This is a genomic window from Streptomyces sp. NPDC015242, assembly GCF_043079125.1.
Lineage (GTDB): Bacteria > Actinomycetota > Actinomycetes > Streptomycetales > Streptomycetaceae > Streptomyces.
In genome coordinates this window covers 172611-286341 of record NZ_JBIBUF010000004.1, presented here as the reverse complement: position 1 = coordinate 286341, position 113731 = coordinate 172611, and the positions used below count along the sequence as shown (strand labels likewise).

The 113731-nt window shown below is 70.1% G+C and carries 102 protein-coding genes, 3 tRNA genes, 2 pseudogenes and 1 riboswitch (2 of these 108 only partly in view); of the genes and pseudogenes, 53 read left to right on the top strand and 54 right to left on the bottom strand.

The genetic code is table 11. The features are described 5' to 3' along the window. Together ACF07N_RS15945 and ACF07N_RS15940 are read left to right on the top strand one after the other, a co-directional pair. Positions 1-50, top strand: partial view of an SPFH domain-containing protein gene (locus tag ACF07N_RS15945; RefSeq protein WP_392112882.1) — the end only. 1477 nt of this gene lie to the left of the window's left edge; only the last 50 of its 1527 coding nucleotides appear in the window; the start codon falls outside the window, past its left edge; it ends in the stop codon at positions 48-50. A gap of 251 nt (positions 51-301) precedes the next feature. Further along, the gene (locus tag ACF07N_RS15940; RefSeq protein WP_392112879.1) at positions 302-1363 is read left to right on the top strand and encodes a PucR family transcriptional regulator; all 1062 of its coding nucleotides are present in this window, start codon (positions 302-304) and stop codon (positions 1361-1363) included. 182 nt (positions 1364-1545) lie between these two features. Here ACF07N_RS15940 and ACF07N_RS15935 read toward each other — a convergent pair. Then, positions 1546-1629: transfer RNA gene (locus tag ACF07N_RS15935), tRNA-Leu, on the bottom strand. Between the two features lie 472 nt (positions 1630-2101). On the opposite strand from ACF07N_RS15935, the gene ACF07N_RS15930 reads away from it, so the two are divergent. From ACF07N_RS15930 to pknB, 6 genes are all read left to right on the top strand, one after another. Next, positions 2102-2974: an FhaA domain-containing protein gene (locus ACF07N_RS15930; RefSeq protein WP_383327290.1), complete on the top strand. Its 873-nt coding sequence runs from the start codon at positions 2102-2104 to the stop codon at positions 2972-2974. A 10-nt stretch (positions 2975-2984) separates the two neighbouring features. After that, positions 2985-3494 carry an FHA domain-containing protein gene (locus ACF07N_RS15925; RefSeq protein ID WP_309096468.1) on the top strand — a complete coding sequence of 170 codons (510 nt, stop codon included), beginning with the start codon at positions 2985-2987 and terminating at the stop codon, positions 3492-3494. Positions 3495-3634: 140 nt separating this feature from the next. Beyond that, on the top strand, positions 3635-5191 hold the full coding sequence (locus tag ACF07N_RS15920) for a Stp1/IreP family PP2C-type Ser/Thr phosphatase (protein WP_392112875.1): 1557 nt from the start codon (positions 3635-3637) through the stop codon (positions 5189-5191). Between the two features lie 27 nt (positions 5192-5218). Then, the gene (locus ACF07N_RS15915) at positions 5219-6661 is read left to right on the top strand and encodes an FtsW/RodA/SpoVE family cell cycle protein (RefSeq protein WP_383327298.1); all 1443 of its coding nucleotides are present in this window, start codon (positions 5219-5221) and stop codon (positions 6659-6661) included. Continuing rightward, the gene (locus tag ACF07N_RS15910) at positions 6658-8133 is read left to right on the top strand and encodes a peptidoglycan D,D-transpeptidase FtsI family protein (protein ID WP_383327301.1); all 1476 of its coding nucleotides are present in this window, start codon (positions 6658-6660) and stop codon (positions 8131-8133) included. Before ACF07N_RS15915 ends, ACF07N_RS15910 begins: the two co-directional genes overlap by 4 nt. 169 nt (positions 8134-8302) lie before the next feature. Beyond that, positions 8303-10333, top strand: a complete 2031-nt coding sequence (pknB, locus tag ACF07N_RS15905; RefSeq protein WP_392112870.1) for a Stk1 family PASTA domain-containing Ser/Thr kinase — start codon at positions 8303-8305, stop codon at positions 10331-10333. 99 nt (positions 10334-10432) lie between these two features. Here the strand turns inward: pknB and ACF07N_RS15900 are convergent, their stop codons facing one another. From ACF07N_RS15900 to ACF07N_RS15875, 6 genes are read right to left on the bottom strand one after another with little or no spacing between them, the layout of a single operon-like run. Next, positions 10433-11182: a class E sortase gene (locus ACF07N_RS15900; protein WP_392112867.1), complete on the bottom strand. Its 750-nt coding sequence runs from the start codon at positions 11180-11182 to the stop codon at positions 10433-10435. A 13-nt stretch (positions 11183-11195) separates the two neighbouring features. Further along, positions 11196-12413 carry a class E sortase gene (locus ACF07N_RS15895; protein ID WP_392112864.1) on the bottom strand — a complete coding sequence of 406 codons (1218 nt, stop codon included), beginning with the start codon at positions 12411-12413 and terminating at the stop codon, positions 11196-11198. Beyond that, positions 12410-13048 carry an aminodeoxychorismate/anthranilate synthase component II gene (locus tag ACF07N_RS15890; RefSeq protein ID WP_392112861.1) on the bottom strand — a complete coding sequence of 213 codons (639 nt, stop codon included), beginning with the start codon at positions 13046-13048 and terminating at the stop codon, positions 12410-12412. Before ACF07N_RS15890 ends, ACF07N_RS15895 begins: the two co-directional genes overlap by 4 nt. Then, on the bottom strand, positions 13045-13206 hold the full coding sequence (locus ACF07N_RS15885) for a hypothetical protein (protein ID WP_383327319.1): 162 nt from the start codon (positions 13204-13206) through the stop codon (positions 13045-13047). Before ACF07N_RS15885 ends, ACF07N_RS15890 begins: the two co-directional genes overlap by 4 nt. Before the next feature lie 53 nt (positions 13207-13259). Beyond that, complete coding sequence (locus tag ACF07N_RS15880) at positions 13260-13937, bottom strand: class E sortase (protein WP_392112857.1); 678 nt, start codon at positions 13935-13937, stop codon at positions 13260-13262. A 24-nt stretch (positions 13938-13961) separates the two neighbouring features. Beyond that, positions 13962-14741: a DUF881 domain-containing protein gene (locus ACF07N_RS15875; RefSeq protein ID WP_383341811.1), complete on the bottom strand. Its 780-nt coding sequence runs from the start codon at positions 14739-14741 to the stop codon at positions 13962-13964. Positions 14742-14880: 139 nt separating this feature from the next. Between ACF07N_RS15875 and crgA the strand changes: the two genes are divergently transcribed. Beyond that, positions 14881-15135: a cell division protein CrgA gene (crgA, locus tag ACF07N_RS15870; protein ID WP_383327331.1), complete on the top strand. Its 255-nt coding sequence runs from the start codon at positions 14881-14883 to the stop codon at positions 15133-15135. Positions 15136-15391: 256 nt separating this feature from the next. Here crgA and ACF07N_RS15865 read toward each other — a convergent pair whose 3' ends face one another. Further along, on the bottom strand, positions 15392-16282 hold the full coding sequence (locus tag ACF07N_RS15865; protein ID WP_383327334.1) for a rhomboid family intramembrane serine protease: 891 nt from the start codon (positions 16280-16282) through the stop codon (positions 15392-15394). 93 nt (positions 16283-16375) lie between these two features. Continuing rightward, positions 16376-16903, bottom strand: a complete 528-nt coding sequence (locus ACF07N_RS15860) for a peptidylprolyl isomerase (protein ID WP_094054779.1) — start codon at positions 16901-16903, stop codon at positions 16376-16378. 338 nt (positions 16904-17241) lie between these two features. On the opposite strand from ACF07N_RS15860, the gene ACF07N_RS15855 reads away from it, so the two are divergent. Continuing rightward, complete coding sequence (locus ACF07N_RS15855) at positions 17242-17943, top strand: DUF5324 family protein (protein ID WP_383327337.1); 702 nt, start codon at positions 17242-17244, stop codon at positions 17941-17943. Between the two features lie 165 nt (positions 17944-18108). Here the strand turns inward: ACF07N_RS15855 and ACF07N_RS15850 are convergent. Beyond that, a tRNA-Ala gene (locus tag ACF07N_RS15850) sits at positions 18109-18181 on the bottom strand. A gap of 181 nt (positions 18182-18362) precedes the next feature. Between ACF07N_RS15850 and ACF07N_RS15845 the strand changes: the two genes are divergently transcribed. Both ACF07N_RS15845 and ACF07N_RS15840 read left to right on the top strand, forming a co-directional pair. Continuing rightward, a complete protein-coding gene (locus tag ACF07N_RS15845; RefSeq protein ID WP_067018270.1) occupies positions 18363-18911 on the top strand; it encodes a DNA-binding protein in 549 nt (182 codons plus the stop codon). A gap of 245 nt (positions 18912-19156) precedes the next feature. After that, entirely contained in the window at positions 19157-20926 is a 1770-nt protein-coding gene (locus tag ACF07N_RS15840; RefSeq protein ID WP_392112850.1) for a protein kinase, read from the top strand. Positions 20927-20960: 34 nt separating this feature from the next. Here ACF07N_RS15840 and ACF07N_RS15835 read toward each other — a convergent pair whose 3' ends face one another. Next, positions 20961-22319 carry a hypothetical protein gene (locus ACF07N_RS15835; protein WP_392112847.1) on the bottom strand — a complete coding sequence of 453 codons (1359 nt, stop codon included), beginning with the start codon at positions 22317-22319 and terminating at the stop codon, positions 20961-20963. Positions 22320-22461: 142 nt separating this feature from the next. Next, complete coding sequence (locus tag ACF07N_RS15830) at positions 22462-22590, bottom strand: DLW-39 family protein (RefSeq protein WP_003999697.1); 129 nt, start codon at positions 22588-22590, stop codon at positions 22462-22464. A gap of 337 nt (positions 22591-22927) precedes the next feature. Here ACF07N_RS15830 and ACF07N_RS15825 point away from each other — a divergent pair, with 337 nt between their 5' ends. Beyond that, entirely contained in the window at positions 22928-23293 is a 366-nt protein-coding gene (locus ACF07N_RS15825) for a DUF6344 domain-containing protein (RefSeq protein WP_383341820.1), read from the top strand. A 267-nt stretch (positions 23294-23560) separates the two neighbouring features. Here ACF07N_RS15825 and ACF07N_RS15820 read toward each other — a convergent pair. From ACF07N_RS15820 to dnaA, 9 genes are all read right to left on the bottom strand, one after another. Next, positions 23561-23637 (bottom strand) — tRNA-Ile (locus ACF07N_RS15820). A gap of 122 nt (positions 23638-23759) precedes the next feature. Then, positions 23760-24575 (bottom strand): DUF3566 domain-containing protein, encoded by an 816-nt coding sequence (locus ACF07N_RS15815; protein WP_392112843.1) that lies wholly within the window; start codon positions 24573-24575, stop codon positions 23760-23762. An 18-nt stretch (positions 24576-24593) separates the two neighbouring features. Continuing rightward, entirely contained in the window at positions 24594-27188 is a 2595-nt protein-coding gene (gene gyrA, locus ACF07N_RS15810) for a DNA gyrase subunit A (RefSeq protein WP_383327354.1), read from the bottom strand. 42 nt (positions 27189-27230) lie between these two features. After that, positions 27231-29303 carry a DNA topoisomerase (ATP-hydrolyzing) subunit B gene (gene gyrB / locus ACF07N_RS15805; RefSeq protein WP_383327357.1) on the bottom strand — a complete coding sequence of 691 codons (2073 nt, stop codon included), beginning with the start codon at positions 29301-29303 and terminating at the stop codon, positions 27231-27233. Between the two features lie 363 nt (positions 29304-29666). Further along, positions 29667-30197, bottom strand: a complete 531-nt coding sequence (locus ACF07N_RS15800) for a DUF721 domain-containing protein (protein WP_392112839.1) — start codon at positions 30195-30197, stop codon at positions 29667-29669. Continuing rightward, positions 30194-31315 carry a DNA replication/repair protein RecF gene (gene recF / locus ACF07N_RS15795; RefSeq protein ID WP_344535456.1) on the bottom strand — a complete coding sequence of 374 codons (1122 nt, stop codon included), beginning with the start codon at positions 31313-31315 and terminating at the stop codon, positions 30194-30196. The genes ACF07N_RS15800 and recF overlap by 4 nt, the downstream gene beginning before the upstream one ends. A gap of 32 nt (positions 31316-31347) precedes the next feature. After that, positions 31348-32223 (bottom strand): phosphogluconate dehydrogenase (NAD(+)-dependent, decarboxylating), encoded by an 876-nt coding sequence (gene gnd, locus ACF07N_RS15790; RefSeq protein ID WP_392112835.1) that lies wholly within the window; start codon positions 32221-32223, stop codon positions 31348-31350. A 164-nt stretch (positions 32224-32387) separates the two neighbouring features. Continuing rightward, positions 32388-33518, bottom strand: coding sequence for a DNA polymerase III subunit beta (dnaN, locus tag ACF07N_RS15785; protein WP_311682596.1), 1131 nt, complete (start codon positions 33516-33518; stop codon positions 32388-32390). 880 nt (positions 33519-34398) lie between these two features. Further along, positions 34399-36501, bottom strand: coding sequence for a chromosomal replication initiator protein DnaA (dnaA, locus tag ACF07N_RS15780; protein WP_392112831.1), 2103 nt, complete (start codon positions 36499-36501; stop codon positions 34399-34401). 374 nt (positions 36502-36875) lie between these two features. Between dnaA and rpmH the strand changes: the two genes are divergently transcribed. The 9 genes from rpmH (at position 36876) to ACF07N_RS15735 (ending at position 43814) form a co-directional block, all read left to right on the top strand. Next, positions 36876-37013: a 50S ribosomal protein L34 gene (gene rpmH / locus ACF07N_RS15775; RefSeq protein WP_003956500.1), complete on the top strand. Its 138-nt coding sequence runs from the start codon at positions 36876-36878 to the stop codon at positions 37011-37013. Between the two features lie 21 nt (positions 37014-37034). Continuing rightward, a complete protein-coding gene (gene rnpA / locus ACF07N_RS15770; protein WP_392112828.1) occupies positions 37035-37406 on the top strand; it encodes a ribonuclease P protein component in 372 nt (123 codons plus the stop codon). Beyond that, positions 37403-37777, top strand: a complete 375-nt coding sequence (gene yidD / locus ACF07N_RS15765; protein ID WP_383327377.1) for a membrane protein insertion efficiency factor YidD — start codon at positions 37403-37405, stop codon at positions 37775-37777. Before rnpA ends, yidD begins: the two co-directional genes overlap by 4 nt. 3 nt (positions 37778-37780) lie before the next feature. After that, complete coding sequence (yidC, locus tag ACF07N_RS15760) at positions 37781-39067, top strand: membrane protein insertase YidC (protein WP_392112825.1); 1287 nt, start codon at positions 37781-37783, stop codon at positions 39065-39067. A 15-nt stretch (positions 39068-39082) separates the two neighbouring features. Next, complete coding sequence (locus ACF07N_RS15755; RefSeq protein WP_383327383.1) at positions 39083-39595, top strand: protein jag; 513 nt, start codon at positions 39083-39085, stop codon at positions 39593-39595. 126 nt (positions 39596-39721) lie between these two features. Next, a complete protein-coding gene (gene rsmG / locus ACF07N_RS15750) occupies positions 39722-40438 on the top strand; it encodes a 16S rRNA (guanine(527)-N(7))-methyltransferase RsmG (RefSeq protein WP_392112822.1) in 717 nt (238 codons plus the stop codon). Positions 40439-40703: 265 nt separating this feature from the next. Beyond that, the gene (locus ACF07N_RS15745; protein ID WP_094054924.1) at positions 40704-41780 is read left to right on the top strand and encodes a ParA family protein; all 1077 of its coding nucleotides are present in this window, start codon (positions 40704-40706) and stop codon (positions 41778-41780) included. Next, positions 41777-42877 carry a ParB/RepB/Spo0J family partition protein gene (locus ACF07N_RS15740; RefSeq protein WP_383580268.1) on the top strand — a complete coding sequence of 367 codons (1101 nt, stop codon included), beginning with the start codon at positions 41777-41779 and terminating at the stop codon, positions 42875-42877. The genes ACF07N_RS15745 and ACF07N_RS15740 overlap by 4 nt, the downstream gene beginning before the upstream one ends. Positions 42878-43196: 319 nt before the next feature. Beyond that, positions 43197-43814, top strand: coding sequence for a GNAT family N-acetyltransferase (locus tag ACF07N_RS15735; RefSeq protein WP_392112820.1), 618 nt, complete (start codon positions 43197-43199; stop codon positions 43812-43814). Between the two features lie 112 nt (positions 43815-43926). Here ACF07N_RS15735 and trxA read toward each other — a convergent pair whose 3' ends face one another. The 7 genes from trxA to ACF07N_RS15700 form a co-directional block, all read right to left on the bottom strand. Next, a complete protein-coding gene (trxA, locus tag ACF07N_RS15730; protein ID WP_010032728.1) occupies positions 43927-44259 on the bottom strand; it encodes a thioredoxin in 333 nt (110 codons plus the stop codon). Between the two features lie 44 nt (positions 44260-44303). Then, positions 44304-45272: a thioredoxin-disulfide reductase gene (gene trxB, locus ACF07N_RS15725; RefSeq protein WP_392112817.1), complete on the bottom strand. Its 969-nt coding sequence runs from the start codon at positions 45270-45272 to the stop codon at positions 44304-44306. A 169-nt stretch (positions 45273-45441) separates the two neighbouring features. After that, positions 45442-46404, bottom strand: a complete 963-nt coding sequence (locus ACF07N_RS15720) for an anti-sigma factor family protein (RefSeq protein ID WP_392112814.1) — start codon at positions 46402-46404, stop codon at positions 45442-45444. Further along, complete coding sequence (sigM, locus tag ACF07N_RS15715; protein WP_392112811.1) at positions 46401-47120, bottom strand: RNA polymerase sigma factor SigM; 720 nt, start codon at positions 47118-47120, stop codon at positions 46401-46403. Before sigM ends, ACF07N_RS15720 begins: the two co-directional genes overlap by 4 nt. Positions 47121-47145: 25 nt before the next feature. Then, complete coding sequence (locus tag ACF07N_RS15710) at positions 47146-48864, bottom strand: protein kinase family protein (RefSeq protein WP_383327405.1); 1719 nt, start codon at positions 48862-48864, stop codon at positions 47146-47148. A 139-nt stretch (positions 48865-49003) separates the two neighbouring features. Continuing rightward, positions 49004-51274, bottom strand: coding sequence for a murein biosynthesis integral membrane protein MurJ (gene murJ / locus ACF07N_RS15705; RefSeq protein WP_392112801.1), 2271 nt, complete (start codon positions 51272-51274; stop codon positions 49004-49006). Positions 51275-51317: 43 nt separating this feature from the next. Beyond that, entirely contained in the window at positions 51318-53708 is a 2391-nt protein-coding gene (locus ACF07N_RS15700; protein WP_392112798.1) for a DUF6049 family protein, read from the bottom strand. A 256-nt stretch (positions 53709-53964) separates the two neighbouring features. On the opposite strand from ACF07N_RS15700, the gene ACF07N_RS15695 reads away from it, so the two are divergent. Continuing rightward, positions 53965-55410 carry a CCA tRNA nucleotidyltransferase gene (locus ACF07N_RS15695; protein ID WP_392112796.1) on the top strand — a complete coding sequence of 482 codons (1446 nt, stop codon included), beginning with the start codon at positions 53965-53967 and terminating at the stop codon, positions 55408-55410. 97 nt (positions 55411-55507) lie between these two features. Here ACF07N_RS15695 and ACF07N_RS15690 read toward each other — a convergent pair whose 3' ends face one another. The 4 genes from ACF07N_RS15690 to ACF07N_RS15675 all read right to left on the bottom strand — a co-directional run bounded on the left by ACF07N_RS15690 (position 55508) and on the right by ACF07N_RS15675 (position 59296). Beyond that, a complete protein-coding gene (locus ACF07N_RS15690; protein WP_383341848.1) occupies positions 55508-56020 on the bottom strand; it encodes a hypothetical protein in 513 nt (170 codons plus the stop codon). Between the two features lie 110 nt (positions 56021-56130). Next, positions 56131-57405, bottom strand: a complete 1275-nt coding sequence (locus ACF07N_RS15685) for an MFS transporter (protein WP_392112793.1) — start codon at positions 57403-57405, stop codon at positions 56131-56133. Positions 57406-57494: 89 nt separating this feature from the next. Further along, positions 57495-58577: an inositol-3-phosphate synthase gene (locus ACF07N_RS15680; protein WP_383327423.1), complete on the bottom strand. Its 1083-nt coding sequence runs from the start codon at positions 58575-58577 to the stop codon at positions 57495-57497. 44 nt (positions 58578-58621) lie between these two features. Further along, a complete protein-coding gene (locus ACF07N_RS15675; protein WP_383327426.1) occupies positions 58622-59296 on the bottom strand; it encodes a helix-turn-helix transcriptional regulator in 675 nt (224 codons plus the stop codon). A 414-nt stretch (positions 59297-59710) separates the two neighbouring features. Here ACF07N_RS15675 and ACF07N_RS15670 point away from each other — a divergent pair, with 414 nt between their 5' ends. Together ACF07N_RS15670 and ACF07N_RS15665 are read left to right on the top strand one after the other, a co-directional pair. Next, positions 59711-62368, top strand: coding sequence for a transglycosylase domain-containing protein (locus ACF07N_RS15670; RefSeq protein ID WP_392112789.1), 2658 nt, complete (start codon positions 59711-59713; stop codon positions 62366-62368). Between the two features lie 120 nt (positions 62369-62488). Further along, positions 62489-64000, top strand: coding sequence for a glycosyltransferase family 87 protein (locus tag ACF07N_RS15665; protein ID WP_392112786.1), 1512 nt, complete (start codon positions 62489-62491; stop codon positions 63998-64000). 87 nt (positions 64001-64087) lie between these two features. On the opposite strand, the gene ACF07N_RS15660 is transcribed toward ACF07N_RS15665, so the two are convergent. From ACF07N_RS15660 to ACF07N_RS15650, 3 genes are all read right to left on the bottom strand, one after another. Next, a complete protein-coding gene (locus ACF07N_RS15660; RefSeq protein ID WP_383327434.1) occupies positions 64088-65119 on the bottom strand; it encodes an alanine racemase in 1032 nt (343 codons plus the stop codon). A gap of 98 nt (positions 65120-65217) precedes the next feature. Then, a complete protein-coding gene (gene femX, locus ACF07N_RS15655; RefSeq protein ID WP_383327437.1) occupies positions 65218-66339 on the bottom strand; it encodes a peptidoglycan bridge formation glycyltransferase FemX in 1122 nt (373 codons plus the stop codon). Between the two features lie 165 nt (positions 66340-66504). Then, entirely contained in the window at positions 66505-66810 is a 306-nt protein-coding gene (locus ACF07N_RS15650; protein WP_383327440.1) for a hypothetical protein, read from the bottom strand. A gap of 263 nt (positions 66811-67073) precedes the next feature. On the opposite strand from ACF07N_RS15650, the gene rpsF reads away from it, so the two are divergent. The 4 genes from rpsF (at position 67074) to rplI (ending at position 68768) form a co-directional block, all read left to right on the top strand. After that, positions 67074-67364, top strand: coding sequence for a 30S ribosomal protein S6 (gene rpsF, locus ACF07N_RS15645; RefSeq protein ID WP_003991486.1), 291 nt, complete (start codon positions 67074-67076; stop codon positions 67362-67364). Positions 67365-67433: 69 nt separating this feature from the next. Continuing rightward, positions 67434-68021, top strand: coding sequence for a single-stranded DNA-binding protein (locus tag ACF07N_RS15640; protein WP_392112781.1), 588 nt, complete (start codon positions 67434-67436; stop codon positions 68019-68021). Between the two features lie 45 nt (positions 68022-68066). Next, positions 68067-68303: a 30S ribosomal protein S18 gene (gene rpsR, locus ACF07N_RS15635; protein WP_003949403.1), complete on the top strand. Its 237-nt coding sequence runs from the start codon at positions 68067-68069 to the stop codon at positions 68301-68303. An 18-nt stretch (positions 68304-68321) separates the two neighbouring features. Then, on the top strand, positions 68322-68768 hold the full coding sequence (gene rplI, locus ACF07N_RS15630; RefSeq protein ID WP_094054815.1) for a 50S ribosomal protein L9: 447 nt from the start codon (positions 68322-68324) through the stop codon (positions 68766-68768). 132 nt (positions 68769-68900) lie between these two features. Here rplI and ACF07N_RS15625 read toward each other — a convergent pair whose 3' ends face one another. Next, positions 68901-70238 (bottom strand): MATE family efflux transporter, encoded by a 1338-nt coding sequence (locus ACF07N_RS15625; RefSeq protein ID WP_392112777.1) that lies wholly within the window; start codon positions 70236-70238, stop codon positions 68901-68903. 460 nt (positions 70239-70698) lie between these two features. On the opposite strand from ACF07N_RS15625, the gene dnaB reads away from it, so the two are divergent. After that, complete coding sequence (dnaB, locus tag ACF07N_RS15620; protein WP_392112774.1) at positions 70699-72180, top strand: replicative DNA helicase; 1482 nt, start codon at positions 70699-70701, stop codon at positions 72178-72180. 274 nt (positions 72181-72454) lie between these two features. Here the strand turns inward: dnaB and ACF07N_RS15615 are convergent, their stop codons facing one another. Next, positions 72455-72928 (bottom strand): hypothetical protein, encoded by a 474-nt coding sequence (locus tag ACF07N_RS15615; RefSeq protein ID WP_392112771.1) that lies wholly within the window; start codon positions 72926-72928, stop codon positions 72455-72457. A 144-nt stretch (positions 72929-73072) separates the two neighbouring features. On the opposite strand from ACF07N_RS15615, the gene ACF07N_RS15610 reads away from it, so the two are divergent. The 4 genes and pseudogenes from ACF07N_RS15610 (at position 73073) to ACF07N_RS15595 (ending at position 75506) form a co-directional block, all read left to right on the top strand. After that, positions 73073-73408 carry a hypothetical protein gene (locus tag ACF07N_RS15610; protein WP_392112768.1) on the top strand — a complete coding sequence of 112 codons (336 nt, stop codon included), beginning with the start codon at positions 73073-73075 and terminating at the stop codon, positions 73406-73408. Between the two features lie 57 nt (positions 73409-73465). Next, positions 73466-73675 (top strand): annotated as a pseudogene (locus ACF07N_RS15605) (hypothetical protein); the annotation flags it as partial. After that, positions 73642-73932 carry a hypothetical protein gene (locus ACF07N_RS15600; protein WP_392113636.1) on the top strand — a complete coding sequence of 97 codons (291 nt, stop codon included), beginning with the start codon at positions 73642-73644 and terminating at the stop codon, positions 73930-73932. The pseudogene ACF07N_RS15605 and the gene ACF07N_RS15600, both read left to right, overlap by 34 nt. Positions 73933-74120: 188 nt before the next feature. Next, a complete protein-coding gene (locus tag ACF07N_RS15595; protein WP_392112765.1) occupies positions 74121-75506 on the top strand; it encodes a serine hydrolase domain-containing protein in 1386 nt (461 codons plus the stop codon). A gap of 71 nt (positions 75507-75577) precedes the next feature. Here ACF07N_RS15595 and ACF07N_RS15590 read toward each other — a convergent pair whose 3' ends face one another. Together ACF07N_RS15590 and ACF07N_RS15585 are read right to left on the bottom strand one after the other, a co-directional pair. Continuing rightward, entirely contained in the window at positions 75578-76030 is a 453-nt protein-coding gene (locus ACF07N_RS15590; protein WP_383327455.1) for a GNAT family N-acetyltransferase, read from the bottom strand. Between the two features lie 39 nt (positions 76031-76069). After that, complete coding sequence (locus tag ACF07N_RS15585; protein WP_383327458.1) at positions 76070-76534, bottom strand: MarR family winged helix-turn-helix transcriptional regulator; 465 nt, start codon at positions 76532-76534, stop codon at positions 76070-76072. Between the two features lie 143 nt (positions 76535-76677). Here ACF07N_RS15585 and ACF07N_RS15580 point away from each other — a divergent pair, with 143 nt between their 5' ends. Both ACF07N_RS15580 and ACF07N_RS15575 read left to right on the top strand, forming a co-directional pair. Then, positions 76678-77886 carry an MFS transporter gene (locus ACF07N_RS15580; RefSeq protein WP_383327461.1) on the top strand — a complete coding sequence of 403 codons (1209 nt, stop codon included), beginning with the start codon at positions 76678-76680 and terminating at the stop codon, positions 77884-77886. 55 nt (positions 77887-77941) lie between these two features. Beyond that, on the top strand, positions 77942-78364 hold the full coding sequence (locus ACF07N_RS15575; protein WP_392112761.1) for a heme-binding protein: 423 nt from the start codon (positions 77942-77944) through the stop codon (positions 78362-78364). A 77-nt stretch (positions 78365-78441) separates the two neighbouring features. Here the strand turns inward: ACF07N_RS15575 and ACF07N_RS15570 are convergent, their stop codons facing one another. Then, positions 78442-79308 carry a GNAT family N-acetyltransferase gene (locus ACF07N_RS15570; protein ID WP_383327466.1) on the bottom strand — a complete coding sequence of 289 codons (867 nt, stop codon included), beginning with the start codon at positions 79306-79308 and terminating at the stop codon, positions 78442-78444. 589 nt (positions 79309-79897) lie between these two features. Between ACF07N_RS15570 and ACF07N_RS15565 the strand changes: the two genes are divergently transcribed. Then, a complete protein-coding gene (locus tag ACF07N_RS15565; protein ID WP_392112757.1) occupies positions 79898-81574 on the top strand; it encodes a globin domain-containing protein in 1677 nt (558 codons plus the stop codon). Between the two features lie 19 nt (positions 81575-81593). On the opposite strand, the gene ACF07N_RS15560 is transcribed toward ACF07N_RS15565, so the two are convergent. From ACF07N_RS15560 to ACF07N_RS15540, 5 genes are all read right to left on the bottom strand, one after another. Continuing rightward, on the bottom strand, positions 81594-82076 hold the full coding sequence (locus ACF07N_RS15560) for an NUDIX domain-containing protein (RefSeq protein WP_383327471.1): 483 nt from the start codon (positions 82074-82076) through the stop codon (positions 81594-81596). Between the two features lie 156 nt (positions 82077-82232). Beyond that, positions 82233-83138, bottom strand: coding sequence for a LysR family transcriptional regulator (locus ACF07N_RS15555; RefSeq protein WP_383327474.1), 906 nt, complete (start codon positions 83136-83138; stop codon positions 82233-82235). Positions 83139-83334: 196 nt separating this feature from the next. Continuing rightward, a complete protein-coding gene (locus ACF07N_RS15550) occupies positions 83335-84516 on the bottom strand; it encodes a cystathionine gamma-lyase (RefSeq protein ID WP_392112754.1) in 1182 nt (393 codons plus the stop codon). Beyond that, complete coding sequence (locus ACF07N_RS15545; RefSeq protein ID WP_392112751.1) at positions 84513-85004, bottom strand: low molecular weight protein-tyrosine-phosphatase; 492 nt, start codon at positions 85002-85004, stop codon at positions 84513-84515. Before ACF07N_RS15545 ends, ACF07N_RS15550 begins: the two co-directional genes overlap by 4 nt. A 6-nt stretch (positions 85005-85010) precedes the next feature. Then, positions 85011-85388 carry a phage holin family protein gene (locus tag ACF07N_RS15540; protein WP_383327482.1) on the bottom strand — a complete coding sequence of 126 codons (378 nt, stop codon included), beginning with the start codon at positions 85386-85388 and terminating at the stop codon, positions 85011-85013. Positions 85389-85448: 60 nt separating this feature from the next. Here ACF07N_RS15540 and ACF07N_RS15535 point away from each other — a divergent pair, with 60 nt between their 5' ends. From ACF07N_RS15535 to ACF07N_RS15520, 4 genes are all read left to right on the top strand, one after another. After that, positions 85449-85766 (top strand): cupin domain-containing protein, encoded by a 318-nt coding sequence (locus ACF07N_RS15535; RefSeq protein ID WP_392112748.1) that lies wholly within the window; start codon positions 85449-85451, stop codon positions 85764-85766. A 167-nt stretch (positions 85767-85933) separates the two neighbouring features. Beyond that, entirely contained in the window at positions 85934-86146 is a 213-nt protein-coding gene (locus tag ACF07N_RS15530; RefSeq protein WP_392112745.1) for a DUF5326 family protein, read from the top strand. Between the two features lie 323 nt (positions 86147-86469). Then, the gene (locus ACF07N_RS15525; protein ID WP_383327490.1) at positions 86470-87195 is read left to right on the top strand and encodes an IclR family transcriptional regulator; all 726 of its coding nucleotides are present in this window, start codon (positions 86470-86472) and stop codon (positions 87193-87195) included. Between the two features lie 99 nt (positions 87196-87294). Next, a complete protein-coding gene (locus ACF07N_RS15520; protein WP_383327493.1) occupies positions 87295-87729 on the top strand; it encodes an SsgA family sporulation/cell division regulator in 435 nt (144 codons plus the stop codon). Positions 87730-87822: 93 nt separating this feature from the next. On the opposite strand, the gene ACF07N_RS15515 is transcribed toward ACF07N_RS15520, so the two are convergent. Continuing rightward, entirely contained in the window at positions 87823-89022 is a 1200-nt protein-coding gene (locus ACF07N_RS15515; RefSeq protein WP_392112741.1) for a YibE/F family protein, read from the bottom strand. A 781-nt stretch (positions 89023-89803) separates the two neighbouring features. Then, a riboswitch (TPP riboswitch) is annotated at positions 89804-89993 on the top strand. On the opposite strand from ACF07N_RS15515, the gene thiC reads away from it, so the two are divergent. Continuing rightward, positions 89986-91770 carry a phosphomethylpyrimidine synthase ThiC gene (gene thiC, locus ACF07N_RS15510; RefSeq protein ID WP_392112738.1) on the top strand — a complete coding sequence of 595 codons (1785 nt, stop codon included), beginning with the start codon at positions 89986-89988 and terminating at the stop codon, positions 91768-91770. It overlaps the preceding riboswitch by 8 nt. Positions 91771-91949: 179 nt before the next feature. Here the strand turns inward: thiC and ACF07N_RS15505 are convergent, their stop codons facing one another. Beyond that, complete coding sequence (locus tag ACF07N_RS15505) at positions 91950-92519, bottom strand: DUF4240 domain-containing protein (RefSeq protein ID WP_392112735.1); 570 nt, start codon at positions 92517-92519, stop codon at positions 91950-91952. A gap of 70 nt (positions 92520-92589) precedes the next feature. On the opposite strand from ACF07N_RS15505, the pseudogene ACF07N_RS15500 reads away from it, so the two are divergent. Further along, positions 92590-92706, top strand: a pseudogene (locus tag ACF07N_RS15500) (thiamine biosynthesis protein ThiC); the annotation flags it as partial. A gap of 169 nt (positions 92707-92875) precedes the next feature. On the opposite strand, the gene ACF07N_RS15495 reads toward ACF07N_RS15500, so the two are convergent. From ACF07N_RS15495 to ACF07N_RS15485, 3 genes are all read right to left on the bottom strand, one after another. Further along, on the bottom strand, positions 92876-93745 hold the full coding sequence (locus ACF07N_RS15495; protein WP_392112732.1) for a hypothetical protein: 870 nt from the start codon (positions 93743-93745) through the stop codon (positions 92876-92878). A 183-nt stretch (positions 93746-93928) separates the two neighbouring features. Beyond that, positions 93929-95020 carry a metallophosphoesterase family protein gene (locus ACF07N_RS15490; protein WP_392112727.1) on the bottom strand — a complete coding sequence of 364 codons (1092 nt, stop codon included), beginning with the start codon at positions 95018-95020 and terminating at the stop codon, positions 93929-93931. A gap of 277 nt (positions 95021-95297) precedes the next feature. Next, entirely contained in the window at positions 95298-96410 is a 1113-nt protein-coding gene (locus ACF07N_RS15485) for a LacI family DNA-binding transcriptional regulator (protein WP_383327507.1), read from the bottom strand. 431 nt (positions 96411-96841) lie between these two features. Here ACF07N_RS15485 and hisC point away from each other — a divergent pair, with 431 nt between their 5' ends. From hisC to ACF07N_RS15460, 5 genes are all read left to right on the top strand, one after another. Beyond that, positions 96842-97921: a histidinol-phosphate transaminase gene (gene hisC, locus ACF07N_RS15480; protein WP_392112724.1), complete on the top strand. Its 1080-nt coding sequence runs from the start codon at positions 96842-96844 to the stop codon at positions 97919-97921. A gap of 217 nt (positions 97922-98138) precedes the next feature. Next, the gene (locus ACF07N_RS15475; RefSeq protein WP_392112721.1) at positions 98139-99644 is read left to right on the top strand and encodes a cytochrome ubiquinol oxidase subunit I; all 1506 of its coding nucleotides are present in this window, start codon (positions 98139-98141) and stop codon (positions 99642-99644) included. A 20-nt stretch (positions 99645-99664) separates the two neighbouring features. Next, complete coding sequence (gene cydB / locus ACF07N_RS15470; RefSeq protein ID WP_392112718.1) at positions 99665-100669, top strand: cytochrome d ubiquinol oxidase subunit II; 1005 nt, start codon at positions 99665-99667, stop codon at positions 100667-100669. 12 nt (positions 100670-100681) lie between these two features. After that, on the top strand, positions 100682-104206 hold the full coding sequence (cydD, locus tag ACF07N_RS15465) for a thiol reductant ABC exporter subunit CydD (RefSeq protein WP_392112715.1): 3525 nt from the start codon (positions 100682-100684) through the stop codon (positions 104204-104206). Positions 104207-104283: 77 nt separating this feature from the next. Beyond that, entirely contained in the window at positions 104284-105366 is a 1083-nt protein-coding gene (locus tag ACF07N_RS15460) for a M23 family metallopeptidase (protein WP_392112712.1), read from the top strand. A 4-nt stretch (positions 105367-105370) separates the two neighbouring features. Here ACF07N_RS15460 and ACF07N_RS15455 read toward each other — a convergent pair whose 3' ends face one another. The 4 genes from ACF07N_RS15455 to ACF07N_RS15440 all read right to left on the bottom strand — a co-directional run bounded on the left by ACF07N_RS15455 (position 105371) and on the right by ACF07N_RS15440 (position 109791). Beyond that, on the bottom strand, positions 105371-106270 hold the full coding sequence (locus ACF07N_RS15455; protein ID WP_392112709.1) for an HAD-IIB family hydrolase: 900 nt from the start codon (positions 106268-106270) through the stop codon (positions 105371-105373). A gap of 86 nt (positions 106271-106356) precedes the next feature. Continuing rightward, entirely contained in the window at positions 106357-107259 is a 903-nt protein-coding gene (locus ACF07N_RS15450) for an LLM class flavin-dependent oxidoreductase (protein ID WP_392112706.1), read from the bottom strand. Between the two features lie 52 nt (positions 107260-107311). Then, complete coding sequence (locus ACF07N_RS15445) at positions 107312-107890, bottom strand: RNA 2'-phosphotransferase (RefSeq protein WP_392112703.1); 579 nt, start codon at positions 107888-107890, stop codon at positions 107312-107314. 143 nt (positions 107891-108033) lie between these two features. Further along, on the bottom strand, positions 108034-109791 hold the full coding sequence (locus ACF07N_RS15440) for an SDR family oxidoreductase (protein ID WP_392112700.1): 1758 nt from the start codon (positions 109789-109791) through the stop codon (positions 108034-108036). A gap of 168 nt (positions 109792-109959) precedes the next feature. On the opposite strand from ACF07N_RS15440, the gene ACF07N_RS15435 reads away from it, so the two are divergent. The 5 genes from ACF07N_RS15435 to ACF07N_RS15415 form a co-directional block, all read left to right on the top strand. After that, positions 109960-110928 (top strand): ABC transporter ATP-binding protein, encoded by a 969-nt coding sequence (locus ACF07N_RS15435; RefSeq protein WP_392113633.1) that lies wholly within the window; start codon positions 109960-109962, stop codon positions 110926-110928. Beyond that, positions 110918-111835 carry an ABC transporter permease gene (locus ACF07N_RS15430; protein WP_392112697.1) on the top strand — a complete coding sequence of 306 codons (918 nt, stop codon included), beginning with the start codon at positions 110918-110920 and terminating at the stop codon, positions 111833-111835. Before ACF07N_RS15435 ends, ACF07N_RS15430 begins: the two co-directional genes overlap by 11 nt. Beyond that, entirely contained in the window at positions 111832-112743 is a 912-nt protein-coding gene (locus tag ACF07N_RS15425; RefSeq protein ID WP_392112694.1) for an ABC transporter ATP-binding protein, read from the top strand. The genes ACF07N_RS15430 and ACF07N_RS15425 overlap by 4 nt, the downstream gene beginning before the upstream one ends. A 9-nt stretch (positions 112744-112752) precedes the next feature. After that, on the top strand, positions 112753-113472 hold the full coding sequence (locus ACF07N_RS15420; RefSeq protein ID WP_309093650.1) for an ABC transporter permease: 720 nt from the start codon (positions 112753-112755) through the stop codon (positions 113470-113472). Positions 113473-113612: 140 nt separating this feature from the next. Next, positions 113613-113731: the start of a hypothetical protein gene (locus ACF07N_RS15415; RefSeq protein ID WP_383327543.1), read on the top strand. 136 nt of this gene lie beyond the right edge of the window; only the first 119 of its 255 coding nucleotides appear in the window; the start codon lies at positions 113613-113615; its stop codon lies off the right edge, out of view.

Here is a 113731-nt window from a genome sequence, read left to right as displayed (position 1 = left end):
AGCCCCCGGCCTCCACCGCCGAGGCCGACGGAAAGATCCAGATCGGCTGAGAGCAGGCGGGCAGACAGCCGGAACAGGGCCCGCGCGGCATCCAGCCGCCGGGCCCCGTCCCGGGCGGTCGCGGCAGACGGTGCCGCCGGTCGATCCGGTTGTGCCGCGGTATCCGCGGGCGAGCGCACCTCGCCGACGAGCGTCGGCGCGGGTGGCATCCGGTGAGGTGCGCGGTTCCGGCCGGAACTCTGTCACCCTGGTCCGCTGTGCGGGGGGAACGCCGGCGGAGCAACAGCATCGAGGAGGTCGCGTGACGCGGTCAGCCGTACCCGAAGAGTACCTGGAGGGCTACGCGGGGATCCTGGCCGACGTCTGCGCCACGGGCCGCCGTCTCACCCGGAACGAGCTGGAGTCGCTGCGTGCCCGGGGAGAACGCGCCGCGGAGGCCGGCCTGGGACTGCGCCTTCTGGTCCGCCGGCATCTGTCCGCGGCCCGCGAGCTCTCGCCCGCCCTGCCGGCCGCCGGAGCCGACCGTGTGCTCGCCGCCGTGGAGCAGGCCGTGGACGCCTTCGCCGAAGGATACGAACGGTCCCAGAAACTCGCGGTGAGGCAGGAAGAGGCCGCGCGGCGGGAGTTCATCGACGACCTGCTCTACGGCCGAAGTGACCTGGGCCGCCTGGCCGAACGGGCGGAACGCTTCGGCCTGCTCCTCTCCCGCGCCCACGCGGTCGCCGTCGCCCAGGGCACCACGCCGGTCGACGACACGCACCCGGCGACCCGGCGCGTCGAGAGCGCCCTGATCGCCCGGTTCGGCGAGCGCCGCATCCTGCTCACCACCAAGGACGGCCGCCTGGTCTGCATCGCGCCCGGCGACCAGGACGACGTGCTCGTGTACTTCGCCAAGCAGGCCCACGCGGCCACCGACGGTGGCCGGGTCGCCCTCGGCCGTGCCCACCCCGGCGCAGGCGGGGTCGTCCACTCCTATGAGGAGGCCCTCAACGCCCTCGACCTGGCGGACCGCCTGGAACTGGAGGAGCCCGTGCTGCGCTCCGCCGACCTGCTCGTCTATCCCGTCCTCACCCGCGACCGGCAGGCCATGGCCGACCTCGTGCGCAGCGCTCTCGGCCCGCTCCAGGCCGCGCGCGGCGGCGCCCAGCCGCTCCTCGACACCCTCACCGCGTACTTCGACTCCGGATGCGTCGCGGCCGAGGCGGCACGCCGCCTGCGTCTGAGCGTGCGGGCCCTGACCTACCGCCTGGAGCGCATCCACAAGCTCACCGGCACCAACCCGGCCGACCCCGTCCACCGCTACACCCTGCAGACCGCCGTCATCGGCGCCCGGCTGCTGGGCTGGCCCGGCCACGAGGTGTGACCCACCCAGCCGTGAGACCTTCCTCACAGCGGGCACTCCTCAAGATCCGCCTCGGCCGGATCCACCCACGAACGCGGGCCGCAGACGGACAGCACGCCGCGGAAACAGAAACGGGCGGCATCGCCGTCGCGATGCCGCCCGTTCCCTCGGTGCAGCCGAAGCACTCAACGGTGCTTCCGTTGTGCGCGAGGGGGGAGTTGAACCCCCACGCCCTTGCGGGCACTGGAACCTGAATCCAGCGCGTCTGCCTATTCCGCCACCCGCGCATTGGGTGTGTCCTGGGCTCCGGCCCCTTGGGGCTGGCGCCTTCCGACACCCAGAACATTAGCACGCTGGAAGGGGTGGGTTCACATCCCTTCTTCCCGCAGGCCGGGACCCCGCCGAACCATCCGTGGCCCCGCCACGTATCAACGCGTGCCGCTTCACGTATCAACCTCGTACCGGTACCCGATTACTCCCCACGGGGCGGTCCGGGTCCACAGCCGGGTGCGGGACACTGGTCTCCGGCCGCCTCTACGATCCATGGCGGGAGTACCTGAAGCGGTTGCGCGCGGCAGTACCCCGGCAGGAGTTCGAAGGGGAGCTCCACAGGGAACTTCGTCATGCGTCGACACCCGTCGGCCCGCCTGACAGGGGGAACCAGCCGATCGACCGGCGCGTGGATACGATCAGTAAGCAGTACCAGGCAAGTGGCCCGCAGGGCAGTACACAGGACGGCAGCGACGGAGGAGGTGCCCCATGGGAGTCCTGAAGAAGTTCGAGCAGCGTCTCGAAGGTCTGGTCAACGGCACCTTCGCCAAGGTGTTCAAGTCCGAGGTCCAGCCCGTGGAGATCGCGGGAGCGCTCCAGCGCGAGTGTGACAACAACGCCACCATCTGGAACCGCGACCGGACGGTCGTCCCCAACGACTTCATCGTCGAGCTGAGCACACCGGACTTCGAGCGGCTCAGCCCCTACTCGGGCCAGCTCGGCGACGAGCTCGCCGGCATGGTGCGCGACTACGCCAAGCAGCAGCGCTACACCTTCATGGGCCCGATCAAGGTGCACCTGGAGAAGGCGGACGACCTCGACACCGGTCTGTACCGGGTGCGCAGCCGTACGCTCGCCTCCTCCAGCAGCCAGCAGGGCGGTCCCGGCGGACCGGGAGCAGGCGCCGCGCCCGCCGCCCCGGCCGGCCGGCCCGGCGGCTACGGCTACCCGCCGGCCTCCGCCCCCGCCGGCGCCCCGCCCATGCCGGCCGCGCCGCCGCCCGGCGGCCGCCCCGGCGGGTACGGCTACCCGCCGGCCGCGGGCGCCCAGCGGCCCCCGGCCGCCCCGGCCGCCGCCGGACGCACCCGCCACTGGATCGAGATCAACGGCACCCGCCACCAGATCTCCCGCCCGACCCTCGTGCTGGGCCGCAGCACCGACGCCGACGTGCGGATCGACGATCCCGGCGTCTCCCGCCGGCACTGCGAGATCCGGACCGGAACGCCCTCGACGATCCAGGATCTCGGATCCACCAACGGCATCGTGGTGGACGGGCAGCACACCACCCGCGCTACGCTCCGCGACGGCTCGCGGATCGTCGTGGGCAGCACCACCGTTATCTATAGGCAAGCCGAAGGGTGAAGCGGGGGCAATGTCAGAGCTGACCCTCACGGTCATGCGGCTGGGGTTCCTGGCCGTACTGTGGCTGTTCGTGATCGTGGCCGTGCAGGTCATCCGGAGCGACCTGTTCGGGACGCGGGTCACCCAGCGCGGATCGCGCCGCGAGGCCGGCCGCCAGCAGCAGGCCGCCCGCCAGGCGCCGCCGCCGCAGCGCCAGCAGTCCGGCGGCGGCCGCCGCGGCCGCAACGCCCCCACCAAGCTGGTCGTGACCGAGGGCACCCTCACCGGCACGACGGTCGCGCTCCAGGGCCAGACCATCACCCTGGGCCGGGCGCACGACTCGACGATCGTGCTGGACGACGACTACGCCTCCAGCCGCCATGCCAGGATCTACCCGGACCGCGACGGCCAGTGGATCGTCGAGGACCTCGGCTCCACCAACGGCACGTACCTGGACCGGACCCGGCTGACGACTCCCACACCGATTGCGCTGGGCGCGCCGATCCGCATCGGCAAGACCGTCATCGAGCTGCGGAAGTAGTGCTACATCATGGATAGGCGCGAGCGGAGCGAGCACGCAGCGGCGGGCCCCACCCCGGCCCCCGGCGCGCTCCCGACCGGAGGGTGGGCAGTGTGGCTCGACACGACCGGCTGTACCCGGAGCCGACAGGCGAGGTGCGCATGAGTCTGTCACTGCGCTTCGCGGCCGGATCGCACAAGGGCATGATCCGGGAGGGCAACGAGGACTCCGGGTACGCCGGCCCGCGCCTGCTCGCCATCGCCGACGGCATGGGCGGCGCCGCCGCCGGTGAGGTCGCCTCCTCCGAGGCCATCTCCACCATCGTCGCCCTCGACGACGACGTCCCCGGCTCCGACGTCCTCACCTCGCTCGGCACGGCGGTGCAGCGCGCCAACGACCAGCTGCGCTCGATGGTCGAGGACGACCCGCAGCTGGAGGGCATGGGCACCACCCTGACCGCCCTGCTGTGGACGGGCCAGCGCCTCGGCCTGGTGCACGTCGGCGACTCGCGCGCGTACCTGCTGCGCGACGGCGTGCTGACGCAGATCACCCAGGACCACACCTGGGTGCAGCGCCTGGTCGACGAGGGCCGGATCACCGAGGAGGAGGCGACCACGCACCCGCAGCGCTCGCTGCTGATGCGCGCCCTCGGCTCCGGCGACCACGTCGAGCCCGACCTGTCGATCCGCGAGGTCCGCGCCGGCGACCGCTACCTGATCTGCTCCGACGGCCTGTCCGGCGTGGTGTCCCACCAGACGCTCGAGGACACCCTCGCCAGCTACCAGGGCCCCCAGGAGACCGTCCAGAACCTCATCGAGCTGGCGCTGCGCGGCGGCGGCCCGGACAACATCACGGTCATCGTCGCCGACGTCCTCGACCTCGACACCGGCGACACCCTCGCGGGGCAGCTCTCCGACACCCCGGTCGTCGTCGGCGCCGTCGCCGAGAACCAGCACCAGCTGCACGACAACGGCATCATGCAGACCCCCGCCGGCCGTGCCTCCGGGCTCGGCCGCCAGGGCCAGGGGTCCGGCGGCGGGGGCGGGGAGTTCGGCCCGCCCGGCTCAGGCGACACCACCGGCTACATCCCCGCGTCCGGCTTCGACTACGGCGACGGCGACTTCTCCAAGCCCCGCAAGAAGGGCCGCTGGCTGAAGAGATCGTTCTACGGCGTCCTCGCCCTGGCCGTCGTCGGCGGCGGCCTGTACGGCGGCTGGCGCTGGACGCAGACGCAGTACTACGTCGGCGCCCAGGACGAGCACGTCGCGCTGTACCGGGGCATCAACCAGGACCTGGCGTGGGTGTCGTTGTCGAAGGTCGAGAAGGACCACCCCGAGATCGAACTCAAGTACCTGCCGCCCTACCAGCAGAAGCTGGTCAAGGGCACCATCGCCGAGGGCGACCTGAAGGACGCCCGGGCGAAGATCGAGGAACTGTCGGTGCAGGCCTCCGCGTGCAAGAAGGAGGCGCAGCGGCGCGAAGCCGAGAGCAACAACGCCAGGACCGGCGAGGGCGAGGCCGGGGGCACCACGGGAACCACTCCCGCCTCCTTCACGTCCAAGGCCTCACCGACGCCGAACCCGTCGAACCCGTCGGGCTCACCGTCGGCGCCGGAGAAGTCCACGCCCCCGACCACGACCGCACCCACTCCCAGCCCCGGCCCGAGCCTCTCGGAGGAAGAGCAGAAGGTCGTCTCGCTGTGCGGTAAGCAGCAGTAGGCAAGCCGTGAGAGGCCCCGTCACACGATGAGCAGCACTACCAACTCGCCGACGCACCACACGTCCACCATCGGCGCGATCGGCGCCCCGAGCCGTCGCAACACCGAGCTGGCGCTGCTGGTGTTCGCCGTGGTCATCCCGGTGTTCGCCTACGCCAACGTCGGCCTGGCCATCAACGACTCGGTGCCGCCGGGCCTGCTGAGCTACGGTCTCGGCCTCGGCCTGCTCGCGGGCGTCGGCCACCTCGTCGTACGCAAGTTCGCACCGTACGCGGACCCGCTGATGCTGCCGCTGGCGACGTTGCTGAACGGCGTGGGCCTGGTGGTCATCTGGCGCCTGGACCAGTCGAAGCGGCTGCAGGCCAGCAGTACGTTCGTCGAGGCGGCCCCCCGCCAGCTGCTGTACTCCGCGCTCGGTGTCGCCTTCTTCGTGTCGGTGATCATCTTCCTCAAGGACCACCGCGTCCTGCAGCGCTACACCTACATCTCCATGGCCGGCGCGCTGATCCTCCTGATCCTGCCGCTGGTTCCGGGCCTCGGACAGAACGTCTTCGGTGCGCGGATCTGGATCAAGATCCCGGGCCTCGGCACCATCCAGCCGGGCGAGTTCGCCAAGATCGTCCTCGCGGTGTTCTTCGCCGGCTACCTGATGGTGAAGCGGGACGCTCTCGCCCTCGCCAGCCGCCGCTTCATGGGCCTTTACCTGCCACGCGGCCGTGACCTGGGCCCGATCCTGGTCGTCTGGGCCATGTCGATCCTGATCCTGGTCTTCGAGACCGACCTGGGTACCTCGCTGCTGTTCTTCGGCATGTTCGTGATCATGCTGTACGTGGCCACCGAACGGACCAGCTGGATCGTCTTCGGTCTGCTGATGTCCGCGGTCGGCGCCGTGAGCGTCGCCTCGTTCGAGCCGCACGTGCAGCAGCGCGTCCAAGCCTGGCTGGACCCGATGCGCGAGTACGAACTCAGCCAGCAGGGCGTCATCGGACACACCGAGCAGTCGATGCAGGCGCTGTGGGCCTTCGGCTCCGGCGGCACCCTCGGCACCGGTCTCGGGCAGGGCAACTCCGACCTCATCGGCTTCGCCGCCAACTCCGACTTCATCCTCGCCACCTTCGGCGAGGAGCTGGGCCTCGCCGGTGTCATGGCGATCCTGCTGCTGTACGCACTGATCGTGGAGCGCGGCGTGCGCACCGCCCTCGCCGCCCGCGATCCGTTCGGCAAGCTGCTCGCCGTCGGCCTGTCCGGCGCTTTCGCTCTCCAGGTCTTCGTCGTCGCCGGCGGTGTGATGGGGCTCATCCCGCTCACCGGTATGACGATGCCGTTCCTGGCGTACGGCGGTTCTTCCGTCATCGCCAACTGGGCGCTGATCGGCATTCTGCTGCGCATCAGCGACACCGCCCGCCGTCCGGCGCCCGCTCCCGCCGCCAACCCCGACGCCGAGATGACCCAGGTGGTCCGCCCGTCATGAACAAGCCCCTGCGCCGGATCGCGATCTTCTGCGGCCTTCTGGTCCTGACCCTGCTCATCCGGGACAACTGGCTTCAGTACGTCAAGGCCGACGAGCTGAGGACCGACACCAAGAACCGCCGCGTCTCGATCGAGCGCTACGCCTCGCCGCGTGGCGACATCATCGTCGGCGGCAACCCCATCACCGGGCACACGACGACCACCTCGGGCGACTTCAAGTTCAAGCGCACGTACAAGGACGGGCCCATGTGGGCGCCCGTCACCGGCTTCGTCTCGCAGGCCTTCGGCGCCAACCAGCTGGAGTCCCTCGAGGACGGCATCCTCACCGGCAACGACGACCGGCTCTTCTTCCGCAACACGCTCGACATGCTGACGGGCAAGAAGAAGGAGGGCGGCAACGTCGTCACCACGCTCAACGCCGCCGCGCAGAAGGCCGCGTTCAACGGCCTGAAGAAGCAGGGCGGCAAGGGCGCGGTCGTGGCGCTGGAGCCGTCCACCGGCAAGATCCTGGCGCTGGCCTCCTTCCCGTCGTACGACCCGTCGTCGATCGCGGGCAACAGCGACAAGGACGCCGAGGCCTGGAAGAAGCTCGACAAGAAGAACAACCCCGACGACCCGATGCTCAACCGGGCGCTGCGCGAGACGTACCCGCCGGGTTCGACGTTCAAGGTCCTCACCGCGGCCGCCGCGCTGGAGGACGGCCTCTACACGGACCCGGACGGGAAGACGGACTCGCCCGACCCGTGGGTCATGGAGGGCACCACCACCAAGCTGCCCAACGAGGGCAACATCCCCTGCAAGAACGCGTCGCTGCGGGTGGCGCTGCAGTACTCCTGCAACACCGTCTTCGGCAAGATCGGCTCCGACCTCGGCAACGACAAGATGCTGGACATGGCGAAGAAGTTCGGCTTCACCGAGGAGCAGTTCACCCCGGTCCGCTCCAGCGCCTCGGTCTTCTCCGACAACATGAACCCGTCGCAGACCGCGCTGTCCTCCATCGGCCAGTTCAACACCGCCGCGACCCCGCTGCAGATGGCCATGGTCGCCTCGGCCGTCGCCAACGACGGCACGCTGATGAAGCCGTACATGGTCGACGAGCTCCAGGCCCCGAACCTCGACGTCATCGAGAAGACGGATCCCGAGGAGCTCAGCCAGCCGATGTCCTCGAAGAACGCCCAGATCCTCCAGTCGATGATGGAGACGGTCGTCGACAAGGGCACGGGCGCCAACGCCAAGATCCCCGGCGTCACGGTGGGCGGCAAGACCGGTACCGCCCAGCACGGTGTCGACAACAGCGAGAACCCCTACGCGTGGTTCATCTCCTACGCCAAGGACGAGGACGGCAGCGCCCCCGTGGCGGTGGCGGTCGTGATCGAGGACGACAACGCCGTCCGTGACGACATCTCCGGCGGCGGACTCGCGGCGCCGATCGCGAGGAACGTGATGGAGGCGGTCCTCGACAGCAAGAAGTGACCCCGCTCACGTCTGTTTCACATCGGCGCACGTTGCGATACCGGTCCTGTATCGGCTGACGGGCTTGGCCAGGTCACACAAAGCGAGCCGGGTACGGTAGGCCCGGACGGCAGCCTCCGACCGTACAAGCGTGCCGGTCGGGACCGACGGAGAGGGCTGGTAGGTAGCTATGGAAGAGCCGCGTCGCCTCGGCGGCCGGTACGAACTGGGCCAGGTGCTCGGGCGTGGTGGCATGGCGGAGGTCTACCTCGCGCATGACACCCGCCTCGGCCGCACCGTGGCGGTGAAGACGCTGCGCGCGGATCTCGCGCGTGACCCTTCCTTCCAGGCCCGGTTCCGCCGGGAGGCCCAGTCGGCCGCCTCGCTCAACCATCCCGCGATCGTCGCGGTCTACGACACGGGCGAGGACTACATCGACAACGTGTCGATCCCGTACATCGTCATGGAGTACGTCGACGGCTCGACGCTCCGTGAGCTGCTGCACTCCGGCCGCAAGCTGCTGCCGGAGCGGGCCATGGAGATGACGATCGGCATCCTCCAGGGCCTGGAGTACGCCCACCGCAACGGCATCGTCCACCGCGACATCAAGCCCGCGAACGTCATGCTGACGCGCAACGGCCAGGTCAAGGTGATGGACTTCGGCATCGCCCGGGCCATGGGCGACTCCGGCATGACGATGACGCAGACCGCGGCCGTCATCGGCACCGCGCAGTACCTCTCCCCGGAGCAGGCCAAGGGCGAGCAGGTGGACGCCCGCTCGGACCTGTACTCCACGGGCTGCCTGCTCTACGAGCTGCTGACCGTCCGCCCGCCCTTCGTCGGCGACTCCCCGGTCGCCGTGGCGTACCAGCACGTGCGGGAGGAGGCCCAGGCCCCCTCGGTCTTCGACCCCGAGATCACGCCCGAGATGGACGCGATCGTCCTCAAGGCGCTCGTGAAGGACCCCGACTACCGCTACCAGTCGGCCGACGAGATGCGCGCCGACATCGAGGCCTGCCTGGACGGCCAGCCGGTCGCGGCGACGGCCGCGATGGGCGCGGTCGGCTACGGCGGCTACCCCGACGACCAGCCGACGACGGCCCTGCGCTCGGACTCCGGCGCGGGCGCCACGTCGATGCTGCCGCCCATGAACCCGGACGACGGCGGCTACGGCTACGACGAGCGCCCCGACCGGCGCCGCGGCCAGCAGCGCAAGTCCAGCACCTCCACGATCCTGCTGGTGGTGGCGGGCATCCTCGTCCTGGTCGGCGCGATCCTGATCGGCCGGTGGGCGGTCAGCGGCAACGACGGCGCGGGCGAAGACACTCTGCCGGCGCCGAACTTCGTCGGCGAGACCGAACAGACCGCCCGCAAACTGGCGACCAACTCCGACCTGGAACTGACGTTCTCGAAGAAGCCCTGCGAGAACCAGGCCAAGGGCAACGTCTGCTCCCAGAACCCGACGGCCGGCACGGACGTCAAGAAGGGCGACACCATCGAGCTGGTGGTGTCGACCGGGGCGCCGAAGGTGGCGGTGCCCAGCGTCGTCGGCCAGAGCCTGGACGACGCGCGGGCCAAGCTCGAGGGCGACAAGTACGAGTTCGAGGTCAAGACGAAGAGCAGGGTGTCCACGGAAGACCCCGGCACCGTCCTGGAACAGGACCCGGAACTGGGCGCCGAGGTGGAGAAGGGCTCCACCATCACCCTCGTCATCGCCAAGGCGGAGGCGAAGTCCACCGTCCCGGACGTCCTCGGCCAGAGCTGTGAAGCGGCCAAGCAGCAGATGCAGGCCAGCGACCTGGTCGGCAACTGCACCGAGGTCGAGACCGATGACGACAACCAGGTCGGCAAGGTCATCGCGACCACGCCGCAGGCCGGCACGTCCGTCGACAAGAACTCGTCGGTCACCCTGCAGATCGGCAAGAAGAAGCAGGAACAGCAGAAGACGCGCGTTCCGCAGGTCGTCGGCCGGACGGTGGCTCAGGCCAAGCAGATCCTCGCGCAGGCGGGCTTCACGAACATCCAGTTCGCAGGCGGCAGCGACCAGAGCGACAACGCCCTCGTCACCGGCCAGGACCCCCAGGGCAACCAGGAGGTCGACAACCCGGCGGGCACCACGGTGACGCTCCAGACCGTCGGCTTCGGCGGCAACAACGGCGGCAACAACCAGGGTGGCGGCGACAACGGCGGCATCTTCGGCGGCCTCGACGGCGGCGACTGACACCCGCTCCGCGGACAGGAAGAACCCCGGCACCCTGAGGGTGCCGGGGTTCTTCCTGTCTTGCCGTGCAGTGCCGCGTCCTGCCCGAAGGGGACCGCCTCAGCGCAGCTCCTCCGGCGGCGTCCGATCCTCGTCCACCTTCTCGACCCGCTCCAGCTCGCCCCACACGACGTACCGGTAGGTGCTCGTGTACAACGGCGTGCACGTCGTCAGCGTGATGTAGTGGCCCGGCTTCTTCTTCCCGGACTCCTTCGGCACCTTCGCGAGCACCTTGACGTTGAACTTCGACGTCTCGGGAAGGATGGCGTACGTCTTGTAGACGTACCACTTGTCCTTCGTCTCGAAGACGATCGGGTCGCCCTTCTCGATCTTGTCGATGTTGTGGAACTTGGCGCCGTGACCGTCACGGTGGGCGGCCAGGGAGAAGTTCCCGGGCTTGCCCGACATCGGCAGGGCCGACTTGACCGGCTCCGTGTAGTACCCGGCGACACCGTCGTTGAGGATCTTGTTCGAGGTGCCCTTCTCGACCAGGACCTCGTCGTCGCTCATCGCCGGCACGTGCAGGAAGCCGATGCCGTTCTTGGTGTCCAGCGCGCCCGGCCCGCCCCGGCCGTGCGCCCAGTCGTCCCGGACCCTGTCCGCCTGCTTGCCGGCCGCGCGGTCGGCGACGACGTTCGTCCACCACAGCGAGTAGACGACGAACAGGCCCAGCACCAGGCCCGCGGTGATGAGGAGTTCCCCGAAGAAGCTGACCGCCCTCGCGATCGGGCCGGGGCGGCGGCGTGCCGCGGACGGCCGGGGGGCCGTGCCGGTGTGCTCTTCGTGCTCGGTGTCGGTGGTCGCTGCCACTGGTCATCTGCCCTTAACTGACGAGCGCATCCGGCTTGCCCTTGCTGCGCGGCCGTTCCTCGACCATCTTGCCCCAGACGATCATCCGGTACTTGCTGGTGAACTCCGGCGTGCACGTGGTCAGCGTGATGTAGCGGCCGGGCTTGGTGAACCCCGACCCCGCGGGGACGGGGTTCAGGACGCTCGTGTTGCTCGGCGACGTCACCGGCAGGATCGAGGCCATCTTGTAGACGTAGTACTCGTCCTGCGTCTCCACGACGATCGGATCGCCCGGAGCGAGCCTGTTGATGTAGCGGAACGGTTCTCCGTGGGTGTTGCGGTGTCCCGCGAGCCCGAAGTTCCCCGTCTTGTCACCGGGCATCGCGGTCTTCAGCGCGCCCTCGGCGTAGTGCCCGACCATGCCCCGGTCGAGCACGCCCTTGCTGCTGGTGCCCTCCGCGATCGGCACGACCACGTCCAGCTTCGGGATGTGCAGGATGGCGAAGCCCTGCCCCGGCTCGAAGACGCCCGGATTGCGCTTGCCGCTCGCCCAGTCGTTCTGGAGGCTGCTGGCCTCCTTGCCGGCCTGCGCGTGCGCCCGGACGTTGGTCCACCACAGCTGGTAGGTGACGAACAGCAGCATCAGCACGCCGGTGGTGATGAACACCTCGCCGATCGCCCGGCTCGCCACGACCGCCACGCCCGGCTTGCGCGCCCGCGCCTGACGCCGCGCCTCGACCCGCGACAGCGGCTCCTTGGCACGCTCCTCGCCGGCCGTGGACGTCGCCGGGACCTCCGCGGCGCCGCCGTGACGCCCGTGGCGGCCCTTGGCGGCCTTTCTGCGGGCCGCGCGGCCACCGGGGGCGGGGCGGCCTCTCCGGGCGCCCGGAGAGGCCGTGGAGCCTGGTATCGGATCCCCGTCCGAGGGCGGGGGATCCGGTATCCGCAGCGCGACCGTCTCCTCGTCGGCGGGCGGCAGGAAGGACTCACCGCCACCGGCTCCGTACGTCTGCCCGTACGCCTCGGGACCCGCCCCCGGCCCGAACGGCTGCGGCTCCGGCGCATAGGGCTGGGGCTGCTGCATCCCATAGGGCTGCGCCTCCGGCGCGAACGGCTGGGTCTGCGGCTGCCGCCCCGGCGGCGGGGCCGCGCCGTACGCCCCGCCCGACCAGTCCTCCGACGCGCCCGGCACCCCGTACGACTGCTGCCCGTACGAGGTGTCGGACTCGCGCTCGGGGCGCAGCGCGGTCACGCCGTGGCCCTGCCCACCACCGGGGCGAGCCCGGCCGACCTCGCCACCGCACCCTGGTCGCCGCACTCCGCCAGCCAGTTGGCGAGCATCCGGTGCCCGTGCTCGGTCAGCACCGACTCGGGATGGAACTGCACGCCCTCGACCGGGAGTTCCCGGTGCCTGAGGCCCATGACGATGCCGTCGTGCGTGCGGGCCGTGACCTCCAGCTCGGCCGGGACGGTCGCCGGCTCGGCGGCCAGGGAGTGGTAGCGGGTCGCCGTGAAGGGCGACGGCAGGCCGGCGAACACGCCCCCGCCGTTGTGCTCGACCAGCGAGGTCTTGCCGTGCAGCAGCTCGGGCGCCCGGTCCACCACCCCGCCGTACGCCACCTGCATGGACTGCATGCCCAGGCACACGCCGAAGACGGGCACACCGGTCGCGGCGCAGTGCCGGACCATGTCCACGCACACCCCGGCCTGCTCCGGCGCCCCGGGGCCCGGGGAGAGCAGGACACCGTCGAAGCCGGCCTGGGCGTGTGCCGTGGAGACCTCGTCGTTGCGCAGGACCTCGCACTCGGCGCCCAGCTGGTACAGGTACTGGACCAGGTTGAAGACGAAGCTGTCGTAGTTGTCGACGACGAGAATGCGCGCGCTCACTGGTTGTCCACCGTCACATCGTTGAAGGGCAGCAGCGGTTCCGCCCACGGGAAGACGTACTGGAAGAGGACGTAGACCACGGCCACGACCAGGACGAGCGAGATCACTGCCTTCACCCACGCGTTCCCCGGCAGATGCCGCCAGATCCAGCCGTACATGCCGTCCCTTCCGTCGTACCACGGCACCGGACCCACGCCGTACCGTCACCAGACTAACGGCGCAGCGCCTCAGGTTTCCCGGCCTCCACAGGCTGGGTGGAGTCCAGGTGCGCCCAGACGATCAGCCGGTGACTGTGCCCCCACTCGGGTTCGCACGTGGTCAGCGTCAGATAGCGGCCCGGACGCGTGTACCCGGAAGTACGGGGGACAGGGCCGATCACCTCGATGTCCGAGGGCACTGTTTTGTACGGGCCCTCGTCGATCCGGTACGTGAACCAGGTCGCGCCGTCGGTCAGCACCACCGCGTCCCCGCGCCGCAGCCGGGGGAAGTCCTTGAAGGGGTCGCCGTGGGTGCGGCGGTGGCCGGCGACGGCGAAGTTCCCCCGCTGCCCCAGCCGGGCCGTCTCCGCGTAGTGGCCGAGCCCCTTCTCCAGGGTGGAGGCGGCGGTGCCCTCCAGCACGGGCTTGTTCCACGTGAAACCGAGCCGCGGGATGTACATGATCGCGAAAGGCCTGCCCTTCGCGTAGGGCTTCGGCTGCTCAGCAGCCGCCGGTGGGGCGCCGCTCGACGGGCGGGACCGCGCCCACTCCTCGCGCAGCAGGCCGATCTGCTCGTCCATGACGCCGTCGGCCTGCACGCCGGTCCAGAACAGCGCGTAGACGACGAACAGCACGATCAGGCCGCCGGCGGTGACACAGAGTTCGCTGAGGGTCCTGACGATCACGCGCACCGGCGGCTCCCCCGGCCTGGGCTGCTACTCCACGGGCTTCGCGTAGTGCAGGTCCACTGTGCCCGAGTAGCCGGGCAGAGTCACCGGGCCGTTCTCCTCGACTTTCCATCCGAGCCCGTAGACGTTGACGTAGACCATGTAGTTCTGGATCGCCGGGGACGCCGCGAGGGCCTGCTTCAGCTTCCCGGGGTCGCCGACCGCGGTGATCTTGTACGGAGGCGAGTAGACGCGGCCCTGGAGGATCAGGGTGTTGCCCACGCAGCGCACCGCGCTCGTGGAGATCAGCCGCTGGTCCATGACCTTGATGCCCTTGGCACCGCCCTGCCACAGCGCGTTGACCACCGCCTGGAGGTCCTGCTGGTGGATGACCAGGTAGTCGGGCTGCGGCTCGGGGTAGCCGGGCAGCTTGGCGGTGGCGTCCGGCGGGGCGTCGTTGAGGGTGACCGTGAGGGAGTCGCCCGTGAGCTTCTGCGTGCCGGCGCGCTTCTCCAAGGCGGCGAGCTTCTCGTCCTCGGCCCGGGTGGAACCGTCGTCCCGCTCGGCGAGGGCCTCTATGTCCTGGCGCAGGGCCCCGTTCGTCTCGTCCAGCCGGCCGTTCTCCCGGCTGCGCTCCTGGATGAGGTCGGACAGCTTCAGCAGCGAGGTGTCCGAGCGGATGTTGGTGCCCTTGGCGGTGTTGAAGCTGGTGAAGAAGATCAGCCCGGCGAGGGCGAAGACGGCCGCCGTGAGGATCCGCACGGGCCGGAAACGGCGCGCGCGCTCAGGGCTGGATCCCGTCCCGGGGAAGTCGGCAGAATTGCTCAACGTACCCTTATCTCCTTCGGCGCGGCGGAAGCACTACGCTAACGGACGCCCGGGGGAGCATTCGGAGTCCCCTCACGCTGCCCCGAGACCGACCCAGTTACCTGCGCGGCCACGCAGCGCATCGACAGGAGAGACCCTCGTGCCGAAGTCACGTATCCGCAAGAAGGCCGATTACACGCCGCCGCCGTCGAAGCAGACGACCGCGATCAAGCTGAACAGCCGCGCCTGGGTCGCACCGGTCATGCTGGCCATGTTCCTCATCGGCCTGGCCTGGATCGTCATCTTCTACGTCACCGACGGCTCGCTGCCCATCGACTCCCTGGGCAACTGGAACATCGTGGTGGGCTTCGGCTTCATCGCCGCCGGATTCGGCGTCTCGACCCAGTGGAAGTAGCGGTCACCGGACGGTGAACGCAGCTCTGCCCAGGGCTGTTCCCTGAGTTATCCACAGCGGTTATCCACATGGGGAAAAGAAAGACGATCTGTGGATAACTCGTCGGGTGTTGACGCCGGTATGACGGAAGTACCGCGACTCGAAAACATGTTCGCCCCCTGCCTGACCTGCGGAAACATAGGTTAGTGACAGGGGGCACATGTGTTCTCGCACACTGTGCACAAGATCCGCCACCCGCTGTGGACAACGGAGGCGCTCAGCTGAGCTGGGCCGTCCTCACCAGGGTCAACACGACGACCACGGCCAGGACCAGTGCGCAGGTCCCGTACTGGACGAGGGCGCGGCGCTCGCGCGGGGCGTGGACCATGGCGTACCCGACGGCGACACCGGCGACGAGTCCGCCGATGTGGGCCTGCCAGGAGATGTTGAAGCCCGGGCTGAAGGTGAAGATCAGGTTGATCGCCAGCAGCGCGATGATGGGCCGCATGTCGTAGTTGAGCCGGCGCATCAGCACGGCCGTGGCACCGAAGAGGCCGAAGATCGCTCCGGAGGCACCCAGCGTGGCCGTCGCCGGGGAGGTCAGCAGATAGGCGAGCGCGCTGCCCGCGAGGCCCGAGACGAGGTAGAGCGCGAGGTAGCGCACACGTCCCAGGGCCGCTTCGAGGGGGCCGCCGAGCCACCACAAACTGAGCATGTTGAACGCGATGTGCCAGATCTCCTGGTGCGTGAAGACCGACGTCACCATGCGGTACCACTCGCCTCCCGCCACGCCCTGGGTGGGGGTGAAGGGAGCAGGCGGCCAGGCGCCGAGCAGGACCAGGTCGCTGAGGAGGGACTCGTGCACCCGGACGGCGACGAAGACCGCCAGGTTGATCCCGATCAGGATCTTGGTGAGCAGGCGGGGGTCAGCGGCGACACTGCCGCCGGCGAGCGTGCGGGGCATCGAGGCCGAGGGGGCGTGCCCGGTGCCGGAGCCGGTGCGGACGCACTCGGGGCACTGGAATCCGACGGAGGCGTCGACCATGCACTCGGGGCAGATCGGGCGCTCGCAGCGGGTGCAGCGGACGCCGGTCTCACGGTCCGGGTGGCGGTAGCACATGGGGACGCTGTGGGCGTCCTGCGGGCTGCCCGCAGCCTGCTCGTCCATGGGTTCCCCTCGGTCGTGGTGAAAAAGCCCGCCCTGCTCATCCCTACGGACGAGCAGGGCGATTGGTTCCCTGCGAAGGCCTCGGTGAGGGCCTCAGCGGGTCTCGATCACGACGGACTCGATGACCACGTCCTGGAGCGGGCGGTCGGTGCGCGGGTTCGTCTGCGTGGTGGCGATGGTGTCCACCACCTTCTGGCTGGCCGCGTCGGTGACCTCGCCGAAGATGGTGTGCTTGCGGTTCAGCCACGCCGTCGGGGAGACGGTGATGAAGAACTGCGAGCCGTTGGTGCCCGGGCCGGCGTTGGCCATCGCCAGCAGGTAGGGCTTGTCGAAGCGGAGGTCCGGGTGGAACTCGTCCTCGAACTGGTAGCCGGGACCGCCGGTGCCGTTGCCCAGCGGGTCACCGCCCTGGATCATGAAGCCGCTGATCACCCGGTGGAAGACCGTGCCGTCGTAGAGCCTGTCCGTGGACTTCTGACCCGTCTCCGGGTGCGTCCACTCCCGCTCGCCCTGGGCGAGCTCGACGAAGTTCTTGACCGTCTTGGGGGCGTGGTTCGGCAGGAGCCGGACCTCGATGTCGCCGTGGTTGGTCTTCAGGGTGGCGTAGAGCTGCTCAGCCACGATCTGCCTTCCGTTGTCTTTCTGTGACTCCCTGATCCTCGCACGGACGCGCCCGCGCGTCGCCCGACCTCGGCGCAGCGGGGGGAAACCCTCGGCGGACGATCACAGAAAACCGGCCGGGTCGTCCCGGGGCGGGGGCGCGGGGCGGCGATCCGTGGCATTGTCGACGACAAGCTCCTGTTGCCTCTTATTCGTCCGCTATTGCACGTGATCGGCGTCGGATGCCGATTCGCGTGACCCGGATGCCCGCCCACGCATGCTCGGTGGTGCACCGGGAGGCATGATCCGTAAAAGGGTGGAAAGTCGAAATACCGTACGCCACCGAGGAGGAGGAACCCGTGACCCGCATCGACAGCGTGCGCGCCGCGACTGGTTCGGCGAAGGACAGCGTGCTGCACGCCGCGGAAGTGGTGGCGCCCTACGCCGACACGGCCAAGGACAGGGCCGCGCACTACGCACACGAGGCGCGCGTACGGCTGGCGCCCAAGGTGACGCAGGCCGCCGGGCAGGCACGTGTCCAGTACGGCGCCCATGTGCAGCCTTATCTGGAACAGGCCCGTTCCCATGTGCCGCCGAACGTCGACCAGGCCGCCCGCGAGGCAGCCGTCCGCACCCGCAAGGCCGCCCGCCAGGCGGCGGAGTACTCCCGGCCGATGCTGGAGCAGGCAGTGGCGGCGGCCGTGCCCGTGACGACCGAGGCCGCGGCCCGCAGTGCGGCCGCGATGGCCGCACTGCGCGGTCAGGTCTCGGCGAAGGAGATCCAGAAGCTGGTCCGCCGGCAGCAGCGGCGGGCACGGGCCGGCAAGGCCGTCAAGACTCTGGTGATCCTGGGTGCCGTGGCGGGCGGTGCGTTCGCCGCGTGGAAGTGGTGGGACAAGCAGGCCAACCCTGACTGGCTGGTCGAGCCGCCCGCCGCGACCGAGGTGCCCGAGTCGGGCCGGCTGTCCGCCGTGGACGGCAGTGGCCAGTCGGCTCTGGACCCCGAGGTCCAGGTCAAGGAGGCCGAGGAGGAGGCCGCCCAGCGCGACGACCGTCCCTGAACGGCGCCGATCGACAGTACGGCGGGGCGGGAGACTTGAGGGCATGCCCTCGGGGTCTCCCGCCCCGCCGCGTTGTTTCACGTGAAACGGTGCCCCCGGTAGATGAAAGGGCACGAAAAAACGCCCTCCGTGTCCGCGTTTCCGCAGACCGGAGGGCGTTTCAGGTGGAGCCTAGGGGAGTCGAACCCCTGACATCTGCCATGCAAAGACAGCGCTCTACCAACTGAGCTAAGGCCCCGCAAGAAGACGTCCGACCGGAGAAACCGCGTACCGGCGGGCGTCGGAGACCAGAGTACCGGGTCACCCCCGTGGTTCCGCAAAAAGATTGGGGGTCCCCGTCGCCGACCACTCTCCGTAAGATGCTCGGCGTGGTTCGCTACCGCGAACCGCCGTACTTGGGGAAGCGATGGGGAGACGCAATGGACGCCGCACAGCAGGAAGCCACCGCAAGAGCGCGGGAACTGCAGCGGAACTGGTACGGGGAGCCGCTGGGGGCGCTCTTCCGTAAGCTCATCGACGATCTTGGTCTCAACCAGGCTCGTCTCGCGGGGGTGCTGGGACTGTCGGCGCCGATGCTGTCGCAGCTGATGAGCGGTCAGCGCGCGAAGATCGGCAACCCTGCCGTGGTGCAGCGGGTGCAGCTCCTGCAGGACCTGGCGGGGCAGGTCGCCGACGGCAGCGTGAGCGCGGCCGAGGCCACCGAGCGCATGGAGGAGATCAAGAAGTCGCAGGGTGGCTCGGTGCTCAGCAACACCACGCAGACGACGAGCAGTTCGGGGGCGCCCACGGTCAAGCGGGTCGTCCGCGAGATCCAGTCGCTGCTGCGCTCGGTCGCCGCGGCGGGCGACATCATCGACGCAGCGGACACCCTCGCCCCCACCCACCCCGAGCTGGCGGAGTTCCTCCGGGTCTACGGCGCCGGCCGCACCTCGGACGCGGTCGCGCACTACCAGTCCCACCAGAGCTGATCCCCGAGCCCGGCCGCCGAAGGGGGTTCGGCAGCGGGCCTCGGAAGTGAAGCGACGGGGGTGCGTCACGGTACGGGCGGACACGAGGGGGCGTGTGCCGCGCGGGGGACCGTCCGACGCGAGGGGCGGGGAGAGCCCCGGGGAGTCGGGGAAGCAGGGGGAGTCTTTCGCCCGTCGGGGAGTCGCGGCGCTCGCCGAGGGGGAAGCAAGGGGGGAGACCACAGGGGGAGGAGCGACGGACAGCCATGGGTGAGGTCTTCGCCGGCCGGTACGAACTGGTCGACCCGATCGGACGCGGAGGGGTCGGAGCGGTCTGGCGCGCCTGGGATCACCGCCGCCGCCGCTACGTGGCCGCCAAGGTCCTGCTGCAGAGCGACGCGCACTCGCTGCTGCGCTTCGTCCGCGAGCAGGCCCTGCGCATCGACCATCCACATGTCCTCGCCCCCACCAGCTGGGCCGCCGACGACGACAAGGTCCTGTTCACCATGGACCTGGTCGCCGGGGGCTCCCTGGTGCACCTCGTCGGGGACTACGGCCCGCTGCCGCCGGCGTTCGTGTGCACCCTGCTCGACCAGTTGCTGTCGGGGCTGGCAGCGGTGCACGCGGAGGGCGTGGTGCACCGGGACGTGAAGCCCGCCAACGTGCTCCTGGAGGCCACGGGCACGGGCCGGCCGCGGCTGCGGCTGTCCGACTTCGGCATCGCGATGCGGCTCGGCGAGCCCCGGCTGACCGAGACGAACCTTGTGGTGGGGACACCCGGCTACCTCGCGCCGGAGCAGCTGATGGGCGCCGAGCCGGACTTCCCCGCCGACCTGTTCGCCGTCGGACTGGTCGCGCTGTACCTGCTGGAGGGCGCCAAGCCGGACAGCAAGGCACTCATCCAGTACTTCGCCGAGCACGGGACGCCGGGGGCGCCCCAGGGCATTCCCGAGCCGCTGTGGCAGGTGGTGGCCATGCTGCTGCAGCCCGACCCGGAAGCGCGGTTCCGTACGGCCACGGGGGCGCGCAAGGCGCTCGCGGCCGCGGCGGAACTCCTCCCGGAGCCGGGCCCGGACGACGAACTGATCGAGATCTTCGACCAACTCGGGCCCCTTCCCAAGGGGTTCGCCCCCGAGGGACCGCTGGAGCGGGCACGGGGCCTGGCCCCGCACGAGGGCCGGGCGGGTGCGGAGCAGGGACCGACCGGGGCGACCTCGGCACCGGCCGCACGACCGCCGGGCTCGGGGCCGGACGCGAGACGGTCCGAGGCGGGCGAGGGACCCTCCGCAGCGGGCACGGCAGCACCTGCGGGGCAGGCCGTCCGGCATTCGGAGGTCGGCGCGCCCGCCGGGCAGACCACCGGGCCTTCGGGGACTGGCGCGCCCGCGGGGCAGACCACCGAACCTTCGGGGGCGGGCGCACCCGCGGGCCAGCACCTCGGGCCTTCAGGCGCGGGCCGGTCCGGTTCCGGGCAGGGGGTCCAGGACGCGACCGGGACGGGATCCACCGGGTCCCGGCAGCGTGCCGACGCCCTCGGCACGGGGACGGGCCGGCCGGGCGCGGACAGGCAGCCGGTACGACCGGACCCCCGGCAGGCACCCGGCTCCCCGTCTACCCCCACTCAGCATCCCTCGATGTCGGACACGGGCAGTTTTCACCTGCCGCCGCCGCAGTCGCCGCTCATCTCCTCCCCCAGCCCCACCGAGCCCCATCAGCCACACAGCCAACTCCCGCACCACGAGCCCCAGTTCTCCCCCTACGACCTCACACACCCGAGGCCCGCGGCCCAGCCGCTTCCCCCCGCGTACGTGAGTCCCCACCTGCCCCCGGCGGAGCCGTACCGCGCGGACACGGTCACCGCCTCGTACACCGCCCGCACCCCACAGGCCCTCACGGCAACGGGCGGCCAGCCGGCGTCCCGGCACCGGGCGCCCCGGCCGCGCCGCCCCGGCCCCCCGGCCAAGGTGGCGGTCCCCCTCCTGCTGCTGGCCCTGGCCTGCTACGCCGTCGGCTTCTGGGCGCTGACCCGCATCTGAGGCACGGCCGTACCCGGCCGCGGCGCGCCCACCGTCACGCGGCGCCGCGCCGCCGGGCCGTCAGGGTCCACGCTCCGAGCCCCACCAGCAGCGCGGTCCCGGTGCCGATGCCGCCCACCGCGACCATCCGCATCAGGGTGTCGTCACCCGACGCGGGCACGCCTTCCACCGCCGCTTCCCGGTCCTGCTCGGAGACGTCGAAGACACCCTCCGGCCGGGACTTCCCGGTGTACCCGGGGCCGCTGCGCGCCTCGCCGCCCAGCCGGACGCGCAGGGTCAGCGGGAACGGCCCGTCACCGAAGCTGTCGGCGACGTCCCGGGCGAGGTGCGCGACGAGGTAGTAGGAGCCGGCGAAGCGCATCGCCCCCACCTGGGCGGTGGCGGCGTAGCGGTTCGCGTGGTCGACCGGCGGCAGCGGGGGCAGGCTGCCGGAATTCTGATCGCCGTCGTAGCCGACGCTCACGTCGGCGGCGCGGCCGCGCGCGGGGTTGTAGAGCGCCAGGTCGAGGGCGCCGGAGGCGTACCCCGTGCCACCGGAGTCGGAGCTGCCCAGCTCGGCCGTCACCGAGAGCTGCCGGCCCCAGTCGACCGGCACCGCGTAGAAGAGCGTCTGGCCGGGCCGGATGTCGTCACGCCAGACCCCTTCGTCCAGAGGGGTCGCCCGGGTGAAACCGGCGCCGCCCCGGCGGCGTTCGGGCGTGCCCTGGCGTGGCTGCGGCGTGGCGGAGTCCCACACCCGGGGAGCGCTGGTCGCGCCGGTCTCCGCGGGCGGTTCGGTCACGGTGAGGAGCTCCAGGTCCCAGGGGCCCGGTGAGGAGCCCTCCCCTTCAGGGTCGGAGCGCTCCACGGACACGTAGTAGGTCCCGGCCTTCTGGCACAGCGACTTGACGGGCGAGATCTCGCGCACACCCCAGGCGGCGATGGGGTGGGGGCTGCGGGCGGCGCCGAAGTTGGCGGTGTCGGAGGAGCAGGAGTTGCCCTCGGCGTCCTGCACGGACACCTTCAGTCCGTCGATGACGGAGACGCCGCTGCCGGCGGGAGGAACGGCGGTGACGGAGACGTACGCGCTGGACGTGGCGTCGAGATCAAGGGCGTAGCTGACCTTGCCGCTGCTCGGCAGGGAGCTCCTGTAGGACGTGCCGAGCGTGAGACGCGGGGCGTCCGCGGTGCTGCGCGCCCCGTCGACGGTCCGGGCGCCCTCGGCGAAGCCGTACGGGGCCGGCGTGGCCGCCCTCGCGGAGTCACCGGCGGCCCCGGCGGCCGGGGCCGGTCCCACGGTGGCCGTCGTCGTCCCCAGCACCACGGCCACGGCGCCCAGGCGCACGGCCGCCGACGGCCCGCCGCGCCACGCCCCCGCACGCCGCTCGCGCGCCGTACACCACCGTCCCCTCACGCGCCACCCCTCACCGTCGCCCGAGCTCAAAACCGTGAACCGTGGCCCATCCTGCCGCGCCACACGGGCTCACGACCGGCCCTCGGCACACAAAACCCCGACCGCGAGGCGGCCGGGGTGTGTCGAAAGGGGTTGTCGTGACTCACGAACCCGTGGGCACGGAGTCAGTCGCCTCCGTCCACAGATCCTGCTCGGCGCGATCCGCCTGGATCTGGCGGTACACGAGGAGCCCGCCGATGGCGGCCAGTGCGACCAGGAGAAGCTTCTTCACCGCGCGACCTCGTCTTTCCTTGACGTAGGGGACCTCTGGCGCCCGACTATACACACCGACCGATACCGATCGGTGACCTGCGTCGGCCGTCAACTCCCGTCCCGGACACCGGGATAGAAGCGGAGTACGCCGCTCCGATCGGAGGGTGATCACACGCCGACGGACGGTTACTTCGCCCCTTCTCCTCCCCTCTCCTCACGTTTTCCGGCCTCTTGCACCCATCCGGGTGGTGTTCATCTGAACATCGCCGCGCCACGGGCGGAGGTCCACCATTTCGCGGCCCTCATACACATCATGAGGAAAGTACGCAAATCGCCCAACCCGAAAGTGAGGGGCCATGGCCCGGAACAAGGTCATGAAGCTGTGGACCACCATCGTCACCGCCTTCCTCGCCCTGTGCACGGCGCTCGGATTCATCACCACGACCGCCGCGGCGGCGGTACCGCAGGCCGAGCAGCAGCGCAACAGCGAGCGCATCCCGCAGCAGCGGACGGCACCGGTGGCCGCGCCCTGGGCCCAGGCGAGGGCCCTGCCCCCCACGATGAAACAGCGCATCCGCGCCGAGGCCCACGGCAAGTCCCCGCGCTGCCGCCACCGCTCCCTCACGGACTCGACGGCCACGACCACGCCGGACTGCCCGGACGACGACACGGACGACGAGGGCGACCCCGCCGCCTCCCGCCTCACGCCCCTCACGCGCTGAACGCACGGTCCCTGGTACGTCCTGGCGATCTTGCGTACCCCACGACCCACCAGAGACCCGCAAGACCCCGGCCGCTCCCCGGCCGGGGTCTTCGCATGTACAGCCCACGCCACCCGGCACACACCACCCGCACACGCCCCCTGGCCCCTGGCCTCTGGCCCCGGCACGGGATACGAACCGGACACGGGAACGGGCACGGGCTGCGGCAACGGACACAGACACGGACACGGAAAGACCCCCGGCCCATCGGACCGGGGGTCTGTTCGCTGGTGGGGCTAACAGGATTTGAACCTGTGGCCTCATCCTTATCAGGGATGCGCTCTAACCAACTGAGCTATAGCCCCGCCGCGCTCTGCGGTGTGTGTCCCGCGCGCTGACTCCTGAAGATTAGCGCACGACATGGGCAGTCCCAAAATCGGTTACCGGAGCACCGTCGGCGGGACACCCGCAGCACGTCGGGGTGACGTCACTCGTCCTCGGCGAGCGTCAGCTCCACACCGCCCACGAAGCCCGCGGAGAGGTTGTAGATGAACGCGCCGAGGGTCGCGAGGGCCGTCGCCAGGACGACGTCGATGACCGCGATGACCGACGTGAACAGCAGGACGTTGGGCAGCGACAGGAAGGCCTGCAGGTCGAAGCCGTTGGACTCGTTGGAGCCGGTGGCCTCGGAGATCGTGCCGCCGACCGTCGAGAACACACCCATCGCGTCCATGACCATCCACAGCACGGCGGCCGCGACGATCGTGCAGATGCCGAGCGCGATGGAGAGCAGGAAGCTGACCTTCATCACCGACCACGGGTCGGCCTTCGCCACCCGCAGGCGGGCCTTGCGGACCCGCGGCGTGGTGCGTGCCCCGGTGCGCGGGCGCCGCACCGCGGCACCGGCCCCCGCGCCGTCGCCGGGCGCGGCCCCCTGCTGCGCCGGGTACGCCTGCGGCGGGTGGTACGGCCCGGCGGGCTGCCGCGTCTGCCGTTCCCCGGGCAGCGGCGAGGCCGTCGGTCCGGCGGTGCCCTGGTCCTGGGCGGCCGGCTGCGGCGCCGCGCCGGTGGCGGCCGGGCCCGCCCCAGGCTTCTGCTGGGTCTGCGGACCTCGGGTGTCCGTCACAGTTCCCCCCTGTGATCCATGCGTGTCAGGCGAGGACGAGCCCTTGGTCGGGGACTTGACCGCCTTCAGGTTGGTCGTGTGCGGATCCGCCGCACGCGCGGCGGAGCCACGGCCGCCGCCGTCCGTCTCCGTACCCTTGGAGGTACCGGTCGGTCCGGCGCCCGTGGCTCCGCTCACGCTGACTCACTCCTCGTGCTACTCGGCCGAGGGCGCCTCACCCTCGTCCGTGCCGGTGGTCGCGGCACCCTCGGCGGTCTCGTCGACGACCACGTCGCCGTCGACCTCCTCCGCCTCGCGTCCCGCCTCGGCGTTGCGAGCGATGCCCACGACGGCATCGCGCTTGCCCAGATTGATCAGTTGGACGCCCATGGTGTCACGGCCGGTTTCCCTGATCTCGTTGACTCGCGTACGAATCACACCGCCCGACAGCGTGATGGCGAGGATCTCGTCGGTCTCCTCGACCACCAGCGCGCCGACGAGGGAACCGCGGTCCTCGACGATCTTGGCGGCCTTGATGCCGAGGCCGCCGCGACCCTGGACGCGGTACTCGTCGACGTTGGTCCGCTTCGCGTACCCGCCGTCTGTGGCAGTGAACACGAACGTACCGGGTCGAACAACATTCATCGAGAGGAGCTCGTCCCCTTCGCGGAAGCTCATGCCCTTGACACCCGAGGTGGCACGGCCCATGGGACGCAGGGTGTCGTCCGATGCGGTGAACCTGATCGACTGCGCCTTCTTGCTGATCAGAAGCAGATCGTCGTCGGCCGAGACGAGTTCGGCACCGATCAGTTCGTCGTCCGAACCGTCCTCCATCGACCGGAGGTTGATCGCGATCACACCGCCGGAACGGGGCGAATCGTAATCCTTCAGAGGCGTCTTCTTCACAAGTCCGGCCTTGGTGGCGAGCACCAGGTACGGGACGGCCTCGTAGTCGCGGATCGCCAGGATCTCCGCGATCGCCTCGTCCGGCTGGAAGGCGAGCAGGTTCGCGACGTGCTGGCCGCGCGCGTCCCGGCCGGCGTCGGGCAGCTCATAGCCCTTGACGCGGTAGACCCGGCCCTTGTTCGTGAAGAACAGCAGCCAGTGGTGCGTGGTGGACACGAAGAAGTGGTCGACGATGTCGTCTTCCTTGAGCTTCGCGCCGCGCACGCCCTTGCCGCCGCGCTTCTGGGCGCGGTAGTCGTCGGTCTTGGTGCGCTTGATGTAGCCGCCCCGGGTGACCGTGACGACGATGTCCTCCTCGGCGATCAGGTCCTCGATGGACATGTCGCCCTCGTAGGGGATCAGCGTCGTCTTGCGGTCGTCGCCGTACTTCTCGACGATCGCGGCCAGCTCCGCGCTGACGATGCCGCGCTGGCGGACCGGGGAGGCCAGGATCTCGTTGTACTCGTTGATCTTCGCCTGGAGCTCGTCGTGCTCCTGGACGATCTTCTGGCGCTCCAGGGCGGCCAGCCGGCGCAGCTGCATCTCGAGGATGGCGTTGGCCTGGATCTCGTCGATCTCCAGCAGGCTCATCAGGCCGCCGCGGGCGATCTCGACCGTGTCACTGCGCCGGATCAGCGCGATGACCTCGTCGATGGCGTCCAGGGCCTTGAGCAGACCGCGCAGGATGTGCGCCCGCTCCTCGGCCTTGCGCAGCCGGAAGCGCGTCCGGCGGACGATGACCTCGATCTGGTGCGTCACCCAGTGGCGGATGAACGCGTCCAGCGAGAGCGTGCGCGGCACGCCGTCGACCAGCGCCAGCATGTTGGCGCCGAAGTTCGTCTGCAGGTCGGTGTGCTTGTAGAGGTTGTTCAGCACGACCTTGGCGACCGCGTCCCGCTTGAGCACGATGACCAGGCGCTGGCCGGTGCGCGAGGACGTCTCGTCGCGGACGTCGGCGATGCCGCCGATCTTGCCGTCCTTCACCAGGTCGGCGATCTTCTGCGCGAGGTTGTCCGGGTTGGTCTGGTACGGCAGCTCCGTGACCACCAGGCACTGGCGGTTCTGGATCTCCTCGACCTCGACGACCGCGCGCATGGTGATCGAGCCGCGGCCGGTGCGGTACGCCTCCTCGATGCCCCGGCGGCCCACGACGAGCGCGCCGGTCGGGAAGTCCGGGCCCTTGATGCGCTCGATCAGCGCGTCCAGCAGCTCCTCGTGCGAGGCCTCGGGGTTCTCCAGGTACCACTGGGCACCGGCGGCGACCTCGCGCAGGTTGTGCGGCGGGATGTTGGTCGCCATGCCGACCGCGATGCCGGCCGAGCCGTTGATCAGCAGATTCGGGAAGCGGGCCGGCAGGACGGTCGGCTCCTGGGAGCGGCCGTCGTAGTTGTCCGTGAAGTCGACGGTCTCCTCGTCGATGTCGCGGACCATCTCCATCGACAGCGGCGCCATCTTGCACTCGGTGTACCGCATGGCCGCGGCCGGGTCATTGCCCGGGGAGCCGAAGTTGCCGTTGGAGTCGACCAGCGGCATGCGCATCGACCAGGGCTGGGCGAGGCGCACGAGGGCGTCGTAGATGGAGGAGTCGCCGTGCGGGTGGTAGTTGCCCATGACGTCGCCGACGACGCGGGCGCACTTGTAGAAGCCGCGCTCGGGGCGATAGCCGCCGTCGTACATGGCGTACAGCACGCGGCGGTGGACGGGCTTGAGGCCGTCGCGGACGTCCGGCAGCGCACGCGAGACGATGACGGACATCGCGTAGTCGAGGTACGAGCGCTGCATCTCCGTCTCGAGCCCGACGGGCTCGACGCGCATGGCCAGGGCGTCACCCTCGGGCGTCGTCACGGGAGTGTTCTCGTCGGTCATTGCTGGTGAAGATCCTTCCTGGTGCGGTCAGCTGAGACCGACTCAGATGTCGAGGAAGCGGACGTCCTTGGCGTTGCGCTGGATGAACGCGCGGCGGGCCTCGACGTCCTCGCCCATGAGGACCGAGAACAGGTCGTCGGCCTGGGCGGCGTCGTCGAGCGTGACCTGGCCGAGGACGCGGTGCTCCTGGTCCATGGTCGTGATGCGCAGCTCCTCGGCGTTCATCTCGCCGAGGCCCTTGAAGCGCTGGACGGAGTCCTCGCGGATCCGCTTGCCGGCGTTGCGGCCCATCTCGATCAGGGCGTCGCGCTCACGGTCGGAGTACGCGTACTCGAAGTCGTCCTTGCCCCACTTGATCTTGTACAGCGGGGGACGCGAGAGGTACACGTGCCCGGCCTCGACCAGGGGCCGCATGAAGCGGAACAGGAAGGTCAGCAGCAGCGTGTTGATGTGCTGGCCGTCGACGTCGGCGTCCGCCATCAGGATGATCTTGTGATAGCGGAGCTTCTCGATGTCGAAGTCCTCGTGCACGCCCGTGCCGAACGCGGAGATCATCGCCTGGATCTCCTGGTTCTGCAGGATGCGGTCGATGCGCGCCTTCTCGACGTTGAGGATCTTGCCGCGGATCGGGAGGATCGCCTGGTACTGCGGGTTGCGGCCGGACTTGGCCGAGCCGCCGGCGGAGTCACCCTCGACGATGAAGATCTCGCACTTCTCGGGGTCGTTCGACTGGCAGTCGGAGAGCTTGCCCGGCAGGGAAGCCGACTCCAGCAGGCCCTTGCGGCGCGTCAGGTCGCGGGCCTTGCGGGCCGCCACGCGCGCGGTGGCCGCAGCGATGCCCTTGCGGATGATGTCCGCCGCCTCGTTGGGGTTGCGGTCCAGCCAGTCCGCGAGGTGCTCGTAGACGACCTTCTGCACGAAGGTCTTGGCCTCGGTGTTGCCCAGCTTGGTCTTCGTCTGGCCCTCGAACTGGGGCTCGCTCAGCTTGACCGAGATGATCGCGGTCAGGCCCTCGCGGATGTCGTCACCGGTGAGGTTGTCGTCCTTCTCCCGGAGCAGCTTCTTGTCGCGCGCGTACTTGTTGATCAGCGAGGTCAGCGCGGCCCGGAAGCCCTCTTCGTGCGTACCGCCCTCGTGGGTGTGGATGATGTTGGCGAACGAGTACACGCCCTCCGTGTAGCCGCCGTTCCACTGCATGGCGACCTCGAGGGACAGCTGCCGTTCCCTGTCCTCGGCCTCCAGGTCGATGACGGTGGGGTGGACCGCCTCGCCCTTGCGGGAGTTGAGGTACTTCACGAAGTCGACGATGCCGCCCTCGTAGTGGTACGTGACCGTCTTGACCTCGGCGGTCTCGTCCGCGCCCGCCTCGTCGGCACCGGAGGTGGCCTTCGCGGACTCGCGCTCGTCGGTGAGCCTGATCGTGAGGCCCTTGTTGAGGAACGCCATCTCCTGGAAGCGCCGCGAGAGCGTCTCGAAGGAGTACTCGGTGGTCTCGAAGATGTCCGGGTCGGCCCAGAAGGTGACCGAGGTGCCCGTCTCCTCGGTGGCTTCGTGCTGGGCGAGCGGCGCCGTGGGGACGCCCATCTTGTAGTCCTGCGTCCAGCGGTGGCCGTCGGTCTTGACCTCGACGGCGACCTTGGAGGACAGCGCGTTCACGACGGAGACACCCACGCCGTGCAGACCACCGGAGACCGCGTAGCCCCCGCCGCCGAACTTTCCGCCCGCGTGCAGCACGGTCAGCACGACCTCGACGGCCGGCTTCCCCTCGGAGGGGACGATGCCCACCGGGATGCCACGGCCGTTGTCGACGACCCGCACACCGCCGTCGGCGAGGATCGTCACGTCGATCGTGTCCGCGTGGCCGGCCAGCGCCTCGTCGACCGAGTTGTCGACGACCTCGTACACGAGGTGGTGCAGTCCTCGTTCACCGGTCGAGCCGATGTACATGCCGGGTCGCTTGCGGACCGCGTCCAGACCCTCGAGGACGGTGATGGCACTGGCGTCGTACGACGCCGTTACGGAGGCCTCGGCGACTCCGGCCGGGGCCTCGGTGGACGGGATGTTCTCGTTGGGGTTGCCGGAATCGGCCACGAAGCGCCCTTTCTGGCACAGCACGAGCCGGGCTCGTCGGCGGGTTGCCGGAGCGGCTGCGGCATGTTGCGTTGGTAAGCCTTGATCAGCGTTGCTCAGCTTTTCCCGGACGGTCCCCACGATGGGGGCGGGATTGCTTCCAGTCTACCGGTAGCACTGACACTGATGGGGGTTTGCCGGTACCTGAGTCCGCATGTGGCGCCCTAGCCGGGTCTCGTCCGACTCCCGATATGCGGATGGGGGCTCCAAGAGGCTCACGGAGCCACTCAGCGCTTTCGGCCGTCAACCCTTGGCTACTTCGGAGTCAGGTCCCGATTCGCAACCGTGTGCGGTGCCGCGACGGGAGGGCGGGCCCCACCGATCGAGGCCGGTCAGACGTGACGTAAGTCACCTGTAGGTAGCGCCGGAACCCGTGCTGCCGGGGGCGCGCAGAGGGCCGTAACGGCGTGCGGGAGCGCTGGGGCCGACGACCTTGATGTGCCGCACGGTGCCGTGGCCCAGGTCCTCGTTGAGCCGCGCGACGAGTACGGGCGCGAGGCGGCGCACCTCGGTGGCCCAGACCGGGGACTCGCACTGCACGATCAGGACACGCTCGTCCTCGTCGTACCGCTGCGGGGTGCAGTGGCCGGCGAGCTGCTCTCCGACGATCTGCGGCCAGCGGCCCATCACCCCGCCCACGGCGGCCGGTGCCTCCCAGCCGCGCTCGGTGATCAGCCGGTTGATCGCGGAACCGAGCGCCATGGGATCGCGACCGTCGGCACGCGCGCCGGAGCGCAGCCCGCCACCCCGGCGCGCCTGCTTCTTCTGCTGCGCCGCGTCCCCCCGCGCGCGGGCGGCCTCCTTCGCCGCGCGCAACGCCACGCGTGCGAGGTCGACGCCGGAGGGCTCGGGCTCCTTCTTCGGCTCCCGCGTGCTCATACGCGCTCCACCGTCCCCTCGGACACGGCGAACCGCACCCCGGACAGCACGTGCGGGACGTCGTCGTCCACCGCCGCGGTGACCAGCACCTGCTCACCGGGCGCGACCAGTTCGGCGAGCCGCTCGCGCCGGCGGGTGTCCAGCTCGGCGAAGACGTCGTCGAGCACCAGCACCGGCTCGTTGCCCTCGGCCCGCAGCAGGTCGTACGAGGCCAGGCGCAGGGCCAGCGCGTACGACCAGGACTCGCCGTGCGAGGCGTAGCCCTTGGCGGGCAGCTGGCCGAGCTTGAGCAGCAGGTCGTCCCGGTGCGGTCCGACCAGCGTGACGCCCCGTTCGATCTCCTGCTTGCGGGCTTCGGCGAGCGCGGCCGTCAGCTGCTCGAACAGGTCCTCGCGGGTGTGCGCCTCGCCCGGCGCGGACGGCTTGTACTCCAGGGCGACCGGGCCGCCGCCCGGGGCCAGCTGCTCGTACGCCTTGTCGGCCAGCGGCTGGAGCGTGGCGATCAGGTCGAGCCGCTGGGCGAGCAGCTCGGCGCCCGCGCGCGCGAGGTGCTGGTCCCAGACGTCCAGGGTGGACATGTCCATGGACCGGCCGCCGTGCCGCCGGGCCAGCGCGGCCGACTTCAGCAGGGTGTTGCGCTGCTTGAGCACCCGGTCGTAGTCGGAGCGGACCCCGGCCATGCGCGGGGAACGGGCGGTGATCAGCTCGTCGAGGAAGCGCCGCCGCTCCCCGGGGTCGCCCTTGACCAGGGCGAGGTCCTCCGGCGCGAACAGCACGGTCCGTACGATGCCCAGCACGTCACGTGGTCTGACCTGCGTGGACCTGTTGATCCGGGCACGGTTGGCGCGGCCCGGGTTGAGCTCCAGCTCGATCAGCTGCTGCCGCTCGCCCTGCCGGACCTGCGCCCGGACGATCGCGCGCTCGGCGCCCATGCGGACCAGGGGGGCGTCGGAGGAGACGCGGTGGCTGCCGAGGGTGGCGAGATAGCCGACGGCCTCGACGAGGTTGGTCTTGCCCTGCCCGTTCGGCCCGACGAAGGCCGTCACCCCCGGGTCGAGCGGGACCTCGACCCGGGGATAGGAGCGGAAGTCGGCCAGCGACAGATGCGTGACGTGCATGGTCGTTCCGCCGACCTCCCCTCGGTGCTCGGTTACTTCTTCTCGACCGCGTGGCCGCCGAACTGGTTGCGCAGCGCCGCGATCATCTTCATCTGGGGCGAGTCCTCCTGGCGGGAGGCGAACCGCGCGAACAGCGACGCGGTGATCGCCGGCAGCGGCACCGCGTTGTCGATCGCGGCCTCCACAGTCCAGCGTCCCTCACCGGAGTCCTGTGCATAACCCCGGAGCCTGTCCAGGTGCTCGTCCTCGTCGAGCGCGTTCACCGCGAGGTCGAGCAGCCAGGAGCGGATGACCGTGCCCTCCTGCCAGGAGCGGAAGACCTCCCGGACGTCGGTCACGGAGTCGACCTTCTCCAGCAGCTCCCAGCCCTCGGCATAAGCCTGCATCATCGCGTACTCGATGCCGTTGTGGACCATCTTGGCGAAGTGGCCCGCGCCGACCTTGCCGGCGTGCACCGAACCGAAGTCGCCCTCCGGCTTCAGGGCGTCGAAGACCGGCTGCACCTTCGCGACGTTCTCCGGGTCGCCGCCGTACATCAGCGCGTAGCCGTTCTCCAGGCCCCAGACGCCGCCGGAGACACCGCAGTCGACGAAGCCGATGCCCTTGGCCGCCAGCTCCTCGGCGTGCTTCTCGTCGTCCGTCCAGCGGGAGTTGCCGCCGTCGACGACGACGTCGCCCGGCTCGAGCAGCTCGCCGAGCCGGTCGATGGTGGACTGGGTGGCCTCGCCCGCCGGGACCATCACCCAGACCACGCGCGGTCCGCTGAGCTTGCCCACAAGCTCTTCCAGGCTGTGGACATCGGCGAGGTCCGGGTTGCGGTCGTATCCGTAGACGGTGTGGCCGGCGCGGCGGATCCGCTCGCGCATGTTGCCGCCCATCTTGCCGAGGCCGACGAGACCGAGCTCCATCAGTTGTTTTCCTTAGGTTTGCAGGTGTCCGACGTGGCGCTGCGGCACTGGTGTGCCGCGTCCGAGCCTAATCCCGGACGCTCGCGCACATCTGTGGGCATACGCGCTCACTCGTATGCCCTCACCTGCGGGTTTTCCCCCAGCCTGTGGACAGCCGGCGGCGCTCAGCCGCTGAGGCGCACCGGCATGATCAGGTACTTGTAGGCCTCGTCCGCCTCGGCGTCCACCGCCGGCTTGCCGCTGAGCAGCGCGGGCTTGGTGGAGGTCGTGAAGGACAGCTGAGCGACCGGGGAGTCGATGGCGCTCAGGCCGTCCAGCAGGAAGGTCGGGTTGAAGGCGATCGAGATGTCGTCGCCCTCCAGCTGGGCGTCGACCCTTTCCACAGCCTGTGCGTCGTCGCTGGAGCCGGCCTCCAGGATGAGCACGCCCTGCTCGAAGCTGAGCCGCACCGGGGTGTTGCGCTCGGCGACCAGGGCCACACGCTTGACGGCCTCCACGAAGGGGGCGGTCTCGATCACGGCGATGCTGTTGAACTCCGTCGGGAACAGCGTGCGGTACTTCGGGAGGTCGCCCTCCAGCAGGCGGGTCGTGGTGCGGCGGCCGGCACCCTCGAAGCCGATCAGGCCCTCGCCCGAACCCGAGCCGGACAGCGCCAGGGTCACCTGGTCGCCGCTGGTCAGGGCCTTGGCGGTGTCCAGGAGCGTCTTGGCGGGCACCAGGGCGACCGCGGAGGCGTCCGGGTTCTCCGGCTTCCACAGGAACTCGCGGACCGCGAAGCGGTAGCGGTCGGTGGAGGCCAGCGTGACCGTGTCGCCCTCGATCTCGATGCGGACGCCGGTGAGGACCGGCAGCGTGTCGTCACGGCCGGCCGCGATGGCGACCTGGGCGGCCGCGGAGGCGAAGACCTCGCCCGGGACCGTGCCCGTCGCGTTCGGCATCTGGGGCAGGGCCGGGTACTCCTCCACAGGCAGGGTGTGGAGGGTGAACCGCGAGGAGCCGCAGACCACCGTCGCCCGTACACCGTCTGTGGAGATCTCCACCGGCCGGTTGGGGAGCGCGCGGCAGATGTCCGCGAGCAGGCGGCCGGAGACCAGGACCGTGCCCTCCTCCTCGACCTCGGCCTCGACGCCCACCCGGGCGGAGACCTCGTAGTCGAAGCCGGACAGGCTCAGCTGGCCGTCCTCGGCCTTCAGGAGCAGGCCGGCGAGGACAGGCGCCGGCGGACGGGCCGGGAGGCTGCGTGCCGCCCAGGCCACTGCCTCCGCGAGTACGTCGCGTTCCACCCGGATCTTCACTGTTGCCGCCTCCTGCTGTTGCCGGCGCTTCTCGCTCTGCCTGGCCCTCGTCGTCTGTCTCGGTGTCGACGGTCCCTGAGACGGGGAGGACACCGGGGACCAGTCTGACGCACGGCACTGACAGTAGGTGCCTCTCGGGGTCAAGTCGTGACGAGGGGCGGTCGGGCACCGAAGAGCGAGTTGTGCACAGGGCCCGCTTCGAAACGGATTCCGCTCTCTCTCTAGTCGGGAGTAGTAGTAGGGCCTGTGGATACCGTGGATAACCACGTTTGCCCAGCTCAGAGCGGAAATTTTGTCCACGGGGCCTGTGGGTGACGGCGGTGGACAACCCGGCGCTTCTGTGGAGAACGGAAAGTTCTGCACACCCCGTGCACAGGGGGAGGCGAGTTCTCCCCAGTGCCGTCCCCAGGTTTACCCACCTTTCCCACAGCCCAACCCGGCACCTTCATGTGACGCCTTTCACTCGACCCGGTGAGGAGGCGCGTCGGGTTGCCGAACAGTGGACAGGCATGTGGAGAAGACGCCGATCGCTGGGGACAACCGCCCCCAGCCTGTGGGCAGCCCGTGGACAACTTCGTGCACAGCCTGTGGATCACCGCTTCGTCCACAGTCTGTGGAGATCGTTCGTCCACCAATCCACAAGCAGCTGAGCTGGTCTGATGGTCCTTCGACAGCGTCCCCTGTGGACACGGTCTGGACAACTTCCCGGTCCCCAGCATGTGGACGGCAGAAAGTCCCCGAATCTGTGGAGGGAGGCCGTAACCCGGCGACTATTCGAACAGCGGGGTGGGGACGAGGGCCGGCACGGACGCCCGCGAACACGCGCGAGGGCGCCCCCGGCAGACTCCGGGGGCGCCCTCAGCGGTCTGGGGAGCGGCGCTCAGCCGTTCTTGATGCGGTTGGTGAGCTCCGTGACCTGGTTGTAGATGGAGCGGCGCTCGGCCATCAGATTGCGGATCTTGCGGTCCGCGTGCATCACCGTCGTGTGGTCGCGGCCGCCGAACAGCGCGCCGATCTTCGGCAGCGACAGATCCGTCAGCTCACGGCACAGGTACATGGCGATCTGCCGGGCGGTGACGAGGGCGCGGCCGCGGGACGTCCCGCAGAGGTCCTCGACGGTCAGCCCGAAGTAGTCCGCCGTCGCGCCCATGATCGCCGTGGAGGTGATCTCGGGCGCCGAGTCGTCGCCGCCGGGGATGAGGTCCTTCAGGACGATCTCCGTCAGCCCCAGGTCCACGGGCTGCCGGTTGAGCGAGGCGAACGCCGTGACCCGGATCAGCGCGCCCTCCAGCTCACGGATGTTCCGAGAGATCCGGGACGCGATGAACTCCAGGACCTCCGGCGGCGCGTTCAGCTGCTCCTGCACCGCCTTCTTGCGCAGGATCGCGATCCGCGTCTCCAGCTCGGGTGGCTGGACGTCCGTGATCAGTCCCCACTCGAAGCGGTTCCGCAGCCGGTCCTCCAGCGTCACCAGCTGCTTGGGCGGCCGGTCGCTGGAGAGCACGATCTGCTTGTTGGCGTTGTGGAGCGTGTTGAAGGTGTGGAAGAACTCCTCCTGCGTCGACTCCTTGTCCGCGAGGAACTGGATGTCGTCGACGAGCAGGATGTCCATCTCGCGGTACCGCTTGCGGAAGCTGTCGCCCTTGCCGTCCCGGATGGAGTTGATGAACTCGTTCGTGAACTCCTCCGAGCTCACGTACCGCACCCGCGTGCCCGGGTACAGGCTGCGCGCGTAGTGCCCGATGGCGTGCAGCAGGTGCGTCTTGCCGAGTCCGGACTCCCCGTAGATGAACAGGGGGTTGTAGGCCTTGGCCGGGGCCTCCGCGACGGCGACCGCGGCCGCGTGCGCGAAGCGGTTGGAGGCGCCGATGACGAACGTGTCGAAGAGGTACTTCGGGTTCAGGCGGGCGGTGGGCTCGCCCGGGCCGGTCGCCGGAGCGGGCTGCGCGGCCAGCGGTCCGGGCGCCCCGGTCGTCGGCAGGTTCGGGCCGACCGGGCCGCCCCGGTGCACGTGGCCCGAGCCGGCCGGCGGCTCGGGCAGCTCGCGCCGGACCGGGTCACGCTGGTCGTAGTCCGGGCGTGCGGTCTCGTAGTCCGGACGCGGCGGCTCGTAGGAGGGGCGCTCCACGGGCTGGGGACGGTAGTCCTGCGAGCCGTAGGGCTCCTTGGGGGAGCCGTAGGAATCCTGGCCGTACGTGTCCTGGCCGTACGCGTCCTGCGACGGGGAGGCGTACGGGTCGCGGTCCGGGAAGCCGAGGCGTTGCTGCTGCCACCCGTAGTCGTCCTGCGCCGGCCGCGGCCAGGAGCCGGGCTCGGGGCGCTGGTACTCGGAGGGGTAGGCGGGGCGGGCGGTCGGAAGCTGGTCTGCGCGCGTAGGCGGCAGCTGGTCGCCGGCCGTTCCCGGCAAGGGGTCGGCGCGGTGACGGCCGTACCCCTCGTATCCGTCGCGGTCGGGGCGCTCGGGACGGTCGGAGCGGTCGGAGCGGTCGGGACGCTTGTCGTATCCGTCGCGGTCCTGGCGGCTGTCGTAGGCGTCCCGGTCCTGGCGCGCGTCGTACGCGTCGCGTTCTTGACGGCCGTCGTATCCGCCGTCGCGGTCCTGGCGGCCGTCGTATCCGTCGCGGTCCTGGCGGGCGGACGGGAGCTCGGGCTCCTCGTAGCGCGGCTGGGGGCGGGCGGGAGGTGCCGGCGCGGCCGAGGGCTCGCCCGCGGAGTCGTCGACGGTGATCGCGATGCGGATTGGGCGGCCGCACTCGCGGCTCAGCGTCTCGCTGACGACCGGCGCCAGACGGCCCTCCAGTACGCCCTTCGCAAACTCGTTCGGCACGGCGAGCAGCGCCGTGTCGGCGACCAGCGCCAGGGGCTGGCAGCGCCGGATCCAGTGCTCGTCCTTCGCCTCGACCCCTTGGCCGCGGCCCTCCCCGAGGAGCTGCTCCAATACGCGTGGCCACACTGCGGCAAGATCGGCAGGTACGTCAGCCACAGGGCACGCTCTCTCACGGGTCCCTCGAAGGTGTGATTCGGGGACGGGTCGGGATGTAAATCGGGTGGGGCAGGGATAAGGGAACGAATCGGAGTCCAGTCACGGTAGTCAGGGCGGCGGGTGCGGTTCAAGTTGTTGTCCCCAGCCTGTGGACAAGTGTCTCCCGGGGGCTCCTGGTTTGACCGGATGGCGTAGCCGCGCGTACCGTAACCAGGTCGAGTTGTCGATGGCTGCTGCCGCCTGCCTCCGATGGGCACAGATCACCGGGGTGATCGGTAAGCGGTGCACTCGGGCGTAACTGCGAGCTACTCGTGGGCGCACGGTGACAGCCAGGACGGCACCCCGCAACCACCGATTCTTTCTGGAGCCCCCGAGTGAGCAAGCGCACCTTCCAGCCGAACAACCGTCGTCGCGCGAAGACCCACGGCTTCCGGCTGCGTATGCGCACCCGTGCCGGCCGCGCGATTCTCGCGTCCCGCCGTAGCAAGGGTCGCGCCCGCCTGTCCGCCTGATCCCGATCAGGTCATGACGTCGTGCTGCCCACCGAGAACCGGCTGAGGCGGCGCGAGGACTTCGCGACCGCGGTGCGACGAGGTCGTCGGGCAGGCCGCCCGACCCTCGTCGTCCACCTTCGAAGCGGTGCCACGGACCCGCATGCGCCTGGGGAGAGCGCTCCCCCGACGCGTGCGGGTTTCGTCGTGAGCAAGGCTGTCGGTGGCGCGGTCGTGCGCAACAAGGTGAAGCGCAGGCTTCGCCATCTGATGCGCGAGCGAGTCGCCCAGCTGCCCCCCGGTAGCCTGGTAGTCGTACGAGCGCTGCCCGGAGCGGGCGACGTCGACCATGCACAGCTGGCCCGAGACCTGGACGCCGCCCTTCAGCGGCTGCTGGGAGGGGGCGCGCGATGAAGTACCCGCTGCTGGCTCTGATCAAGCTCTACCAGTGGACGATCAGTCCCCTGCTCGGGCCGGTCTGCAAGTACTACCCGTCGTGCTCCCACTACGGCTACACGGCCATCGACCGGCACGGTGCCATCAAGGGAACGGCACTCACGGCCTGGCGCATCCTGCGCTGCAATCCGTGGTCGCTGGGCGGTGTGGACCACGTCCCGCCGCGCAAGCGTCCGCGGTGGCACGAAATGCTGCGCAACGCGTGGCGCGCACGCAAGGGCGGGCCCTCCGCCGCCGACCCGGCCACCGAGGGACAGACTTCTCCCACAGGTCCGTCCAGTCCTTCGAGCCCGGCCGCAGAGACACCGTCCCATGCCCAAGGAGCATGATTAGTGGACACGATTGCCAGCCTCTTCAGCTTCATCACCACACCCGTCTCCTGGGTCATCGTCCAGTTCCACTCGGTGTACGGCGCCATCTTCGGCCCCGACACCGGGTGGGCCTGGGGCCTGTCGATCGTGTCCCTGGTGATCCTGATCCGTATCTGCCTGATCCCGCTCTTCGTGAAGCAGATCAAGGCGACCCGGGCCATGCAGACGCTCCAGCCCGAGATGAAGAAGATCCAGGAGCGCTACAAGAACGACAAGCAGCGTCAGTCCGAAGAGATGATGAAGCTGTACAAGGAGACGGGCACCAACCCGCTCTCCTCGTGCCTTCCCATCCTGGCGCAGTCCCCGTTCTTCTTCGCCCTGTACCACGTGCTCAACAGCATCGCCTCGAACGACACCATCGGCGTGATCAACGAGAACCTGCTGCAGAGCGCGCAGAAGGCGCACATCGTCGGTGCACCCCTCGCGGTGAAGTTCACCGACAGCGCGTCGAAGGTGGAGTCGCTCGGCGCGACCCTCACCGACGTCCGCGTGGTCACCGCCGTCATGATCATCCTGATGTCGGCGTCGCAGTTCTTCACCCAGCGCCAGCTGATGACGAAGAACGTCGACACCACGGTGAAGACGCCGTTCATGCAGCAGCAGAAGATGCTGATGTACATCTTCCCGGTCATGTTCGCCGTCTTCGGCATCAACTTCCCCGTCGGTGTCCTCGTCTACTGGCTGACCACCAACGTGTGGACCATGGGCCAGCAGATGTACGTCATCCGCAACAACCCGACCCCGGGTTCCAAGGCCCAGGCCGAGTACCTGGAGCGCCTGCACAAGCACGTCACGCACCGCGAGAAGGTCAGCCGGCGCCGGGACCGCGTCATCGTGAAGGCCATCGTCGCCAAGGGCCGGGACCGCAACGAGTACGAGCGCAAGTTCATCAACGGACTGAGCAAGGCCGGACTCGCCGCGCAGACCGACGGCACCGTGATCAAGAGCGAGGCCGCTGCCGCCGCGCAGGCCGAGGACGGTGCGACGGCCACCGCCGGAACGCCGCGGCGCCAGCAGCCCAAGCGGCAGACCAAGGCACAGCGTCAGGCCGGCACCGTGGGAGGCGCCAAGGCGGCCGGTGAGCAGGAGCCGAAGACCTCGCTGACCAAGTCCGACGAGCCCGAGGACGCCAAGCCCGCCGCCGCTGCCAAGAAGGGCGGCGCGAAGCCCGCGGGTGGTACCCGCAGCAAGGCCCAGTCCGGACAGCGCAAGGGTCCCCAGCGGCCCAAGTCCCCGTCCAAGAAGTAAGAAGGAGTCCATCCCGTGACGGAAGGCACCACCTCCGCCGCTGCCGAGGGTGCAGACACCCTGACTCGCCTGGAGCAGGAAGGCGAGATCGCGGCGGACTACCTGGAGGGTCTGCTCGACATCGCCGACCTCGACGGCGACATCGACATGGACGTCGAGGCGGACCGTGCCTCCGTCTCGATCATCAGCGACACGGGCAGCCGTGACCTGCAGAAGCTGGTCGGCCGCGACGGCGAGGTGCTGGAGGCGCTCCAGGAGCTCACTCGACTGGCAGTGCACCGGGAGACCGGCGACCGCAGCCGTCTGATGCTCGACATCGCGGGATACCGCGCCCGGAAGCGCACCGAGCTGTCCGAGCTGGGCGCCAAGGCCGCCGCCGAGGCCAAGAGCAGCGGCGAGGCCGTGAAGCTCCAGCCGATGACGCCCTTCGAGCGCAAGGTCGTGCACGACGCGGTCAAGTCCGCCGGCCTGCGCAGCGAGTCCGAGGGCGAGGAGCCGCAGCGCTTCGTCGTCGTGCTGCCCGCCTGATCGGCTCCAGTTTTCCCCCGGCCCCGTCTGTTGCGCAGACGGGGCCGAACTTTGTCAGCCTGATAGTTCTGTGGTTCTGATGTCGGCGCCAGGTGGTGCCGACGCGGTACGGAAGGACGGTCCCCCGTGACGGAGGCAGCGGAGCTTCCCCCCGCGCCCGACCAGGCGCGCGAGGTGTTCGGTGACCGCTTCGCGGATGCGGTGCGGTACGCCGAGCTGCTCGCTGAGGCGGGCGTGCAGCGTGGTCTCATCGGTCCACGCGAAGTGCCCCGCCTGTGGGAGCGGCACCTGCTGAACTGCGCGGTGCTCTCGGAGGTCGTACCCGAGGGTGTGACGGTGTGCGACGTCGGCTCCGGTGCCGGCCTGCCGGGCATTCCGCTGGCCCTGGTCCGCGAGGACCTCAAGATCACCCTGCTGGAGCCGCTGCTGCGGCGCACCAACTTCCTCACCGAGGTCGTGGAGCTGCTCGGCCTCGACCATGTGACGGTCATGCGCGGCCGGGCCGAGGAAGTCATGGGGAAGATCCAGCCCGTCCATGTCGTGACCGCCCGGGCCGTCGCGCCGCTCGACCGTCTTGCGACCTGGGGCATCCCGCTGCTGCGCCCGTACGGAGAGATGCTCGCGCTCAAGGGGGACACAGCGGAGGAGGAGCTGAAGAGTGCCTCGTCGGCGCTGAGCAAGCTGGGAGCGGTGGGGACCTCCATCCTGCATGTGGGTGAGGGCGTGGTGGATCCCCTGTCCACGGTGGTGCGTGTCGAGGTCGGGGAGAGCCCGGGAGGCGTGCGTTTCGCCGCCAAGCGGGCCAAGGCGGCGCGTACGGGCCGTGCTCGCCGACGCCGCTGATCCGCCCTGCGGACGAGACGTACTCCACACAAGCTGCCAAACCTACGCATCCCGGAGTGTCGCAACGGTCCGGCCATGACTGCCCTGCATCGTGTTTCACGTGAAACGTCGCTCACTGCTGCACGGCATCATCAGTCGTGGCCGCGCTGCGGCCGAACCCCGCGACCGTAAGCCCCTCGGGTCACTCGACGAGGGCACCGAGTTGTCCACAGAGGTGGATTTCTCCACAGAACGCCAGGCCTCACTGGTTCGCGACCCCGAAGACATGGGAGGCTCTGTTCATTGCGAGCCTGAAGTCGAGGAGAGTGAATCCTTGCGGTCCGACGCCAACATCGCGGGACCGATGACCGATCCGGTCCCCGGTCCCCGTACCGAGTCGATGGGGGCGGATGTTTCACGTGAAACACCGCCTCCGATGGACGACACTCCCATCGGTCGTGCTGCCCAACTGGCGGTGGAGGCTCTCGGCCGTGCCGGCGAGGGCCTGCCACGGCCTGAGCAGACCCGGATCATCGTGGTCGCCAACCAGAAGGGCGGTGTGGGCAAGACGACGACGACCGTCAATCTCGCCGCGTCGCTGGCCCTGCACGGCGGCCGGGTCCTCGTGGTCGACCTCGACCCTCAGGGGAACGCGTCCACCGCGCTCGGCATCGACCACCACGCCGAAGTTCCGTCCATCTACGACGTGTTGGTGGAGAGCAAGCCGCTCTCCGAGGTCGTCCAGCCGGTCCCCGATGTCGAAGGCCTTTTCTGCGCCCCCGCCACCATCGATCTCGCCGGTGCGGAGATCGAGCTGGTGTCCCTGGTGGCCCGGGAGAGCAGACTGCAGCGCGCCATCCAGGCGTACGAGCAGCCGCTGGACTACATCCTCATCGACTGCCCGCCCTCGCTCGGCCTCCTCACGGTCAACGCGTTGGTGGCGGGGCAGGAGGTCCTGATCCCGATCCAGTGCGAGTACTACGCGCTGGAGGGCTTGGGGCAGTTGCTGCGCAACGTCGACCTGGTGCGGGGTCATCTCAACCCCTCCCTGCACGTGTCGACCATTCTGCTCACCATGTACGACGGCCGGACGCGCCTCGCGTCTCAGGTCGCCGAAGAGGTGCGCACCCACTTCGGCGACGAGGTGCTGCGCACGAGCATTCCCCGTTCCGTCCGTATCTCCGAGGCGCCGAGTTACGGGCAGACGGTCCTGACTTACGATCCAGGATCGAGTGGTGCCCTCTCATACCTTGAGGCGGCACGAGAGATCGCGCTGAAGGGCGTGGGCATCAGCTATGACGCCACACACGCTCACATCGGCGCACAGCAGAACGACCCGAGCATGGTGGAGGGCATCCAGTGAGCGAGCGACGGAGGGGGCTGGGCCGTGGTCTCGGCGCACTGATCCCTGCCGCCCCGACGGAGAAGTCGGTGGCCCAGGCAGCGTCGGGGAGTGCCGTGTCCCCGTCTCCTGCGGCAGTGCCCGTGCTGCCCCACGACCGCGGGGTGGCGGCGGCGAAGGTGGCGACACTCCCGGCTGTTTCACGTGAAACAGAGGAGCCGGCGCAACCCGGTGCTCCGGTGACGCCCGCTGCGCCGATCGGTGCGCACTTCGCCGAGATCCCCCTCGACGCGATCACGCCGAACCCGCGGCAGCCCCGTGAGGTCTTCGACGAGGACGCGCTGTCGGAGCTCATCACCTCCATCAAGGAAGTGGGCCTCCTCCAGCCGGTGGTCGTGCGTCAGGTGGGTCCCGCCCGCTACGAGCTCATCATGGGCGAGCGCCGCTGGCGGGCCTGCCGTGAGGCGGGCCTGGAGGCGATCCCGGCGATCGTGCGCGCCACGGACGACGAGAAGCTCCTCCTGGACGCCCTGCTGGAGAACCTGCACCGCGCTCAGCTGAACCCGCTGGAAGAGGCAGCCGCCTACGACCAGTTGCTCCGGGACTTCAACTGCACGCACGACCAGCTGGCGGACCGCATCGGCCGGTCGCGCCCGCAGGTCTCCAACACCCTGCGTCTGCTGAAGCTCTCGCCGGCCGTGCAGCGCCGGGTCGCCGCGGGCGTGCTCTCCGCCGGTCACGCGCGGGCTCTGCTGTCCGTGGAGGACTCGGAGGAGCAGGACCGGCTCGCCCACCGCATCGTCGCCGAAGGCCTCTCGGTGCGGGCCGTCGAGGAGATCGTGACCCTCATGGGGTCGCGTCCGCAGAAGGCGCAGCGACCCAAGGGACCGCGAGCCGGGGCACGGGTCTCTCCCGCGCTCTCGGACCTCGCCACGCGGCTCTCGGATCGCTTCGAGACGCGGGTGAAGGTCGACCTGGGACAGAAGAAGGGCAAGATCACCGTCGAGTTCGCCTCGATGGAGGACCTGGAGCGGATCCTCGGTTCTCTTGCTCCCGGCGAAGGGCCTGTCCTGCAGAAGAGTCTCCAGGAAGGCGACTCCGAGGAAAGCGAGTCCTGAGCCTCCGGCAGGTGTCTCGGCTGTGCTCCGGAAGGGCGGGCCGTGTCCGGTGTGTACCGGAACATGGCCCGCTCTTTCCTTTCTGGCGGTTTCGAGGGAATCGCATCGTGGATACGATGCGTTCGGGTACGGCGCCACCACCCGACAGCACCCCCGAGAGGGAGGCAGGGGCCATGCGATCGATGAGCCGCACCGGACTGGTGAGCGCCGGTTTGGGGCTGGGAGCCGTCGGTGGGTTCATCGGCAGCCTCCTCAGGGAACGGAGTGCTCTGACAGCAGCCCGCGATGCGGCGGGCGAAGGAAGCGAGGAACAGCCTTCATGGGGCGACGGCTTGTACCGCTCACGCTGGACAACCTCCCGGACCTTCCCCAGCGCTGTCGCTCGTGTGTCTTCTGGGAACTCGACCCGGTCAGCGGTGAGGCAGCGGTAAAGGCAGGCACGGCCGATCTGGAGAAGGAAGCCTGGATCTCGGCGGTACTGCTGGACTGGGGCTCCTGCGGCCGGGTGGTCTACGTCGACGACGTGCCGGTGGGCTTCGTGCTCTACGCCCCTCCCGCCTATGTGCCCCGCTCCACGGCATTCCCCACGAGCCCCGTCTCCCCCGACGCCGTCCAGCTCATCACCGCGTTCATCGTGCCGGGCTATCAGGGGCAAGGACTCGGCCGGGTGATGGTCCAGACCGTGGCGAAGGATCTGCTGCGACGCGGCTTCAAGGCGATCGAGGCGTTCGGAGACGCCCGCTGGAAGGAGCCGGGCTGTGTGTTGCCCGCCGATCATCTTCTGGCGGTGGGCTTCAAAACGGTCCGGCAGCATCCCACTTATCCCCGGCTGAGACTGGAGCTGCGGTCCACGCTCTCCTGGAAGGAAGACGTGGAGATGGCGCTCGACCGGCTCCTAGGCGCCGTCCAGAAGGAGCCGGCGCTGCGACCGCTGTAGCGGCGGATTCCAGGTCGGTGAGGTACGGACGACAAACGAATGGGCCAACCCTTCCGGGTTGGCCCATTCGTGTTTCACGTGAAACATGCGCCGACGGGTCGGCTCAGCCGTCTTACTCGGCGATGAACTCCTCGAGGTCGCGAACGATCGCGGCCTTCGGCTTGGCGCCCACGATGGTCTTGGCGACCTCGCCACCCTGGTAGACGTTCAGGGTCGGGATGGACATGACGCCGTACTTGGCGGCCGTACCCGGGTTCTCGTCGATGTTCAGCTTGACGACCTCGATCTTGTCGCCGTACTCGGAGGCGATCGCCTCGAGGGACGGCGCGATCTGGCGGCACGGACCGCACCAGGCGGCCCAGAAGTCCACCAGGACGGGCTTGTCGCTCTTGAGGACATCCTGCTCGAAGGAGTCGTCGGTCACATTCTTCAGGGTGCCGGCCACGGCGGGCTCCTTAACTGTTGGTGCGTGGGGCGGGTAGGGAGGGGTCAGACAGCGGTCTTCTCGGGCTCCGCCTGCTCTTCGTCCGCGAGAGCGGCGAGGAAGCGCTCGGCGTCGAGAGCGGCGGAGCAGCCGGTCCCGGCTGCGGTGATCGCCTGGCGGTAGGTGTGGTCCACCACGTCACCGGCAGCGAAGACACCGGGCAGGTTCGTGCGGGTCGACGGCGCGCTCACCTTGAGGTAGCCCTCTTCGTCCAGGTCGAGCTGACCCTTGAAGAGCTCGGTGCGGGGGTCGTGGCCGATCGCGATGAACAGACCGGTCACCGGCAGGTCCGAGAGCTCGCCGGTCTTGAGGTTGCGCAGCTTCAGGCCGGAGAGCTTCGGGTCACCCTGGATCTCGGCGACCTCGCTGTCCCACACGAACGAGATCTTCGGGTCGGCGAAGGCGCGCTCCTGCATGGCCTTGGAGGCGCGCAGGGTGTCACGCCGGTGGACGACGGTGACGGACTTGGCGAACCGAGAGAGGAAGGTCGCCTCCTCCATCGCGGTGTCGCCGCCACCGATCACGGCGATGTCCTGGTCCTTGAAGAAGAACCCGTCACAGGTGGCACACCACGACACGCCACGGCCGGAGAGGGCGTCCTCGTTCGGCAGACCGAGCTTGCGGTGCTGGGAGCCCGTCGTCACGATGACGGCCTTCGCCCGGTGGACGGTGCCGGCGGTGTCCGTGACGGTCTTGATCTCACTGGTCAGGTCGACGGCCACCACGTCGTCGGGGACGAGTTCGGCACCGAAGCGCTCCGCCTGGGCACGCATGTTGTCCATGAGCTCGGGGCCCATGATGCCGTCCTGGAAGCCCGGGAAGTTCTCGACGTCGGTGGTGTTCATCAGCGCGCCACCCGCGGTGACGGCGCCCTCGAACACCAGTGGCTTCAGCGACGCGCGTGCGGTGTACAGCGCCGCCGTGTAGCCGGCGGGCCCGGAGCCGATGATGATCACGTTACGGACGTCGCTCACGGCTTGATTCCTCGTCTCTGGACTGCGTCGTTCGACCGGTGGGAGCTGCTTTCGGAACTCTCACCCCACCCAACGGATCCTAAGGGGCGCGCATTCCCGCTGTGTCCGGGCACACGGAGAAGCACCCGCGGGCCGGACACCACCCAGGGTGTGGACGAAGCGCTGGTGTTCAGGGAGACGGGTAGCTGCGCTCCAGGAGGACCTTGCCCTGGGAGGAGGCGTCCTTCTGATCCACACAGGTCGCGTCGACGATGTACGCGGTGACCCGGGTGGCGTCGGCGGCGTCGGGAAGCAGCACGAGCATCGCCTTCTTCCCGTGGTACCTGCCGTTCTCGACGGCCAGGGCAGCGTCCTCGCGCCCGATGCCTTCACGCACACAGCCGGGCACGACGACCCCCTGAAAGACCTTGGGCTGGTTGACGCCGGGGCCGGTGGCCGCGCCGAAGGGCGTGCGGGAACCACCGTCTCCCTCGGTCTCGCCCGTGTCGTCGGAGAGAAGATCGGTGACCTGGCTCTGCAGTTTCCCCTCGGAGAAGGTGTCCCCGGCGGTGGTGTGCGAACCGCCTGCCGTGTCGCGTCCGGGCCGGCCGTCGCCGAGGGACGACAGCAGAACGGATCCCAGCCCGAGGGCGGCCACGGTGAAGGCGGTCCCCAGGACCGCGATCCTGCGACGTCCGATCCGGGTGCGTCCCTTGCGGCCGGGCCCGGTGGTCGAGGAGCGGGGACGCCCGGCGGGCCGGTCGGAAGGCGTCGATGTTTCACGTGAAACGTGAGCGCCGCCGTCACCGGAACCGGAGCTGGGGCCGGACTCGGAGCCACTGTCGGTGTCGAGGGCCTCCGCAGGCGCGTCAGGGTCCGTCGGCGTCTCCGGTCGCGTGGCGGTCAGCAGGGCCTCGGCGGCCAGTGCGGCATCGATGCGCCCGGCGACGTCGGCGGGCATGCGCGGCGGACCGGGCAGGGTGCCGAGCAGTCCGCGGATCTCCTCCAGGGACGCGTAGACATCCGCGCAGAGCTCGCACGCGTCCAGGTGCCGGCGCAGTTCGCGGCTCCGGGGCGGGGGGAGAAGCCCTTCGGCGAGGTCGGAGATCTCCGCGACGTCCGGGTGCCCGGCCATGTCGGTCGTCGACGTCACGCTCGTCCACCTCCGCCCTTCACTGCAGCTGGGTCACTCGGTCCTGGGTCCGGCGGTTCCGCTGGGCGCGGTCCCGCTGCGGGTGGGACGGCCGGACCCGGCGTCCGGTTCCGTTCCGGGCCCGCCTTCTTGCCGCTGCCGTCCGGCCGGAGGTGGGTGAGCAGCGGCAGGAGTCTGGCTCTGCCGCGTGCGCACCGGCTCTTCACCGTGCCGGTCGGCACTTCGAGGATGCGGGCCGCCTCCGCGACGGGGTAGCCCTGCATGTCGACCAGGACGAGGGCCGCGCGCTGGTCGGCCGGCAGCGTGCCCAGCGCCTCGATGAGCTGCCGGTGCAGATCGTTGCGCTCCGCGGGTGCCGAGGCCGACTCGTGCGGCTCGAGCAGCTGCTCCAGGCGCTCGGTGTCGTCGACAGGCGAGGTCTTGCGGGAGGCCGCCTTGCGGGCCCGGTCCAGGCAGGCGTTCACCGTGATCCTGTGCAGCCACGTCGTGACGGCCGACTGGCCCCGGAAGGTGTGCGCGGCCCGATAGGCGGAGACGAGGGCGTCCTGGACCGCGTCAGCGGCCTCCTCGCGGTCCCCCAGTGTCCTCAGGGCGACCGCCCAGAGCCGATCGCGGTGGCGCCGGACGAGCTCACCGAAGGCGTCGGGGTCGCCCTCGACATGCCGGGCGAGGAGGTCCTGATCCGTCGCACCGCCGAACTCGGCGCCGTCCCCCATCGGACCCCCTCCCCTCGGTCGGCTCTCAGCCCGTGAACTTCACTTCGGTGATCGCCTGCTTGTAGCCCGCGTCACTGAAGTTGGACGGGTCGGAGCCCGAGTAGGGCAGGGCCGTCAGCCAGACCAGGACGTACCGGCTCTTCACCGGCTTGTCGACGGTGATCTTCGCGGAGGTGCTGCTCGACGTCACCGAGCCGAGCTTCTTCATGGAACTCAGCGGGGTGGCGGAGCCGAGGGAGCCGGTCGCGTACAGCTCGGCCGTCGTGTGGTCGCCGCCGTACCGGAGCGACAGGGTCGCGGACGAGACCTGCTGCTCGGAGCCGAGGTCGTAGACGATGCCGACGCCCGGCTTTATCACCATCTTCGGACCGTCGAGGTAGCTGTTGGTGCGCCAGGCCGTGGACGGGTCGCCGTCGTAGGTCTTGCCGACGTCGGCGGCGTGCTGGGCCTCGCCCTTGGCGACGTACTCCTCGGAGCCCTTGACCGCGATCGGCTTCGGGGCCGGACGGTTCTTGTTCTTGTCGCCGCCCTCGTTGTTCTGCGTCTTGGTGGGATCCTCCGCCTTGCCGCCCTGGTCCATGAGGGCGTCGGCCAGCTGCCAGCTGCCGAGGCCCAGTGCGGCGATCAGCAGGGCGGACACGGCCCACTTGAGGGCCTTGCCGGTGCGGCTCTGCAACGGGGGCGGCGGCGCCGCGATCGGCTGGGGGGCGCCGGGACGGGGGGCCTGGCGGCCGTACGTGCCCTGCTGGTACGTCGTGCGCTGGTACTCGGGCGGGGCGGTGAACGCGGGCTCCGGCGGGCGGATGCGGGGCATCTCGCCGATCGCCTTCACGAGCTCCTCCGGCGTCGTGCACGGCGACTCGTGCCGCGAGGCGGTGGCGCCGTCGTTGGCGAGGGCGCGCATGGAGAGCTCGGACAGGCCGCGGTGGACTCCGGCCCGCACCTGGTCCGGCGCGATCAGCCCGATGTCCTTCGGCAGGCCCGACAGCCCATAGGCGTCGCTCTCGTACGGCCAGCGCTGGGTCAGCGCCGCGTACAGCAGGGCGCCGATGGCCTCCGTGTCGGTGCGCTGCGGGGTGTCGGACGAGACGCCGCGCAGGGCGGCGTTCACGGCGAGGCCGCGGATGCGCCACTGACCGGTCGAGGCGCGCAGGACGGCGTTGGGGTTCAGGCGCAGATGGGCGAGGCCCTCACGGTGGGCGGCGGCCATGGCGGCGGAGACCTGGCTGACCATCTGGTAGGCGTCGTACGGCTCCAGCGGCCCGGAGGCGAGGAGCGTGGTCAGTTCCGTCGCGTCGGGGAGCCACTCGTGGACCACGTAGACGAGGTCGTTCTCCTCCACCGCGTCCAGCACCTGGACGAAGCGCGGGTCGCCGAGGAGCGCGGAGGAGCGGGCGGCGGCCAGGACGGACCGGGCCCGCGCGTGGTCCGCGGGCAGGATGTGCACGCCGACGGCACGGCGGAGCTTCTCGTCCACGGCGCGCCAACTGCTGAAACCGTCCAGACGGGTGACGCACTCCTCGAGGCGGTAGCGTCTGGCGAGTTTGTGGCCACTGTGCAGTTCAGGCGTCGAGGTCTTTCCGGAACCGTCGGTCCGGGTGCTCTCCTGTACCTCGTCGCTGTCCGTGTCCCGCTCCCGGTTCTTGGCCACCCCGTCGGCCGTGGACTGGTCCGCCTGTGCGGTCAGCGACGACTCGCCGCTGTTGTCTGCCACGTCGACGGCAGCCGTACTCCGTTCCGCCACCGTCGTTCCTGCCTCCCCATCCATTGCGCGCCGGCCGGCATCCGTTGCGCGCCGTCCGACGCCGAAACCAATTGTGCCCACAGTCCGCCGCTATGCACGACACGCGGTGGCTGACGATGGTTGTGCGCCTCCCCCTTCCTCAGCGTCCCAGGCGCCCGCGGACCATGCCGACCAGCGAGTTCAGCTCCTCGATGCGCATGCGGCGGGCGGCGACGAAGAAAACAGCGAGCAGGACGGCGCCACCGGCGAACACCGCGGCGAGCGAGCCCGCGACGCCCTGGCCGAGCGTGTGCCCGATGCCGTAGACGGCCGCGCCGCTGAGCAGGGCGGCCGGAACCGAGGCGATGCACAGCCGGGCGTAAGTCCGCAGCACACGGGCGCCGTCGAGGTCCCCGCCCAGCCGCTTGCGCAGCCGGCGCCAGGCGACGCCGACGCCGATCGCGTAGGCCAGTCCGTAGGAGGCGGCCATGCCGACCACGGCCCAGCGGGACGGGAGGAGGAAGTAGCAGGCCGCCGAGGCACCGGCGTTGACCGCGGCCACGATGACCGTGTTGTAGAAGGGGGTTCGGGTGTCCTCGTAGGCGTAGAAGGCCCGCAGGACCACGTACTGCACCGAGTACGGGATCAGGCCCAGGCCGAACGCCATCAGCATGAAGCCCATGTTGGTGGCCTCGCTGGTGCCCGAGGAGCCGAACATGAGCGTGCACATCGGGATGCCGAGGGAGAGGAAGCCGAAGGCGATCGGCACGATCGCGACGGCCGTGTTGCGCAGGCCCTGCGAGATGTCGTCGCGGACCGCGCCGCCGTCGCCCTCGGCCGCCGAGCGCGACAGGCGCGGCAGCAGGGCGGCCATGAGGGAGACCGTGATGATGGCCTGCGGCAGGCCCCAGATCAGCTGGGCGTTGGCGTAGGCGGCGAAGCCGGTGCCGTCGACGGGCGAGGCCTTGCCCGCCGCGGTGGACAGCTGGATGACGATCATGGCGCCCGCCTGGTTGGCGAGGACGAACAGGACCGTCCACTTGGCGAGCGTGACGGCCTTGCCGAGTCCCTGGCCCTTCCAGTCGAAGCGCAGCCGCAGCCGGAACCCGGTCTCGCGCAGGTAGGGGATCATCGCCAGCGCCTGGACCACGAGGCCGAGCAGGACGCCGACGCCGAGCAGGCGCTGGCCCTCCGGCGGGATGGTGGTGACCTTCATCCCCGAGTCGGCCGCCGTGCCGTAGACGTAGATGAACATGCCCAGCGTCACGATGATGACGATGTTGTTCAGGACCGGGGTCCACATCATCGCGCCGAACTTGCCGCGGGCGTTGAGGATCTGGCCCATCACCACGTGGATGCCCATGAAGAAGATCGTGGGCAGGAAGAACTGGGCGAAGGTGGTGGCCACCTGGTTCGCCGCGGGGTCGCTGGCGACCGGGTCGGACAGCACGCGGATCAGCAGGGGCGCGCCAAGGACGGAGAGCGCGGTGAGGCCGCCCAGCGTCACGATGACCAGGGTCAGCAGCCGGTTGGCGTACGCCTCGCCGCCGTCCTCGTCGTTCTTCATGGAGCGCACCAGCTGCGGTACGAACACGGAGTTGAGACCGCCGCCGACGGTGAGGATGTAGATCATGGTCGGCAGCTGGTAGGCGACCTGGAAGGTGTCACCGAGAAGGCCGACGCCCAGGGCCGAGACGATCAGCGCCGAACGGACGAAGCCGGTGAGGCGGGAGACCATCGTGCCCGCCGCCATCACGGCGCTGGACTTCAGCAGGCCGGCGGCTCGGCCGGTCTTCTTCGGGGCCGGCGACGCGGCGGGTTCCTGGTCCGGGTGCGTGTCCGTCACGGGCGCCGTCGCCGCGGTCTGCTCGGGTCCCGGGTACGGTCCCTGTGCCGTGGGCGCCGGGGACGGGCCGGGGACCGAGGGCGACGCGTAGGACGGGTGGCCGCTGCTCTGCTGCTGGTCGCGGAAGAGATGCGCGAAGGCGTCCGGTTCCTGGCGCGGCTCGCCCGCCTGGGAGACGAGGTCGTCGACGCCCACGTACTGCGTGGTGCGCGGGTCGTCGCCATAGGGCAGGTGCCGCGTCGCGCCGTCCGGCTCGGGCGCGGGTGTCTGGGCCCACACCCGCGGGTCGGGGGCGTACGCCGACTGCGGCGGCTGGCCGTACAGCTGCTGCTGGGGCTGGTAGGTGCCCGGGGCGGGCGGAGGGTGCGCGGCGCGGTCGTAGAGCGCCTCGCCCACCGGGTCCTGGGCGGAGAGGTCGTGCGCCTGGTAGGGGTCCGGGGCGTAGGCGTCCTGGAGGTACATGTCCGCGGGCGGCTGCGGCGGTACCTGACCGTGCTCGGCGGGCGAGCCCTCGGGCCCGCCCGGTTCGGGGTGGCCGGGGCTGCCCGCGGCACGGCCGCGGTCACCGTCGTACGGCGCGTTCATGGTTACCCCACCTCATCGTCCCGGGCCCACCGGCCACGACATCTCAACGGTCCACTCTCTCACCCGTGCCGGACGGGTCGGCGCTTTCCGCTGCGGTGTCCGGCTCCGGGTCACTCGGCTGCTCCGGGGCGTCTGCCCGGGAGCCGTCCTCGGATCCGTCCGTGAGACGGTCGCCTGCGGTGTGCGGGTTCTGCTGAGCACCGGCCTCTTCCCGGGGCTCTCCGGCGGGCTCCTCCGGCTCGGCGGCCTCGCGGGCGGCGGCGCGCTTGCGCTGGGTGTACATCCGGAAGCCGGCCAGCACCAGGAGCAGGAAGCCGCCGCCGATGACCAGCATCACGGTGGGGGTGACCTCGGTGACCTTCACCTCGAAGTCGACGGGGTCGCCGTAGGGCCGGCCGTCCTCCGTGTACAGCTGGGCGACCACTTCCGCCCGGCCGTTGGCGTTGGCGGACGTGGTGAACTTCACCGACTGGCTGTGGCCGCCGTTGACCGCGACGGGCTGCTCCTCGTAGGCGAAGTCGCCGATCTTGAGCCGGGTCGGGTTCTTCGACGTGAGCCGCAGCTCCAGGTGCTCGACGCCCTGCACCAGGTTGTTCTGGACGGTCACGGGGATCGTGGCGCTGCGGCCGGAGAGCTTGGTCTCCGTCTTCTCGATCAGCTTGACCCCGTTGATGAGCCCGTCGAGGTAGGACTCGATGTCGTGGCGGTAGCCCGCCGCGGCGATGTCCCGTCCGCGCCACGACGTGGACATCTCGCGGTTCATGGCCCGCCCGAACGGGGTCACCACACGGGACTGGATGGTCAGGATGACCTTGAACTTGTCGAGGCTGCCCTGCGTCCGGGCGATCTGCTCGAACGCGTCGCGCGGCAGTTCCTGCTTGCGCAGGTCACGAGGGTACGCGGACGCCGGCGGCACCTTCGTGTTCGCCGCGGGGTCGGGCTTGGCCCTGGCGGCGTCCGCGAGGTCCTGCGACTCGGACCAGTTCCCGTCCTGCAGGGCGGTCAGCGCTTCGGCCATGGCCTGGGCCTGGCCGACGGAGGGCATCCGCTGCGGGGCGACGACGACGCTGCGCTGCTTGCCGGTCTGCAGGCCCAGCGTCAGGCTCTGGGCGAGGAAGCGCTGCACGGCGAGCGTGGACGCGGAGGCCTTCGTCAGGTCGCCCTGGAACGGCGTGGACATCCTGGCGTCCGCCACGACCGCCGTGGTGCCGCCGCCGATGGGCCGGGCCGCCGAGGGCGTGTAGGAGAGGCTGTCCTGGAGGCTGTCGCTGCGGGCGATCACCTTGTCGGCGCCCGCGGACGTCGCCACCTTCACGATCGACGGGTCGACGGCACCGTTCACGGGCCAGGCGAAGTCCGTGTTCGGCTTCACGTGGAGGATCGTCTCCACCGTGTCGTCGACGACGTCGGTGGCCTCCTTGAGGTGGCTCAGCGAGCCGGTGACGCTCGTCCCGTTGTGGGCGAGGGAGGCCAGGTCGGGGTCGCCGAACGGCAGGGCGACGACCTCCTTGTCCGCGACCGCCCGCTGGAGCTCGGTCAGCCACTGCCTGGCCCGCTCCTGGTTCCTGCCGGGGGTCGTGGTGCCGTCGTCGGCGCGGACCTCGTAGCTCCTCGTCATGGCGTCGACGGAGGCCAGCAGGTCGGGGTCGACCACCCAGGTGACGTCGAGGCCCTTGCCCAGGGACACCATCTGCTCCAGGCGGCCGCCCGGGGCGATCTCGGCGGCGAGTTCCTCGTCGCGGAAGACCGGCGTCTGCTGCTCGTTCGATCCCGTCTCGGCGGCCATGTGGGAGGTGGAGACGAGCGGCCACAGGAACGTGGTCTTCGTCTTCGTGCCGGCCTCCTCCGGCTGCCACGGCAGGAACGTGCGCTGGATGCCGAGGACCTGGTCCCAGGGCTGGGCGGAGGTCTCCCCGGAGAGCGTGACACCGAGCTGGTAGACGCCGTCCCCGCCGAGGTCCAGCTCGTCCACCGGCACGGAGATGCTGAAGGGCTCCGCGACACCCGGTGTGAGCCTGGGGAACTTCTCGGTGTACTTGCCGCCCACCTTCTCACCGGCCGGGCCCTGGACGTCGTCGCCCTTCGCGGCCAGGGTGTCGATGGACGAGCGCGTGTCGATCCGCGGGCCCACCCGCAGGTCGACGTGGGCGTCGGTGACCGCCTGCCTGCCCTTGTTGGTGACCGTGCCGGACACCGTCACCGTGTCCCCCTCGGTGGGGACGCTGGGAGTGAGCGAGTCGACCGCGACGGAGACCGAGCCGGCCCCGGAGACGGCCTGCGGGGACTCCTGGCCCGCCGCGTCCGCCGGCGTCGCGCCGGGCAGCTGGAGCAGCCCTGCCAGCAGGGGCGCACCGGCGAGCAGTGCCCCGGTGCGCCGTAGCCAGCGGCGGGCAGGTGAGGCACTGGTCCCCTGGAAGTCTGCCGCGTCGGCCACGCGCTCGCCCGTCCCTCGTCGTCGTCAGTGGTCGTCGGAATGTGCGTCCACGCATGGTAACGATGCGCGCTGAGGGGAAGTGCCGCGGTCCGACCCACAAGATCGCGGGCCGAGGCCCCGCTGTCCGGTATGCCGCCAGCAGAAGGGACACGGTTCTTTTGCCCTGCGAGGCAGCTCTTGCGAGGGTATGGGGGACGTGTCCCCGCCCGGTAATCGGGGAGCTGAGGGGCGCCCGGGCCACGTACCCTCTTCTGTTGTGCCGAACGCCAACGAAGAAACGTCCCGTGTCCTGAGCCAGGTGCAGCACCGCGCGGTGAGCGAACTCCTGCGGGTCGCCCCTGTCGCCGACGACCTCGCCCGTCGCTTCCAGGAAGCCGGGTTCTCACTCGCCCTGGTCGGCGGCTCGGTCCGGGACGCGCTGCTGGGCCGGCTCGGCAACGACCTCGACTTCACCACCGATGCCCGCCCCCAGGACGTCCTGAAGATCGTGCGCCCCTGGGCGGACGCCGTCTGGGAGGTCGGCATCGCCTTCGGCACGGTCGGCGCGCACAAGGGTGGCTACCAGATCGAGGTGACCACCTACCGGTCGGAGGCGTACGACCGGACCTCGCGCAAGCCCGAGGTCTCGTACGGTGACTCGATCGAGGAGGATCTCGTCCGCCGCGACTTCACCGTCAACGCGATGGCCGTGGCGCTGCCGGAGAAGGAGTTCATCGACCCGCACGGCGGCCTGGAGGATCTCGCGGCACGCGTGCTGCGCACGCCCGGCACCCCGGAGGAGTCCTTCTCGGACGACCCGCTGCGGATGATGCGGGCCGCTCGGTTCGCGGCGCAGCTCGACTTCGAGGTCGCTCCCGAGGTCGTCGCCGCGATGAAGGAGATGGCCGGGCGGATCGAGATCGTCTCGGCCGAGCGGGTCCGGGACGAGCTGAACAAGCTGATCCTGTCCCCGCACCCGCGTAAGGGCCTGTCGCTGCTCGTGGACACCGGCCTCGCGGACCATGTGCTGCCCGAGCTGCCGGCCTTGCGTCTGGAGCGTGACGAGCACCACCGCCACAAGGACGTCTACGACCACACGCTGATCGTGCTGGAGCAGGCGATGGCGCTGGAGGACGACGGCCCCGACCTGACGCTGCGGCTGGCGGCTCTACTGCATGACATCGGCAAGCCGCGCACGCGGCGCTTCGAGAAGGACGGCCGGGTCTCCTTCCACCACCACGAGGTGGTCGGAGCGAAGATGACCAAGAAGCGCATGACCGTGCTCAAGTACTCCAACGAGCTGGTGAAGGACGTCTCCCGGCTGGTCGAACTCCACCTGCGGTTCCACGGCTACGGCACCGGCGAGTGGACGGACTCCGCGGTCCGCCGCTACGTCCGTGACGCCGGACCGCTGCTCGACCGTCTCCACAAGCTGACCCGTTCGGACTGCACCACGCGCAACAAGCGCAAGGCGGCGGCCCTGTCCCGGGCGTACGACGGTCTCGAGGAGCGGATTGCCCGGCTGCAGGAGCAGGAGGAGCTGGACTCCATCCGCCCCGACCTCGACGGCAACCAGATCATGGAGATCCTGGGCGTCGGTCCCGGTCCGGTCGTCGGGCGGGCGTACCAGCACATGCTGGAGATGCGGCTGGAGAACGGGCCGATGGAGCACGACGCGGCGGTCTCGGTGCTCAAGGAGTGGTGGGCCGAGCAGGAGAGCTGAGTCAGGGAACGGGGTCATGTTTCACGTGAAACATGACCCCGGGAACGGATCAGGGGGGCGGTGTTTCACGTGAAACACCGCCCCCCTCCGCTCCGCGTTACTTCTTGTAGTCCTGCAGGCAGAGCAGGAAGTCCTTGCCGTCACCGCTCTCGGTGTACGTGTACTGGAAGTCCTTCGCCTCGGCCTCGCACTTGCTCGACGCCAGGGTCTCCGTCAGGTACGAGCCTTCGATCTTGGCGAGCACCTTGAACTGGGCCTTGGCGTCGCTGCACTCGACGACCTCGAGGTCGGGGTTGTTGTCGTTGGTGCTGCCGCGGTGCATGCAGTCGCCGACCGCCGCCGTGTTCGCGTCGTCCCGGCTGGTGATCCAGCCACCGATGGCGATGCCCGCCACCGCGACGACGATCACGATGTTCTTGATGGTCTTGAAGCTCAGCTTGCGGCCGGACGGCTGCGGCGGGACCGGGGCGTATGGATTGGCGCCCTGCGGCGGGATGCCGGGCTGGCCGGGCTGCTGGGGGTAGCCGCCCTGCGGCGGGTAAGGAGCCTGGGGCTGACCCGCGGGCTGGTTCTGCGCGAACGGGTTGCCCTGGGGCGGCGGAGTAGACACTTGGGGGTCCCCCTAAAAACATGGATGAGTGACGCGAACATGTCGCGAGATAAGACCCACGTAAGGTAGCGGTCCCCACTGACAGCGCAGTAGTCAGGAGTGGCTCTGTGTCATTGATGTGACACTGACTCACGGCCAAACCGGGCCATAGCGGCAGCTACTGCCGCGTAGATAACGGCGATCGTGATCACCAGTGGCAGGGACCGGCCGTCCGGCGGCAGCATCAGGGCGGCCACGGCGGCCGCTCCGACGAAGAAGACGTTGAACAGGACGTCGTAAACCGAGAAGATCCGGCCACGGAAGCCGTCGTCGACGGAGGACTGGACGATGGTGTCCGTGGCGATCTTCGCGCCCTGGGTCGTCAGGCCCAGGACGAACGCCGCCGCCAGCAGGGGCGCGGTCGCGAACGGCAGCCCCAGAGCGGGCTCCAGCAGGGCCGCCGAACCGGCGCACACGACGATCCAGCGGCCCGGTCCGAGCCGTCCCGCGGTCCAGGGCGTCACCACCGCCGCCGCGAAGAAACCGGCACCGGAGACACCCAACGCCAGTCCCAGCAGGGCGAGTCCGTCGTCCGTGGCCGACGTGAGGGCGTACCGGCACAGCATCAGCAGCATGACGAGCAGGGCGCCGTAGCAGAACCGCATGAGGGACATCGCCGCGAGCGCCCAGGCCGCCTCCCGGCGGGGCGGTGCGGCCAGGTGCCGTACGCCTGCGACGAGTTCGCGCACCGTGCCGGTGAGGGCCGTGCCGATCCGTACGCGCGGAGTCCGGTCCGGCCCAAGGAGGTCCCGCGCCATGCTCAGCGTCGCCAGGGCCGCGCACAGGTACAGCCCGGCCGCCACGAGCACGACAGCGGCGTCGGAGTCCGCCACCACCAGACGGACGGCGAAAGCGAGGCCGCCGCCCGCCGTCGCGGCCAGCGTTCCGGCGGTCGGCGAGAGGGAGTTGGCGAGGACGAGGCGCTCGGTGTCCACCACGCGCGGCAGGGCCGCGGACAGGCCGGACAGGACGAAGCGGTTGACGGCGGTGACGCACAGCGCGGAGACGTAGAAGAGCCAGTCCGGCGCCGGGCTGAGCATCAGCAGGGCCGTCGCACAGGCCAGCAGGGCCCGCAGCAGACTGCCGTTCAGCAGGACTTGGCGGCGCCGCCAGCGGTCCAGCAGGACGCCGGCGAAGGGGCCGACGAGCGAGTACGGCAGCAGCAGCACGGCCATGGCGGAGGCGATCGCGGCCGCGGAGGTCTGCCGCTCCGGGGAGAAGACGACGTAGGCGGCGAGCGCGACCTGGTACACACCGTCGGCACCCTGGGAGAGCAGACGGACGGCGAGCAGGCGCCGGAAGCCCTGGAAGCGCAGCAAGACGCGCAGGTCACGGACGACGGCCATGGGGCCCAGCCTCACATACGGGGAGGGTCCCCGGGCCATACGACCCGGGGACCCTCACAGCCCTGGCAGGAGCGACCGGTTGCGGCGCGTCAGCGCTCGACCTCACCCTTGATGAACTTCTCGACGTTCTCGCGGGCCTCGTCGTCGAAGTACTGCACGGGCGGGGACTTCATGAAGTAGCTCGACGCCGACAGGATCGGGCCGCCGATGCCGCGGTCCTTGGCGATCTTCGCGGCGCGCAGGGCGTCGATGATGACACCGGCGGAGTTCGGGGAGTCCCAGACCTCGAGCTTGTACTCCAGGTTCAGCGGGACGTCACCGAAGGCGCGGCCCTCGAGGCGGACGTAGGCCCACTTGCGGTCGTCCAGCCAGGCGACGTAGTCGGACGGGCCGATGTGGACGTTGCCCTCGCCCAGTTCGCGGTCGCGGATCTGGGAGGTGACGGCCTGAGTCTTGGAGATCTTCTTCGACTCGAGGCGGTCGCGCTCGAGCATGTTCTTGAAGTCCATGTTGCCGCCGACGTTCAGCTGCATCGTGCGGTCCAGGACGACGCCCCGGTCCTCGAAGAGCTTCGCCATGACGCGGTGCGTGATGGTGGCACCGACCTGCGACTTGATGTCGTCGCCGACGATCGGGACACCCGCCTCGGTGAACTTGTCCGCCCACTCCTTGGTGCCGGCGATGAAGACCGGGAGGGCGTTGACGAAGGCGACCTTGGCGTCGATGGCGCACTGGGCGTAGAACTTCGCCGCGTCCTCGGAGCCGACGGGCAGGTAGCAGACGAGGACGTCGACCTGCTGGTCCTTGAGGACCTGCACGACGTCGACGGGCTCCTCGGCGGACTCCTCGATCGTCTCGCGGTAGTACCGGCCCAGGCCGTCGAGGGTGTGGCCGCGCTGGACCGTCACGCCGGTGTGGGGCACGTCGCAGATCTTGATGGTGTTGTTCTCGGAGGCGCCGATGGCGTCCGCGAGGTCGAGGCCGACCTTCTTGGCGTCCACGTCGAACGCGGCGACGAACTCGACGTCGCGGACGTGGTAGTCGCCGAACTGGACGTGCATCAGGCCCGGCACCTTGGCCGCCGGGTCGGCGTCCTTGTAGTACTCGACTCCCTGTACCAGCGACGCTGCGCAGTTGCCCACGCCGACGATGGCTACGCGAACCGAACCCATTCCGGTTGCTCCCTGTGTGTACGAGTGAGGCCCGCGGCGGGCTCTCACGTGGCGGTGTCGCCGGGCGTATCCGGCCGGGGGTCGTCCCCCGGCCGGGGCAGGCCGCCCGGCGCTCCAGATGTGGTGTCACGCGAACCGGGCTCCCCGATGGCGGGGCCCTTGAGGTCCCGTCCCGCCCGTTCGCTCTCGATCAGCTCGTTCAGCCAGCGCACCTCGCGCTCCACGGACTCCATCCCGTGGCGCTGCAGTTCGAGCGTGTAGTCGTCGAGCCGCTCCCGGGTGCGGGCCAGGGAGGCGCGCATCTTCTCCAGGCGCTCCTCCAGGCGGCTGCGGCGGCCTTCCAGCACACGCATGCGTACGTCGCGTGAGGTCTGCCCGAAGAATGCGAAACGGGCGGCGAAGGTCTCGTCCTCGTACGCGTCCGGCCCGGTCTGCGAGAGCAGCTGCTCGAAGTGCTCCTTACCCTCCGCCGTCAACCGGTAGACGATCTTGGCGCGGCGGCCGGTGAGGGGCACGGCCTCGGACTCGTTCCCCGGTTCCTCGATCAACCAGCCGTTGGCGACCAGCGTCTTGAGGCAGGGGTAGAGCGTCCCGTAGCTGAACGCGCGGAACACGCCCAGGGACGTGTTGAGGCGTTTACGCAGCTCGTAGCCGTGCATCGGAGATTCGCGGAGCAGGCCGAGTACGGCGAACTCGAGGATGCCGGAACGCCGGCTCATCGTCGCCCCCTCTCCGCCCGGTGCGCGGGTCTCCGTCGGTGTATCGCTCCGATGTCTCGGGGCGATGTGTCGAGCTGATGTATCGACTCGATACATCACGACGATAGAACGGCCTTCCGGATGCGACAAGAGGGGGTGTGGTGAACGGGATCACATCACCGATTCATCGGACGCGAGTTGCCTGATTTGAGGTGAACTTCGGGGCTCGGCAGGTTTTGACGGTGCGTAGTCTGTGCGCCATGCACATCACCGGGAACCGAGTGACGCCTGAGAGCGTCGTCGTCCTCGGTGCAGTACGGGTGCATGCGGGACCGATGAATGCGGAGCCGACCGCATCCGTACTTCGGGGGGACCGGAAACCAGCCGCCGTTTCCAGGCGCGCAAGGGTGCGCCTGCCCGAGGAGTAGTCGTTCGATGAGCGAGCACCGTCGCAAACCGCCGCAGCCGCAGGGAGGCGGACGTGCCGCGGCCCGACGCGGCCAGTCCGGCTCGTCCTCCGGCCGCCGCGCGGCACCGCGAGGCGCCACCGGGTCTCCGTCCGACTCCTATGGGTCGGACTCCTACGGCTCAGGGGGTGAGGAGCGCGCGTACGGCGGCCGTGCCGAGGCCCGGCGTGCGGCGCAGAAAAGTGGGGGCGGCCGCCGGAGAGCGGCCGAGCCGCCGCGGGGCGGCCGGCGTGGCGCCGCCATGGGCGCGGCCGGGGCGGCCGCCGGCCGGGGCCGGGGACGCGCTGCCGCCGTCTCCGACAAGAAGCGGCTGATCGACTACCCGCGGGCCGGCAAGTACGGCTGGCAGCGCTGGATGCCGTCCTGGAAGCTCGTCTCCGGTCTGTGCATCGGCTTCTTCGGCAGCCTGGTGGCCGTGGCGGGTATCGGGTACGCCATGGTCGGCGTCCCCAGCGAGGAGAACGCGGCGGCCCTGTCGCAGAACAACGTCTACTACTGGTCCAACGGCCAGCAGATGGTCGCGACGGGCAGTGGCCAGAACCGGCAGAACGTCACGATCGACCGGATCCCCAAGGCCATGCAGGAGGCCGTGATCTCGGCCGAGAACAAGACCTTCTACCAGGACTCCGGCGTCGACCCCATGGGCATCGCGCGGGCCCTGGCGAACATGGCCCGGGGCGGTGACACGCAGGGTGGTTCGACGATCACCCAGCAGTTCGTGAAGAACACCTACCTGAGCCAGGAGCAGACGGTCTCCCGCAAGTTCAAGGAGATGTTCATCTCCATCAAGGTGGGCACGAAGCTCGGCAAGAAGGAGATCCTGCAGGGCTACCTCAACACCTCGTACTACGGGCGCGGCGCCTACGGCATCCAGGCCGCGGCCCAGACGTACTACGGCAAGGACGCCCATGAGCTCAAACCGAGCGAGTGCGCCTTCCTCGCGGCCCTGCTCAAGGGCCCGACGTACTACGACCCGGCGGGCAACGAGAGCCTCGACCCGGCGGCGAACGCCAAGGACAACCGCAAGCGGTCGGAGGAGCGCTGGGCCTGGATCCTCGAGCAGATGCACAACGACGACAAGCTCACGGACGCCCAGTACCAGGAAGCGATCAAGGAGTACCCCGAGCCTCAGGGCCGCAAGGCCACCAAGGGCATGACCGGCCAGATCAGCTACCTGGTGGACACGGCCAAGAAGTACGTCCTGAACCACTCCAACATCACGGAGCAGCAGTTCGACCAGGGCGGCTACCAGATCAAGACGACCTTCGAGAAGAGCAAGGTCGAGGCGCTGGCCGCGGCCGTGAAGAAGATCGAGAAGGAGAAGCTGGACCCGAAGAAGCGTGAGCTGGACAAGCACGTCCAGTTCGGCGCGGCGTCGGTGAAGCCCAAGGACGGTGCGATCGTCGCCCTGTACGGCGGCGCCGGCTACGAGAACGGCCACTTCAACAACAACGCGGACACGTCGGGTGTCCCCGTCGGTTCGACGTGGAAGCCGTTCGTGCTGGCGGCGGCCATGGAGCACGGCACCTACCGCAGCGACGGTCCCCTCTCGCCGCTGAGCAAGTACAACGGCAACGACCACCTCAAAATCACGAACAACGACGGTTCCTATGTCCTGAAGAAGGACAACACGCCGTTCTACCAGGAGAACGAGAGCGACCGCCCCTGGGGCTACATCACCCTGCGCAAGGCGATGGAGCAGTCCGTCAACACGCCGTTCGTGCAGCTCGGCATGGACGTGGGGATGAGGAACGTGCGGGACGTGGCCGAGAAGGCCGGAATCCTGGACGCCAGCTTCGCCACGCTCAACCCGTCGTTCGCGCTCGGTACCTCCACTCCCAGCGCGATCCGCATGGCCGACGCCTACGCGACGTTCGCCGCGGCCGGCAAGCAGGCCGCTCCGTACTCGGTGACCAGCGTCAAGTTCAACGGCCAGGAAGTCGACGGGTTCGAGAAGCCGAGGATCACGCAGGCGATGCCCGAGAACGTGGCGAACAACGTCACGGACGTCCTGGAGAACGTCATCCAGAACGGTACGGGCAAGAACGCGCTGTCCCTGGGCCGTACGGCGGCCGGCAAGACCGGTACGACGGACGAGAACAAGTCGGCCTGGTTCGTCGGCTACACGCAGCAGCTGTCGACGTCGGTCGCGATGTTCCGTGAGGACCCCAAGAGCGCGAAGCTGCTCTCCATGAACGGCACGGCCGGCGAGGAATCGATCCACGGTGGTGACGTCCCGACGCTGGTGTGGACCGAGTACATGAAGGCCGCGCTCAAGGGCAAGCCCGACCTCGGGTTCCCGGACGCCGAGCCGATCGGTGACGTCCAGGACGCGGTAGGCGCCCCGTCGCCGACGCCCACTCCCGTGGAGACGCCGAGTGAGACGCCGAGCGAGACGCCCAGCGCCACGCCCAGCGAGACACCGACCTCTCCGTCGCCCTCGCCGAGCGACTCCTGTGGCTTCTTCGGCTGCGAGGAGGACGGCGGCGGACAGAACGGCGGAGCGGACAACGGGGGCACCGACGGAGGAGCCAGTAGCGAGCCCTCGCCGACCGACACCAACCTCGACGGCGGCAACACCAGAGGCAACGGCAACGGAGGCATCTTCGGAGGCCCCGCCGGATAGCCAGCCGATCGCCCGGCTTGGGTGTTTCACGTGAAACACGCTGTTTCACGTGAAACGAGGGCCGCCGTACCCGACGCGGGTACGGCGGCCCTCGCCGTTTCGCGGGACACGTACGGCAGGATGTGCGACATGCCCAGTGCAGAAACGACGCCAGGGAGCGTCCATGAGCCGGACCCGGTGCGGCCGACCCAGGAGGACGAGGTCGCCGCGGCCGGCAGCGAGCTGATCGGCGGCCCGCTCGGGCGGCGCGCCCTGCTCGGGGCGTCCTGGTGGACTCCCGTCCGGGTGATCGCCCTGGTGGCCATCGGGATGTTCGCCCTCGGCCTGGTCCAGAAGGCGCCCTGTTACAACGGCGCCTGGTTCTTCGGCGCCAGCTCGCAGTACACGCACGCGTGCTACTCGGACATTCCGCACCTGTACCAGGGGCGGGGCTTCGCCGACGGGCTCGTGCCCTACTTCGACCGGCTCCCCGGTGACATGCAGTACCTGGAGTATCCGGTGCTGACCGGCGTCTTCATGGAAGTCGCCTCCTGGCTCACGCCCGGCAGCGGCACCATCCAGGACCAGGAACAGTGGTACTGGATGGTCAACGCCGGGATGCTCATGGTGTGCGCCTCCGTCATCGCCGTGTGCGTGACCCGCACCCACGCGCGGCGCCCCTGGGACGGCCTGCTGGTCGCCTTGGCGCCGGCCTTCGCGCTGACGGCGACGATCAACTGGGACCTGCTGGCCGTCGCTCTGACGGCCGCGGCGATGCTGATGTGGTCACGCGGCCGTTCCCTCGCCTTCGGCGTCCTGCTGGGGCTCGCCACGGCCGCCAAGCTCTATCCCTTCCTGCTCCTGGGACCGCTGCTGGTGCTGTGCTGGCGCGCCGGCCGATGGCGTGAGTACGCCACGGCCGTGGGCGGCGCGGTCATCGCGTGGGTCGTCGTGAACGGGCCGGTGATGCTGTTCGCGTTCGAGGGCTGGTCGAAGTTCTACACGTTCAGCCAGGAACGGGGCGTCGACTTCGGTTCCTTCTGGCTGATCATGGCGCAGAACTCGGACGACCCGCTGGCCACCGACACCGTGAACACCCTGGCCACGCTGCTGATGCTGGGGTGCTGCGCGGGTGTCGCGGCGCTCGCGCTGACCGCTCCGCGCCGTCCGCGGTTCGCCCAGCTCGCCTTCCTGATCGTGGCGGCGTTCATCCTCACCAACAAGGTCTACTCGCCGCAGTACGTGCTGTGGCTGGTGCCCCTGGCCGCCCTCGCCCGGCCCAGGTGGCGGGACTTCCTGATCTGGCAGGCCTGCGAGGTGGCGTACTTCCTGGGGATCTGGCTGTACCTCGCCTACACGACCAGCGGGGACGCCCACAAGGGACTGCCCACGGACGGCTACCACTGGGCCATCGCCCTGCACCTGCTGGGCACGCTCTACCTGTGCGTGATGGTCGTGCGCGACATCTTCCTGCCGGACCGGGACCCCGTGCGCAGGTCCGGTGGCGACGACCCCTCGGGCGGCGTGCTCGACGGTGCCGAGGACGTGTTCGTCCTGGGACCCGCGGGCCGCTCCCGACGCGAGGCGGAGGCCCGCACCGAAGGGCCGCCGATCGAGTGGGGCAAGCGGGAAGCCGCGGGCGGTCCACACTGAGCGAACCGGGCACGAGCCGTCACCGGGAACGCGGAAGGCCGTACAGGGAGAACCTGTACGGCCTTCGTGCTGTCCCGGCTGCGGCGGTCAGCGGTCCACGAGCCGGTCGAACTGGGTCGTGGTGTGCCGCAGATGGGCCACCAGCTCGTCGCCGACCTTCGGCTCGGGCGCGTCCGCGGGCACGAACAGGATCGACACCTGCATGTGCGGCGGCTCGGCGAACCAGCGCTGCTTGCCGCCCCAGACGAAGGGGGAGAGGTTCCGGTTCACCGTCGCGAGGCCGGCGCGGGCGACGCCCTTGGCGCGCGGCATGACGCCGTGCAGCGCCTTGGGGGCCTCCAGACCCACCCCGTGCGACGTTCCGCCCGCCACGACCACCAGGAAGCCGTCGGAGGCGGCCTTCTGCTGCCGGTAGCCGAAGCGGTCGCCCTTGGCGACGCGGGTGACGTCCAGGACGGCGCCGCGGTACTCGGTGGCGTCGTGGTCCCCCAGCCACAGCCGCGTGCCGATACGGGCCCGGAACCGGGTCTGCGGGAACTGCTGCTGAAGCCGGGCGAGGTCCTCGGCCTTGAGGTGGCTGACGAACATCGTGTGCAGGGGCAGCCGGGCCGCGCGGAGCCGGTCCATCCAGCCGATGACCTCCTCGACCGCGTCCGACCCGTCGGTGCGGTCCAAGGGCAGGTGGAGGGCGAAACCCTCCAGCCGGACGTTCTCGATGGCGGCGTGCAGCTGGGCCAGGTCCTCCTCGCCGATGCCGTGCCGCTTCATCGAGGACATCACCTCGATCACCACGCGGGCACCGACGAGGCCGTAGACCCCGTCTATCGACGAGACCGAGCGGATGACCCGGTCTGGCAGCGGCACCGGTTCCTCTCCGCGCCGGTAGGGCGTCAGCACCAGCAGGTCTCCGCTGAACCAGTCCTTGATCCGGGCGGCTTCGTACGTCGTGCCGACGGCGAGGACGTCCGAGCCCAGCCGCGTGGCCTCCTCCGCCAGCCGCTCGTGCCCGAAACCGTAGCCGTTGCCCTTGCAGACCGGCACCAGGCCGGGGAACTGCTCCTGCACGTGCTTGTGGTGCGCCCGCCAGCGCGCGGTGTCGACGTAGAGCGTGAGCGCCATGGCCGGACCTGGAACCTTTCTCGTGGTCGCCGTGAATCAGCGTTGCGGTGGAACAGCGGTTGCCGTGTGTCAGAGGTATCGAAGCACTGAACGGAACATCAGCGACGCGACATGTAGATGTCGAGCGCCTTGTGCAGCAGCTTGTTGAGCGGGAAGTCCCACTCGCCGAGGTACTCGGCCGCCTGGCCGCCGGTGCCCACCTTGAACTGGATCAGGCCGAAGAGGTGGTCGGTCTCGTCCAGGGAGTCCGAGATGCCGCGCAGGTCGTAGACGGTCGCGCCGAGCGCGTACGCGTCGCGCAGCATCCGCCACTGCATCGCGTTCGACGGCCGGACCTCGCGGCCGATGTTGTCGGAGGCGCCGTAGGAGTACCAGACGTGGCCGCCGACGATCAGCATCGTGGCCGCCGACAGGTTCACGCCGTTGTGCCGGGCGAAGTACAGCCGCATGCGGTTGGGGTCCTCGGTGTTGAGGGCCGTCCACATGCGCTGGAAGTAGGACAGCGGGCGCGGCCGGAAGTGGTCGCGCACGGCCGTGATCTCGTACAGCCGCTGCCATTCCTCGAGGTCCTGGTAGCCGCCCTGGACGACCTCGACGCCGGCCTTCTCGGCCTTCTTGATGTTGCGGCGCCACAGCTGGTTGAAGTTCTTGTGGACCTCTTCCAGGGAACGGTTCGCCAGCGGCACCTGGTAGACGTAGCGCGGCTGGACGTCGCCGAAGCCGGCGCCGCCGTCCTCGCCCTGCTGCCAGCCCATGCGGCGCAGCTTGTCGGCCACCTCGAAGGCACGCGGCTCGATGTGGTCGGCCTCGATGTCCCGCAGGCGCTTGACGTCAGGGTTCTGGATGCCCTGCTTGATGGAGGCGGCCTCCCAGCGGCGGATGATCACCGGCGGGCCCATCTTCACGGAGAAGGCGCCCTGCTGCTTCAGGTGCGCCAGCATCGGCTCGATCCACTCCTGCAGATTCGGCGCGAACCAGTTGATGACCGGGCCCTCGGGCAGGTACGCCAGGTAGCGCTTGATCTTGGGCAGCTGCCGGTAGAGGACCAGACCCACGCCGACCAGCTCGCCGGTGCGGTCGTCGAACCAGCCGAGGTTCTCGGAGCGCCACTCCGCCTTGACGTCAGCCCAGGCCGGGACCTGCATGTGGCTCGCCGACGGCAGGCTCTGGATGTAGGCCAGATGCTGCTCTCGACTGATGGTCCTCAGGGTCAGGCTCATTCGGGGCGCTCCTCGGGCTGGTGTGTCCCCATGGGTTCAGGGGCTCCGGCTCTCGCGCGAAGCCTACTGCGCCGTGGGAGCGCGCTGTTTGGGCGTACGGAACCTTCGCCCCGGCCCGAGGACGGCCGGGGCGCCGGCCGGTGTTCCGAGGAGGGGGTTGCGGCGTCAGCCGATGAGGCCGCCGTGCATCATGCCCAGGAAGAAACCCACGCCTGACGCGCCCAGGCCCACGATCAGGCCGAAGCGCTCACGGGTCGTCTCCGAGATCCACTGGCCGTACGCGCCCGTGAGAATGCCCACCAGGCCGGCCCAGGAGCTGAGCACGTGGAGGTCGTCGCTGATGATCGCCGTGAGGAACGCGGTGAGGCCCAGCACCACGGTCACCGCGAGCAGCGTGTCCTGGAGGGGGTGGGGCTTGCCGTCCGTGGCGAAGAGGCCGCCGGCGGTGTTGGGTCGCAATACCTGTGCCATAGGGCACCTCCTGCGAAAGTCGGCGCATCGTAGCGCCATACACACCCGATGCGTACAGATTGGCCGCCTTCGCGCCCGGATTTCAACCGGAAGCCACCCTGCGGGTAGTCTGTACCGTCCGCACCGGTGTCTGCCCACGTCGTGACGAGGGCTTCTCCACAGAACCCCTGATTGTCAGTGGTGGCCGATACCGTTGCTACGCATCACAACCCTCCTGCCACGGAACGACCGTGGCCGCTGAGTCCAAAGGAGGTGGGTTCCACATGCGTCACTACGAGGTGATGGTCATCCTCGACCCCGACGTCGAGGAGCGCGCTGTCTCCCCGCTGATCGAGAACTTCCTCTCTGTCGTCCGTGACGGCGGCGGAAAGGTCGAGAAGGTCGACACCTGGGGTCGTCGTCGTCTCGCGTACGAGATCAAGAAGAAGCCCGAGGGCATCTACTCGGTCATCGACCTGCAGGCCGAGCCTGCGGTCGTCAAGGAGCTCGACCGCCAGATGAACCTGAACGAGTCGGTCCTCCGGACCAAGGTCCTCCGTCCCGAGACCCACTGAGCTCCGGCTCAGCCGATCCCGGGATTCGAGTAGCAAGCAGCCAGAGCAAACCCGCCGAGAGGTTCCCCCATGGCAGGCGAGACCGTCATCACGGTGGTCGGCAATCTTGTCGACGACCCCGAGCTGCGCTTCACCCCCTCCGGTGCGGCCGTCGCGAAGTTCCGTGTCGCGTCCACTCCCCGCACCTTCGACCGCCAGACCAATGAGTGGAAGGACGGCGAGAGCCTGTTCCTGACCTGCTCGGTCTGGCGTCAGGCGGCGGAGAACGTCGCGGAGTCGCTCCAGCGAGGCATGCGCGTCATCGTGCAGGGCCGGCTGAAGCAGCGGTCCTACGAGGACCGTGAGGGCGTCAAGCGCACGGTCTACGAGCTGGACGTCGAGGAAGTCGGCGCCAGCCTGCGCAACGCCACGGCCAAGGTCACCAAGACCAGCGGCCGGAGCGGCGGCCAGGGCGGTTACGGCGGCGGCGGTGGCGGCGGCCAGGGTGGCGGCGGCTGGGGCGGCGGCCCCGGCGGCGGTCAGCAGGGCGGCGGCGCTCCTGCCGACGACCCGTGGGCGACCGGCGCTCCCGCCGGTGGCAACCAGGGCGGTGGCGGCGGCTGGGGTGGAAACTCCGGCGGCGGTGGCGGCGGCTACTCGGACGAGCCTCCCTTCTAAGGGTCGGCTCGTACCCACACTTCTTGATCACACAGGAGAATCACCATGGCGAAGCCGCCTGTGCGCAAGCCGAAGAAGAAGGTCTGCGCTTTCTGCAAGGACAAGGTCACGTACGTGGACTACAAGGACACGAACATGCTGCGGAAGTTCATTTCCGACCGCGGCAAGATCCGTGCCCGCCGCGTGACCGGCAACTGCACGCAGCACCAGCGTGACGTCGCCACGGCCGTCAAGAACAGCCGTGAGATGGCGCTGCTGCCCTACACGTCCACCGCGCGATAAGGGAAGGGTGACCGACACATGAAGATCATCCTCACCCACGAGGTCTCCGGCCTCGGCGCCGCGGGCGACGTCGTCGACGTCAAGGACGGCTACGCTCGCAACTACCTGATCCCGCGGAAGTTCGCGATCCGCTGGACCAAGGGTGGCGAGAAGGACGTCGAGCAGATCCGTCGTGCTCGCAAGATCCACGAGATCCAGACCATCGAGCAGGCCAACCAGGTGAAGGCCCAGCTCGAGGGCGTCAAGGTCCGTCTGGCCGTCCGCTCCGGCGACGCCGGTCGTCTCTTCGGTTCCGTCACCCCGGCCGACATCGCTTCCGCGATCAAGGCTTCCGGTGGTCCCGAGGTCGACAAGCGCCGCATCGAGCTGGGCTCGCCGATCAAGACGCTGGGCGCTCACGAGACGTCCGTGCGTCTGCACCCCGAGGTTGCCGCCAAGGTCAACGTCGAGGTCGTCGCGGCCTGAGTGCCGCGCTCGCTGAAGCAGTGAGCGGTGGGGTCGTGCCCTTCGGGGTGCGGCCCCACTGTCGTGTCTGCCGACTGCGATGTTTCACGTGAAACCGCGTCGGGTGCCCCTCCGACGTTTCACGTGAAACCGTCAGCGGGTCGCTCCCGTCACCAGCCAGCGCCCTGAGCGGGTGCGGAGCCACAGGGTCAGCATCCGCACGGTCATCATCAGCGTCATGGTGGCCCACAGTGCGGTGAGCCCACCGCCCAGCACCGGCACCAGCAGCGCTGCCGGGGTGAACACGGCGAGAGTGACCAGCATCGCCCAGGCCAGGTAGGGACCGTCTCCGGCCCCCATCAGCACTCCGTCCAGGACGAAGACGATGCCGGAGATCGGCTGGGACAGGGCGACGATGACCAGGGCGGGCAGAGCCACGTCCTTGACGGCGGGGTCGCCGCTGAACAAGGGCAGGAACACCGGGCGGGTGATGACCACGAGGACGCCGAGGACGACTCCGACGGCGACGCCCCACTCGACCATGCGACGGCACGCGTCACGGGCGCCCTGTGTGTCACCGGCTCCGAGGTAGCGGCCGATGATGGCCTGGCCCGCGATGGCGATGGCGTCGAGGGCGAAGGCGAGCAGGCTCCACAGGGACAGGATGATCTGATGGGCGGCGATGTCGGCGTCTCCGAGCCGGGCGGCGACCGCCGTGGCGATCATCAGGATCGCCCGCAGGGAGAGGGTGCGGACCAGCAAGGGCACACCCGCTTGCGCGGAGGCCCTGATCCCGGCGGCGTCCGGGCGGAGCGAGGCACCGTGCTTGCGGGCACCGCGCAGGACCACCACGAGGTAGACCGCGGCCATGCCGCACTGGGCGATGACCGTGCCCCAGGCGGAGCCGGCGATCCCCATACCGGCGCCGTAGACGAGCCCGGCGTTGAGGGCGCCGTTCGCGAGGAAGCCGGCGATGGCGACGTAGAGCGGGGTTCGGGTGTCCTGCAGGCCACGGAGAACGCCGGTCGCGGCCAGGACGACGAGCATGGCGGGGATGCCGAGCACGGAGATGCGCAGGTAGGTGGTGGCGTAGGGGGCTGCCGCGTCCGACGCGCCGAAGAGGTCCACGAGGTGCGGTGCCGTGGGCAGGGCGGCGGCGACGACCAGGGCGCCCAGGAGCAGGGCGAGCCAGATGCCGTCCATGCCCTGGCGGATGGCGGCCTGGAGGTCACCCGCTCCGACCCGGCGGGCGACCGCCGCCGTGGTGGCGTATGCCAGGAAGACGAAGACGCTGACGGCGGTCATCAGCAAGGCCGAGGCGACGCCGAGACCGGCGAGCTGGGCGGTGCCCAGATGGCCGACGATGGCCGTGTCCGCCATCAGGAAGAGGGGCTCGGCGACGAGGGCGCCGAAGGCCGGCACGGCCAGTGCGACGATCTCTCGGTCGTGCTGTCTCCGGCCGTCTCGGTGGCGTGCGGGGGCCTGTGTCATGTGCACCAATCTAATCGTCCACAGGTAAGTGATGCAAAGCTTTCGTGACCCTTACTTTGCGTCCCGGGAAGCGCACGGCTGTGCACCTTTCGAAGCGATCTTGCGCCGGTTGGGGAAGTTTTTCTTCTGCACAGCCGGTGGATGGCCAATCCGCAGGTCAGAGCCTTGTCGTGGACATAGGGTGCTGCTTGTTCACAGCCCTGTCCACCGGGTCGTGCACAGGTTTGGCGCAGTTCTCCACAGCATCTGGCCCGTCGTCCACATGGCCTGTGGATAACCAGATTGGCTGACGGTGCCGACGGGCCTACGGTGGTCCGGCGCCCGCTCCGTCCGCTGGTTTGCAAAACGCCGCAAAACCGGCGTCGACCAACCGGAGTTGGGCCTCTCATTTGTCAGTGCCGTGCCGTAGAACAGAGGGGCACGGCGAGGTCTGCTGCGGCGGACGGGAGGAGGTGGCTCGGTGAGCATTTCCGAGCCCTTGGACGACCCGTGGGCCGACAGCGGGCCCAGTGATCGTCTGCCCGCCTCCCGCCGCCGGGGAGACGGCGCCCGGAGCCGTGACGAACAGCACGAGCGCGGTCCGGACAACGGCGCGTGGGACGGCGGCTCGGGCCCGTCGTTCGAGCGGGTGCCCCCGCAGGACATCGAGGCGGAGCAGTCCGTCCTCGGCGGCATGCTGCTCTCGAAGGACGCCATCGCCGACGTCGTCGAGATCCTCAAGGGCCACGACTTCTACAAGCCGGCCCACGAGACGATCTACCAGGCCATCCTCGACGTCTACGCCAAGGGCGAGCCGGCCGACCCCATCACCATCGCGGCCGAGCTCACCAAGCGCGGCGAGATCAACAAGGTGGGCGGGGCCTCCTATCTGCACACCCTCGTCCAGACGGTGCCCACGGCGGCCAACGCGGCCTACTACGCGGAGATCGTCCACGAGCGGGCGGTCCTGCGACGCCTGGTGGAGGCGGGAACGCGCATCACCCAGATGGGATACGCGGCCGACGACGACGTCGACGAGATCGTCAACCGCGCCCAGGCCGAGATCTACGCCGTCACCGAGCAGCGCACCAGCGAGGACTACCTGCCGCTCGGCGACATCATGGAGGGCGCGCTCGACGAGATCGAGGCCATCGGCTCGCGCAGCGGCGAGATGACCGGTGTGCCCACGGGTTTCACGGACTTCGACTCGCTGACCAACGGCCTGCACCCGGGTCAGATGATCGTCATCGCGGCCCGTCCCGCCATGGGCAAGTCCACGCTCGCCCTGGACTTCGCGCGGGCCGCCTCGATCAAGAACAACCTGCCGAGCGTGATCTTCTCCCTGGAGATGGGGCGCAACGAGATCGCGATGCGCCTGCTGTCCGCCGAGGCCCGGGTCGCCCTCCACCACATGCGCTCCGGCACGATGACGGACGAGGACTGGACACGCCTGGCCCGCCGGATGCCGGACGTCTCGGCCGCGCCGCTCTACATCGACGACTCCCCGAACCTGTCGATGATGGAGATCCGCGCCAAGTGCCGCCGTCTCAAGCAGCGCAACGACCTCCGGCTGGTCGTCATCGACTACCTCCAGCTGATGCAGTCCGGCGGGTCCAAGCGGGCCGAGAGCCGGCAGCAGGAGGTCTCGGACATGTCCCGTAACCTCAAGCTGCTGGCCAAGGAGCTGGAGATCCCGGTCATCGCGCTCTCCCAGCTGAACCGTGGTCCCGAGCAGCGCACGGACAAGAAGCCGATGGTCTCCGACCTGCGTGAGTCCGGCTCCATCGAGCAGGACGCCGACATGGTCATCCTGCTGCACCGCGAGGACGCCTACGAGAAGGAGTCGCCCCGTGCGGGCGAGGCCGACCTGATCGTGGCCAAGCACCGAAACGGCCCGACGGCCACGATCACCGTCGCCTTCCAGGGTCACTACTCGCGTTTCGTTGACATGGCCCAGACCTGATCCTCGCCGCTGTAGGACCTCATATTCCGCGTCGGAATCTCACAGCCGATGTCCGATGGATGTCGGATCCGAACGCTGGAGAGCACATTCCACTGCCCTGCAGCAACTGACCTGGCAGGCCATGGACACCCCGCATGGCGAACGTGGACCGGCTCCGCTTCCGAAGCTGCGCCACTCGCCAGCGCCCACCCACACGCCAGCTCGGCACCACTCACTCGGTCCTTCACACCCAGTTTGCTGCCCTATCAGGTACCAGCCGATCGTTGGCGGACGGCTATCGAACAGGACCGCACTCATCTACCAGAACGGTCGGCTCCGACAGGAAGACGTTCGGGTCGACGGGCCCATAGGCAACGTAGAACGTGTCGAGCCAGTACGCCCAGTCCCGTATTCCGGCCGCGCTACTGAACCGATAGTTCAACTGCCAACGGACCCACTGCCCTGAGCCCAGACGCACCGCCGGCGGGCGCCGCGGACGCGGCGGCAATCCGAACAACGGCTCCACACGCGCCAGCACGCGGAGCCGATCGCCCTCGTCTCGCAAGCTGAGTCCGACCTGGCGCAAGTCCCTCTCGCTCTCCTGCGGCTCAAAACCGTCACGCTCGGACATCTGGATGACCTGGGCGAAGGCAGACGGCACTGGTGACACCGGGAACCCTGTTGGCGCTGAATTCCTGCGGGCAGCAGCGTCACCGCCCCTGGAGTGCTTCGTCCAGGACGTCCTGATCCACTGAACCGTGATCTCCACTGGAACCGCCTTTCGTCTCGGACACTACGGCGACCACGGCCTGCACGGCACTCTGGTTTCGGCGTGCTGCCCGGCGGCCCGGGAGTTTCCGGCTGAGACGGACCTATTGCACGGCGCTAGAGTCCAATAGCGGAGGAGGCGAAGATGGCGCTGAACAGGAAGGGTTCCCGGCACATAACCGTTGACGGGATCGAGTACCGCTGGCGGATTCGCAAGAAGCCGTCCTACATGCAGGGACTCTGCTGGACACCGATGACCTATGCGGTCGAAGCGGCCAGCGGCAGCCAACCGGGCACGACGTTGATCGTCACCAGCGGTCAGGCCCATCCCAGCAACTGGTTGGGCGTCGAGACGGAGCCCATTCGTCCGGCTCACGTTGCTGCCAGCATTCGAGAGGCACGGGGTCAAGGCTGGGATCCAACCCGGGTCGGTTCTCCTTTCCAGCTCGACCGATCCGCAGGATTCATCGCCCAGTCATGAGATAGAGCGGAGTAGGGCGCGCATCTGGCCCGGCACCATGGCCTGGTGACCACATGGATGCGCTGCTACTGGGACGAGGAAGACACCTGGTTCTACTTCGAGGTCGACGCCCAAGGCTGGGTGATCCGGCAGGTTGAACTCGAAGGGCCTGAGCTGATCCCGATCGCGGCTGCTTCCCTCGCCGAATGGCAGGGGGAGCGCGACGCAGGCCGCATCGGTGATCACGACAGCAGATTCGGGATCACCGCCGAGCTGCCCGTCTCGGAATGCACTACCTGTTCCCGACACGCGTGCAGCAGCTCACGCACCGTCCCGAGGTGCCGCTGCAGTGGCGGTGCCAACAACTGCTGACCGTCAGCACCGGCGAGCAGATCTGGGGTCTCCTCGACGTCCTTCCCGACACCTTCGACAAGATCCCGGAGACCTTGGACACGGCGTCCAAGAAGGACATCGTCAACCGCATCGAGCAAGCAGTGAAGGTGCGGGAATGGATGGAACGGACGGCCGCCGACGCAGGCCCATGAGGTCCGGCGCAGCCGGCTGGACAGTCTGAGGAAAATGACACCGATCTGAGGTAGCCGCCTGCCGACACGTCCTGAGACTGGGGGGGCGTCCAGGTCATAACGTCGGCGGATGACACCGAAAGTGAGAACCTGCAGCCGCGCGGCGAAAAGAGGTCGACTCCGGCGACCGGGCCGGGTGGACTGGGCCCATGACGACACCTCAGGAAGAGCTGCTTCCCGCCACGCGGCGCGCGCTGCTGCACCGGATCGCCGTGGCGCAGGCCGATGGACGGGCGCCCTCGCTGGTCGCGGCCGTCGTCCGGGACGGCCGGACAGTGTGGCACGGGGCCCGGACATCGGTGGAGGGACACGGGCCGGACGAGACGGTGCAGTACCGCATCGGCTCGATCACCAAGACGTTCACCGCGGTCCTGATCATGCGTCTGCGCGACGAAGGGCTGCTCGGGCTCGGCGACCCGCTGGAGAAGCACCTCCCGGGTACGGGAGCGGGCGAGGCCACGATCGCCCAGCTTCTCGCGCACACCGGCGGACTGGCGGCCGAATCGCCCGCGCCGTGGTGGGAGCGGACCTCGGGGTCCCTGAGGCCGGAGCTGTCCGACGTCCTCGGCGAGCAGCCCCTGCTGCATCCCGTCGGCTGGCGGCATCACTACTCGAACCCGGGCTACACCCTGCTCGGCGCGCTCGTGGAGGAGCTGCGGGGGATGTCCTGGGAGGAGACGCTACGGCGTGAAGTGCTCGAACCCCTGGGGCTGGACCGGACGAGCGTGCGGCCGCGGAACCCGCACGCGGGCGGCTGGGCCGTGCACCCGTGGGCCGATGTGCTGCTGCCCGAACCCGCCGAGGACCTGGGGCGCATGGCACCTGCCGGTCAGCTCTGGTCCACGACCGCGGACCTGGCCCGGTTCGCGGCCTTCCTCGTGCGGGGAGACGACCGGGTGCTGAGTGCCGAGTCGCTGCGGGAGATGCGCACCCCGGCGGCGCCGGCCGAGGCCGCGGACGTGATGTCCGGTGACGCCTACGGCCTCGGCCTGCAGATCCAGCACCGGCACGGCCGATTGCTCGTGGGGCACAGCGGATCCCTGCCGGGCTTCCTGGCGAACGTGAGCATCAGCGTGGAGGACGATGTGGCGGCCGTCGTACTGGCCAACTGCACCTCGGGCCCGCCGGTCTCGGCCGTCGCCGCCGATCTCGTCCGGATCGTGGCCGAGTCCGAGCCACGCATCCCCAGCCCGTGGAAGCCGATGCGTGAGATCGACCCGTCCGCGCTGGAGCTGACGGGTCAGTGGTACTGGGGCACGTACGCGTTCGCTCTGCGGCTCACGGCCGACGGGCTCGCCTCGCTGGAGCCGCTGTCCGGCAACGGGCGCCGCTCGCGGTTCCGGCCGAACGGCGACGGGACCTGGACCGGCCTGGAGGGCTACTACGCCGGAGAGCTGCTGACGCCCGTACGGCGGCCGGACGGGTCTGTGAGCCATCTGGACCTCGGTTCGTTCGTGTTCACGCGGCAGCCGTACGACGAGACGGCTCCGGTGCCGGGTGGGGTCGACCCCGAGGGCTGGCGCGGGATCGGCTGAGCGCGGACACCGAGGAGGACATGAGGAAGCGCCCGTGTTTCACGTGAAACACGGGCGCTCGCGTCCACCGGTCAGAGCTGGAGCTTGAAACCCGTGTGGGAGGCGGTGAAGCCGAGTCGTTCGTAGAAGCGGTGGGCGTCGGCCCGGGACTTGTCCGATGTCAGCTGGACCAGCTGACAGCCCTGATCCCGGGACTCTTCGATCGCCCACTCGACGAGTCGGGTTCCCAGGCCGCTGCCGCGTTCCCCGGCGTCGATCCGGACGCCTTCGATGACCGACCGGGTCGCCCCTCGCCGGGACAGTCCGGGGATCACCGTGAGTTGCAGGGTGCCGACGACACGGCCCTCGCGGACCGCCACGACCACACGCTGGTTCGGGTCGGCGCTGAGCCGCTCCAGCGCGGTGAGGTACGGGGCGAGGTCGTCCGGCGACTCGCGCTGCGCGCCGAGCGGATCGTCCGCGAGCAGGGCCACGATCGCCGGGACGTCGTCGGCCACCGCGGTGCGTATCTCAAGATCTCCCATGGGCGCACCCTACGCAGTGACGGCCGGCGCGGGCACGGCTTACACGGGCACCGGGGCCTTCAGGGTCTCGACGGCCCGGACCAGCGGGGCCAGCTCGGGGTTCTTCGCCGCCTCGTCGAGTGCCTCGCGCAGGGCGGCGTCGTTGGTCGGCCGGGCCGCCTCCAGTAGCTGGAGCCCTGCCTCGGTGACGTTCGTGTAGATGCCCCGGCGGTCGGTGGGGCACAGATAGCGCTCCAGGAGCCCGCGGTCCTCCAGGCGGGTCACCAGCCGCGTGGTGGCGCTCTGGCTGAGGACGACCGCGTCGGCCACCTGCTTCATCTGCAGATGACCTCCGTCGCCGTCGTGCTGGCGGCTGAGTACGTCGAGCAGGGAGTACTCGCGCGCGCTCAGATCGTGCTTCGCCTGCAGGGCGCGCTCGATATGGGCCTCGATCCTCCCGTGGAGCAGGGAGAGGGCGCACCAGCCCTGGGCGAGGGCGGTGAGCGCGGGGTCCGTCGCTGTCATTGGCGTTTTCCTCCGTCCCGGAGCGGCTGACATCCAGAGTAGAGCACCCGCGCAATAGACGGCGTTTGCATATAGCCCGCGTCTGCAACTATTGTGGACGCACGCAAAGCGCCCCTGCAATCGTCTGGGAAGGTAACCCCTCCATGCCTCTCGCGCTTCTGGCCCTCGCGATCGGGGCCTTCGGGATCGGAACGACAGAGTTCGTGATCATGGGCTTGCTGCCCGAGGTCGCGGGTGACTACGGGGTCTCCATCCCCACCGCCGGATACCTGGTCACCGGCTACGCGCTGGGCGTCATGTTCGGCGCCCCACTGATGACCGTCGTCGGCACCAAGGTCTCCCGCAAGCGGATGCTGATGCTGCTGATGGGCCTGTTCATCGTCGGCAACCTGCTCTCGGCGCTCGCCCCCACCTTCGCCGTCATGCTGATCGGCCGGATCGTCGCCTCGCTCGCCCACGGCGCCTTCTTCGGCATCGGCTCGGTCGTCGCGGCCGACCTGGTCGCCCCGGACAAGAAGGCCGGCGCCATAGCGATGATGTTCACCGGACTGACCGTGGCCAACGTCGTCGGCGTCCCGCTGGGCACGCTCGTCGGGCAGTCCCTCGGCTGGCGGGTGACCTTCGGCATCGTCGCCGCTCTCGGGGTCGTCGGCCTGCTCGGCATCGCCCGGCTCGTCCCCGACATGCCCAAGCCGGACGGTGTGAGTCTGCGGCACGAGCTGGCCGCCTTCAAGAACGTGCAGGTGCTGCTCGCGATGGCGATGACCGTCCTCGGCTTCGGCGGTGTCTTCGCCGCCATCACCTACATCGCGCCGATGATGACCCACGTCGCGGGCTTCGCCGACGGATCCGTCACCTGGCTGCTGGTCCTCTTCGGCCTCGGCATGGTCGGCGGCAACCTCGTCGGCGGCAGGTTCGCCGACCGCGCCCTGATGCCCATGCTGTACGTCTCCCTGGGCGCCCTGGCCGTCGTCCTGGCGCTGTTCACGCTCACCGCGCACGACAAGGTCCTCTCGGCCGTCACGATCGCGTTGATCGGCGCCCTGGGCTTCGCCACCGTCCCGCCGCTGCAGAAGCGGGTCCTCGACCAGGCGCACGGCGCCCCGACCCTGGCCTCCGCCGTGAACATCGGCGCCTTCAACCTCGGCAACGCCCTGTCCGCCTGGCTCGGCGGCCTCGTCATCGCGGCGGGTCTCGGCTACACCGCTCCCAACTGGGTCGGCGCCGCCCTCGCGGCAGGCGCCCTGCTGCTGGCCGTTCTCTCGGCCGCGCTGGAGCGCCGCGACAGCGCCCCCGGCACCGTCGTCACGGGGTCCGCACCCGCCGGGCAGCGGACCGCCGTCCACCACTGAGCGGTCGGGACACCCCGGCCGGCCGTCCCCTCACACCCATCAGGAGAACCACCTCATGAGCACCACCACCGCTGTCGCCCCGCTGACCACCCAGGACGCCGACGCCCTCGTCGCCGCCGTCGGCCGCGCCGCGGAGGCCGCGGGCGTCACCGTCAGCGTCACCGTCCTGGACGCGGGAGGGCACCTGCTCGCCTTCCGGCGTGACGACCGTGCCGTGCTGATCTCCGGCGAGACCAGCACCCGCAAGGCCTACACGGCGCTTCAGCTGGACGCGCCCACCGCGGACCTGGTCGACGCCGTGCAGCCCGGGGGCCTGTTCCACACGCTGCCCACCGCGCTCGACCGGCCGCTGCTGTTCATCGCCGGCGGTGTGCCGGTGCACCGCGACGGCCGGCTGATCGGCGCGATCGGCGTCGGCGGCGGGGCCCCGGAGCAGGACCACGCCTTCGCCACGGCCGCCGTCGAGGCCCTCGTGTGAACCCGTAGGGCCTTCACCCGGCGAAAGCCGGTTCCCCGACACCCCGGGGAACCGGCTTTCGCCGTTCCGGGAGACCCTCAGCCCGCCGCGACCGTGACCGGAGCGAAGCGGCGGCTCCAGTCCCCGGGCAGCTCACTGATCCCGTACGACATCACGGAGTTGAAGGCGACGGACGCCAGGCCGCGCTCCTTCACCCAGTCGAGCAGCTCCTCGTGCCGCACGTCGATGTCGGTACGCAGCGGGCGGTCCGTGTGGGCGGCGAGGGACGCGATGAGCGCGCGGGCCACCGCCGTGTCACGGGCGATGAGCGGGCCCACGACGTGCGTCTGCATGTTGGGCCACGCGGCGGCGTACCCGACGAGTCGCCCGTTCTCCTCCGCCACGCGCAACTGGTCGGCGAAGGCGGGCAGTCGGGTGACGATGTGCGTGCGGTCGGTCCCGAACACCTGCTCGTCGAGGCGGAGGATCGCCGTGAGGTCCTCCGCGGTCGCGGCGCGGGTGGCGACCTCCGGCTCCCGTCCACCGGGCGTGAAGCGCCCCACCACCATCTCCGCCCGGCCGGTGACCTTGAAGCCGAGTTCCTCGTAGAGCGGGCGGCCGTTCGGCGTCGCGTGCAGAGTGAGGGGTGTGGTGCCCACCGCCGAGACCACATGGCGCATCAGCCGGCGTCCGACGCCCTGCCGGGCGTGCCGCCCCGCGACCAGGACCATGCCGATCGCGGCGAGGGCCGGGCGGTTCGGCGGTCCGTACTCGGTGACGACGCAGGCACTCACCAGGCCGCCGTCGGGGTCGTCGATGCCGTAGCCCTTCCCGGCCGTGAGGAGGAATCCCCACTTGTGCTCCTCCCGTGGCCACCCCCGGTCCTCGGACAAGTCGGCGCAGGCGGCCAGATCGCGGAGCGTCAGACGGCGAATGGGCAGAGAGGCAAGGGAAGGAGTCGGCACGCAGGTCAGGCTGTCCGACAACCGCCCATGACGTCCACCTGTTTCGGCAGAGACATGCGATCTTTTGGCCAGTTGCAGTCGCGGGCACCGTGCGCGAAGGGGCATCGGCTGTTTCACGTGAAACACGCACGAACAGCAGGTGACCCGCGGAGACGGTCAAGGCGACTTTCCGGTGCGCGAGTTGGCTGCCCGGTGATGCGCGTCCTGCTCTCATTCGTGAGGAGGCAAGGGGGGACTTGTGTGCACAGCGGTGCCCGGTAGGGTCGACTCCGGTTCGCGTCAGGGACGGGTGACCCGTGCCGGTGGGCCATGTGCGGGGCAATGCAGCCTAAAGGGACGGAGAGATCGAAGACCCGAGTTTCCGGTTGTACGGCGGGAATCCTCCAGGCGAGTGGGAAGCTCGAAGCGAGTACTGCGGGCAATGTCACACTCTCGCCTTACTTGTCCGTACGGAGTGGAATCACGGGTTGAATGTGGCCGCATTGGCCGCGACAGGGACGGGAACACGGCCGTCCACGGGGGAAAGCAGGCACTTTCCGACCAGGGAAGTGCGCAGACCGACCGAAAGATGCTCGAGGCGAGGCACACCATGGACGCTCCGACCACCACGTCGGCCGAGAACGGCACCAGCGGCGGCGGGGGCGGATGGTTCACGCCCCGCAACAAGCCGGCACCCGGCGGCGAGACCGGCCCGGCGGAGCCGCGCCGGCCGGCGGCGATACGCCCGGTGGGCCGGCCCACACCCCCTCCCCACGCCCCGGCGGACGGCCCGAACACGGCACCCTCGGTCCCCGCACCGACCGGCGGCACTCGCGCCGGCACTCCGGGCCAGGAGCACGTGTCCCCGGACGCGACACCGGAAGCGCCGGTCGTCACCAAGGAGCACGCGCCCCGGGGATCGGCACCCGCGTCGTCCCCGGTCGCCGCGCGGCACGCGTCAGCGAGCGCGGTGCCCGCATCCGCCGCCGCTCAGCACGTCCCGTCGCCCGGGACCGCACACCAGGCCACGGCCTCGTCGCCCGGCCCCGTGCCCACCGCGCTCACCCCGGCGCCCTTCGCCTCGACCGTGGCGCCGCCCGCCGCGCCACGTGTCCCCGGCCAGCGGCCCGCACCGGCCTCGGCCCGAGGCCCGGCCGCCCCCACCGCGCAGGCGTCGCCCGACGCCCTTCTCGTCCGCCGTGCCATGGCCGAGATCGCGCCCGTCGCCGACAAGGTCACCTCGTACTTCTACGCCCTGCTCTTCGTACGCCATCCCGATCTGCGGCCGCTGTTCCCCGCCGCCATGGACACCCAGCGGGACCGGCTGCTCAGGGCGCTGCTGACGGCCGCCGAGCACATCGACAACACCCACGTCCTCGTGGACTACCTCCAGAACCTCGGCCGCGGCCACCGCAAGTACGGAACCCGCGCCGAGCACTATCCGGCCGTCGGTGAATGCCTGATCGGCGCGCTGAGCAAGTACGCCGCCGCAGTGTGGGACGAGGAGATGGAGGCCGCCTGGGTCCGGACCTACACCACCATCTCCCAGATCATGATCGACGCGGCGGCCGCGGACGAGCTGCGGGCCCCGGCCTGGTGGTACGCCGAGGTCGTGACCCACGAGCTCAGAACCCCGGACATCGCGGTCGTCACCGTCCGCCCCGACCAGCCGTATCCCTTCCTCGCCGGGCAGTACACCAGCGTGGAGACACCCTGGTGGCCCCGGATCTGGCGGCACTACTCCTTCGCCTCGGCACCCCGCTCCGACGGTCTGCTGTCGTTCCACGTCAAGGCCGTCCCGGCCGGCTGGGTCTCCAACGCCCTGGTCCACCGCGCCCGCCCCGGGGACATCATCCGGCTCGGCCCGCCCGCCGGTTCCATGACCGTGGACCACACCACCGACAGCGGGCTGCTCTGCCTGGGCGGCGGTACCGGCATCGCGCCCATCAAGGCGCTGGTCGAGGACGTCGCCGAACACGGGGAGCGCCGCCCGGTCGAGGTCTTCTACGGCGCCCGCACCGACCAGGACCTGTACGACATCGACACGATGCTCCGTCTCCAGCAGGCCCACCCCTGGCTCTCGGTCCGCGCGATCATCGACCAGCAGGCGCACCAGCAGCTGCCGGACGCCATACGGGCCTACGGACCGTGGGACGAGTACGACGCCTACCTGTCGGGTCCGCCCGGGATGATCCGCAGCGGTGTGGACGCCCTGAGGGACATCGGCATCCCGTCGGACCGCATACGGCACGACTCCGTGGAGGAACTGGTCGCGGCAGGCGACTGACCTGCCGCAGGGTCCGGGATCAGCCCAGGTCGGGCGCGTGCATGGCGCGTACGCCCTCGATGTTGCCGTCCAGGTAGTGCCGCAGCGACAGCGGGACGAGGTGCACCGAGGCGATGCCGACCCGGGTGAAGGGCACCCGCACGATCTCGTACTCGCCGAGGGGCTCGTCCACCTCGGGGCCGTGGCGGAGCGAGGGATCCATGGACTCCAGCCGGCAGACGAAGAAGTGCTGCACCTTCACGCCGGTCGCTCCGCCGTCCTCCCCGATGTGCTCCACGGTGTCCACGAAGCAGGGCACCACGTCGGTGATCTTCGCGCCCAGTTCCTCGTACACCTCCCGGTGGAGGGCGTGGACGACGGTCGGATCATCGGGCTCGACCCCGCCGCCGGGCGTGACCCAGTAGGGGTCCAGGCCCGGCTTGGTGCGCTTGATCAGGATCAGGTCGTCACCGTCCAGCAGAACGGCGCGGGCGGTGCGCTTGACCACGGGTCGGACGGTCATGGGGGAAATGTGGCCCGGCTGGTTCCACGTGAAACATCGCACGATGTCACTGCCGGCGTGACCGTGGTGAAGGGCGCCTGTCCGGAGGTGGTGCGCCACCCGGAGCCCCGCCGTCGCGCCCCGGCCGAAGACCCCGGTCGTGCCGCCCGCGAAGCCTCAGCACCACGCGCTCGCCGCCCGCTGCAGCCAGTCGTGCGCTCGCGCGATGTGCGGCATGGCCAGGGTCCCGGTCCGAACCACCAGGAAGTAGGTCCGCAGGGGCGGCACGGCCGGCTCGTGCAGGGCCACGACGTCGCCCCGCTCCAGCGCGGCCGCGCACAGATACCGCGGCAGCACCGCCAGGCCCGCGCCCGCGGCCGCGCAGGCGAGGACCGCGCGCAGGTCCGGGACGACGACCGTGCCCGGAGCGGCCGGGCGCGAGTCGAAGACGGAGGCCCAGTAGCGGGAGACGAAGGGCAGCGACTCGTGCACCTCCACCACGGGAACCTGCTCGAGGGACGGCTCGGGCTTGCGGTCCTGCTGTCCCGCGCCGATCCGTTCGGCCCACTGCGGGGCGGCGACCAGGACGTGCTCCTCGTCGCAGAGCGCAGTCGCCGTGAGCAGGGCACCCCGCGGACGGGCCGTGCAGATGGCCAGATCGTGATGCCCGGCGGACAGCCCTTCCAGGGTCTCCTCGGCGGTCCCGAAGGAGACCCGCAGCGCGAAGCCCTGCCCGTCCTCGCCGGTGAGCTCGGTGAGCGCGGGCAGGGCTCGTTCGGCGGTGAACTCCGGGGGCCCCGCGAGGTGCAGCGTCCGTAAGGAGGAGTCGTCGTGGAGGCCGGTCTCGGTGATCTCCACCAGCGCGTCGAGATGCGGCGCGGCCTTGTGGGCGAGCTCGTCGCCGATGCTGGTCGGGGTCACGCCGCGGGCCTGCCTCAGGAACAGGGGGCGGCCCAGCTGCCGCTCCAGGGTCCTGATCTGCGAGGTGACGGCCGGCTGGGAGAGACCGAGCAGGGCGGCGGCGCGGGTGAAGGAGCCGGCCCGGTGCACGGTCACGAAGGTCCGCAGCAAGGCCAGATCCACTGACACTCTCCCCTCGTCGGCCCCCGCTCCCCGCCCCCGGCCGCGCCCAACTATAAATAAGTCGATAGGTCTCTGTCGCTACTGTGATTGGACACTGACAGAGAGTCAACTAGCCTTGGTCGCGCGGTTCTTGCGCGCGGAACCGGGGGACGGTCCGAGCCACGAGGGGGGAGGCTCGGACCGTCCGTGGGGGAGGTCAGACGGCCGACGCGTCCAGTGCGCGCAGCAGGTCCGCCACCAGATCGTCCGGGTCCTCGGCGCCCACCGACAGACGGATGAAGCCCTCCGGCACCGCGTCCCCGCCCCAGCGTCCGCGGCGTTCGGCCGTGGACCGCACGCCACCGAAACTCGTCGCGTCGTCCACCAGCCGCAGAGCGTCGAGGAAACGGTCGGCACGCGCCCGGTCGGGCAGGGTGAACGACACCACGCAGCCGAAGCGCCGCATCTGCTGCGCGGCGATCTTGTGCGAGGGGTCCTCGGGAAGCCCGGGATAGCGCAGCCCCGTCACCTCGGGCCGCGCCCGCAGCGCCTCGGCGACCGTCAGGGCCGTCGCGCACTGCCGGTCGACCCGCATCTGGAGCGTCGCGATGGAACGATGGGCCAGCCAGGCCTCCATGGGCCCCGGGATCGCGCCGACGATCTTGCGCCAGCGGCGCACGGCGGCCATGGCCTCGGCGTCCCGGCCCACGACGTACCCCAGCAGGACGTCACCGTGACCGGTGAGCTGCTTGGTGCCGCTGGCCACCGCGAAGTCGGCGCCGAGCTCCAGCGGGAGCTGCCCGAGCGGGGTCGCGAGGGTGTTGTCGACCGCGACCAGCGCACCACGCGCGTGTGCCGCCTCGGCGAGCCGCCTGATGTCGCACACGTCGAGGCCCGGGTTCGACGGCGTCTCGATCCACAGCAGCTTCGCACCGTCCAGCACGTCGAGCTGGGCGTCGCCCCCGGTCGGCGCGGTGCGCACCTCGATGCCGTACGTCTCCAGCTGGGCGCGGACCAGGGGCAGCGCCTGATAGCCGTCGGAGGGCAGCACGCACACGTCCCCGGCGCGCAGCTGGGAGAAGAGCACCGCGGAGATGGCGGCCATGCCGGAGGCGAAGACGAGCGTCTCGGCGTCGTCCGGGCCGGGGGCCTCCAGCTCGCCGATGGCGCGCTCCAGCAGCGTCCAGGTCGGGTTCTCGTCCCGGCCGTAGGTGTAGGGGCCGGTGGGGTCGCCCGGCAGGTGGAAGTGGGCGGCGAACACGGGCCCGGGCAGGGTGGGCTCGTACTTGACCGCCTCGGGCAGCCCCGCCCGCACCGCGCGCGTGCCGTCACCGGAGCCCCCGGCCGCGCGGCCGCCGCCCGTCGTTCCGCCCTCGCCACCCGTCGCGGATGCGCTCATGCCGCTCGTCCTTCCATGTCCTCGCGTACTGCGGCGAGCAGACCGGTGCTCGCCGCCTCCACCATCTCAAGACACTCCTCGAAGCCCTCCGGCCCCCCGTAGTACGGGTCCGGTACGTCGAGATCGTCGCCGGCGGCGGGGTCGTACGAGCGCAGCAGCCGCACCTTGCGCGCGTCCTGCTCCGTGGGCGCGAGGCGGCGCAGGGCCCCGAGGTGGCCGGCGTCCAGGGCGATCACCAGGTCCAGGCGGGAGAACCAGGACGGCTGGAACTGCCGGGCCGTGTGGCTCGAGGAGTAGCCGTTCTCCTCCAGCACGGTCACCGTGCGCGGATCGGCGCCGTCGCCCTCGTGCCAGCCGCCCGTGCCGGCGCTGTCCACCTCGACCAGGCCGTCGAGCCCGGCCTCGGCGACCCGCGCGCGGAACACGGCCTCGGCCATCGGGGAACGGCAGATGTTGCCCGTGCAGACGAAACAGACGCGGTACGTCATGGCTGCTCAGTCCTCGTCGGGCAGGACGACGTGCAGTGCCCAGGAGACGACCGAGATGATCAGGCCGCCCAGGACGGCCGTCCAGAAGCCCTCCACGTGGAAACTCAGGTCGAGCACGTCCGCCAGCCACGAGGTCAGCAGCAGCATCAGCGCGTTGACGACCAGGGTGAACAGGCCGAGCGTCAGGATCAGCAGCGGCAGGCTGAGCAGCTTGACGACCGGCTTGACCAGGAAGTTCACCAGGCCGAAGAGCAGCGCCACCACGATCAGGGTGCCGATCTTCTTGCCCGTGCTGTCACCGGTCAGGGTGATCTTGTCGAGCAGCCACACGGCGACCGCCAGGGCCCCCGCGTTGGCGATCGTCTTGACTAGGAAATTCTTCATGTGTCTGATCGTGGCAGACCTGATCGGACATGGGCACAAGAGGCAGGGGCGGACAAGGCGATGAAGGCATTCCGGCTGGACGAACTGGAGGCGGAGCGCGCCGCCAACGACGGCGCCTACCTGCAGTTCCTGCGGGAGAGGAACATGTCGGCCGGCCTGTACGCCCTCGACGCGGGCGAGCAGGACCCGCAGAAGCCGCACGATCAGGACGAGGTTTACTTCGTCGTGAGCGGCCGGGCCGCGATCACCGTGGGCATGGAGACGACCCAGGTGGCGCGCGGCAGCGTGGTCTACGTGCCGGCCGGCGTCGCGCACAAGTTCCACCACATCACCGAGGACCTGCGGGTGCTGGTGATCTTCTCTCCGCCGGAGAGCTGACGGACGGCCCCCGGGTTCCCTAGGGGACCGGTCAGGGGAGGACAAGGGGTGCGAGGCCCCCGCGGCACCCGCTCCCGGACCTAGCATCGAGTGCGGAACATCAACGATGGACACGACGATGGACACGACCCGGCACTCGAGCGGGCGGAGAGGTAAGGACGAGGGCGATGCGAGAGATCCTGGCGGGACTGCCGTGGTGGGTGAAGTGGGTCGCGGTGCCGGTCATCGCCCTCGTCGTGTTCGGAGGGCTGATCGCCAGTGTGGTGGGCTTCGTCATCGGACTGCTCTTCAAACTGCTGGTCTTCGTGGCCCTGGTCGGCGGACTGATCTACGTCGTACGCAAGTTCACCGCCGGCTCCTCGTCACGCAGCGACTGGTGAGGCCGGTGGGAAACCGGTGGGGGTAGCGGGAAACGCCGGGGATCACCGGTTCCCTCGGCCGGGGGAAGTTTCCCGTCCGGGCCGTCTGCGCGCGGTGGCGGACGAATAGAGTCCGGAACTCGACGCGGGGTCACCCCCCGCGAGCGGCGTACACCCCCACCCGTGTTCCCCGCACGGGCTGCCCCCTCGCGTCTCGGGAGTGACCCTTGGTCCCGGCTGACACCGCCCCAGTCCACCTGCCCGCTGTCCCCGCGCAGCCCCGTTCGGCACCCGGCCGCGCGACCCCACCCCCCTCTCCGCCGCCGGCGACCCTCATCGGATCCGTGCAGCGCGCCATGCGCCTGCTGGAGACCGTCGCCCGGCACGAGTACGGCGCTCCCGCCAAGCAACTGGCGCGCGAGACCGGACTCGCGCTGCCCACGACGTACCACCTGCTGCGCACGCTCGTGCACGAGGGCTATCTGCACCGGGACAAGGGCCTGTTCTTCCTCGGTGCCGCGGTCGAGCGGCTCAGCAGCAGCGGAGCACGGCAGAAACGTCGCAGCACGGTCGTGGACGCCCTCGCCCGCTGGCGGGACGCGCTCGGTGTGCCCGTGTACTACGCGGTCTACCGCGAGGGCGAGATCGAGGTCATGTGCGTCTCCGACACCCCCGGCACCCCGGCGGTCGAGGAATGGGCGGACTTCCGGGAGACCGGGCACGCGCACGCCATCGGGCAGTGCCTGCTGTCCCAGCTGGACGAGGAGGCCCGCCGCGACCACCTCGACCGCTACCCGGTGCAGCCCCTCACCCCGTACACGGTCCGCGACGACCACAGCCTGCTCAGACGGCTGGAGCGGATCCGCCGGATGGAACCGGTGATCGAGCGTCAGGAGTACGTGCTGGGCGCGGTGTGCGCGGCGATTCCGCTGACCCTGGGCACCACCGCCGCGACGGTGGCCATCTCGCTGCCCGCACACCAGTCGGACCGCCTGCTGCCCGCGGCCCGGCAGTTGCAGAACGAGATCGGGCGTCTGCTGGGGTCGTTGGCGCTCTCTATCAGTATGTGAAAACTCACTCCTTGTGATCTGCTGTGTACGTTCAGCAAGATTCCTCCAGATGTCAGAGGTTCGTACCCGGCCAGTCGACGGCGAATGACGGGGTTAGCGATGCACGAGTCCGTACAAGCAGAGGTCATGATGAGTTTCCTCGTCTCCGAGGAGCTCTCCTTCCGCATTCCGGTGGAGCTGCGTTATGAGACCAGCGATCCCTACGCCGTGCGGCTGACCTTTCACTTGCCCGGTGACGCCCCGGTGACCTGGGCTTTCGGACGGGAGTTGCTGATCGACGGCGTGGGACGGCCGTGCGGGGAGGGCGACGTGCGCGTCACCCCGGTCGAACCGGACTCCCTGGGCGAGGTGCTGATCCGCCTTCAGGTGGGCAGCGACCAGGCTCTCTTCCGGTCCTCGACGGCACCGCTGGTCGCCTTCCTCGACCGCACGGACAAGCTGGTCCCCCTGGGCCAGGAGGGTTCGCTCGCCGACTTCGACGCCCACCTCGACGAGGCCCTCGACCGCATCCTGGCGGAGCAGGGCGCCGGATGAGACCTCGGCCGGCGGGACGGTGGCGTAACGCTTCACCGGACCCCGCCGCGCTCTGCAGGAACGCTTCTCCGTACGCCCCCCACGCCCTGCGGATCAGCGCTTGCGGCGCCGTCCCCGCCCCCCGCGCGCGGCGGCGGGTTCCGCGGAGGGTTCCGCTCCCGGCCGGTCCGCCGACACCACCAGCGCGGCCAGCGCCGTGGTGACGGGCACCGAGGCGACCAGACCGATCGAACCGACCAGCGTGCGCACGATCTCCTCGGCGACCAGTTCGCTGTTGGCGACCGTCCCCACACCGCTCTGCGCGATCGAGAACAGCAGCAGCAACGGCAGCGCGGCACCCGCGTAGGCGAGGACGAGCGTGTTGACGACCGAGGCGATGTGGTCGCGGCCGATCCGGATGCCCGCCCGGTACAGACCGCGCCAGCCCATCGACGGGTTGGCCTCGTGCAGCTCCCAGACCGCCGAGGTCTGGGTGACCGTCACGTCGTCGAGGACACCGAGTGAGCCGATGATGATGCCGGCGAGCAGCAGACCGCTCATGTCGATCGTCGGGTAGAGCCCGTGGATGAGACCGGTGTTGTCGTCGGTGTTGCCGGTGAGCGCGGCCCAGTCGATGAACACCGAACCGAGGACGCCGATCAGCAGCAGCGACACCAGGGTGCCGAGCACCGCCACGGATGTCCGGGCGGACAGACCGTGACACAGGTACAGGGCGATGAGCATGATGGCGCTGGCGCCGACCACCGCCACGACCAGCGGGTTCGAACCCTGCAGGATCGCGGGCAGGATGAAGAAGTTCAGCACCAGGAAGCTGATGGCCAGTGAGACCAGCGCCATGACACCCTTCAGCCGCCCGACGACCACGACGGCGACCGCGAAGATGCCGGCGAGCAGCGCCAGGGGCATCCGCCGGTTCACGTCCGTGACGGAGTACTGCAGGTCCCTGGGCGCGGACGGCTCGTAGGCGACCACGACCTCCTGGCCCTCGTGCAACTGGCGGGACTGGTCGGGCTGGACGATCTCGGTGAACGTGCGGCCCTTGTCCTTGCCGCTGTCGACCCGGATCGTCGCCCGCTTACAGGTGCCGTTCTCCTGCTGCACCGCGGAGGAGCCTTCGGCGGTGGACGTGTCACCGGTCGGCGGGACGCCCGAGGCGCCCGCCTCCTTGCAGCTGACCTCCACGACCTCGGTGACCGTCGCCTGCTGGGTCTGCCGGTCGAAACCGACGCCGGTGCGCTCGTGCGCCGGGGCGCCGCCCGGCCACAGCACGGCCAGACCGACCAGTACCGCCACGCCGAACGGGATCAGGACCGCCGCGATGACCTTGCGCAGATGCGCCGAGACGGGCGTGGCCGGACCGTGACTGTGTGAGTGGCCGTGTCCACCGCCGGGAGCGGACCCGTGGCCGTGCCCGTGGCCGTCCCCTCCACCGGAGTCGTTCCCGGCACCTCCTCCGGGGCCCTGACCGCCCCCTCCGGAGCCGGGGCCGTGACCGCTGGGGCCCTGACCGCCGCCTCCGGGTCCGGCGCCCTGGCCGGGGGAGCCGGAACCGTATCCGCCTCCGGGGCCGTACTCGCCACGGGAGCCGTACTCGCCTCCGGGGCCGTACTCGCCTGCCGCCCGGTGTCCGCCCTCGGAGCCGTATCCGCCACCGCGGGAGGCGGGGTTCCGGCGACCGTCCTCACCCGGTGCGTAGCCGCCGCTTGCACCCGGTCCGTATCCCTCACGGAACCCGTCACCCGGACGCGGGGCGTAGCCGCCGCCCGTACCGGCTCCGTAGCCGGCCGAAGGGCCGGGCGCCTGCTGAGGGCCGGGCTCGCCACCGCCCGCACCCGCGCGCGCACTCGCACCGGGTCCGTACCCACGGTCCTGCCCCCGGGCAGGACCGTTCCCGGCTCCGGCGGTGGTCTCTCTGCCGCCACCAGGGCCGTCGCCGTGTCCGGCGCCGGATCCGCGGGGCGGTTCGGGCGGGGGGTACGGGGGGCGCTGTGTCGTGGTCACCGCCCGATCATCGCAAGAACGACGGGGGCCCTCTGTTCACCGCGCCAAGATTGCCGCTAGCGTGGAGGCACCTTTTTGTACACGCGGGAGCTCGGAGCACCGGGCTGAGAGGGCGCTGACCTCCGTCCCAGCGATGTTTCACATGAAACATCACCGATGTCGAGTGATGTTTCACACGGAACGTCGGCAGACGGAAGCCGCTGCGTCGACCGCCGAACCTGTTACCGGGTAATGCCGGCGTAGGGAGTAGGTCTCATGACCAACAAGGACGCACGCACGCCTGCCTCCGTTCAGGACGGACAGTCCGAGGAGGCCGGGAAGTCCATCGGCTGGCACAAGGCGTACGTCGAGGGCACCCGCCCCGACCTGCGCGTGCCGGTCCGTCAGGTGCATCTCACCAACGGGCAGTCCGTCACGCTGTACGACACATCAGGCCCGTACACCGATCCGCTCGTCGAGACCGACGTCCGCAGGGGCCTGCCGCCGCTGCGCGAGAACTGGATCATCGCCCGCGGCGACACCGAGGAGTACGCGGGCCGCCCCGTCCGCCCCGAGGACGACGGCATCAAGCACACCTCGCCCCGCGGGGGTCTGCGCAACCTCGACGCCGTCTTCCCCGGACGGCCGCGCCAGCCGCGCCGCAGCCGGGACGGCAAGGCCGTCACCCAGCTCGCGTACGCCCGGCGCGGCGAGATCACGCCCGAGATGGAGTACGTGGCCATCCGGGAGAACGTGGCGCCCGAAGTCGTGCGCGACGAGATCGCGGCGGGCCGGGCGGTGCTCCCGGCCAACGTCAACCACCCCGAGATCGAGCCGATGATCATCGGCAAGCGGTTCCTGGTGAAGGTCAACGCCAACATCGGCAACTCGGCCGTGACGTCCTCCATCGAGGAGGAGGTCGAGAAGATGACCTGGGCGACCCGCTGGGGCGCCGACACGGTCATGGACCTGTCCACCGGCCGCAACATCCACACCACGCGCGAGTGGGTGCTGCGCAACTCCCCCGTCCCCATCGGGACCGTGCCGCTCTACCAGGCCCTGGAGAAGGTCGACGGCCGGGCCGAGGAACTGACCTGGGAGATCTACAAGGACACGGTCATCGAACAGGCCGAGCAGGGCGTGGACTACATGACGGTCCACGCAGGCGTGCGCCTGGCGTACGTACCGCTGACGGCGAACCGCAAGACCGGCATCGTCTCCCGCGGCGGCTCGATCATGGCCGCGTGGTGCCTCGCCCACCACAAGGAGTCGTTCCTCTACGAGAACTTCGAGGAGCTCTGCGAGATCCTCGCCGCGTACGACGTCACGTACTCCTTGGGCGACGGCCTGCGCCCCGGCTCGATCGCGGACGCCAACGACGAGGCTCAGTTCGCGGAGTTGAGGACGCTCGGGGAACTCAACCGGATAGCGAAGCGTTTCGGCGTACAGACCATGATCGAGGGCCCGGGCCATGTCCCGATGCACAAGATCAAGGAGAACATCGACCTTCAGCAGGAGATCTGCGATGAAGCTCCGTTCTATACGCTCGGCCCGCTGACCACGGACGTCGCCCCGGCGTACGACCACATCACGTCCGGCATCGGTGCCGCGATGATCGCCTGGTGGGGCACGGCGATGCTGTGCTACGTCACGCCCAAGGAGCACCTGGGCCTGCCGAACCGCGACGACGTCAAGACCGGCGTCATCACCTACAAGATCGCCGCGCACGCGGCCGACCTGGCCAAGGGACACCCGGGCGCGCAGGAGTGGGACGACGCGCTGTCCGACGCCCGCTTCGAGTTCCGGTGGGAGGACCAGTTCAACCTGGCCCTCGACCCGGACACGGCGCGGGAGTTCCACGACGAGACCCTGCCGGCGGAGCCCGCCAAGACGGCCCACTTCTGCTCGATGTGCGGCCCGAAGTTCTGCAGCATGAAGATCTCCCAGGACATCCGCCGCGAGCACGGCGGCAGCCGGGCCGAGATCGAGGAGGGCATGGCGCAGAAGTCGAAGGAGTTCGCGGCGAGCGGGAACCGGGTTTATCTGCCGCTGGCTGATTAGTCGGAGCCGGGTGGGACGGCCCGCGGCTCGTGCAGTCGTGGGCCGTTCTGTCCGCTGGAAGGCACTGACCTGCCTACGTGCTTTCGCAGAGCTCCTGTCGACGGGGCCGGACGACGACGTCGGTCCGATGGTCGTGGATCGCGGCGATTCCTATGCCGATTTCTGGATTTCGGCGCCATCTAGTCGCCGGTTCCCAGATAGAGCCTCGCCAGATGGGGCAGCCGCTGATGCATTTCACGCGCGTCGTCGAAGTCGAAGTCTCCCCCCATGTCTTCTGCATCGGTGTCCTGATGAGCAACTGGCTGGTACCTGGCCCAAGCCTCGTAGAAGGCATCCGGGTTTCCCGTAAGGCGTTCGAATGCGCCGACGGCGGCGTAGTTCACTTCCTCGTAGAACAGTGCCTCGTCGCGGTGGGCGCTCGCGGCTGCGATGACAGTGGGGTGCTCGGCGAGGTTGTCCGGATCGAGAGCCGTACGCTCGTACCAGCCTTGGCCCAGCGCGATCACTCCTGCTCGGAAGTCCATGAAGCTGTCGTCGGAGCAGCCGCCGCCGATGAGGTACGCCGCCGCCCAGACGTCCCAGCGGTACAGAGCGTCGTGTACCTCATCGAACCGTTCGGCGTACTCCAGGACCTCCTGCGGAGGGTTACCGGCGAGCAGTTCCACCAGGGCCTCATGGAAGGGCACGTCAGAGCTGGCGGCCGACGAACGCGCGGACTCGATGATGTTCCAGAACCGGTCAGTCTTCATGGTGGTGCACTGTGCCAGCCGCGTACGACAACCGGGCGGCGCGATTCCGGTCTGGACTTGTCCAGCATGAAGAGACATCCGCCGCGAGCACGGCGGCAGCCGGGCCGAGATCGAGGAGGGCATGGCGCAGAAGTCGAAGGAGTTCGCGGCGAGCGGGAACCGCGTGTACCTGCCGATCGCGGACTGACCGGCCGACGGCCGCCGACCGGGTCTCGACTGCGCCAGGGTTGGGACTCGGCTGCACGGCGCCGGCCTGCCCGGGTGCTCGGCTTGCGCTCCCTGAGCTCGCCCTGCAGGGGGAGCGCAAGCCGGCGGCTGCTGGGCCGCAGCACCCCCGGCCGGACAGCACCGATCGGCTACTCCGGCTGGTGTTCCGGCCCTCCGAAGTCCGGGCTCGTGTAGTCCGGGCTGCTGAAGCTCGGCCGCGAGCCGCGGCCGCCGTCGTCCGGACTGGTGAAACCCGGGCGGTCGTAGCCGAGGTGCGGCATGCGGCTGACCGGGGCGGGCGTCGACGTGGGGTGCAGCGCGGCGGCCGCGCCCGGGTCGGCGAGCGCCTCCCGCAGGAAGGGCAGGATGCCGCGCTCCAGCAGGGCCGCCCGCCAGGCCTCTCTGGCCCGCTCCACCTCCCTGCGCAGTTCGCCGTAGGGACCGGCGTCGGCCGTCGGCTTGTTGCGCAGCGCGGTGAGCAGCAGCCCCACCGCGGCGACCAGGATCGCCACCGCGGTCACGGCGCCGAAGACCCAGCCCGTGGTGAGCATGGTCCGGGCGAACCCCTGCTGCGGATCGAGCATCTGCAGGAGGTAGCCGACGAGCAGGAAGATCGCCGCTGCGGTTCCGGCCAGGACGGGCGCGAGGACGGCGACGACGGCGACGGCGCCCGCACCGGCGGTCTCGGCGGCGACCTCCCCCACGGTGGCGGCGAGGCCGGATCCGCCCGTGCCGGGTTCGCCGGAACCGGACTCCCGCACGGACGGTGAGCTCGCCGGGGCCGGCCGGCGGAGTTCGTCGCGGACCTTGACGTAGTGCGCGTACTCGGCCGACGCGGCGGCCGTGATGAGCGCGGTGGCGTTCAGCGCCATGGTGCGCAGTTGTTCGGAGTTGAGCCGCTGTCCGACGGCGGCCAGGTCCGGGTGGTGTGGTGCGGAGCGCAGCGCCTCATCGAGGATCCGCTCGTATTCCTGGCGGTCCTCGCTCAGCAGGTGCTGCGGAACGCTGTTCATGTGCATCCCCCGATGCTCCGTAGGGCTTGTGGCTCGGCATGCTGACGAGCCGTCGGGCAGAAACGGAGGGGAGCCTGCTACGGATAAGCCGATGGTAGAGCGGTGACGGTGGGCGGTGACAGGGGGTTTACCGAAATTGGCCCGTCACCGGTGCGGACCGGTGACGGAACACGCCTGGCCGGTGAACGTTCACGTGGCCAGGGGCAGTTGCTGGACCAGCAGTTTTCCGGCCATGGTCACGCCGCCGTCCATCGCGATCGCGAGTCCGTCGGCGTAGACGTGCGGCCCTTCGACGACGGGGTCGGTGCGCTCCTCGTCCTCCTCGGAGCCGACCTCGCCCAGCAGATACGGGATCGGGCTGTGGCCGTGAACGATGCGGGTGCCCCCGTACGTATCGAGCAGGGAGCGCACGGCGTCCGCGCCGCCCTCGTCACGGAAGGAGAACCGCTTGGTGAACTTGCGGAACAGGTCCCAGACCTCGTCCGCGTCGTTGCGCGTGAGCGTCTCGCGGACGGTGTCGTTGACCTCTTCGATGGAGCGGCCGTAGTCGAGGTAGGCGGTGGTGTCGGAGTGCACGAGCAGGTGGCCGTCGACCTCCTCGACGGCGTCCAGCCGGGCCATCCACTGCAGGTGATGGTCCTGGAGCCGGTCCATGTCGGTCTTCTGGCCGCCGTTGAGCAGCCAGGCCGCCTGGAAGGTGGCGGTGCCGGCGCCGGAGTTGACGGGGGTGTCGCCGAACCGCTTGGCGCCGAGCAGCAGCAGCTCGTGGTTGCCCATGAGGGCCTTGCAGTAACCGCCGGCCGCGGCGGCCTCGGCGGACAGCCGCATCACGAGGTCGATGACGCCGATGCCGTCCGGACCGCGGTCGGTGAAGTCGCCGAGGAACCACAGCCGGGCGGTGCCCGCGCACCAGTGGCCGGCGTCGTCCAGCAGGCCCTTCTCCTGGAGGGCGGTCACCAGCTGGTCGAGGTAGCCGTGCACGTCGCCCACGACGTACAGCGGGCCCTGCCCGGTGGCGGCGGACGCGGGGGCGGCGGTCTCGGGGTCGACGGTCACCTGGACAGTGTCGCCCCGGTTGACGACGGGGAGGTCGCGCTGGGTCGGCGTGTATCCCTCGGGATAGGTCTCCTCGGGCGGCGGGGCGGCCTCGCCGGGGTGAACGCTGTGGACGTACGGACCGGTCTCGTGGACGTACGCGGGCACCCGGAAGTCGCGCAACGTCGCCGTCCGCTCCACCTCGGGTCCCTGACCGGCCCCCTGCGTCATCGACCCCTCCACCATCGCGCCGCATCTGCACCGCATCGGACTGCCTGGTCGTAGCGGCCCGCCGGTGTCGTGGGCCCATCATAGGAATGCGGATCGCGCCATGTGATGACCCCGGGGTGGTGAATCAGAGCAAGACTCCAGTTCACCGCGGCTTTCGCCCCGATTGAGCCGGGCTTCGACCGCCGTGTGACCGTCCTCGCTCGTCTTCTCTTCGCGAGAACGGTCCCTTCTCTCCGGGGACCGGCCCCGTTTCTCCTCAGGCGCGCACCTGTCTCCCGGCCCGGTGCGGGGCCTACGTGTCCTCGGGCGAGCGCGGCGGGCTGACCGTCGTGCGCGGCGGGCGTCGCTGGGACGAGGTGCGCACGATCAGCTCCGTCGGTATCACCTGCTCCACCGGCTGGTCGGACTCCACGCCCTCGATGGCGTCGATCAGCAGCTGCACCACCGCCGTGCCGATGCGGCGCGGCTTCAGGGAGAGGGTGGTGATCGGCGGTTCGGTGTTGGCGTACACGGTGGACTCGCTGCAGCAGACGAGCAGCAGGTCGTCGGGGACGCGCAGGCCGTAGCGGCGGGCGGCGGCGAGCAGGTCGGTGCCGTTGGGGTCGAAGAGCCCGTAGACCGCGTCGGGGCGGTCGGGCCGGGCGAGCAGCCGGTCGGCGGCAACGGCGCCCGCGCACGGGTCGTGCGCCGGGTAGGCCTCGTACACCGGGTCCTGTCCGACGCGTTCGCACCAGCGCAGGTACGCGGTGGTCGACAGGTGGGTGTAGGTGTCCGTGGTCGTGCCGGTCAGCAGGCCGATGCGGCGGGCGCCGGCATCGGCCAGGTGGTCCAGGATGCCGAGGACGGCGGCCTCGTGGTCGTTGTCGACCCAGGCCGTGACGGGCAGGGCGCCGGCAGGGCGGCCGTCCGAGACGACCGGAAGGCCCTGCCGGACGAGTTCGCTGACGACGGGGTCCTGGTCGGAGGGGTCGATGACGACCGTGCCGTCCAGGGCGACGTTCGACCACACGTCGTGCCGTGACGTCGCGGGCAGGATGACGAGGGCGTACCCGCGGGCGAGCGCGGCGGAGGTGGCGGCACGGGCCATCTCGGCGAAGTACGCGAACTCGGTGAAGGTGAAAGGTTCATCCCCGTACGTGGTCACGGTCAGGCCGATGAGACCCGACTTGCCGGTGCGGAGGGTCCGGGCGGCGGCCGAGGGCCGGTAGCCCAGCCGGTCGGCGACCTCGCGGACGTGGCGCCGGGTGGCGTCCGGGAGCCGGCCCTTGCCGTTGAGGGCGTCGGAGACGGTCGTGATGGAGACTCCGGCGGCGGCGGCCACGTCTCTGATACCCGCCCGACCCGGCCGGCTGCCTCGCCGAGAGGTTTCCGCGCGGCTCACCTGGTGCTTCCCTGCTGCTGTCATGGCGAGCCGATAGTAGGGCTCATGCGGTGGGGTAGTGCGGACGCATATGCACGCGTTGACAGGCACGTTTCTGCATGATCAACAAGGTTCAATTGCCCGCGAAAACAAGGGCGTTGAGCGTTCTCATGCCAGGACGTGACGTGTCGGCCCGCACAGGCCTGCCAAGGGGCCGAGGTTGCGAAGAGGTCTCAACTCACCTGCACGGGGGATGCGCGCCACGGCGTGCACCACCGGCGCATAGATATATGTGCGGCGCGCCCCCGAATTCGTACGCCTTCGTACGGTGATGCCCCTGATGCCGGTGGGACGCGGCCGGGCGGCGTGCGCGGGTCCGCCGTGGCTATACGCAGCGGCGCCGAATCCTCATAAGGTGAGCAGTATTGGATGTCGGCGGCGGTCAGGGGCCGCCGGTCTTCGCGAGGAGGACTGCGGTGAGCGAGACGAGCCCGAAGCTGCGCGCCGAGCTGGAGGGGATCCCCACCTACAAGCCGGGCAAGCCGGCCGCGACCGGTGGGCCGGTGGCCTACAAGCTGTCCTCCAACGAGAACCCCTATCCGCCGCTGCCCGGTGTGATGGAGACCGTGACGGCGGCGGCCGGCTCCTTCAACCGCTACCCGGACATGGCCTGCACGGCGCTGATGAACGAACTGTCCGAGCGGTTCGGCGTGCCGCTGTCCCACCTGGCCACCGGCACCGGGTCGGTCGGCGTCGCCCAGCAGCTCATCCAGGCCACCTCCGGCCCCGGCGACGAGGTCATCTACGCCTGGCGGTCCTTCGAGGCCTACCCGATCATCACGCAGATCAGCGGCGCGACCTCCGTCCAGGTGCCGTTGACCTCCGGTGACGTGCACGACCTGGACGCGATGGCCAACGCGATCACCGACCGGACCCGGCTGATCTTCGTCTGCAACCCGAACAACCCGACCGGCACGGTCGTGCGGCGGGCGGAGCTGGAGCGCTTCCTGGACCGGGTCCCCGGTGACGTGCTGGTGGTGCTCGACGAGGCGTACCGCGAGTTCATCCGCGACCCCGAGGTGCCGGACGGCGTGGAGCTGTACCGCGACCGGCCCAACGTCTGCGTCCTGCGGACCTTCTCCAAGGCGTACGGCCTCGCCGGTCTGCGGGTCGGCTTCGCCATCGCCCACGAGCCGGTGGCGGCGGCGCTGCGCAAGACGGCGGTGCCGTTCGGCGTGACGCAGCTCGCGCAGGAGGCGGCGATCGCCTCGCTGCGCGCCGAGGACGAGCTGCTGGGGCGGGTCGGCTCGCTGGTGTGCGAGCGCACGCGTGTGGTCGACGGGCTGCGTGCCCAGGGCTGGACGGTGCCGGAGACCCAGGCCAACTTCGTCTGGCTGCGGCTGGGGGAGCGCACAGTCGCGTTCGCGGAAGCCTGCGAGCAGGCCGGTGTGGTGATCCGGCCGTTCCCGGGAGAGGGCGTGCGGGTGACGGTCGGGGAGGCCGAGGCCAACGACATCTTCCTGAAGGTGGCGGAGGGCTTCCACAAGGAGCTCTAGCCTCTCGGCACGGGATGTGAGGGAGCCGGTCGGCGCTGGGCGCCGGCCGGCTCGCTGCGTTGCGAAGCCCTTGTTTCACGTGAAACCGGCGCTCTCACTGCCGGTACGCCCGGGTTGACGAGCGTCACACGGGGCCCCCTCCATCCGTCGAAAGTGCGTGCTGCATAATGGCTTGTGAATGTGAACGCTTTCACAAGCGTAGGTAAGGAGCGGCGACGTGGACCTGGCTTTGGCGCCGGAGACCCTGGCGCGATGGCAGTTCGGCATCACCACCGTCTATCACTTCCTGTTCGTCCCCCTGACGATCTCGCTCGCCGCGCTCACGGCCGGGCTGCAGACCGCCTGGGTGCGCACGGAGAAGGAGAAGTACCTCCGGGCGACCAAGTTCTGGGGCAAGCTCTTCCTGATCAACATTGCCATGGGCGTGGTCACCGGCATCGTGCAGGAGTTCCAGTTCGGCATGAACTGGTCGGACTACTCACGCTTCGTCGGGGACGTCTTCGGTGCGCCGCTCGCCTTCGAGGCCCTGATCGCCTTCTTCTTCGAGTCCACCTTCATCGGCCTGTGGATCTTCGGCTGGGACAAGCTCCCCAAGAAGATCCACCTGGCGTGCATCTGGATGGTCTCGATCGGCACGCTGCTGTCGGCGTACTTCATCCTCGCCGCGAACTCGTGGATGCAGCACCCGGTCGGCTACCGGATCAACGGTGAGAAGGGCCGGGCCGAGCTGACCGACTTCTGGCTGGTGCTGACCCAGAACACCACGCTCAACCAGGTCTTCCACAGCTTCTCCGCGGCGTTCCTGACGGGCGGGGCCTTCATGGTGGGGATCGCCGCCTTCCACCTGCTGCGCAAGAAGCACATCCCGGTGATGCGGACCTCGCTCCGCCTCGGTCTGGTCACCGTCGCCGTCGGCGGCCTGCTCACCGCGGTCAGCGGCGACACCCTCGGCAAGGTCATGTACGAGCAGCAGCCGATGAAGATGGCCGCCGCCGAGGCACTGTGGGACGGCGAGAAGCCGGCGCCCTTCTCGGTGTTCGCGTACGGGGACGTCGACGAGGGGCACAACAAGGTCGCCCTGGAGATACCCGGCCTGCTGTCCTTCCTGGCCCACAGCGACTTCGAGTCGTACGTGCCGGGCATCAACGACACCAACAAGGCGCTCCAGGAACAGTTCGGCCCCGGTGACTACAAGCCCATCGTCCCCGTCGCCTACTGGGGCTTCCGCTGGATGATCGGCTTCGGCATGGCGTCGTTCTCGATCGGCCTGCTGGGACTGTGGCTCACCCGCAAGAAGTTCCTGCTGCCGGCGGCCTGGCGGACCGGGGAGGACGAGGTGCCGCATCTGGTCCTGTTCCGCACGCCGCTCCAGCCGCGGCTCACCCGCCTGTACTGGCTGGTGGCGGTCTGGACGATGACCTTCCCGCTGATCGCCAACTCCTGGGGCTGGATCTTCACGGAGATGGGCCGCCAGCCGTGGGTCGTCTACGGCCTGTTCCAGACGCGGGACGCGGTCTCCCCCGGCGTCTCCCAGGCCGAGGTCCTCACCTCGATGATCGTCTTCACCGTGCTGTACGCGATCCTCGCCGTCATCGAGGTCAAGCTGCTGGTGAAGTACGTCAAGGCCGGCCCGCCCGAGCTCACCGAGGCCGACCTCAACCCGCCCACGAAGATCGGCGGCGACCTCCGTGACGCCGACAAGCCGATGGCCTTCTCCTACTAGGCCGAGGGAGCCGCACCGTCATGGAACTGCACGACGTCTGGTTCGTTCTGATCGCCGTCCTGTGGACCGGCTACTTCTTCCTGGAGGGCTTCGACTTCGGAGTCGGCGTGCTCACCAGGCTGCTCGCCCGCGACCGGCCCGAGAAGCGGGTGCTGATCAACACGATCGGCCCCGTCTGGGACGGCAACGAGGTGTGGCTGCTCACGGCGGGCGGCGCGACCTTCGCCGCCTTCCCCGAGTGGTACGCCACGCTCTTCTCCGGTTTCTACCTGCCCCTGCTGCTCATCCTGGTCTGCCTCATCGTCCGGGGCGTGGCCTTCGAGTACCGCGTCAAGCGGCCCGAGGAGAGCTGGCAGCGCAATTGGGAGACGGCGATCTTCTGGACCTCGCTGCTCCCGGCGTTCCTGTGGGGCGTGGCCTTCGGCAACATCGTGCGCGGCGTGAAGATCGACCAGGACTTCAACTACGCCGGTGGTGTGCTGGACCTGCTCAACCCGTACGCGCTGCTGGGCGGCCTGGTCACGCTGTCGCTCTTCACCTTCCACGGGACGGTGTTCGTCGGGCTCAAGACCGTCGGCGAGATCCGGGAGCGGGCGCGGAAGCTGGCGCTGCGCGTCGGAGCGGTGACCGCCCTGCTGGCCCTCGCCTTCCTGCTGTGGACGCAGACCGACCGGGGCAACGGGGCATCGCTCGTCGCGTCGGCCGTGGCCGTGGCGTCGCTGGTCATGGCGCTGGTCGCGGCCCGGGCCGGCCGGGAGGGCTGGGCGTTCACGCTGTCGGGTCTCACCATCGTCGCCACCGTGGCGATGCTGTTCCTGACGCTGTTCCCGAACGTCATGCCGTCGACGCTGAACCCGGACTGGAGCCTGACGGTCACCAACGCCTCGTCCAGCCCCTACACGCTGAAGATCATGACGTGGTGCGCGGCGGTCGCCACGCCGGTCGTGATGGTCTACCAGGGCTGGACCTACTGGGTCTTCCGCAAGCGGATCGGTACGCAGCACATCGCCGACCCCGTGCACTGAGGTGTGTTTCACGTGAAACCGATCGATCCGCGTCTGCTCCGCTACGCCCGTGCCACCCGGGGCTTCCTGGCGGCGGTCGTCGCCCTGGGGGCGCTGGGGGCCGGGCTGGTCATCGCGCAGGCGATGCTCATCGCCGAGGTGGTGGTCGGCGCCTTCCAGCACGGCATGGCGGGGTCCGCGCTCCGCACTCCCCTGCTGCTCCTGGTCGCCGTCGCGGTCGGGCGGGCGCTGGTCGGCTGGCTGACCGAGCTCGCCGCGCACCGGGCGAGCGCGGCGGTGAAGTCGGAGCTGCGGGGGCGGCTGCTGGAGCGTGCCACCCGGCTGGGGCCGGGCTGGCTGAGCGGGCAGCGGACCGGTTCGCTGGTCGCCCTGGCCACCCGGGGTGTCGACGCCCTCGACGACTACTTCTCGCGGTACCTGCCCCAGCTCGGCCTCGCGGTCGTCGTGCCGGTGGCGGTGCTGGCGAGGATCGTCACCGAGGACTGGGTCTCGGCGGCCATCATCGTGGGTACCCTGCCGCTCATCCCGGTCTTCATGATGCTGATCGGCTGGGCCACCCAGGCGCGGATGGACCGTCAGTGGCGGCTGCTGTCCCGGCTGTCCGGACACTTCCTCGACGTCGTCGCCGGGCTGCCGACGCTGAAGGTCTTCGGCCGCGCCAAGGCACAGGCCGAGTCCATCCGGCGGATCACCGGCGAGTACCGGCGGGCGACCATGCGAACGCTGCGGATCGCCTTCATCTCCTCCTTCGCGCTGGAGCTGCTCGCCACCATCTCGGTGGCCCTGGTCGCCGTGACGATCGGCATGCGGCTGGTGCACGGCGAGATGGACCTGTACGTCGGCCTGGTCATCCTGATCCTGGCGCCGGAGGCGTATCTGCCGTTGCGGCAGGTCGGGGCGCAGTACCACGCGGCGGCGGAGGGACTCGCCGCCGCCGAGGAGATCTTCGCGGTCCTGGAGACTCCCGTGCCGGCGCCCGGCTCGCGGGCCGTGCCGGAGGGGGCGCTCGCCTTCGAGGGCGTGACCGTCCGGTACCCCGGGCGTTCGGGGGACGCCGTCCGTGAGGTGAGCTTCCGGGTCGAGCCCGGCGAGACGGTCGCCCTGGTCGGCCCGAGCGGTGCCGGCAAGTCGACGCTGCTCGGTGTCCTGCTCGGGTTCGTCGCCCCGGACCAGGGGCGGGTCCTGGCGGGCGGAGTCGATCTGGCCGACGCGGACCTGGAGCAGTGGCGGTCCCGGATCGCCTGGGTCCCGCAGCGGCCGCATCTGTACGCCGGGACCATCGCCGAGAACGTACGGCTGGCCCGGCCCGGCGCGGACGACGACGCCGTGCGGCGAGCGCTGCGGGACGCCGGGGCGCTGGAGTTCGTAGACGCGCTGCCCGAGGGTGCCGCCACCGTGCTCGGCGAGGACGGGACGGGGCTGTCCGCAGGGCAGCGGCAGCGGCTCGCGCTGGCCCGGGCGTTCCTGGCGGACCGGCCCGTGCTGCTGCTCGACGAGCCGACGGCGGCCCTGGACGGGGCCACCGAGGCGGAGGTCGTGGCAGCGGTGCGGCGGCTGGCGGCCGGACGGACCGTACTGCTGGTCGTGCACCGGCCGGCGTTGCTGGACGTGGCGGACCGGGTGGTGCGGCTGGCCGAGCCGGAGATGTCCGCGGGGTCCGTGGGGTCCGCGGCGCCCGCCGTCACCCGCGGTGCGCGCACCGCCGGAGCCGTGGCGTCCGCCCCGGCCGCTCGAACCGGGTCCGCAGACGTGCCCCCGTCCGGCGGGATCCTCGGCCGGGTCCGCGCGCTCTCCGGTGCCCGGCGCGGGCGGCTCTCACTGGCGCTGCTGCTCGGCAGCCTCGCGCTCGGCAGTGCCGTGGGGCTCATGGCCACGTCCGGGTGGCTGATCTCGCGGGCCTCGCAGCAGCCGCCCGTGCTGTACCTGATGGTGGCCGTGACGGCGACGCGCGCCTTCGGTATCGGGCGGGCCGTGTTCCGCTACGCCGAGCGGCTGGTCTCCCATGACGCCGTGCTGCGGATGCTGGCGGACACCCGGGTCGCGGTCTTCCGCAGGCTGGAGCGGCTCGCACCCGCCGGGCTGCGTCTGACCCGCCGTGGGGACCTGCTCACCCGGCTCGTCGCGGACGTGGACGCGCTGCAGGACTACTGGCTGCGGTGGCGCTTGCCGGCCGGGGCCGCCGTCGTCGTCTCGGCCGCGTCCGTCGGCTTCACGGCCTGGCTGCTGCCCGAGGCCGGGGCATTGCTCGCGGCCGGGCTGCTGGCCGCGGGCGTGGGCGTGCCGCTGCTCACCGGTGCCGTGGCCCGCCGCGCCGAGCACCGGCTGGCCCCGGCCCGCGGGGTGCTGGCGACCCGCGTGGCCGACCTGCTCACCGGAACCGCCGAGCTGACCGTCGCCGGTGCCCTGCCCGCCCGGACCGCCCAGGCCCGCGAGGCCGACGGGGTGCTCACCCGGATCGCCTCCCGCGCCGCCACCGCCACGGCACTCGGCGACGGGCTCACCGCGCTGGTCTCCGGCCTGACCGTCACGGCCGCCGCCCTGGTCGGCGCGCAGGCCGTCGCCGGCGGACGGCTGGACGGTGTCGCCATGGCCGTGGTCGTCCTGACCCCGCTCGCCGCCTTCGAGGCCGTGCTGGGCCTGCCGCTGGCCGTGCAGTACCGGCAGCGGGTCCGCCGCAGTGCCGAGCGGGTCTTCGAGGTGCTGGACGCGCCGGAGCCGGTGGGGGAGCCGGAGCGGCCGCTGCCCGCGCCCGCCTCGCCGTTCCCGGTGGTCGTCGAAGGGCTGGCCGCGCGGCATGCGGGGCAGGACCGGGACGCGCTCGCCGGACTGGACCTGACGCTCGACGAGGGCCGCCGCGTCGCCGTGGTCGGCCCCTCCGGCTCGGGCAAGACGACGCTGGCCCAGGTGCTACTGCGGTTCCTCGACGCGCGGGCGGGCACCTACACGCTCGCCGGCGTGGACGCGGACGCGCTGCCCGGCGACGAGGTCCGCGCGCTCGTCGGGCTCTGCGCGCAGGACGCGCACCTCTTCGACAGCTCGCTGCGCGAGAACCTGTTGCTGGCCAGGAAGGACGCCGGCGAGGACGAGCTGCGTGCCGCGCTCGGCCGGGCCCGGCTGCTGGACTGGGCCGACACCCTGCCCGACGGGCTCGACACGCTCGTCGGCGAGCACGGGGCGCGGCTGTCCGGCGGGCAGCGGCAGCGGCTCGCCCTGGCCCGGGCAGTCCTCGCCGACTTCCCCGTCCTGGTGCTCGACGAGCCCGCCGAACACCTCGACCTGCCGACCGCCGACGCGCTCACCGCGGACCTGCTGGCTGCCACCGAGGGCCGCACGACGCTCCTCATCACCCACCGGCTGGCAGGTCTTGAGGCGGTCGACGAGGTGATCGTGCTGGACCGGGGACGGGTCGTGCAGCGCGGGCGGTACGAGGAGCTCGTGGCCGTGGACGGGCCGTTGCGGACGATGGCGGAGCGCGAGGCGGCATCGGAGTCGCTCGTCACGGTGCCCTCGACGGGGCCCGTCGGGGCGCCGGGCTGAGCCGTTCGGCTCACCCGGTCCCCCGGCCGTACGCGATGAACGCGACCGGGCCCCGCCCCTGGGTGACGATCGCTGACATGCGCTCACTTCGCCGCCACCGCGTGGTCGTTCCCGTCCTGCTGTGCGTGCTGGCGGTCCTCGGGGCCCGGCCCCTGTCCGCGGACGAGGAACCCGCCGACCCCGCCGGCGGCCCCGAGATGCACGGCGGCGCCGTGGCGACGGGTCTCAGCGCCGAGGTGGTGCGGCTGTACGAGGAGGCCGCGGTGGCGACGCAGCGGTACGAGGCCGGTCGCGCCGCGGCCGAGGAGCAACGGGCCAGGGCCCGGCGGGCGGAGGAACTCCTCGGCACCCAGCGGCGGCACATCGCAGCCCTGCACGAGGACCTGGGCCGTATCGCCCGCGCCCAGTACCGCACCAGCGGGGGCCTGCCGGTCGCCGCCCAGATGATGCTGGCCGACAGCCCCGACGGCCTGATGCGCGGTCACCACGCCTTCGCGCAGGCCGATCTCGCCGTGAACAACGCGATCGCCAAGAACCGCCGGGCGGAGGCACGGCTCGCCGCGGACGAGGCGAAGGCCGCGGCCGAGTGGCAGGCGCTGGAGAAGCGGAACACCCAGCTGTCCGCGCTGAAGCAGGACATCGAGCAGAAGCTGGAGTCGGCCCGTACGGAGCTCCAGGGGCGGGCGGACGCCGCGGTCGCCGCCGGCGCGTGCCGGGGAGCCGTCCGGCTCGACCAGCCGGAGACGGAGTTCACCAGCGCGTGGATGACCCCCGTGGAGACGTACGTGCTGTCCTCGTCCTACGGCAGCGGCGGTGCCCGGTGGGCGAACCGGCACACCGGGCAGGACTTCGCGGTGCCGATCGGCACGCCGGTGCGGGCCGTGGGGGCGGGACGGGTGGTGCGGGTGTCGTGCGGTGGGCCGTTCGGGATCGAGATCGTGCTGCGGCACGCGGGCGGCTACTACACGCAGTACGCCCATCTCGCGTCCGTCGCGGTCGACCCGGGCGAACGCGTCGGCCCGGGCCAGTGGATCGGCCAGTCGGGCACCACCGGCAACTCCACCGGGCCGCACCTGCACTTCGAGACACGGGTCACGCCGGAGTCGGGATCGGCGGTGGACCCGGTCTCCTGGCTCGCCGCGCGCGGCGTGTCGCTGTGACCGGTCAGGTCCGGTGCCGGAGCCGCTCGGCCACCAGCCGCTCGATCACGACCGCGACCCCGTCGTCGTTGTTGGCGACGGTCTGCCCCGAGGCCGCCGCGACGACGTCCGGGTGGGCGTTGCCCATCGCGTAGGACCGGCCGGCCCAGGTCAGCATCTCGACGTCGTTGGGCATGTCCCCGAAGGCGACGACCTCCTCGTGCGAGATGCCGCGCTCGGCGCAGCACAGGGCGAGGGTGCTGGCCTTGGACACGCCGGGACCGCTGATCTCCAGCAGCGCGCTGGGGCTGGAGCGGGTCACGTTGGCGCGCTCCCCGATGGCGAGCCGGGCCAGGGTCAGGAAGGCGTCGGGGTCCAGCTCGGGGTGGTAGGCGAGGATCTTCAGCACCGGCTCGCCGGCCGCCCGGTGCCCCGCGGAGAGCAGCTCCTCGGCCGGAGCGAGGCTGTCGGGTATCTCCATGTGCAGCTTCGGGTACGCCGGCTCCTGGTAGAAGCCGTACGTCTGCTCCACCGCGTACACCGTGCCGGGGGCCGCCTCGCGCAGCAGCCGCACGGCGTCGATCGCGTTCTCCCGCGCCAGCTCGCGCACCTTCACGAACCGGTGGGCGCCCGGGCCGCCGTGCAGGTCGACCACGGCGGCGCCGTTGCCGCAGATCGCGAGGCCGTGTCCGTGGACGTGGTCGCTGACGACGTCCATCCAGCGGGCGGGCCGGCCGGTGACGAAGAAGACCTCGATGCCCGCTTCCTCGGCGGCGGCCAGGGCGGCGACCGTGCGTGGCGAGACCGACTTGTCGTCGCGCAGCAGGGTGCCGTCGAGGTCGGTGGCGATCAGCCGCGGCGGGAGGGTTTCGGCCGCGGTCTCGTGCTGTCGGGTCGCTGAGGTCACCGGGTCATTGTCCCGCATATGCCTGCACGGGCGTGCGGCACCATGCACACGTGAGTACACAGCGCTCTCACCTGGGTGTCCCCGGAGGGAGTCCGCCCGCGCGGTCAGCGCAGCTGTGCCGGTGCCTCCATGGCGATCTGCTCGAAGACCTTGTGGTCGGCCGCGAAGTCCGAGTCGGGAATCGGCCAGTGGATCACGAGCTCCGTGAAGCCCAGTTCGGCGTGCCGTCCGGCGAAGTCGACGAAGGCGTCCAGCGACCGCAGCGGGCCGGTGCGGTCGGGGGTGAACCCGCTGAGCAGGATCCGGTCGAGGCCGGTCATGTCACGGCCGGTCTCCGCGCAGATGTCGGCGAGCTTCTCGATCTGTCCGCGCAGGGCGTGGACCGACTGCTCGGGAGTGCCGTTCTCGTACAGCTTGGGGTCGCCGGTGGTCACCCAGGCCTGTCCGTAGCGGGCGGCCAGGCGCATCCCGCGCGGCCCGGTCGCGGCCACCGCGAACGGCAGCCTGGGGCGCTGCACACAGCCGGGGATGTTGCGGGCCTCGTGGGCCGCGTAGAAGTCCCCCTCGTACGACACCGCGTCCTCGCTGAGCAGCCGGTCGAGGAGTGGCACGAACTCGGCGAAGCGGTCGGCACGCTCGCGCGGTGTCCACGGCTCCTGGCCCAGCGCGGTGGCGTCGAAGCCCGTGCCGCCCGCCCCGATGCCCAGGGTGACCCGCCCGCCGGAGATGTCGTCGAGCGAGATCAGCTCCTTGGCGAGGGTCACCGGATGCCGGAAGTTCGGCGAGGTGACCAGCGTGCCGAGCCGGAGCCGGTCGGTGACGGTCGCGGCGGCGGTGAGCGTCGGCACGGCACCGAACCAGGGGCCGTCCCGGAAGGTGCGCCAGGACAGATGGTCGTACGTGTACGCGGTGTGGAAGCCGAGCTGCTCGGCCCGGGTCCAGGCCGTACGGCCCCCCTCGTGCCAGCGGCGGTAGGGGAGGATCACGGTGCTCAGGCGCAGACTCATGCCGTCGAGCCTAAGGGAGGCGGACGCGTCCTCCGTGTTTCACGTGAAACGGTCACGCTCGGGAGCCGGACCAAGACGGCAGGTCAGCGGCCTCGGGAATGCTCAGATAGCGCGGAGGCACGGACGCGGTCAGCCATACGCCGTTCGCGCTGACGTGGAAGACGTGGCCGTCGCGGTGCATGGCCTCCGCGTCCACCGTCAGGACGACCGGCCGGCCCCGGCGGGCGCCGACCCGGGTCGCCGTCTCACGGTCGGGTGAGAGGTGCACGGCATGCCGGTTCATCGGCCGCAGGCCCTCGGCCCGGATCGCGTCCAGATGCCGGGCGATCGTGCCGTGGTGGAGCCGCGCGGGCGGGGTCGCCGGCGGCAGCCCCAGGTCGACCTCGACGCTGTGGCCCTGGCTGGCGCGGATCCGGGTGCCCTCGACGGCGAAGCGCCGCTTGTCGTTGGCGGCGACGACGTGATCGAGTTCCTCGCGGGTGAACCGGAAGCCGTGGGCGGTGGCCGCGGCGATCAGGGTGTCGATCTCCACCCAGCCGGCCTCGTCGAGCGTGAGCCCGATCCGCTCCGGCTGGTGGCGCAGGTGCTTCGACAGGTACTTCGACACCTTCACGGTGCGCGTCTCGTCCATCCCACCAGCGTGGGGGAGAGACGTGAATCACGCGATCGGGTTTCACTCTTCAGGTTTGATCCACAACCATGTGGTGTTATCCACAGGAAAACGGTCCACCTCTGTGGACAACTGGTCGCCGCCGCCGGGAGTTTGGCGTCCCGTCACACCGGTGGCTTGATCCGCCCGATCCTCCGCAGCACCCCCGGCGCGAGCCGCGACAGCACCCGCGCGGTCCGGGCCTCCGGCGTGACCGCGACCACGGCCTGGTCGCGCGCCACCGCGCGCAGGACGGCCCGGGCCACCTTCTCCGGAGGGTAGTTGCGCAGCCCGTACAGGCGGGCGGCGCGCCGCTGCAGCCGCTTCTCCTCGGGCCCGTCGACCCCGGCGAAACGGGCCGTGGACGTGATGGCGGTGTTGACGAAGCCGGGACAGACCGCCGTCACGCCGATCCCCCGCCCGGCGAGCTCCGCGCGCAGGCACTCGCTGAGCATCAGCACGGCCGCCTTGGAGGTGCTGTAGGCCGGCAGCGCCCGGGACGGCTGGTAGGCCGCCGCCGACGCCACGTTGACGATGTGGCCGCCCTGCCCCCGCTCGGCCATCCGGCGGCCGAAGAGCCGGCAGCCGTGGATCACGCCCCACAGGTTGACGTCGAGGACCCTCTTCCAGTCCTCCGGCGTGGTGTCGAAGAAGGAGCCGGACAGTCCGATGCCGGCGTTGTTGACCAGGACGTCCACCACGCCGTACTCGGCCGTGACCTTCTCGGCGAGCTTCTCCATGGCCTGTTCGTCGGAGACGTCGGCCGTCTCCGCCCAGGCCTCGGGCGCACCGGCCCGGCGGGAGGACTCGGCGGCAGCGGCCGCCGCCCCGGCGTTCCGGTCGACCGCCACCACGCGCGCACCGGCCCCGGCGAACGCCAGCGCCGTGGCCCGTCCGATGCCGCTGCCCGCGCCGGTGACCAGCACGAGCTGCCCGGAGAACCGGCCGGCATACGGCCCGCTCGCCCCCTTCGGCGCCTCTCCGCTCTCCACGGACCGCACGAACTCCCCGATCCACGCGGCCACCTGGTCCGGACGGGTCCGCGGGATCCAGTGGCCCGCCCGGATCGTCCTGCGGATCAGCCGAGGCGCCCAGCGCTCCAGCTCCTCGTCGAGCCGCTCCGACAGGAACCGGTCCTCCAGGGGCGTGATGACCTGCACGGGCGCGTGGGCGTACGCGTCCGGGCGCGGGTCGCGCATCCGGGGCCGGACGTTGTCCCGGTACAGCCAGGCCCCGTGGGCGGCGTCCGACGGCAGGGACGCGGTGGGGTAGTCACCCCGGGGCACCTTCTCGACGCGCTCCAGGACCTTCGGCCAGCGCTTGCCGAGCGGGCCGCGCCAGGCCAGCTCGGGCAGCACGGGCGTGTGCAGCAGGTAGACGTACCAGGACCGGGCGCCCTGCCCGAGGAGCTGGCCGACCCTGCGCGGGGTGGGGCGCTTCACGCGCCGGCCGATCCAGTGGCCGAAGTGGTCCAGGGACGGCCCGGACATCGACGTGAAGGAGGCGATGCGGCCCTCGGTGCGCCGGACGGTGGTGAACTCCCAGGCCTGCACCGATCCCCAGTCGTGCCCGACCAGGTGCACCGGCCGGTCCGGGCTCACCGCGTCCGCGACGGCCAGGAAGTCGTCCGTCAGCTTCTCCAGGGTGAACCCGCCGCGCAGGGGCCGCGGGGCCGTGGACCGGCCGTGGCCGCGGACGTCGTAGGCGACCACGTGGAAGTCCACGGCGAGCCGTGCGGCGACCTCCGACCACACCTCCTTGCTGTCGGGGTAACCGTGCACGAGGACGACCGTCGGCCGCCCCGGATCACCCAGCTCGGCCACGCACAGTTCGACTCCGCCGGTCCGCACCCGGCGCTCCCGCGCACCCGTGAGCAACGTCATCCGGCGAATCTGGCAGTTGTTAGAGAGTTCGTCAATAGAGGCTCCCCGGTCGTGGTAACCCTGGAGAACCAGGCCCCCTAAGGGCCCGTAATACTCGAGGCTGATCCGAATACAGCTCTGCGGAGTGACGACCACCACGCGCACGGCCCCTACCGTCGAAGCGTGACTGTGATCGCGACCGAAAGCCTGAGCAAGCGGTTCCCCCGGGTGACCGCGCTTGACCGGCTCTCCGTGGACGTCGGGCCCGGTGTGACCGGACTCGTCGGAGCCAACGGGGCCGGCAAATCCACACTGATCAAGATCCTGCTGGGTCTGTCCCCCGCCACCGAGGGCCGTGCCGAAGTGCTCGGCCTGGACGTCGCCACCGACGGTGCCGCCATCCGCGAGCGGGTCGGGTACATGCCCGAGCACGACTGCCTGCCGCCTGACGTCTCGGCCACCGAGTTCGTCGTCCACATGGCGCGCATGTCCGGCCTGCCGCCCACGGCGGCGCGCGAGCGCACCGCGGACACGCTGCGCCACGTCGGCCTGTACGAGGAGCGCTACCGCCCCATCGGCGGCTACTCGACCGGCATGAAGCAGCGCGTCAAACTCGCGCAGGCCCTCGTCCACGACCCGCAGCTGGTCTTCCTCGACGAGCCGACCAACGGCCTGGACCCGGTCGGCCGCGACGACATGCTCGGCCTGATCCGCCGCATCCACACCGACTTCGGCATCTCGGTCCTGGTCACCTCGCACCTCCTGGGCGAGCTGGAGCGCACCTGCGACCACGTCGTCGTCATCGACGGCGGCAAGCTGCTGCGCTCCAGCTCCACCACGGACTTCACCCAGATCACCACGACCCTCGCGATCGAGGTCACCGACACCGACGCGCACCCGGACGGCACCCTGGCGGTCCGTGAGGCGCTGCTCGCGCGCGGGGTGAGCGTCGAGGACGGCAGCGGCCTGCCCGGCGCGGGCCACGTCCTGCACCTGACCGCGCAGGGCGAAGAGACGTACGACCTGGTCAGGGACGTGATCGCCGACCTCGGCCTGGGCCTGGTGCGCATGGAGCAGCGCCGGCACCACATCTCCGAGGTCTTCACGGCCAGTGACCGCGACGAGCAGCGGAAGGAGGCGGTCGGCCATGGCGGTTGAGCACTCCACGGGGACATCCGTCCCGGCACCGGGCGACCAGACCCGCATCCACAACATCGGCTACCGCAGCTACGACGGCCCCCGCCTGGGCCGCGCCTACGCCCGCCGCTCTCTGTATTCGCAGTCCCTGCGCGGTGCCTACGGCCTCGGCCGCTCGGTGAAGTCCAAGGTCCTGCCGATGCTGCTGTTCGTGGTGATGTGCGTGCCCGCGGCCATCATGGTCGCCGTCGCGGTCGCCACCAAGGCCAAGGAACTGCCCCTGGACTACACGCGCTACGCGATCGTCATGCAGGCGGTCATCAGCCTGTACGTCGCCTCGCAGGCACCCCAGTCCGTCTCGCGCGACCTGCGCTTCAAGACGGTGCCCCTGTACTTCTCGCGGCCGATCGAGACCGCCGACTACGTCCGCGCCAAGTTCGCGGCACTGGCGTCGGCGCTGTTCGTCCTCACGGCCGCTCCCCTGCTCGTGCTCTACGTCGGCGCCCTGCTGGCCAAGCTCGACTTCGCCGACCAGACCAAGGGATTCGCACAGGGACTCGTGTCCGTGGCACTGCTCTCACTGCTCTTCGCCGGCATCGGCCTGGTCATCGCCTCCTTCACCCCGCGCCGGGGCTTCGGCATCGCGGCCGTGATCGCCGTGCTGACCATCACCTACGGCGCGGTCTCCACCCTCCAGGCCATCGCCGACGCGCAGGGCAGCGCCGGCGCCGTGCCGTGGATCGGGCTGTTCTCGCCGATCACCCTCGTCGACGGCGTGCAGTCGGCGTTCCTTGGCGCCACCTCGGCCTTCCCCGGCGGGGTGGGTCCGAGCACGGGTGAGGGCGTCGTCTTCGTCCTCCTCGCCCTCGGCCTGATCGCGGCGAGCTACGGCCTCCTGATGCGCCGCTACAAGAAGGTGGGACTGTGACCACGCTCTCCATCGACCACGTCTCCCGCTGGTTCGGCAACGTGGTCGCCGTCAACGACATCACCATGACCATCGGCCCCGGCGTCACGGGCCTGCTCGGTCCCAACGGCGCCGGGAAGTCCACCCTCATCAACATGATGGGCGGCTTCCTCGCCCCCTCCACGGGCACGGTCACCCTGGACGGGCAGCCGGTCTGGCGCAACGAGGAGATCTACAAGCACATCGGCGTCGTCCCCGAACGGGAGGCGATGTACGACTTCCTCACCGGCAAGGAGTTCGTCCTCGCCAACGCCGAGCTGCACGGCCTGGGCGCGAAGGCGGCCCAGAAGGCCCTGGCCACGGTCGAGATGGAGTACGCGCAGGACCGCAAGATCCAGACGTACTCCAAGGGCATGCGCCAGCGCGTGAAGATGGCCTCCGCCCTCGTGCACGACCCGTCGCTGCTCCTGCTCGACGAGCCCTTCAACGGCATGGACCCGCGCCAGCGCATGCAGCTGATGGACCTGCTGCGCCGCATGGGCGACGAGGGCCGCACGGTGCTGTTCTCCTCCCACATCCTCGAAGAGGTCGAGCAGCTCGCCTGGCACATCGAGGTCGTCGTCGCCGGGCGGCACGCGGCCAGCGGCGACTTCCGCAAGATCCGCCGCCTGATGACCGACCGGCCGCACCGCTACCTGGTCCGTTCCAGCGACGACCGCGCCCTCGCTGCCGCGCTGATCGCCGACCCGTCCACCTCCGGCATCGAGGTCGACCACGCCGAGGGCGCGCTGCGCGTACAGGCCGTCGACTTCGGCCGCTTCACCGCGCTGCTGCCCAGGGTCGCCAGGGACCACGGCATCCGGCTGCTCACGGTCTCGCCGTCCGACGAGTCCCTCGAGTCCGTCTTCTCGTACCTGGTCGCGGCGTAGGAGGCCCTGATGTACGACCCCACAGTCGCCCGGCTCACCTACCGGGCCCTGCTCGGCCGGCGCCGGGCCCTCATCCTCGGCGCGCTGCCGCTGCTGCTCATCGTGATCGCCGTGGCCGTGCGCGCCCTGGCCGGAGCGGACGACCAGACGGCGTCCGACCTGCTGGGCGGCCTCGCCCTGGCCACGATGGTGCCGATCATCGGCGTCATCGCCGGCACCGGCGCCATCGGCCCGGAGATCGACGACGGCTCGGTGGTGTACCTGCTCTCCAAGCCGATCAAGCGGCCGACGATCATCTTCACCAAGCTGATCGTCGCGATCGCGGTGACGATGGTGTTCTCCGCGGTGCCGACGCTGATCGCCGGCTTCATCCTCAACGGCAACGGCCAGCAGATCGCGGTGGCCTACACGGTGGCGGCCCTGGTGGCGTCCATCGCCTACGCGGCCCTGTTCCTGCTGCTCGGCACGGTCTCGCGCCACGCCGTGGTGTTCGGCCTCGTCTACGCCCTGGTCTGGGAGGCCCTGTTCGGCTCCCTGGTGCCGGGTGCGCGCACGCTGAGCGTCCAGCAGTGGTCGCTGGCGGTGGCGCAGAAGGTGGCCGGCGGGGAGCTGGTGACCTCGGACGTGGGCCTGACCACGGCGACGGTCCTGCTGGTGGCCGTCACGGTGCTGGCCACTTGGTACGCGGGCCAGAAGCTGCGCTCGCTCACGCTGGCCGGCGAGGAGTGACGTGCCCCGGCCCTGACGGGGCAGCCTTCACCTCCGCCGGGCCACACCGGGCGAACGGGACATAGGCACACCGCACGCACCGCACGCACCGCACGCACCGCACGCACCGCACGGGAGCCGGACGGCCGGGAGGGACACGCATGGCGGGCGAGAGGGCTCAGTACGACGACCGTGAGCAGCCGGGCGCCGGGTCCGGGGACGACGCCTGGGGCGAGTTCGTCCTGGACGACGACTTCATACGCTCCGCGGAGACCTCCGA

What these genes read in the sequence shown, in the direction of transcription:
- ACF07N_RS15450 (WP_392112706.1), bottom strand. Translation starts at nt 107,259, where the DNA reads ATGAGTCTGCGCCTGAGCACCGTGATCCTCCCCTACCGCCGCTGGCAC.
- ACF07N_RS15490 (WP_392112727.1), bottom strand. Translation starts at nt 95,020, where the DNA reads ATGGTGGAGGGGTCGATGACGCAGGGGGCCGGTCAGGGACCCGAGGTG.
- ACF07N_RS15680 (WP_383327423.1), bottom strand. Translation starts at nt 58,577, where the DNA reads ATGGGTTCGGTTCGCGTAGCCATCGTCGGCGTGGGCAACTGCGCAGCG.
- ACF07N_RS15420 (WP_309093650.1), top strand. Translation starts at nt 112,753, where the DNA reads ATGTACGACCCCACAGTCGCCCGGCTCACCTACCGGGCCCTGCTCGGC.
- gyrA (WP_383327354.1), bottom strand. Translation starts at nt 27,188, where the DNA reads ATGACCGACGAGAACACTCCCGTGACGACGCCCGAGGGTGACGCCCTG.
- rplI (WP_094054815.1), top strand. Translation starts at nt 68,322, where the DNA reads ATGAAGATCATCCTCACCCACGAGGTCTCCGGCCTCGGCGCCGCGGGC.
- femX (WP_383327437.1), bottom strand. Translation starts at nt 66,339, where the DNA reads ATGAGCCTGACCCTGAGGACCATCAGTCGAGAGCAGCATCTGGCCTAC.
- ACF07N_RS15585 (WP_383327458.1), bottom strand. Translation starts at nt 76,534, where the DNA reads ATGACAGCGACGGACCCCGCGCTCACCGCCCTCGCCCAGGGCTGGTGC.
- ACF07N_RS15825 (WP_383341820.1), top strand. Translation starts at nt 22,928, where the DNA reads ATGGCCCGGAACAAGGTCATGAAGCTGTGGACCACCATCGTCACCGCC.
- ACF07N_RS15735 (WP_392112820.1), top strand. Translation starts at nt 43,197, where the DNA reads ATGGGGCGACGGCTTGTACCGCTCACGCTGGACAACCTCCCGGACCTT.
- ACF07N_RS15565 (WP_392112757.1), top strand. Translation starts at nt 79,898, where the DNA reads ATGGACGCTCCGACCACCACGTCGGCCGAGAACGGCACCAGCGGCGGC.
- recF (WP_344535456.1), bottom strand. Translation starts at nt 31,315, where the DNA reads ATGCACGTCACGCATCTGTCGCTGGCCGACTTCCGCTCCTATCCCCGG.
- ACF07N_RS15685 (WP_392112793.1), bottom strand. Translation starts at nt 57,405, where the DNA reads ATGGCCGTCGTCCGTGACCTGCGCGTCTTGCTGCGCTTCCAGGGCTTC.
- ACF07N_RS15540 (WP_383327482.1), bottom strand. Translation starts at nt 85,388, where the DNA reads ATGAAGAATTTCCTAGTCAAGACGATCGCCAACGCGGGGGCCCTGGCG.
- ACF07N_RS15530 (WP_392112745.1), top strand. Translation starts at nt 85,934, where the DNA reads ATGCGAGAGATCCTGGCGGGACTGCCGTGGTGGGTGAAGTGGGTCGCG.
- sigM (WP_392112811.1), bottom strand. Translation starts at nt 47,120, where the DNA reads ATGGGGGACGGCGCCGAGTTCGGCGGTGCGACGGATCAGGACCTCCTC.
- cydB (WP_392112718.1), top strand. Translation starts at nt 99,665, where the DNA reads ATGGAACTGCACGACGTCTGGTTCGTTCTGATCGCCGTCCTGTGGACC.
- ACF07N_RS15520 (WP_383327493.1), top strand. Translation starts at nt 87,295, where the DNA reads ATGCACGAGTCCGTACAAGCAGAGGTCATGATGAGTTTCCTCGTCTCC.
- ACF07N_RS15675 (WP_383327426.1), bottom strand. Translation starts at nt 59,296, where the DNA reads ATGAGCCGGCGTTCCGGCATCCTCGAGTTCGCCGTACTCGGCCTGCTC.
- ACF07N_RS15625 (WP_392112777.1), bottom strand. Translation starts at nt 70,238, where the DNA reads ATGACACAGGCCCCCGCACGCCACCGAGACGGCCGGAGACAGCACGAC.
- ACF07N_RS15640 (WP_392112781.1), top strand. Translation starts at nt 67,434, where the DNA reads ATGGCAGGCGAGACCGTCATCACGGTGGTCGGCAATCTTGTCGACGAC.
- ACF07N_RS15925 (WP_309096468.1), top strand. Translation starts at nt 2,985, where the DNA reads ATGTCAGAGCTGACCCTCACGGTCATGCGGCTGGGGTTCCTGGCCGTA.
- ACF07N_RS15535 (WP_392112748.1), top strand. Translation starts at nt 85,449, where the DNA reads ATGAAGGCATTCCGGCTGGACGAACTGGAGGCGGAGCGCGCCGCCAAC.
- murJ (WP_392112801.1), bottom strand. Translation starts at nt 51,274, where the DNA reads ATGAACGCGCCGTACGACGGTGACCGCGGCCGTGCCGCGGGCAGCCCC.
- ACF07N_RS15650 (WP_383327440.1), bottom strand. Translation starts at nt 66,810, where the DNA reads ATGGCACAGGTATTGCGACCCAACACCGCCGGCGGCCTCTTCGCCACG.
- thiC (WP_392112738.1), top strand. Translation starts at nt 89,986, where the DNA reads ATGACCAACAAGGACGCACGCACGCCTGCCTCCGTTCAGGACGGACAG.
- ACF07N_RS15930 (WP_383327290.1), top strand. Translation starts at nt 2,102, where the DNA reads ATGGGAGTCCTGAAGAAGTTCGAGCAGCGTCTCGAAGGTCTGGTCAAC.
- ACF07N_RS15495 (WP_392112732.1), bottom strand. Translation starts at nt 93,745, where the DNA reads ATGCACATGAACAGCGTTCCGCAGCACCTGCTGAGCGAGGACCGCCAG.
- ACF07N_RS15920 (WP_392112875.1), top strand. Translation starts at nt 3,635, where the DNA reads ATGAGTCTGTCACTGCGCTTCGCGGCCGGATCGCACAAGGGCATGATC.
- ACF07N_RS15460 (WP_392112712.1), top strand. Translation starts at nt 104,284, where the DNA reads ATGCGCTCACTTCGCCGCCACCGCGTGGTCGTTCCCGTCCTGCTGTGC.
- ACF07N_RS15545 (WP_392112751.1), bottom strand. Translation starts at nt 85,004, where the DNA reads ATGACGTACCGCGTCTGTTTCGTCTGCACGGGCAACATCTGCCGTTCC.
- ACF07N_RS15590 (WP_383327455.1), bottom strand. Translation starts at nt 76,030, where the DNA reads ATGGGAGATCTTGAGATACGCACCGCGGTGGCCGACGACGTCCCGGCG.
- ACF07N_RS15595 (WP_392112765.1), top strand. Translation starts at nt 74,121, where the DNA reads ATGACGACACCTCAGGAAGAGCTGCTTCCCGCCACGCGGCGCGCGCTG.
- ACF07N_RS15840 (WP_392112850.1), top strand. Translation starts at nt 19,157, where the DNA reads ATGGGTGAGGTCTTCGCCGGCCGGTACGAACTGGTCGACCCGATCGGA.
- ACF07N_RS15505 (WP_392112735.1), bottom strand. Translation starts at nt 92,519, where the DNA reads ATGAAGACTGACCGGTTCTGGAACATCATCGAGTCCGCGCGTTCGTCG.
- ACF07N_RS15445 (WP_392112703.1), bottom strand. Translation starts at nt 107,890, where the DNA reads ATGGACGAGACGCGCACCGTGAAGGTGTCGAAGTACCTGTCGAAGCAC.
- ACF07N_RS15550 (WP_392112754.1), bottom strand. Translation starts at nt 84,516, where the DNA reads ATGAGCGCATCCGCGACGGGTGGCGAGGGCGGAACGACGGGCGGCGGC.
- ACF07N_RS15455 (WP_392112709.1), bottom strand. Translation starts at nt 106,270, where the DNA reads ATGCGGGACAATGACCCGGTGACCTCAGCGACCCGACAGCACGAGACC.
- yidD (WP_383327377.1), top strand. Translation starts at nt 37,403, where the DNA reads ATGAAGTACCCGCTGCTGGCTCTGATCAAGCTCTACCAGTGGACGATC.
- ACF07N_RS15885 (WP_383327319.1), bottom strand. Translation starts at nt 13,206, where the DNA reads ATGTACGGCTGGATCTGGCGGCATCTGCCGGGGAACGCGTGGGTGAAG.
- ACF07N_RS15660 (WP_383327434.1), bottom strand. Translation starts at nt 65,119, where the DNA reads ATGGCGCTCACGCTCTACGTCGACACCGCGCGCTGGCGGGCGCACCAC.
- rpsF (WP_003991486.1), top strand. Translation starts at nt 67,074, where the DNA reads ATGCGTCACTACGAGGTGATGGTCATCCTCGACCCCGACGTCGAGGAG.
- ACF07N_RS15575 (WP_392112761.1), top strand. Translation starts at nt 77,942, where the DNA reads ATGAGCACCACCACCGCTGTCGCCCCGCTGACCACCCAGGACGCCGAC.
- ACF07N_RS15800 (WP_392112839.1), bottom strand. Translation starts at nt 30,197, where the DNA reads ATGAGCACGCGGGAGCCGAAGAAGGAGCCCGAGCCCTCCGGCGTCGAC.
- ACF07N_RS15915 (WP_383327298.1), top strand. Translation starts at nt 5,219, where the DNA reads ATGAGCAGCACTACCAACTCGCCGACGCACCACACGTCCACCATCGGC.
- ACF07N_RS15910 (WP_383327301.1), top strand. Translation starts at nt 6,658, where the DNA reads ATGAACAAGCCCCTGCGCCGGATCGCGATCTTCTGCGGCCTTCTGGTC.
- ACF07N_RS15560 (WP_383327471.1), bottom strand. Translation starts at nt 82,076, where the DNA reads ATGACCGTCCGACCCGTGGTCAAGCGCACCGCCCGCGCCGTTCTGCTG.
- ACF07N_RS15845 (WP_067018270.1), top strand. Translation starts at nt 18,363, where the DNA reads ATGGACGCCGCACAGCAGGAAGCCACCGCAAGAGCGCGGGAACTGCAG.
- ACF07N_RS15430 (WP_392112697.1), top strand. Translation starts at nt 110,918, where the DNA reads ATGGCGGTTGAGCACTCCACGGGGACATCCGTCCCGGCACCGGGCGAC.
- ACF07N_RS15865 (WP_383327334.1), bottom strand. Translation starts at nt 16,282, where the DNA reads ATGGACGAGCAGGCTGCGGGCAGCCCGCAGGACGCCCACAGCGTCCCC.
- rpsR (WP_003949403.1), top strand. Translation starts at nt 68,067, where the DNA reads ATGGCGAAGCCGCCTGTGCGCAAGCCGAAGAAGAAGGTCTGCGCTTTC.
- gnd (WP_392112835.1), bottom strand. Translation starts at nt 32,223, where the DNA reads ATGGAGCTCGGTCTCGTCGGCCTCGGCAAGATGGGCGGCAACATGCGC.
- ACF07N_RS15610 (WP_392112768.1), top strand. Translation starts at nt 73,073, where the DNA reads ATGGCGCTGAACAGGAAGGGTTCCCGGCACATAACCGTTGACGGGATC.
- ACF07N_RS15580 (WP_383327461.1), top strand. Translation starts at nt 76,678, where the DNA reads ATGCCTCTCGCGCTTCTGGCCCTCGCGATCGGGGCCTTCGGGATCGGA.
- ACF07N_RS15485 (WP_383327507.1), bottom strand. Translation starts at nt 96,410, where the DNA reads ATGACAGCAGCAGGGAAGCACCAGGTGAGCCGCGCGGAAACCTCTCGG.
- ACF07N_RS15440 (WP_392112700.1), bottom strand. Translation starts at nt 109,791, where the DNA reads ATGACGTTGCTCACGGGTGCGCGGGAGCGCCGGGTGCGGACCGGCGGA.
- ACF07N_RS15745 (WP_094054924.1), top strand. Translation starts at nt 40,704, where the DNA reads ATGGGAGGCTCTGTTCATTGCGAGCCTGAAGTCGAGGAGAGTGAATCC.
- ACF07N_RS15665 (WP_392112786.1), top strand. Translation starts at nt 62,489, where the DNA reads ATGTGCGACATGCCCAGTGCAGAAACGACGCCAGGGAGCGTCCATGAG.
- ACF07N_RS15670 (WP_392112789.1), top strand. Translation starts at nt 59,711, where the DNA reads ATGAGCGAGCACCGTCGCAAACCGCCGCAGCCGCAGGGAGGCGGACGT.
- pknB (WP_392112870.1), top strand. Translation starts at nt 8,303, where the DNA reads ATGGAAGAGCCGCGTCGCCTCGGCGGCCGGTACGAACTGGGCCAGGTG.